At 69.7% G+C, this 114,271-nt stretch carries 110 protein-coding genes and 1 pseudogene (1 of these 111 cut by a window edge); 56 read left to right on the top strand and 55 right to left on the bottom strand.

Features of this window, described 5'->3' with window-relative positions; all coding sequences use genetic code 11:
• Positions 1-890, top strand: the 3' portion of a protein-coding gene (locus tag MMF94_RS19460) for an acyl--CoA ligase family protein (protein WP_241038446.1). 718 nt of this gene lie to the left of the window's left edge; 890 of the gene's 1,608 nt are visible here — the last part of the coding sequence; its start codon lies beyond the left edge, outside the window; its stop codon occupies positions 888-890.
• Positions 891-903: 13 nt separating this feature from the next.
• Here the strand turns inward: MMF94_RS19460 and MMF94_RS19455 are convergent, their stop codons facing one another.
• Positions 904-1,581, bottom strand: coding sequence for a VC0807 family protein (locus MMF94_RS19455; RefSeq protein WP_241038444.1), 678 nt, complete (start codon positions 1,579-1,581; stop codon positions 904-906).
• Positions 1,582-1,690: 109 nt separating this feature from the next.
• Between MMF94_RS19455 and MMF94_RS19450 the strand changes: the two genes are divergently transcribed.
• Positions 1,691-2,866: an MFS transporter gene (locus tag MMF94_RS19450; protein ID WP_241038442.1), complete on the top strand. Its 1,176-nt coding sequence runs from the start codon at positions 1,691-1,693 to the stop codon at positions 2,864-2,866.
• 23 nt (positions 2,867-2,889) lie between these two features.
• Here MMF94_RS19450 and MMF94_RS19445 read toward each other — a convergent pair whose 3' ends face one another.
• Entirely contained in the window at positions 2,890-3,762 is an 873-nt protein-coding gene (locus MMF94_RS19445; protein ID WP_241038440.1) for a DUF72 domain-containing protein, read from the bottom strand.
• Positions 3,763-3,800: 38 nt separating this feature from the next.
• Between MMF94_RS19445 and MMF94_RS19440 the strand changes: the two genes are divergently transcribed.
• The 6 genes from MMF94_RS19440 (at position 3,801) to MMF94_RS19415 (ending at position 12,817) form a co-directional block, all read left to right on the top strand.
• Positions 3,801-4,490, top strand: a complete 690-nt coding sequence (locus tag MMF94_RS19440) for an SDR family NAD(P)-dependent oxidoreductase (protein WP_241038439.1) — start codon at positions 3,801-3,803, stop codon at positions 4,488-4,490.
• On the top strand, positions 4,483-5,304 hold the full coding sequence (locus MMF94_RS19435; RefSeq protein WP_241038438.1) for a serine hydrolase domain-containing protein: 822 nt from the start codon (positions 4,483-4,485) through the stop codon (positions 5,302-5,304). The genes MMF94_RS19440 and MMF94_RS19435 overlap by 8 nt, the downstream gene beginning before the upstream one ends.
• A 736-nt stretch (positions 5,305-6,040) precedes the next feature.
• Entirely contained in the window at positions 6,041-6,301 is a 261-nt protein-coding gene (locus tag MMF94_RS19430) for a hypothetical protein (protein ID WP_241038437.1), read from the top strand.
• A gap of 29 nt (positions 6,302-6,330) precedes the next feature.
• Positions 6,331-10,608, top strand: coding sequence for an ATP-dependent RNA helicase HrpA (gene hrpA / locus MMF94_RS19425; protein ID WP_241038436.1), 4,278 nt, complete (start codon positions 6,331-6,333; stop codon positions 10,606-10,608).
• A 162-nt stretch (positions 10,609-10,770) separates the two neighbouring features.
• Complete coding sequence (locus MMF94_RS43400) at positions 10,771-11,361, top strand: L,D-transpeptidase (RefSeq protein WP_338104267.1); 591 nt, start codon at positions 10,771-10,773, stop codon at positions 11,359-11,361.
• A gap of 127 nt (positions 11,362-11,488) precedes the next feature.
• Positions 11,489-12,817, top strand: coding sequence for a M20 family metallopeptidase (locus MMF94_RS19415; protein ID WP_241038434.1), 1,329 nt, complete (start codon positions 11,489-11,491; stop codon positions 12,815-12,817).
• A gap of 16 nt (positions 12,818-12,833) precedes the next feature.
• Here MMF94_RS19415 and MMF94_RS19410 read toward each other — a convergent pair whose 3' ends face one another.
• From MMF94_RS19410 to MMF94_RS19375, 8 genes are all read right to left on the bottom strand, one after another.
• Positions 12,834-13,493: a response regulator gene (locus tag MMF94_RS19410; protein ID WP_241038433.1), complete on the bottom strand. Its 660-nt coding sequence runs from the start codon at positions 13,491-13,493 to the stop codon at positions 12,834-12,836.
• Positions 13,462-14,913 (bottom strand): sensor histidine kinase, encoded by a 1,452-nt coding sequence (locus MMF94_RS19405; RefSeq protein ID WP_241038431.1) that lies wholly within the window; start codon positions 14,911-14,913, stop codon positions 13,462-13,464. Before MMF94_RS19405 ends, MMF94_RS19410 begins: the two co-directional genes overlap by 32 nt.
• 687 nt (positions 14,914-15,600) lie before the next feature.
• Positions 15,601-16,299 (bottom strand): hypothetical protein, encoded by a 699-nt coding sequence (locus MMF94_RS19400; RefSeq protein ID WP_241038430.1) that lies wholly within the window; start codon positions 16,297-16,299, stop codon positions 15,601-15,603.
• Between the two features lie 115 nt (positions 16,300-16,414).
• Positions 16,415-17,056 carry an NIPSNAP family protein gene (locus tag MMF94_RS19395; protein WP_241038429.1) on the bottom strand — a complete coding sequence of 214 codons (642 nt, stop codon included), beginning with the start codon at positions 17,054-17,056 and terminating at the stop codon, positions 16,415-16,417.
• A 143-nt stretch (positions 17,057-17,199) separates the two neighbouring features.
• Positions 17,200-18,195 (bottom strand): zinc-dependent alcohol dehydrogenase family protein, encoded by a 996-nt coding sequence (locus tag MMF94_RS19390; protein WP_241038427.1) that lies wholly within the window; start codon positions 18,193-18,195, stop codon positions 17,200-17,202.
• Complete coding sequence (locus MMF94_RS19385) at positions 18,192-19,070, bottom strand: carbohydrate ABC transporter permease (RefSeq protein ID WP_241038425.1); 879 nt, start codon at positions 19,068-19,070, stop codon at positions 18,192-18,194. The genes MMF94_RS19390 and MMF94_RS19385 overlap by 4 nt, the downstream gene beginning before the upstream one ends.
• Positions 19,067-20,020 (bottom strand): carbohydrate ABC transporter permease, encoded by a 954-nt coding sequence (locus MMF94_RS19380; RefSeq protein WP_241038423.1) that lies wholly within the window; start codon positions 20,018-20,020, stop codon positions 19,067-19,069. The genes MMF94_RS19385 and MMF94_RS19380 overlap by 4 nt, the downstream gene beginning before the upstream one ends.
• Positions 20,017-21,384, bottom strand: coding sequence for an ABC transporter substrate-binding protein (locus MMF94_RS19375; protein WP_241038422.1), 1,368 nt, complete (start codon positions 21,382-21,384; stop codon positions 20,017-20,019). Before MMF94_RS19375 ends, MMF94_RS19380 begins: the two co-directional genes overlap by 4 nt.
• 146 nt (positions 21,385-21,530) lie before the next feature.
• Here MMF94_RS19375 and MMF94_RS19370 point away from each other — a divergent pair, with 146 nt between their 5' ends.
• The 5 genes from MMF94_RS19370 (at position 21,531) to MMF94_RS19350 (ending at position 26,442) form a co-directional block, all read left to right on the top strand.
• Positions 21,531-22,499: a sugar-binding transcriptional regulator gene (locus MMF94_RS19370; RefSeq protein ID WP_241038420.1), complete on the top strand. Its 969-nt coding sequence runs from the start codon at positions 21,531-21,533 to the stop codon at positions 22,497-22,499.
• Between the two features lie 72 nt (positions 22,500-22,571).
• On the top strand, positions 22,572-23,360 hold the full coding sequence (locus tag MMF94_RS19365) for a phosphotransferase enzyme family protein (protein WP_241038418.1): 789 nt from the start codon (positions 22,572-22,574) through the stop codon (positions 23,358-23,360).
• A gap of 239 nt (positions 23,361-23,599) precedes the next feature.
• Entirely contained in the window at positions 23,600-24,643 is a 1,044-nt protein-coding gene (locus tag MMF94_RS19360) for an SPFH domain-containing protein (RefSeq protein WP_241038417.1), read from the top strand.
• 120 nt (positions 24,644-24,763) lie between these two features.
• Positions 24,764-25,255 (top strand): DinB family protein, encoded by a 492-nt coding sequence (locus MMF94_RS19355; protein WP_241038416.1) that lies wholly within the window; start codon positions 24,764-24,766, stop codon positions 25,253-25,255.
• Complete coding sequence (locus MMF94_RS19350) at positions 25,252-26,442, top strand: MalY/PatB family protein (RefSeq protein WP_241038415.1); 1,191 nt, start codon at positions 25,252-25,254, stop codon at positions 26,440-26,442. The genes MMF94_RS19355 and MMF94_RS19350 overlap by 4 nt, the downstream gene beginning before the upstream one ends.
• On the opposite strand, the gene MMF94_RS19345 is transcribed toward MMF94_RS19350, so the two are convergent.
• Positions 26,425-26,979: a CGNR zinc finger domain-containing protein gene (locus MMF94_RS19345; protein WP_241038414.1), complete on the bottom strand. Its 555-nt coding sequence runs from the start codon at positions 26,977-26,979 to the stop codon at positions 26,425-26,427. The two genes, MMF94_RS19350 and MMF94_RS19345, sit on opposite strands and share 18 nt — an antisense overlap.
• A gap of 238 nt (positions 26,980-27,217) precedes the next feature.
• Between MMF94_RS19345 and MMF94_RS19340 the strand changes: the two genes are divergently transcribed.
• Positions 27,218-27,604 carry a hypothetical protein gene (locus tag MMF94_RS19340; RefSeq protein ID WP_241038413.1) on the top strand — a complete coding sequence of 129 codons (387 nt, stop codon included), beginning with the start codon at positions 27,218-27,220 and terminating at the stop codon, positions 27,602-27,604.
• Here the strand turns inward: MMF94_RS19340 and MMF94_RS19335 are convergent.
• Both MMF94_RS19335 and MMF94_RS19330 read right to left on the bottom strand, forming a co-directional pair.
• Positions 27,591-28,643 carry an SDR family oxidoreductase gene (locus MMF94_RS19335; protein WP_241038412.1) on the bottom strand — a complete coding sequence of 351 codons (1,053 nt, stop codon included), beginning with the start codon at positions 28,641-28,643 and terminating at the stop codon, positions 27,591-27,593. The two genes, MMF94_RS19340 and MMF94_RS19335, sit on opposite strands and share 14 nt — an antisense overlap.
• The gene (locus MMF94_RS19330; RefSeq protein ID WP_241038411.1) at positions 28,640-29,809 is read right to left on the bottom strand and encodes an MFS transporter; all 1,170 of its coding nucleotides are present in this window, start codon (positions 29,807-29,809) and stop codon (positions 28,640-28,642) included. The genes MMF94_RS19335 and MMF94_RS19330 overlap by 4 nt, the downstream gene beginning before the upstream one ends.
• Before the next feature lie 102 nt (positions 29,810-29,911).
• Here MMF94_RS19330 and MMF94_RS19325 point away from each other — a divergent pair, with 102 nt between their 5' ends.
• Positions 29,912-30,358 (top strand): MarR family transcriptional regulator, encoded by a 447-nt coding sequence (locus MMF94_RS19325; RefSeq protein ID WP_241038410.1) that lies wholly within the window; start codon positions 29,912-29,914, stop codon positions 30,356-30,358.
• A 64-nt stretch (positions 30,359-30,422) separates the two neighbouring features.
• Here MMF94_RS19325 and MMF94_RS19320 read toward each other — a convergent pair whose 3' ends face one another.
• From MMF94_RS19320 to MMF94_RS19310, 3 genes are all read right to left on the bottom strand, one after another.
• Positions 30,423-31,472: a hypothetical protein gene (locus MMF94_RS19320; RefSeq protein ID WP_241038408.1), complete on the bottom strand. Its 1,050-nt coding sequence runs from the start codon at positions 31,470-31,472 to the stop codon at positions 30,423-30,425.
• 393 nt (positions 31,473-31,865) lie between these two features.
• Complete coding sequence (locus MMF94_RS19315; RefSeq protein WP_241038406.1) at positions 31,866-32,276, bottom strand: rhodanese-like domain-containing protein; 411 nt, start codon at positions 32,274-32,276, stop codon at positions 31,866-31,868.
• Positions 32,273-32,761, bottom strand: a complete 489-nt coding sequence (locus MMF94_RS19310; RefSeq protein ID WP_241038404.1) for a cysteine dioxygenase — start codon at positions 32,759-32,761, stop codon at positions 32,273-32,275. The genes MMF94_RS19315 and MMF94_RS19310 overlap by 4 nt, the downstream gene beginning before the upstream one ends.
• Before the next feature lie 254 nt (positions 32,762-33,015).
• Between MMF94_RS19310 and MMF94_RS19305 the strand changes: the two genes are divergently transcribed.
• Positions 33,016-33,723: an acetoacetate decarboxylase family protein gene (locus MMF94_RS19305; protein ID WP_241038403.1), complete on the top strand. Its 708-nt coding sequence runs from the start codon at positions 33,016-33,018 to the stop codon at positions 33,721-33,723.
• 463 nt (positions 33,724-34,186) lie between these two features.
• Here the strand turns inward: MMF94_RS19305 and MMF94_RS19300 are convergent, their stop codons facing one another.
• The 3 genes from MMF94_RS19300 to MMF94_RS19290 all read right to left on the bottom strand — a co-directional run bounded on the left by MMF94_RS19300 (position 34,187) and on the right by MMF94_RS19290 (position 37,870).
• Positions 34,187-35,038, bottom strand: a complete 852-nt coding sequence (locus MMF94_RS19300) for a DUF559 domain-containing protein (RefSeq protein WP_241038402.1) — start codon at positions 35,036-35,038, stop codon at positions 34,187-34,189.
• Positions 35,039-35,144: 106 nt separating this feature from the next.
• A complete protein-coding gene (locus tag MMF94_RS19295; protein ID WP_241038401.1) occupies positions 35,145-36,005 on the bottom strand; it encodes an alpha/beta hydrolase in 861 nt (286 codons plus the stop codon).
• Positions 36,002-37,870, bottom strand: a complete 1,869-nt coding sequence (locus tag MMF94_RS19290; RefSeq protein WP_241038400.1) for a carboxypeptidase regulatory-like domain-containing protein — start codon at positions 37,868-37,870, stop codon at positions 36,002-36,004. The genes MMF94_RS19295 and MMF94_RS19290 overlap by 4 nt, the downstream gene beginning before the upstream one ends.
• A gap of 262 nt (positions 37,871-38,132) precedes the next feature.
• Here MMF94_RS19290 and malQ point away from each other — a divergent pair, with 262 nt between their 5' ends.
• The 3 genes from malQ (at position 38,133) to MMF94_RS19275 (ending at position 40,987) form a co-directional block, all read left to right on the top strand.
• The gene (malQ, locus tag MMF94_RS19285; protein WP_241038399.1) at positions 38,133-40,079 is read left to right on the top strand and encodes a 4-alpha-glucanotransferase; all 1,947 of its coding nucleotides are present in this window, start codon (positions 38,133-38,135) and stop codon (positions 40,077-40,079) included.
• 47 nt (positions 40,080-40,126) lie between these two features.
• Complete coding sequence (locus MMF94_RS19280; protein ID WP_241038398.1) at positions 40,127-40,573, top strand: SRPBCC domain-containing protein; 447 nt, start codon at positions 40,127-40,129, stop codon at positions 40,571-40,573.
• 63 nt (positions 40,574-40,636) lie between these two features.
• Positions 40,637-40,987 (top strand): RNA-binding S4 domain-containing protein, encoded by a 351-nt coding sequence (locus tag MMF94_RS19275; protein ID WP_425564001.1) that lies wholly within the window; start codon positions 40,637-40,639, stop codon positions 40,985-40,987.
• A 12-nt stretch (positions 40,988-40,999) separates the two neighbouring features.
• Here the strand turns inward: MMF94_RS19275 and MMF94_RS19270 are convergent, their stop codons facing one another.
• Together MMF94_RS19270 and MMF94_RS19265 are read right to left on the bottom strand one after the other, a co-directional pair.
• The gene (locus MMF94_RS19270; protein WP_241038396.1) at positions 41,000-41,899 is read right to left on the bottom strand and encodes a DMT family transporter; all 900 of its coding nucleotides are present in this window, start codon (positions 41,897-41,899) and stop codon (positions 41,000-41,002) included.
• A 103-nt stretch (positions 41,900-42,002) separates the two neighbouring features.
• Entirely contained in the window at positions 42,003-42,347 is a 345-nt protein-coding gene (locus MMF94_RS19265) for an STAS domain-containing protein (RefSeq protein WP_241038394.1), read from the bottom strand.
• 210 nt (positions 42,348-42,557) lie between these two features.
• Here MMF94_RS19265 and MMF94_RS19260 point away from each other — a divergent pair, with 210 nt between their 5' ends.
• Entirely contained in the window at positions 42,558-43,022 is a 465-nt protein-coding gene (locus MMF94_RS19260) for an ATP-binding protein (RefSeq protein WP_241038392.1), read from the top strand.
• 66 nt (positions 43,023-43,088) lie between these two features.
• Here the strand turns inward: MMF94_RS19260 and MMF94_RS19255 are convergent, their stop codons facing one another.
• From MMF94_RS19255 to MMF94_RS19245, 3 genes are all read right to left on the bottom strand, one after another.
• Positions 43,089-44,009 (bottom strand): choice-of-anchor P family protein, encoded by a 921-nt coding sequence (locus MMF94_RS19255; RefSeq protein WP_241038390.1) that lies wholly within the window; start codon positions 44,007-44,009, stop codon positions 43,089-43,091.
• A 15-nt stretch (positions 44,010-44,024) separates the two neighbouring features.
• Positions 44,025-44,786: a L,D-transpeptidase family protein gene (locus MMF94_RS19250; protein ID WP_241038389.1), complete on the bottom strand. Its 762-nt coding sequence runs from the start codon at positions 44,784-44,786 to the stop codon at positions 44,025-44,027.
• Positions 44,787-45,050: 264 nt separating this feature from the next.
• Positions 45,051-45,554 carry a beta-class carbonic anhydrase gene (locus MMF94_RS19245; RefSeq protein ID WP_241038387.1) on the bottom strand — a complete coding sequence of 168 codons (504 nt, stop codon included), beginning with the start codon at positions 45,552-45,554 and terminating at the stop codon, positions 45,051-45,053.
• Between the two features lie 179 nt (positions 45,555-45,733).
• Here MMF94_RS19245 and MMF94_RS19240 point away from each other — a divergent pair, with 179 nt between their 5' ends.
• Entirely contained in the window at positions 45,734-46,855 is a 1,122-nt protein-coding gene (locus MMF94_RS19240) for a zinc-binding dehydrogenase (protein ID WP_241038385.1), read from the top strand.
• 21 nt (positions 46,856-46,876) lie between these two features.
• Here the strand turns inward: MMF94_RS19240 and MMF94_RS19235 are convergent, their stop codons facing one another.
• From MMF94_RS19235 to MMF94_RS19220, 4 genes are all read right to left on the bottom strand, one after another.
• On the bottom strand, positions 46,877-47,317 hold the full coding sequence (locus tag MMF94_RS19235) for a hypothetical protein (protein WP_241038383.1): 441 nt from the start codon (positions 47,315-47,317) through the stop codon (positions 46,877-46,879).
• A gap of 35 nt (positions 47,318-47,352) precedes the next feature.
• Complete coding sequence (locus MMF94_RS19230; protein ID WP_241038381.1) at positions 47,353-48,681, bottom strand: RNA polymerase sigma factor; 1,329 nt, start codon at positions 48,679-48,681, stop codon at positions 47,353-47,355.
• 105 nt (positions 48,682-48,786) lie between these two features.
• The gene (locus MMF94_RS19225) at positions 48,787-49,197 is read right to left on the bottom strand and encodes a YciI family protein (RefSeq protein ID WP_241038379.1); all 411 of its coding nucleotides are present in this window, start codon (positions 49,195-49,197) and stop codon (positions 48,787-48,789) included.
• A gap of 113 nt (positions 49,198-49,310) precedes the next feature.
• Entirely contained in the window at positions 49,311-49,721 is a 411-nt protein-coding gene (locus tag MMF94_RS19220; protein ID WP_241038377.1) for an ATP-binding protein, read from the bottom strand.
• A gap of 200 nt (positions 49,722-49,921) precedes the next feature.
• Here MMF94_RS19220 and MMF94_RS19215 point away from each other — a divergent pair, with 200 nt between their 5' ends.
• Complete coding sequence (locus MMF94_RS19215) at positions 49,922-51,265, top strand: PP2C family protein-serine/threonine phosphatase (protein WP_241038375.1); 1,344 nt, start codon at positions 49,922-49,924, stop codon at positions 51,263-51,265.
• Between the two features lie 6 nt (positions 51,266-51,271).
• Here the strand turns inward: MMF94_RS19215 and MMF94_RS19210 are convergent, their stop codons facing one another.
• Positions 51,272-52,102 (bottom strand): ATP-binding protein, encoded by an 831-nt coding sequence (locus tag MMF94_RS19210; protein ID WP_241038373.1) that lies wholly within the window; start codon positions 52,100-52,102, stop codon positions 51,272-51,274.
• Positions 52,103-52,222: 120 nt separating this feature from the next.
• Between MMF94_RS19210 and MMF94_RS19205 the strand changes: the two genes are divergently transcribed.
• Positions 52,223-52,876: a class I SAM-dependent DNA methyltransferase gene (locus tag MMF94_RS19205; protein WP_241038372.1), complete on the top strand. Its 654-nt coding sequence runs from the start codon at positions 52,223-52,225 to the stop codon at positions 52,874-52,876.
• Between the two features lie 25 nt (positions 52,877-52,901).
• Here MMF94_RS19205 and MMF94_RS19200 read toward each other — a convergent pair whose 3' ends face one another.
• The 3 genes from MMF94_RS19200 to MMF94_RS19190 all read right to left on the bottom strand — a co-directional run bounded on the left by MMF94_RS19200 (position 52,902) and on the right by MMF94_RS19190 (position 54,941).
• Positions 52,902-53,222: a hypothetical protein gene (locus MMF94_RS19200; protein ID WP_241038371.1), complete on the bottom strand. Its 321-nt coding sequence runs from the start codon at positions 53,220-53,222 to the stop codon at positions 52,902-52,904.
• A gap of 88 nt (positions 53,223-53,310) precedes the next feature.
• Complete coding sequence (locus MMF94_RS19195; protein ID WP_241038370.1) at positions 53,311-54,210, bottom strand: TIGR03619 family F420-dependent LLM class oxidoreductase; 900 nt, start codon at positions 54,208-54,210, stop codon at positions 53,311-53,313.
• A 143-nt stretch (positions 54,211-54,353) separates the two neighbouring features.
• On the bottom strand, positions 54,354-54,941 hold the full coding sequence (locus tag MMF94_RS19190; RefSeq protein ID WP_241038369.1) for a GNAT family N-acetyltransferase: 588 nt from the start codon (positions 54,939-54,941) through the stop codon (positions 54,354-54,356).
• 271 nt (positions 54,942-55,212) lie between these two features.
• Between MMF94_RS19190 and MMF94_RS19185 the strand changes: the two genes are divergently transcribed.
• Positions 55,213-55,407, top strand: coding sequence for a hypothetical protein (locus MMF94_RS19185; RefSeq protein ID WP_241038368.1), 195 nt, complete (start codon positions 55,213-55,215; stop codon positions 55,405-55,407).
• 100 nt (positions 55,408-55,507) lie between these two features.
• On the opposite strand, the gene MMF94_RS19180 is transcribed toward MMF94_RS19185, so the two are convergent.
• A complete protein-coding gene (locus MMF94_RS19180; protein ID WP_241038367.1) occupies positions 55,508-55,780 on the bottom strand; it encodes a hypothetical protein in 273 nt (90 codons plus the stop codon).
• A gap of 473 nt (positions 55,781-56,253) precedes the next feature.
• Here MMF94_RS19180 and MMF94_RS19175 point away from each other — a divergent pair, with 473 nt between their 5' ends.
• Genes MMF94_RS19175 through MMF94_RS19165 form a run of 3 tightly spaced genes read left to right on the top strand, consistent with a single transcriptional unit; the run spans position 56,254 to position 59,809 of the window.
• A complete protein-coding gene (locus MMF94_RS19175) occupies positions 56,254-56,958 on the top strand; it encodes an ABC transporter ATP-binding protein (protein ID WP_241038366.1) in 705 nt (234 codons plus the stop codon).
• On the top strand, positions 56,955-58,175 hold the full coding sequence (locus tag MMF94_RS19170; protein ID WP_241038365.1) for an ABC transporter permease: 1,221 nt from the start codon (positions 56,955-56,957) through the stop codon (positions 58,173-58,175). The genes MMF94_RS19175 and MMF94_RS19170 overlap by 4 nt, the downstream gene beginning before the upstream one ends.
• A gap of 23 nt (positions 58,176-58,198) precedes the next feature.
• A complete protein-coding gene (locus tag MMF94_RS19165; protein WP_241038363.1) occupies positions 58,199-59,809 on the top strand; it encodes an efflux RND transporter periplasmic adaptor subunit in 1,611 nt (536 codons plus the stop codon).
• 36 nt (positions 59,810-59,845) lie between these two features.
• Here MMF94_RS19165 and MMF94_RS19160 read toward each other — a convergent pair whose 3' ends face one another.
• The 3 genes from MMF94_RS19160 to MMF94_RS19150 all read right to left on the bottom strand — a co-directional run bounded on the left by MMF94_RS19160 (position 59,846) and on the right by MMF94_RS19150 (position 61,582).
• Positions 59,846-60,436 carry an ATP-binding protein gene (locus MMF94_RS19160; RefSeq protein WP_241038362.1) on the bottom strand — a complete coding sequence of 197 codons (591 nt, stop codon included), beginning with the start codon at positions 60,434-60,436 and terminating at the stop codon, positions 59,846-59,848.
• 60 nt (positions 60,437-60,496) lie between these two features.
• On the bottom strand, positions 60,497-60,895 hold the full coding sequence (locus MMF94_RS19155) for an STAS domain-containing protein (RefSeq protein WP_241038361.1): 399 nt from the start codon (positions 60,893-60,895) through the stop codon (positions 60,497-60,499).
• A gap of 189 nt (positions 60,896-61,084) precedes the next feature.
• Positions 61,085-61,582: a CinA family protein gene (locus tag MMF94_RS19150; RefSeq protein ID WP_241038359.1), complete on the bottom strand. Its 498-nt coding sequence runs from the start codon at positions 61,580-61,582 to the stop codon at positions 61,085-61,087.
• Positions 61,583-61,988: 406 nt separating this feature from the next.
• Between MMF94_RS19150 and MMF94_RS19145 the strand changes: the two genes are divergently transcribed.
• Positions 61,989-62,414 carry a hypothetical protein gene (locus MMF94_RS19145; RefSeq protein ID WP_241038358.1) on the top strand — a complete coding sequence of 142 codons (426 nt, stop codon included), beginning with the start codon at positions 61,989-61,991 and terminating at the stop codon, positions 62,412-62,414.
• An 83-nt stretch (positions 62,415-62,497) separates the two neighbouring features.
• On the opposite strand, the gene MMF94_RS19140 is transcribed toward MMF94_RS19145, so the two are convergent.
• The 3 genes from MMF94_RS19140 to MMF94_RS19130 form a co-directional block, all read right to left on the bottom strand.
• On the bottom strand, positions 62,498-63,205 hold the full coding sequence (locus tag MMF94_RS19140) for a DUF1345 domain-containing protein (protein WP_241038357.1): 708 nt from the start codon (positions 63,203-63,205) through the stop codon (positions 62,498-62,500).
• 148 nt (positions 63,206-63,353) lie between these two features.
• Positions 63,354-64,397, bottom strand: coding sequence for an FAD-dependent oxidoreductase (locus MMF94_RS19135; RefSeq protein ID WP_241038356.1), 1,044 nt, complete (start codon positions 64,395-64,397; stop codon positions 63,354-63,356).
• 37 nt (positions 64,398-64,434) lie between these two features.
• Positions 64,435-65,028, bottom strand: coding sequence for a hypothetical protein (locus MMF94_RS19130; RefSeq protein WP_241038355.1), 594 nt, complete (start codon positions 65,026-65,028; stop codon positions 64,435-64,437).
• 166 nt (positions 65,029-65,194) lie between these two features.
• Here MMF94_RS19130 and MMF94_RS19125 point away from each other — a divergent pair, with 166 nt between their 5' ends.
• From MMF94_RS19125 to MMF94_RS19115, 3 genes are all read left to right on the top strand, one after another.
• Positions 65,195-65,419 (top strand): hypothetical protein, encoded by a 225-nt coding sequence (locus tag MMF94_RS19125; RefSeq protein WP_241038354.1) that lies wholly within the window; start codon positions 65,195-65,197, stop codon positions 65,417-65,419.
• Between the two features lie 95 nt (positions 65,420-65,514).
• Entirely contained in the window at positions 65,515-66,222 is a 708-nt protein-coding gene (locus MMF94_RS19120) for a helix-turn-helix domain-containing protein (RefSeq protein ID WP_241038353.1), read from the top strand.
• A gap of 61 nt (positions 66,223-66,283) precedes the next feature.
• Positions 66,284-66,820 carry a dihydrofolate reductase family protein gene (locus tag MMF94_RS19115; protein ID WP_241038352.1) on the top strand — a complete coding sequence of 179 codons (537 nt, stop codon included), beginning with the start codon at positions 66,284-66,286 and terminating at the stop codon, positions 66,818-66,820.
• Here the strand turns inward: MMF94_RS19115 and MMF94_RS19110 are convergent.
• Positions 66,817-67,317 (bottom strand): GNAT family N-acetyltransferase, encoded by a 501-nt coding sequence (locus MMF94_RS19110; RefSeq protein WP_241038350.1) that lies wholly within the window; start codon positions 67,315-67,317, stop codon positions 66,817-66,819. The genes MMF94_RS19115 and MMF94_RS19110 overlap by 4 nt on opposite strands.
• A gap of 82 nt (positions 67,318-67,399) precedes the next feature.
• Here MMF94_RS19110 and MMF94_RS19105 point away from each other — a divergent pair, with 82 nt between their 5' ends.
• The gene (locus MMF94_RS19105; protein WP_241038348.1) at positions 67,400-67,843 is read left to right on the top strand and encodes a hypothetical protein; all 444 of its coding nucleotides are present in this window, start codon (positions 67,400-67,402) and stop codon (positions 67,841-67,843) included.
• Positions 67,844-67,850: 7 nt separating this feature from the next.
• Here the strand turns inward: MMF94_RS19105 and MMF94_RS19100 are convergent, their stop codons facing one another.
• The 5 genes from MMF94_RS19100 to MMF94_RS19080 all read right to left on the bottom strand — a co-directional run bounded on the left by MMF94_RS19100 (position 67,851) and on the right by MMF94_RS19080 (position 73,579).
• Positions 67,851-68,573 carry an ABC transporter ATP-binding protein gene (locus MMF94_RS19100; protein ID WP_241038346.1) on the bottom strand — a complete coding sequence of 241 codons (723 nt, stop codon included), beginning with the start codon at positions 68,571-68,573 and terminating at the stop codon, positions 67,851-67,853.
• Complete coding sequence (locus MMF94_RS19095) at positions 68,570-69,418, bottom strand: ABC transporter ATP-binding protein (protein WP_241038344.1); 849 nt, start codon at positions 69,416-69,418, stop codon at positions 68,570-68,572. The genes MMF94_RS19100 and MMF94_RS19095 overlap by 4 nt, the downstream gene beginning before the upstream one ends.
• 108 nt (positions 69,419-69,526) lie before the next feature.
• Positions 69,527-71,362 carry a branched-chain amino acid ABC transporter permease gene (locus MMF94_RS19090; RefSeq protein WP_241038342.1) on the bottom strand — a complete coding sequence of 612 codons (1,836 nt, stop codon included), beginning with the start codon at positions 71,360-71,362 and terminating at the stop codon, positions 69,527-69,529.
• Positions 71,363-71,375: 13 nt separating this feature from the next.
• Positions 71,376-72,305 (bottom strand): branched-chain amino acid ABC transporter permease, encoded by a 930-nt coding sequence (locus MMF94_RS19085; protein ID WP_241038340.1) that lies wholly within the window; start codon positions 72,303-72,305, stop codon positions 71,376-71,378.
• Between the two features lie 86 nt (positions 72,306-72,391).
• Positions 72,392-73,579, bottom strand: a complete 1,188-nt coding sequence (locus tag MMF94_RS19080; protein ID WP_241038657.1) for a branched-chain amino acid ABC transporter substrate-binding protein — start codon at positions 73,577-73,579, stop codon at positions 72,392-72,394.
• Between the two features lie 845 nt (positions 73,580-74,424).
• Here MMF94_RS19080 and MMF94_RS19075 point away from each other — a divergent pair.
• The 7 genes from MMF94_RS19075 to MMF94_RS19045 all read left to right on the top strand — a co-directional run bounded on the left by MMF94_RS19075 (position 74,425) and on the right by MMF94_RS19045 (position 86,233).
• Positions 74,425-74,565 (top strand): hypothetical protein, encoded by a 141-nt coding sequence (locus MMF94_RS19075; protein ID WP_241038338.1) that lies wholly within the window; start codon positions 74,425-74,427, stop codon positions 74,563-74,565.
• Positions 74,566-74,673: 108 nt separating this feature from the next.
• On the top strand, positions 74,674-75,849 hold the full coding sequence (locus MMF94_RS19070) for a macrolide family glycosyltransferase (RefSeq protein ID WP_241038337.1): 1,176 nt from the start codon (positions 74,674-74,676) through the stop codon (positions 75,847-75,849).
• A gap of 149 nt (positions 75,850-75,998) precedes the next feature.
• The gene (locus tag MMF94_RS19065) at positions 75,999-80,978 is read left to right on the top strand and encodes an AAA family ATPase (RefSeq protein WP_241038336.1); all 4,980 of its coding nucleotides are present in this window, start codon (positions 75,999-76,001) and stop codon (positions 80,976-80,978) included.
• Between the two features lie 66 nt (positions 80,979-81,044).
• Complete coding sequence (locus MMF94_RS19060) at positions 81,045-81,635, top strand: DinB family protein (protein WP_241038335.1); 591 nt, start codon at positions 81,045-81,047, stop codon at positions 81,633-81,635.
• Between the two features lie 199 nt (positions 81,636-81,834).
• On the top strand, positions 81,835-82,719 hold the full coding sequence (locus MMF94_RS19055; protein WP_241038334.1) for a LysR family transcriptional regulator: 885 nt from the start codon (positions 81,835-81,837) through the stop codon (positions 82,717-82,719).
• A gap of 434 nt (positions 82,720-83,153) precedes the next feature.
• Positions 83,154-84,782, top strand: a complete 1,629-nt coding sequence (gene glsA / locus MMF94_RS19050; RefSeq protein WP_241038333.1) for a glutaminase A — start codon at positions 83,154-83,156, stop codon at positions 84,780-84,782.
• Positions 84,783-84,838: 56 nt separating this feature from the next.
• A complete protein-coding gene (locus tag MMF94_RS19045; protein WP_241038332.1) occupies positions 84,839-86,233 on the top strand; it encodes an ammonium transporter in 1,395 nt (464 codons plus the stop codon).
• Between the two features lie 332 nt (positions 86,234-86,565).
• Here the strand turns inward: MMF94_RS19045 and MMF94_RS19040 are convergent, their stop codons facing one another.
• Positions 86,566-87,006 (bottom strand): MerR family transcriptional regulator, encoded by a 441-nt coding sequence (locus MMF94_RS19040; protein WP_241038331.1) that lies wholly within the window; start codon positions 87,004-87,006, stop codon positions 86,566-86,568.
• A 309-nt stretch (positions 87,007-87,315) separates the two neighbouring features.
• Here MMF94_RS19040 and MMF94_RS19035 point away from each other — a divergent pair, with 309 nt between their 5' ends.
• Complete coding sequence (locus MMF94_RS19035) at positions 87,316-88,809, top strand: SulP family inorganic anion transporter (protein ID WP_241038330.1); 1,494 nt, start codon at positions 87,316-87,318, stop codon at positions 88,807-88,809.
• Between the two features lie 74 nt (positions 88,810-88,883).
• Here the strand turns inward: MMF94_RS19035 and MMF94_RS19030 are convergent, their stop codons facing one another.
• The 3 genes from MMF94_RS19030 to MMF94_RS19020 form a co-directional block, all read right to left on the bottom strand.
• Complete coding sequence (locus MMF94_RS19030) at positions 88,884-89,591, bottom strand: hypothetical protein (protein ID WP_241038328.1); 708 nt, start codon at positions 89,589-89,591, stop codon at positions 88,884-88,886.
• 183 nt (positions 89,592-89,774) lie between these two features.
• Entirely contained in the window at positions 89,775-90,131 is a 357-nt protein-coding gene (locus MMF94_RS19025) for a hypothetical protein (protein ID WP_241038327.1), read from the bottom strand.
• A 130-nt stretch (positions 90,132-90,261) separates the two neighbouring features.
• The gene (locus tag MMF94_RS19020; protein WP_241038326.1) at positions 90,262-91,236 is read right to left on the bottom strand and encodes a DMT family transporter; all 975 of its coding nucleotides are present in this window, start codon (positions 91,234-91,236) and stop codon (positions 90,262-90,264) included.
• 73 nt (positions 91,237-91,309) lie between these two features.
• On the opposite strand from MMF94_RS19020, the gene MMF94_RS19015 reads away from it, so the two are divergent.
• Positions 91,310-91,957 carry a TetR/AcrR family transcriptional regulator gene (locus MMF94_RS19015; RefSeq protein WP_241038325.1) on the top strand — a complete coding sequence of 216 codons (648 nt, stop codon included), beginning with the start codon at positions 91,310-91,312 and terminating at the stop codon, positions 91,955-91,957.
• Between the two features lie 29 nt (positions 91,958-91,986).
• On the opposite strand, the gene MMF94_RS19010 is transcribed toward MMF94_RS19015, so the two are convergent.
• Together MMF94_RS19010 and MMF94_RS19005 are read right to left on the bottom strand one after the other, a co-directional pair.
• Positions 91,987-92,313: a winged helix-turn-helix domain-containing protein gene (locus tag MMF94_RS19010; protein WP_241038324.1), complete on the bottom strand. Its 327-nt coding sequence runs from the start codon at positions 92,311-92,313 to the stop codon at positions 91,987-91,989.
• Positions 92,313-92,786 (bottom strand): hypothetical protein, encoded by a 474-nt coding sequence (locus MMF94_RS19005; RefSeq protein ID WP_241038323.1) that lies wholly within the window; start codon positions 92,784-92,786, stop codon positions 92,313-92,315. Before MMF94_RS19005 ends, MMF94_RS19010 begins: the two co-directional genes overlap by 1 nt.
• Positions 92,787-93,016: 230 nt before the next feature.
• Between MMF94_RS19005 and MMF94_RS19000 the strand changes: the two genes are divergently transcribed.
• From MMF94_RS19000 to MMF94_RS18990, 3 genes are read left to right on the top strand one after another with little or no spacing between them, the layout of a single operon-like run.
• Positions 93,017-94,003 (top strand): LysR family transcriptional regulator, encoded by a 987-nt coding sequence (locus MMF94_RS19000; protein WP_277398762.1) that lies wholly within the window; start codon positions 93,017-93,019, stop codon positions 94,001-94,003.
• A gap of 30 nt (positions 94,004-94,033) precedes the next feature.
• Positions 94,034-95,062: an aminotransferase class IV gene (locus tag MMF94_RS18995; protein ID WP_241038321.1), complete on the top strand. Its 1,029-nt coding sequence runs from the start codon at positions 94,034-94,036 to the stop codon at positions 95,060-95,062.
• Positions 95,059-95,433 (top strand): cupin domain-containing protein, encoded by a 375-nt coding sequence (locus MMF94_RS18990; protein ID WP_241038320.1) that lies wholly within the window; start codon positions 95,059-95,061, stop codon positions 95,431-95,433. The genes MMF94_RS18995 and MMF94_RS18990 overlap by 4 nt, the downstream gene beginning before the upstream one ends.
• Positions 95,434-95,704: 271 nt before the next feature.
• Here MMF94_RS18990 and MMF94_RS18985 read toward each other — a convergent pair whose 3' ends face one another.
• The gene (locus tag MMF94_RS18985) at positions 95,705-96,235 is read right to left on the bottom strand and encodes a pyridoxamine 5'-phosphate oxidase family protein (RefSeq protein ID WP_241038318.1); all 531 of its coding nucleotides are present in this window, start codon (positions 96,233-96,235) and stop codon (positions 95,705-95,707) included.
• Between the two features lie 637 nt (positions 96,236-96,872).
• Between MMF94_RS18985 and MMF94_RS18980 the strand changes: the two genes are divergently transcribed.
• Together MMF94_RS18980 and MMF94_RS18975 are read left to right on the top strand one after the other, a co-directional pair.
• Entirely contained in the window at positions 96,873-97,820 is a 948-nt protein-coding gene (locus MMF94_RS18980) for a helix-turn-helix domain-containing protein (protein ID WP_241038316.1), read from the top strand.
• 195 nt (positions 97,821-98,015) lie between these two features.
• Positions 98,016-99,614, top strand: coding sequence for an APC family permease (locus MMF94_RS18975; protein ID WP_241038314.1), 1,599 nt, complete (start codon positions 98,016-98,018; stop codon positions 99,612-99,614).
• A gap of 25 nt (positions 99,615-99,639) precedes the next feature.
• On the opposite strand, the gene MMF94_RS18970 is transcribed toward MMF94_RS18975, so the two are convergent.
• Together MMF94_RS18970 and MMF94_RS18965 are read right to left on the bottom strand one after the other, a co-directional pair.
• Complete coding sequence (locus MMF94_RS18970; RefSeq protein ID WP_241038312.1) at positions 99,640-100,758, bottom strand: class I SAM-dependent methyltransferase; 1,119 nt, start codon at positions 100,756-100,758, stop codon at positions 99,640-99,642.
• A gap of 74 nt (positions 100,759-100,832) precedes the next feature.
• Positions 100,833-102,017, bottom strand: coding sequence for a serine hydrolase domain-containing protein (locus tag MMF94_RS18965; RefSeq protein ID WP_241038310.1), 1,185 nt, complete (start codon positions 102,015-102,017; stop codon positions 100,833-100,835).
• Between the two features lie 292 nt (positions 102,018-102,309).
• Between MMF94_RS18965 and MMF94_RS44010 the strand changes: the two genes are divergently transcribed.
• Positions 102,310-102,819 carry a hypothetical protein gene (locus MMF94_RS44010; protein WP_425563995.1) on the top strand — a complete coding sequence of 170 codons (510 nt, stop codon included), beginning with the start codon at positions 102,310-102,312 and terminating at the stop codon, positions 102,817-102,819.
• A gap of 681 nt (positions 102,820-103,500) precedes the next feature.
• Positions 103,501-103,623, top strand: a pseudogene (locus MMF94_RS18955) (LysR family transcriptional regulator); the annotation flags it as partial.
• 161 nt (positions 103,624-103,784) lie between these two features.
• On the opposite strand, the gene MMF94_RS18950 reads toward MMF94_RS18955, so the two are convergent.
• Entirely contained in the window at positions 103,785-104,672 is an 888-nt protein-coding gene (locus tag MMF94_RS18950; RefSeq protein WP_241038308.1) for a LysR family transcriptional regulator, read from the bottom strand.
• Between the two features lie 79 nt (positions 104,673-104,751).
• On the opposite strand from MMF94_RS18950, the gene MMF94_RS18945 reads away from it, so the two are divergent.
• The 8 genes from MMF94_RS18945 to MMF94_RS18910 all read left to right on the top strand — a co-directional run bounded on the left by MMF94_RS18945 (position 104,752) and on the right by MMF94_RS18910 (position 114,064).
• On the top strand, positions 104,752-106,026 hold the full coding sequence (locus MMF94_RS18945; RefSeq protein WP_241038306.1) for an MFS transporter: 1,275 nt from the start codon (positions 104,752-104,754) through the stop codon (positions 106,024-106,026).
• A gap of 40 nt (positions 106,027-106,066) precedes the next feature.
• Positions 106,067-106,717 carry an NAD(P)H:quinone oxidoreductase gene (wrbA, locus tag MMF94_RS18940; protein ID WP_241038304.1) on the top strand — a complete coding sequence of 217 codons (651 nt, stop codon included), beginning with the start codon at positions 106,067-106,069 and terminating at the stop codon, positions 106,715-106,717.
• A 513-nt stretch (positions 106,718-107,230) separates the two neighbouring features.
• A complete protein-coding gene (locus MMF94_RS18935) occupies positions 107,231-108,133 on the top strand; it encodes an aldo/keto reductase (RefSeq protein ID WP_241038302.1) in 903 nt (300 codons plus the stop codon).
• Between the two features lie 271 nt (positions 108,134-108,404).
• A complete protein-coding gene (locus tag MMF94_RS18930) occupies positions 108,405-108,989 on the top strand; it encodes a TetR/AcrR family transcriptional regulator (RefSeq protein WP_241038300.1) in 585 nt (194 codons plus the stop codon).
• 77 nt (positions 108,990-109,066) lie between these two features.
• Complete coding sequence (locus tag MMF94_RS18925) at positions 109,067-110,473, top strand: amidase (RefSeq protein ID WP_241038299.1); 1,407 nt, start codon at positions 109,067-109,069, stop codon at positions 110,471-110,473.
• 135 nt (positions 110,474-110,608) lie between these two features.
• Positions 110,609-111,145 carry a winged helix-turn-helix transcriptional regulator gene (locus MMF94_RS18920; protein WP_241038297.1) on the top strand — a complete coding sequence of 179 codons (537 nt, stop codon included), beginning with the start codon at positions 110,609-110,611 and terminating at the stop codon, positions 111,143-111,145.
• Positions 111,146-111,261: 116 nt separating this feature from the next.
• Positions 111,262-112,029 carry a DUF899 family protein gene (locus tag MMF94_RS18915; protein ID WP_241038296.1) on the top strand — a complete coding sequence of 256 codons (768 nt, stop codon included), beginning with the start codon at positions 111,262-111,264 and terminating at the stop codon, positions 112,027-112,029.
• Between the two features lie 460 nt (positions 112,030-112,489).
• Entirely contained in the window at positions 112,490-114,064 is a 1,575-nt protein-coding gene (locus MMF94_RS18910) for a GMC family oxidoreductase (RefSeq protein WP_241038295.1), read from the top strand.
• Positions 114,065-114,271: the final 207 nt, after the last annotated feature.

Raw genomic sequence — 114,271 nt, 5'->3', positions numbered from 1 at the left:
CGCACGTATGCCTGCGTGAGGTGCGCGGCGACGTGATCTGGCGACTCATCGACGAGCACCGCGTCACGCACCTCAACGGGGCACCCACGGTGGTCACCATGATCATGCGGGCTCCCGAGGCCCGCCGGCTCGACTACGTCCTCACGGTCACCACGGCGGGCGCCCCGCCGAGCCCCACCACGATCATGCAGATGGAGAAGCTCGGCTTCCGGGTCGTGCACGTCTACGGGCTGACCGAGACCTACGGCCCGTACTCGGTGAACCAGTACCAGCGTGCCTGGGACGGCCTCGAACCCGCGGAAAGGGCCCGGCAGCAGGCCCGGCAGGGCGTCGGGATGGTCTGCGCCGATGCCCTGCGCGTGGTCGATCCCGAGATGAACGACGTCCCCGCCGACGGTGCGACGATGGGCGAGGTCATCATGCGCGGCAACAACGTGATGCTCGGGTACTTCGACGATCCGGCGGCCACCGACAAGGCGTTCGCCGGCGGATGGTTCCACTCGGGCGACCTCGGCGTGCTGCATCCCGACGGCTATGTGGAGCTGCGCGACCGCGCGAAGGACGTGGTGGTCTCCGGCGGGGAGAACATCTCGACGATCGAGGTGGAGCAGGCCATCGTCTCCCACCCGGCGGTGGTCGAGGCCGCGGTGATCGGGGTGCCCGACGAGGAGTGGGGCGAGCGGCCCAAGGCGTTCGTGGTGCTCGCCGAGGGGCAGGAGGCCACGGAGAGCGAGCTGATCGAGCACGTGAAGGGACTCATCGCCCGATACAAGGCACCCAAGGCCGTGGAGCTGGTGGGCGAGCTGCCCAAGACCTCCACGGGCAAGGTTCAGAAGTTCGAGCTGCGTGAGAAGGAGTGGGCGGCGGAGGCCGGCCGCATCCGCGGCTGACCTCCGCTCTGTCTCAGGCGCGGCCGGGAAGGACCCGGCCGGTGTACCAGCCGTTCCAGACCATCAGGCCGACGAAGGCGGCGACGAACAGCGCCTCGGATGCCCCGACGCCGATCTCGACCGGCAGCAGGAGCACGAGCGGTATCCGCAGCACCGCCTCGGCCACCAGACCGACGCCCCACACGGCCGACGTCAGGCGGAAGGCGCGGCGCACGTCCAGATCACCGTCGTACATCTCGGCCAGTGCCTCGGACCTGGCCGGCATGAAGCTCTGCGCCGCCGCGAGCGTCAGCGGCCGCCTGCCGCGAAGGGCGGTGACGAGGAAGACCGCGCCCACGGCCGCGGTGACCAGGGAGCTCTTGAGCAGCAGCATCCTGGGGTCCCCACTGACGAATGCCAGCAGCAGTCCGATGCCGTAGACCAGCAGCATCACCGTGGCGAACTGGTTGAGCGTTCTGTGCCGGACCACTCCCCAGAGCGTTCGCGCCGCCGCCACCGCGGTGGCCGCGAGCAGGGCGACCCAGTCGGTCGCGCCGGCGAGATGCAGCGCGTAGTAGGCGGCGACAGGCAGCCCGACGTCCCAGGCCAGACCGCGGGCCATCGAGAGGAAGGCGCCACGGCGGGAGTGGTCGGTGCGCTCGACGGCGGGCAGGGGCTCGGTCGGGGAGGTGTTCGACGCGATGTTCGGCACGGGAAGAAGAGTGCATCCGCCAGATCTGACATGTCAATACTGACATGTCAGATACGTCTGCAATGCGGATCACCCTGAACGGGGACATCTGACCGTTAGCATTGCTCAAGTGACGAAGGCGACGCGGGCTGCTGTCGGGGCCGTGACGACCACCACCGTCGCCGTGCTACCGGTGTTCCTCACCGGCGCACTGGCCGTCCAGATCTCCGCAGAGCTCGGGTTCGATCCCGCCGGCCTCGGGCTCGTCGTGGCGCTCTATTTCGGGATCAGCGCGCTGGCCTCGCTCCCCTGCGGCTGGCTCGTCGAGCGTTTCGGCTCCGGGCCGACGAGCCGGGCGGCAGTGATCGGCGTGGCCGTCACGATGACCGCGGTCGCCGCGTTCGCCTACTCCTACGCGAGCCTGATCGCCGTCCTGCTCTGCAGCGCGTGGTGCAACGTGCTCGGCCAGCTCTCGTCCAACCTGACACTCGCCCGGTACGTCCCCGCCACCCGCCTCGGCCTCTCCTTCGGGATCAAGCAGTCCGCGATCCCGCTGGCGACCCTCCTGTCCGGAATCGCGGTGCCGGCCGTGGCCCTGACGGTCGGCTGGCGGTGGGCATACGTGATCGGCGCCGCGCTCGCGCTGGCCGCGCTCCTGGTCGCGCCGCAGGACACGGCGGGACGGGAGCGCACGGTCCCCGCGCCCGGGGAGCGGGCCACGGCCGCGCTCAGCGTGATCGGGTTCGCCGGTGCGCTGGCCGCGGCCTCGGCCAACGCGCTCGGCATCTTCCTCGTGGCGTCGGCCGTGGAGCGGGGCATCAGCCCCGGCATCGCGGGCCTGACCCTGACGATGGGCAGCGTCGTCGGGCTCACGCTGCGGCTGACGCACGGCTGGCTCGCCGACCGGAGGTCCGGTGGCCACATCGCCGTGGTGGCCGGGAGCCTGCTGCTGGGCGCGGGCGGTCTCGCCCTGCTCGCGGTGCCCGGCACGCCTGCGCTGGTGATCGGCACCGTGCTGGGCTTCGGCCTCGGCTGGGCCTGGCCGGGTCTCCTACAGTTCGCGGTGGTGCGGCTCAACCCGTCTGCGCCGGCGGCGGCGACCTCCATCGTGCAGGCGGGGGTGTACGCAGGCGGGTTCATCGGACCGGTCGGGTTCGGGTTCATCGCCACCCACGCGTCGTTCCCCACGGCGTGGATCACCGGCGCCGTCACGATGGTGGTGGCCGCGGGGCTGATGGGGCTGGGCAGGCGGATGCTCGTGGCGCACCGGTCCGCCCGCGAGGCGGCCGCCGCACGAGCCGGGTAGAGCTGGTCAGCGCCGCGAACTGATCAATCGGACGACAGCCGCCCGGCGAGGGCGATCGCGTCATAGGGCGCGTGGACCTTGACGTCGTTGTCGAAGTAGACGAACACGTCCCGGCCTCCCGGACGCCTCGGAGCGGCCGGAGCCAGGGTGTGCTCGCCGGTCGGCGCCTCACCGGCCTGCCACGCCCGGACCTTCGCTGCCCACACATCGAGGGCGTCGGGCGTGTATCCGCTGGTGTAGAGCTCGGAGTCGCCGTGCAGCCGGACGTACACGAAGTCCGACGTCACGTCCTCGAGGAACGGCCACGTTCCCGCCGTGTCCGCCACCACGAGCGCGACGTCCTGCCCGCGGAGCAGGTCGACGAACGCCGGCGTGCAGAAGCTGGGATGGCGCACCTCGAGGGCGTGGCGCAGGGGACGGTCGGCGTCGATCTCCGTGTGCGCCCGCCCGTCGAGCCGCTCGTCGTGGTGTGCGGCCAGTTCCGCGGCGGCGCCGGTGGTGCGCGGCAGCAGCGTGAGGAACGCCTCGACCCTGCCCGGGTCGAAGCGCAGTCGCGGTGGGAGTTGCCACAGCAGCGGCCCGAGCTTCGGCCCGAGAGCGAGCACGCCCGACGCGAGGAAGTTCGCCAGCGGTGTCTCGACGTCCCGCAACTGCTTGAGGTGCGTGATGAAACGGCCGCCCTTGACGGCGAACAGGAAGTCCTCGGGGGTCTCGGCGGCCCAGGCGCGGTAGCTCTCCGGACGCTGCAACGAGTAGAAGGACCCGTTGATCTCGATGCTGTTCACCTGCCGCGACAGATGCTCCAGCTCCCGGCGCTGCGCGAGGCCACGCGGGTAGAACGTGCCGCGCCACGGCGGGTAGCGCCAGCCCGACGTCCCCACCCGGGTACCGGCCACGTGCGTGAGCCTCCCACCCGGAAGGCAGGATGGCCCGTGTGGACGACGAGGCAGCAGTGGTGGTGACCGGCGCGGCCGGAGCCCTCGGGCATGCGGTCGTGGCCGAGTTCCTGGCCGGCGGCAGACCGGTGATCGCCCTCGATCGCGCAGGGGCCCGCCTGGACGAGCTCGCCGAGCGAGACGGGGTGTACGCCGTGCCCGCGGACCTCGCGGGCCGCGACGCGGTGCACGCCGCCTTCGCCACGGCCGACGCGCTACCCGTGGTGGCGTCCGCGCTCGTCACGCTCGCCGGCGCGTTCGTCCCCGGCAAGCTGACCGACGTGGACGAGGAGGGGCTGGACGCGCTCTGGCGCTCCAACTTCGGCTCGGCGCTGTGGTCGGTGCAGGCGATCGCGCCGCGCCTGGCCGCGCGCGGTGGCGGCGCGATCGTGACCGTCGGCTCCAAGACCGCCGTGCACGGTCCCGCACCGGTGGCACACGCCACGAGCAAGGCCGCCGTCGTGCGGCTCACCCAGCTGCTTGCCGACGAGCTGCGCCACGACCGGATCCGCGTCAACACCGTGCTCCCGTCGGTGATCGACACACCCGCCAACCGCGCCTGGATGTCTGCCGAGCTGGCGGCGCGGGCGGTTGCGCCTGCTGCGATCGCGAAGATCATCGCTTTCCTGTGCGGACCTGACGCGTCCCCGATCAGCGGCGCGGCGATTCCGGTGTACGGCGATGCCTGATCTGCGTAGCGCGGTCGGGGACGTGCTCGACTGGCCGGTCGACCACGCCGCGGCCGCCGTCGTGGCGGCCGACGGCACGGTGCTCGCCACGGCCGGTGAGCAGGACCGGGAGTTCCGGCTCGCCTCGGTGACCAAACCACTCGCTGCCTACGCCGTGCTCATCGCGGTGGAGGAGGGCGCGGTCGAATGGGGCACGCCGGCGGGCCCCGACGGCTCCACTGTTCGCCATCTCGCCGCGCACGCCTCCGGCCTCGCGCCCGCCGAGCGCGTCGTGCAGGCGGCGCCGGGCACCCGGCGCATCTACTCCAACGCCGGGTTCGACGTGCTGGGCGAGACGATCGCCGCGGCGACGGGCATGCCGTTCGCCGAGTACCTGCACGAAGCAGTGTTCGAGCCGCTCGGAATGACCGCGAGCAGGCTCGACGGCTCCCCGGCAGCCGACGCCGTCAGCACCTGTGCCGACCTCACGCGATACGTCGCCGAGCTCCAGGATCCGACGCTCGTCCATCCCGACACGCTGGCCGAGGCCACCAGGGTCGCGTTCCCCGGCATCGACGGCATCCTGCCCGGTTTCGGCAGGCAGCGGCCCAATGACTGGGGTCTGGGGTGGGAGATCCGCGACGGGAAGTCGCCGCACTGGACCGGCGCCGGCAGCTCGCCGCGGACGTTCGGGCACTTCGGGGTCACCGGCACCTTCCTCTGGGTCGATCCGGACGCCGGCGCCGCCTGCGTGGCGCTCACCGATCGCGACTTCGGGCCATGGGCCATCGAGGCATGGCCGCCGTTCACCGAGAAGGTTCTGGCCGCGCTCTGACGTCCGAGATGTCGTTCACCGACATGCCCCCGCGCGCGGGAATGATCCGGAGGGGTGGCCCGTTGTACCGGCTGTCCGAACCGAGCGACCTGTGTCCCCGGGTCTCACCTGACAAGAGCCACCGCGGAATACCGTTCGGCAGGAGCTGCGGTGTGCCACTCGCCGCGAGGCGACCAGCGCTCGGTTCGGACACCCATTGACCTGCTGCGCCCGGCGATTCCCGCCGCCGGGCGCGGCTGCGCAGGCGGCGCCGGCCCTCGACGGCGCCGCCCCTGATACTGCCGACCGGGAACAAACGTCCGGTCGACGCCGTTGGTTCATTCGTCCGAGTCGAGCGACCTGTGTCCCCGGGTCTCACCTGACAAGAGCCGCCGCGGAATACCGTCCGGCAGGAACCGCGGCGTGCCACTCGCCGCGAGGCGACCAGCGCTCGGTTCGGACTCCCATCCCGTCCACCCCCCACTTGCTGCGCCCGGTGGTCCCCCCGCCGCCGGGTGCGGCTGCCCGGGGGGCGGCGCCGATCCCCCACGACGCCGCCCCCGCATCTCCTCGACCGGGAACAATCCGCAGGTCGAGGCGGTTAAGGTAATTGTCCGTGCCGGGCGATCCGTGTCCCCGGGTCTCACCTTCTGCCACCTACGGGTGCGCCACGCGCCGAGAGGCGACCGGCGCCCGGCCCGGACATCCCTGTCGCACTCCCAGCAGAGGACCGATCAACAGAGGGACGGCGAGAGCAATGAAGGGTGACCGGGTCGAGATCGTGATCGACGCAGGCAGCGGCACCACCCGCACGTACGAGGTCACGGCCACCCGCGCGGGGCGGCGCGTCAACGTCACGCACGGCCGCGGAGTCGTCGAGGTCAGCGAGACCACCCGCGGCGGCAGCACCGTGCGCACCGCGCGCTTCCTGGCCAGCCGCGTGCTCGCGCTCGTCGAGCATCCCGCCGCCGACCAACCGGTCGCCGACGAGATCAGCCCCACCCTGCGCTCGGTCTGAGCGCCGACGCCAGGCAGACTCCTTTCACGATGTCCTCTCCCGCGGCCCGAGCCACTGACTCGCGTCCCGAGCCGGTCGACCCGTCCGCCGGCGCCGTCACGTCCCGCGACGGTGCCGCCGATGCGCGGAACACCAGGCAGGGCGCCTCCGACCTCCCGTCCCGCGATTCCGTCGAGGCACGGGACGGGAACGCTCGCGCCGCCGACCGTCGAGCCCGGCGACCACGCCGGCGCCGGCCCCGGTCGCGCGAGGCCGACGTCCTCGACACCTCCGGCTCGCCGACGTCCGTTCCGGACGAGCCCTTCGTACCCGTCTCCGACGCCGAGATCGACGCGCTCGCCGAACGTCTCCCCGCACTCTCCCTCCTGGACGAGCACCGTCTCGGCCGCCGCATCGCCACTGCGCGACGCACCCGGGATGCGAGGGCACGCGCGAAGGCGGTGGCCGACATCACCTCCGCGGTCGACGCCGGTGAGCGGCGCACGGCCGCGCGCAGGGCCGCCGTGCCCACGATCCACTATCCCGAGGCACTGCCCGTCAGCGCGCGGCGCGACGAGATCGCCACCGCGATCCGGGACCACCAGGTCGTCATCGTCGCCGGCGAGACCGGCTCCGGGAAGACCACGCAGATCCCGAAGATCTGCCTCGAGCTGGGAAGAGGCATCCGGGGGCTGATCGGACACACCCAGCCCCGCAGACTCGCTGCCCGCACCGTCGGCGCACGCATCGCGGAGGAGCTCGGCAGCCGCCTGGGCGACCTCGTCGGATGGAAGGTTCGCTTCACCGACCACGTCGGGGAGAACACGCTCGTCAAGCTGATGACCGACGGCATCCTGCTCGCGGAGCTCACCGGCGACCGGATGCTGCGCCAGTACGACACGCTGATCATCGACGAGGCCCACGAGCGCAGCCTCAACATCGACTTCATCCTGGGCTACCTGACCCAGCTGCTGCCGCGCCGTCCCGACCTCAAGGTCGTCATCACCTCGGCGACGATCGACCCCGAACGGTTCGCCGAGCACTTCTCCCAGGCACTGGGCACCACGGTGCCGATCGTCGAGGTCTCCGGGCGCAGTTACCCGGTCGAGCTGCGGTATCGGCCGATCGTCGACCCCGACGATCCTGACGCCGATCCCGATCGCGACCAGCTCGACGCCATCGGTGACGCCGTGGCCGAGCTGCAGCGCGAGGGCGGTGCCGATGCTGGAGGCGACGTGCTCGTGTTCCTGCCCGGCGAGCGCGAGATCCGCGAGACGGCCGAGGCACTGGGCAAGCGCAACTTCCGCAACACCGAGATCCTCCCGCTCTACGCTCGGCTGTCGACAGCCGAGCAGCAGCGGGTGTTCGCCCCGCACCCCGGTCGCCGCGTCGTGCTCGCCACCAACGTCGCCGAGACCTCGCTGACGGTGCCGGGTATCCGCTACGTCGTCGACCCGGGCACCGCGCGCATCTCTCGGTACTCGCGGCGGCTGAAGGTGCAGCGGCTGCCGATCGAGAAGGTCTCGCAGGCGAGCGCCAACCAGCGCGCCGGTCGCTGCGGGCGCGTCGCCGACGGCATCTGCATCCGGCTCTACAGCGAGGACGACTTCGACGCGCGTCCCGAGTTCACCGACCCGGAGATCCTGCGCACCAACCTCGCCTCGGTCATCCTGCAGATGATCTCCCTGGAATTGGGCGAGCTCACCGAGTTCCCGTTCGTCGAGCGCCCGGACGCCCGGGCCGTCGGCGACGGCCTCGCCCTGCTGCAGGAGCTGGGCGCGCTCGAAGCCGACCGGCGGCTCACCCCCGTCGGCCGCGCGCTGGCGGCGTTGCCCGTCGACCCACGGCTGGGCCGCATGCTGGTGGAGGCCGACCGCACCGGCTGCCTGCGCGAGGTGCTCGTCATCGCCGCGGCGCTCTCCGTGCAGGACCCTCGCGAGCGCCCCACCGAGCAGCGCCAGGCCGCCGACCAGAAGCACGCGCGGTTCGCCGGCGAGTGGACCGCCGACGGCTCCACACTCGATGCCGGTGGTTCGGACTTCCTCGCCTTCGTCAACCTGTGGCGCTACGTCGCCGAGCAGCGCGAGGCCCTCTCCGGCAACCGCTTCCGGCGGCTGCTGCGCGAGGAGTTCCTGCATTACCTCCGCATCCGCGAGTGGCAGGACCTGCACTCGCAGCTCCGCTCGGCCGCGCGCAACGCCGGCATGACGCTGAACGACATCGAGCCCGACCAGGACCGCATCCACATCGCGGTGCTCTCCGGGCTGCTCTCCCAGATCGGACTGCGCGAGGAGCCCACCGGCAAGGAGCGCGGCGGTAAGGAGCGTGGCGGCCGGGAGTACCTGGGCGCCCGCGGCGCCAAGTTCATGATCTTCCCCGGATCGCCGCTGTCGAAAGCGCAGCCGCGCTGGGTGATGGCCGCCGAGCTGGTGGAGACCTCCCGCCTGTTCGCGCGCACGGTCGCCCGGATCAAGCCGGAGTGGATCGAACCGCTGGCCGGGCACGTGGTGAAGCGCTCGTACTCCGAGCCGCACTGGTCACGCAAGCGGGCGGCGGCCGTGGCCACCGAGCGGGTCACGCTCTACGGGGTCCCGATCGTCGTCGACCGCAGGGTCGACTTCGGACGCATCGATCCCGAGCTGTCGCGTGAGCTGTTCATCCGGCATGCGCTCGTCGAGGGCGACTGGGACACCCGCCACCGGTTCTTCCACGCCAACCGCGAGCTGCTCGAACACGCCGAGGAGCTGGAGCACCGGGCGAGGCGCCGCGACCTCGTCGTCGACGAGGAGACGCTGGTCGGCTTCTACACCGAGCGGATCCCGGCCGACGTGGTGTCCGGGCGGCACTTCGACTCCTGGTGGAAGAAGGAGTCGCGCCGGCAGCCGGAGCTGCTCGACTTCACCGAGGAGATGCTCCGCACGGCGCAGGCCGCCGACGTGGACCGCGCCGCGTACCCCGACCACCTGGAGGCGGGCGGGCTCACGCTCCCGCTGTCGTACGCCTTCGAGCCGGGGGCACACACCGACGGCGTCACCGTCGACGTGCCGGTGGCCGCACTGCACCAGGTCGACCCCACGCCGTTCACATGGCAGGTACCCGGCCTGCGCGAGGAGCTCGTCACGGCACTGATCCGCACCCTGCCCAAGCAGCTACGGCGGCTCTATTCACCCGCACCCGACCACGCGAAGGCCGTGCTGGCGCGCCTGCAGGCCGCGGCTCCCGGCAACGGAGGCGGCGAACCGCTGCTCGACGGCCTGGAGCGCGAGCTGGGCCGGATGCGCGGCGTGGACATTCCCCGCGACGCCTGGGAGCTGAACCGGCTGCCCGAGCACCTCACCGTCACCTTCCGGGTGGTGGACGAGGCCGGCCACGAGGTGGCCACCGGCACCGATCTCGACGCGCTGCGCCGCCGGCTCGCACCGAAGGTGCGCGAGGAACTGGCCGCAGCCGGCGCTGAACTGGAACGCACCGGGCTCACGACCTGGTCCATCGGCACACTCCCCCGTGAGCTCCCGGTGCGGCGCGGAAACCATGTCGTCACCGGCTACCCCGGCCTGGTCGACCGCGGGTCCACTGTGGACGTACGTGTCTTCCCGACGGCAGCCGAGCGCGACCCCCAGACGTGGCGCGGCGTGCGCCGGCTGCTCCTGCTCGACACGCCCTCGCCCGTGAAGCAGGTGCAACGCGGCCTGGACAACGCCGCCAAGCTGGCACTCTCCCGCAACCCGCACGGCTCCGTCGCGGCGATGCTCGACGACTGTGTCACCTCCGCGGCCGACGCGCTGATCACCGCGGCCGGCGGCCCCGCGTGGGACGAGCGCTCGTACGCGCGGCTGCGGAAGCTCTTCGCCGACCGGCTGGCCTCCACCACGCTGCAGGTGCTGCAGGCCATGCGAGGCGTGCTCACCGTCTGGCACCGGGTGCAGGCACAGCTCGCCGATCTGCGGGCGCCGGTGCTCGCCGCTGGCGTCGCCGACATCACAGCGCAGGTCAACGCCCTCGTGGGGCCGGGCTTCGCCACCGCGGCCGGTGCGTCCCGGCTCGCCGACGTCGCCCGTTACCTGGAAGCGGTGGAGCGGCGGATCGAGAAACTGCGCGCCGACCCCGCCCGCGATGCCGCGTGGACCGCGGAGGTGCGGGTGGTGGCCGACGAGTACGCGGCCGAGCTGGCGGCGCTCCCGCCGGGCGTGGAACCGCCGCCGCAGCTGCGGGAGATCCGCTGGCTGATCGAGGAGCTACGCGTGGGCCTCTATGCCCACCCGATGCGCACCCGCTACCCCGTGTCGATCAAGCGCATCCAGAAGGCGATCGACGACCTGCCCCGCTGACTCTCGGCCGGCGATTGCGCTTCGCCGGCTCAACGTAAATTTCACGATACGCCGATATCGCCGGATATCGGCACGGAAATATTTCCAGTGCGGCACTTTCATACGGCGAATTCCAGCCCCGGGGACGGGTCGCGTACGTTCGTTGTGGATAGCCGGAATCAAATGATCGTGCAGCACAGCAGAATGGGTGGTTCAGTGGGTCGACACAGCAAGATCAGAACGCGCCGATGGGTCGGTTCGGCACGGGCGGCGACGCTCGCGGGAGCACTCGGCGCCGGGATGCTGGGGACATTCCTCGGACCGCTGACCGGGCCGGTCGCTGCCAACGCGGCTACCCCGGCTCCCTCCCCGACAGCTCCCCGTGCGACGACTCCGTCCGGTGACACCTCACAGCAGGTGCCGGGAACCCCGTGCACCGCGACCGCGAAGGCGTGCATCGATCTCGCCCACAATGAGGCCTGGCTCGTGAAAGACGGACACGCCGTGCGCGGTCCGGTGCAGATCAACCAGGGCGCCCCGGGTGAGAACACCCCCACTGGCACCTTCGATGTGCAGTGGAAGGACCTGCACCACCGCAGCAAGGAGTTCAACAACGCGCCGATGAAGTACTCGGTCTTCTTCGCCCCCGGCGGGATCGCCGTACATCAGGGCAACGTGCACAAGAAGTCGGCTGGTTGCGTGCACATGTCGGCCGCCAATGCGGCGGCGTGGTACAGCTACCTGCACGTCGGCGACCAGGTCCAGGTCCGCTGACGGGATCAGCTCACCCGCATGAGGATCGTCGACTCGTCCGAGCCCGTCCATGCAGGGATGCAGGTCTACCCCGGAGATGCCAGGCGACCCGGTACGCAAGCGCTTCGTTTCGCCTAGGGTCGCGATCATGCGCGAGGACGACCGCACCAGGCCGCTGCCGCCCGACCTCAGCTACCTCCGTTCGCTCAACGCCGGCACGGAGCAGGCTGTGCGGGACGCCGAGCCCATCGGTTCCGCCCACAAGGGCGCGCCCGACGAGGTGCGGACCGCCGTCCAGAAGGCCGCCCGCCGCAACGACGACGAGCTCGTCGCGCTCAGCCGCGACCTGCACGCCCACCCGGAGGAGAGCTTCACCGAGCACCGCTCGGTGCGTGCGGTGGCACAGCTGCTGGAGCGGCACGGGCACGAGGCCCAGGTCGGCGCCGGCGGGCTGGAGACGTCGCTCGTCGCGAGCATCGGTACCGGCGGGCCGCACGTCGCGGTGCTCGCCGAGTACGACGCGCTGCCCGGCGTCGGCCATGCCTGCGGCCACAACATCATCTGTGCCACGGCCGTCGGTGCGTACCTCGCCGCCGCACAGGTGCACGACCGCGTGGGCGGACGCATCTCGCTGATCGGCACGCCCGCCGAGGAGGGCGGCGGCGGCAAGGAGACGATGGCGCGAGCCGGCGTCTTCGACGACGTCGACGCCGTGGTCATGCTCCACCCGTTCTCGCACGACATCGCCATGCACCCGTTCCTGGGTCGCCGGCAGGTCGAGATCGTGTTCCACGGCGTCGCCGCGCACGCATCGGCGCAGCCGTTCATGGGCCGCAACGCACTCGACGCGGCCGTCGCCGCGTACCAGGGCATCGCCGCACTGCGGCAGCACCTGCCCAGCACCGACCGGGTGCACGGCATCGTCACCGACGGCGGAGCCCGGCCCAACATCGTGCCGGAACGCGCCGCGCTGCTGTTCTACCTGCGCTCCGCGGCGCCCGAGACCCTTCGCGACCTCGCCGCGCGCGTCGTCGAGGTCGCCCACGGCGCGGCGGCGATGACCGGCTGCGGCGTCGAGCTGCACTGGGACCCGCTGCCCCCGTACCTGCCCATCCGCTTCAACCAGACGTTGAGCGCGCGCTGGGCCGTGAACCAGGAACCGGTGGGGCGCCGCGCGCTCCCCACCGGCGTGGTGCCCGAGTTCCTCACCGGCTCCACCGACCTGGGCAACCTCAGCTACCGCATGCCTGCCATCCACCCCATGATCGCGGTGTCGGAGCCGACCGTCGCGCTGCACACCTCCGAGTTCGAGACGGCGTCCGGCGGGCCCGCCGGCGACCGTGCCGTGCGCGACGGCGCGGTGGGGCTCGCCCTCACCGCGGTCGACTACCTGGCCGACGCCGAGCTGCGCGAGGCCGTGCACGCGGAGTTCGCGGCGGCAGGCGGCCCGCTCGACGTCCCCGCGTACTTCGACTGACCGAACCGACCGGCGGTCATGCCTCGGAGCGCGCCGCGCCACCCAGCCCGGCACGCCGGGCCAGCGCGCTCGCCTGGGCACGGTCGGCGACCTGCAGCTTCGCGAAGACGTTCGACACGTGGTTGCGCACGGTCTTGCCGCTGAGCCCTAGCCGCGCCGCGATCTGCGGGTTGGTGAGGTTGCGGGCCACGAGGTCGAGGACCTCCTGCTCGCGGACGGTGAGTTCGGGGAACGCCGGCGCCGCGTCCGTCGTGGTGGAGAGGAAGGCCGTGAGCCGCGCGGCGACGGACGGCCCGAGGATCGCCTCGCCCTCGGCCACGGCCCGGATCGAGCGCAGGATCTCGGAGCGGCCCGCCCCCTTGAGCAGGTAGCCCCGTGCTCCGGCCCGCAGCGCGGCGAGCACGGAGCTGTCGTCGTCGGACATGCTGAGGACGAGGATGCGTACGTGCGGGCTGGCACGGACGATGCACTCGGTGGCGGCCACCCCACCCATGCCCGGCATCGTCAGGTCGAGCAGGACGACATCGGGCTGCCGCGCCGCCACGGCTGCCACAGCTTCCTCGCCGCTCGCCGCCTCCCCACAGACCTCGACGTCGGGTGTGGACGTCAGCAGGGCGCGCAGACCGGAGCGGAAATGCGCGTGGTCATCGACCAGCAGGACGCGGATGCGTTCCACGCTCCCCCTCCGCTCCACGGTCCTGCGCCGGGAACACCGCGGGCAGCTCGGCGCGTACCGTGCTCCCGCCGACCTCCCCGGCGGTGACCGTACAGTCCCCGCCCAGCTCGGCAGCCCGTTCGCGCATGGACGCCAGGCCGACACCGTCACGGTCCGACGGCTGCCGCCCGCGTCCGTCGTCAGCCACCTCGATGACGAGCCGATCGCCGCGCCGCACCAGGCGCACCGTCGCGGTGCTCGCGCCCGCATGCCGGACCACGTTGTTCAGCGCTTCCACGACGATCCAGTAGGCAGCCACTTCGGTGGCCGCAGGCAACCCGGGGAGGTCATCGGGCACGTCCAGCGTCACTGCGGGGGAGCCAGACGGCAGGCCCGCGAGGTGGGCCTTGACCGCACCGACCAGGCCCATCGCATCGAGCGTCGGAGGGCGCAGGCCCTCCACCAGCCGCCGGACGTCGGCCACGGCCGTCTGCGCTCCCTCCATGATCTCCGCGAGCAGCGTGCGGGCGAGCGCGGCGTCGTCGACCGCGAGAGCGGTGTCGGCGCGCATCGTGAGCCCGGCGAGCGTGGGTCCGAGGCCATCGTGCAGGTCCCTGCGCAACCGCCTGCGCTCCTCCTCACGCGCCATCACGAGTCGCTCCCGCGATTGCTGGAGATCGGCCGCGAGCCCGGCGGCGCGATCGGCCGAACGCACCGCACGCACGGCGCCCGCGATCGGCCGGGCCAGGTCGTGCAGCAACCGCAGGTCGCGGCGGGCGAGTGCACTCTCGCCCGGCCGCGGGCCGAGTTCGAGCCGCCCCACCCGCTCCCCGCCTGCCACCAGGGGAATCTCGACGAGCACCGCGGGCTCCTCGCCGAGTGCGACCCGTCGGCCGCCCGCCACCTCGATGGCGACGTAGGACAGTTGCAGCGCCTCCCGCACGGTCTCCGCGCTCTGCCGAAGCAGCGTGCCGGCGTCCTGCACGAGCTCGAGCTGACGCCCGAGCCGGGCGAGCACCCCGTAGGGGTCTCCCCGGTCGCCGTAGAGCGCCCGATCCACCCGGCGCTGCAACCGTGTGCGCAGCGGGGCGAACAGGACCGCAGCCACCCCGACCCCGACCAGCGACGCCGGAATCTCGGTGGACGGGCCCAGCGCGGGCCACAGCACGGCGCCGACGACGGCGACCACCGCGAGGTAGATCCCCACCACGGCACCGGACAGCCCGACGAGCAGAAATGTGCGGCTGATCAACAGGTCGATGTCGAACAGGCGGTGGCGCACGATCGCGACGCCTACGGCGGGCGGCAGGAGGGCCGCCGTCCCGCCGCCCACCAGTTCCCAGAACACGCTGCCGGCCGGCCAGATCGCCGAGGCGTCGTCGTCGAGCAGCCCGGCGACGAACCCGGCCGAGCACGGCGAGCGCCGCCAGCCCGGCCGCATAGGCCACCCACTCGACCTGCTGGCGGCGCGGCGCCGGCAACCGCGGCAGGTTGCGGACCAGCGCGAACCCGGCGGCCACGAACACCACCCCGACCGTGCCGGTCAGCAGAACGGCGGCAGCGTCGGCGACGGGCCCGAGGCCGGGCACTCCGAGTGGGTTCGGCCGTCCCGGCACGCTGAGCTGCACGTCCGGACCGGGGCGGATCGCGTTCAGCACGGCCGTGACGACGGCGAGGACACCCAGGCCCCACACGATCGGGAGCCACCGGCGCGACGGCACCCGCCCGTCCGGGAAGAACACCGGCACCACGGCGAGCAACGCGTTGGCCGGCACCCACAACCAGGTCTGCGGCCAGCCCAGCGCGACCGCGACGAGCGAGGGCCGGTCGCCGTCATGCAGCGCCAGGCGCCCGCAGGCTTCCAGCAGGGCGAACGACGCTGAGCTGCCGAGCAGCAGCCAGCCGACCGGATTGCCCGGCTGGTGGCGCGCCACCAGACCACCGGTGAGCGCGCACGTCACGACGAACATCAGATGGCTCAGACCGGCGGGCGGGGTTCCCGCGGCCAGTGCGAGACCGGCCCCGATCCCGACGAGCACGAGGATGGCGAACGCCAGCGGCGCCGCCACCCTCCGCGCCCCCTGCGTCAGCATCCGGCGGACGATAATGCCCGGCACACCGGGAGTGGTCAGCCCGAGCGCCGGGCGGCGCGCGCGAGCACCAGGCCCGCGACCATCATCCACAGCCCGGCGGGCAGCACCGAGATGTACTGCACGGGCAGAAGCTGAGTGACCGCGACGACCAGCGCCATCAGCACGCTGAACACGGCGAGCCCGCGGCCCACCGAGCCGTGGCGCAACCCACCGAACGCCACCGCACCCGCGGTGAGCCCGACACCGCCCCACAGCCAGGCCGTGGTGTTGTAGATCGCGACGTGCGCGCCGATCGTGTCGGGGTCGAACGGCTGCGGGCCCGTCAGCGCCCAGAAGAGCTCCGTGCCGATACCGCCGCCGACCAGCAGAGCGACGGCGGTCAGCCCCAGCCCTGCGGCCGCCGCCCCGGGCACGAGGCTTCCGGCAGGCTCCTGCGCGACGAGATGACGGCGCAGCCCGGCGGCGAAGACCACGACACACACGGCCGTGATCACGGTGACGGCCTGGTTGACCCACACCAGTGCTGCCCGGCTTGCGACGGCCGCGGCGAGCACGGTGTTGTCGGCGACAGCGCCGGTCTCGGCGTCGTAGAGGTCGCCGGTGACCATCAGCCCGATCACGCCGATCAGTCCCCCCGCAGCGCCGGTCCAGGCCCACGCCTGGGGCGACTGGCCGATCCGGATCGCGGTCGTGGTGTCGGCGGCGGAGTACCCGGCGGGGTCCGAGGTGCGCACAGCTGCTCCTTGTGGTCGGACATCGGTGACGACCAACGGTGGCCGCGCACCCGTCCCGCACACATGGGTCAACGTGTCCCGACCGGCCGGGACATCGGGGCCCGGGCCGGGACGCTCAGCGCAGGGCCGAGCGCGCCGTGGGTTCGAGCTCCAGCACCTCCAGGCCCGGCTCCTGCCCGAGCGGATGGGCCGCCAGCCGCTCCTGGGCAGCGGCCGCCTCCCCCGCCCAGGTGTAGGAGGCGAACCACACCACAGCCTGCTCGTCGCGCACGGGAAGGGCCGGGTAGTCGTTGACGTACGGCGCGGTGCGGGCGAGCACCGGCGTGACCCCGAGCAGACGCTCCACAGTGGCCGTGTCGGGCTCGGCGCCGCCGCCCGTCCACACCACGGCGAGCACCCGCGACGGCCCTCGCCGCCCCTTGCCGATCGCCGCGCGCGACGTCGCGGAGAACCCGTCGCCGACCGCCTCCAGCAGCAGCACGTCGTCGAAATGGATCATCGTGGCGTTCGCCGCGTCGCGGTGGCGCATCCAGACCGGGCCACCGTAGAAACCGGTGAGCGCGGCGTGCCGGCTGGCCATGTCGTCGAACGCGCGGATCCACACGAACCGATCGGGATCGGTGACGTCGCGGAACGTGCCCACGACCCGCGCGCCCAGCTCCTCCTGGGCCTCTACGAACTCCCGCTCGAACAGCGTGATCAGCTCGTCGCGGCGTCCAGGGTGGAGGGTGTACTGACGCAGCTCGAGAACCGTCACCCGCCGCAATCTAGACACTCACCACGACAGTCCGCAGCCGCGGTCGGTTATGCGGCGCGCGACGCGGGAATCGGCGTCGTGCGGGCTGTGACCAGCGACGCCCGCCCCTCGCCGCGATCATGTGTGACGCCTGCGACTCCGGGTCAGTGTTTCCCCGGCTGCACCTGGATCTTGCGCCCCACGCCTGCCCGGAACTGCTCGAGCGCCTGCGGGTACTCGTCGAGGCTCATCCGGTGGCTGATCATCACCTCGGGGCGCAGCGCACCCTCGGCGAACAGCTCCGCGGCCCGCTCGAAGCTGTGCAGCACTGCCATCGAGCCGACGATGCGGATCTCCTCGTTGTAGATCCGGAACGGTGAGAAGCGCGCCATGGCGTCCTCATTGGCCACGCCGAACTGCTGGAACGTCCCGCCCCTGCCGACGCGGGTGAACCCGTCCTCGATGGCGGCGACGACCCCGGTGCAGTCGATCACCACGTCCCAGCCGCGCGGGCGGTCCAGCTCGTCGGCGCTGCCCACCGTGGCGGAGCAGCCGAGCTGCTCGGCCGTCTCCAGCCGGGCGGGGTTGAGGTCCACCATGCTGACGCTCGCCGCCCCGGCCCGCTTCGCGAGCTCCATCATCATCAGGCCCATCGTGCCGGCGCCGTAGATGAGGTAGTGGTCGCCGAGCTGCGGGTTCAGCACGTCGAAGCCGCGCACGGCGCACGAGAGCGGCTCGATCAGCGCGGCGTCCGCCGTGGTGACCCCCTCGGGGAGCCGCACGCAGTTGGCGACCGGAGCAACGGCGAACTCGGCCGCCCCGCCGGTGGTGGTGACGCCGATCGCGGCCCACCGCTCGCAGAGGTTGCCGCGGCCCCTGCGGCAGTAGTAGCACTCCCCGCAGTGCAGCGACGGATCGACGGCGACCTGGTCGCCGACCCGCAGCTCCGTGACGTCCTGGCCGATCGCGACGACCTCGCCTGCGAACTCGTGACCCGGCACCACCGGCAGCGTCGGAGCGAACTCCCCGTCGGCGATGTGCAGGTCCGTGCCGCAGATCCCGCAACCCGCGACGGCCACCACCACCTCGCGCCGCCCCGGTGTGGGGTCGGGCATCGACTCGACGGTGACGGCGTCGGTGCTGATGACGGCAGCCTTCACTTGATCGCTCCCAACGAGAGGCCCTGCACGAGCTTGTCCTGCGCCGCGAACCCGGCGATCAGCACCGGGAGCGACACGATCACGGAAGCCGCGCACACCGTGGCAAGGAACAGGCCTTGACTGGTGACGAAGCCGGTGAGGAACACGGGCGCCGTCTGCGCCACGGTGGCGGTGAGCACCCGGGCGAACAGCAGCTCGTTCCAGCTGAAGATGAAGCAGATCAGCGACGTGGCCGCGATGCCCGGCAGCACCATCGGCGTGACGACGGAGCGCAGCGTACGGGTGAGGTTGGCGCCGTCGATCGCCGCCGCCTCCAGTACCTCGACCGGAACCTCGGCGAGGAACGAACGCATCATCCACACCGCGATCGGCAGGTTCATCGAGGTGTACAGGATGATCAGCAGCCAGATGTTGTCGAGCATCCCGATGTTCTGCGCGATGAGGTAGATCGGCAACAGGCCCGCAACGACCGGCAGCATCTTCGTGGACAGGAAGAAGAACAGCACGTCCGTCCACTTGCGCACCGGCCGGATCGACAGCGCGTACGCCGCCGGGATGGCGAGCACCAGCACGAACGCGGTGGACAGGATGCTCGCCGTCAGCGAGTTGAGCAGCGACGGCCACGGGCTCGCGCCGGTCTGCGCGCCGAAGAAGTTCGCGTAACCCTCGAGCGTGAGCGGCGCGAAGATCGACGGCGGGTTCGTAGCGGCGTCGGTCTCGCTGTGGAACGAGGTGAGCACCATCCACAGCACCGGGACGATGAAGAGGACCCCGACGATCCATGCCACGACGGTGAGCAGGGTGCCGGTCGGGTTCCTGCGGTGCACGGGCGCCACCGGCGGTGCGGCGCGCGGCGCTTCCAGGGTCGTGGTCATCGGGCCCCCTCCTCACGGAACAGCGACGACACGGTGCGCAGCGCGAGGGTGGCGATGATGATCGTCCCGACCACCACGACCACGCCCGCGGCGGACGCCCGGCCGTAGTCCTGCGCGTTGTAGAAGGTCTGGTAGATCGTGTAGGGCAGGTTCGCCGTGCCGAGGCCGCCCGAGGTGATCGTGAAGACGGCGTCGAAGTTCTGCACGATGTAGATCGACCCGAGCAGTGCGCCCAGCTCCAGGTACTGGCGCAGGTGCGGCAGCGTCATGTACCGGAAGATCTGCCAGCTCGAACAGCCGTCGATCTTGGCGGCCTCGATCACGTCGAGCGGCTTGCTCTGCAGCCCGGCCAGGATGATCAACATCATGAACGGCGTCCACTGCCAGACCAGCGACACCACGATCGCCGTCAGCGGCATCGTGGATATCCAGTCGGGCTGAGGCGCGTTCTGGCCGAAGATCCACGTGAGCACGCCGTTGAACAGGCCGTACTCCGGGTTGTACAGCGCGTGCTTCCACACCAGCGCGGCCGCGACCGGCACGATGAGGAACGGCGTGATCATCATCGTGCGGACGAACCCGCGGCCGCGGAACGCACGGTCCAGCAGCAGCGCGATCAGCAGGCCCAGGATCAGGCTGACCACCACCACCCCGACGGTCAGCTTGATGGTGGTGATGATCGAGTCACGCGTGTTCACGTCGGTCAGCACGCGACGGTAGTTGTCGATCCCCGCGAACCCCCGCTCGTCGGGGTAGTACGCGTTCCAGTTCATGAACGAGATGATCAGAGTGACGACGAACGGCAGCTGCGTCACGATGATCAGGAAGATCAGCGCGGGCATGAGCGGGGCGCGCCGCGCCCAGTCCCCCGCACGCCGCAGCGTCTCCCTCTCCTCCGCCGACCGGCGCCACGCCGGACCCGTCCGAGGCGGTTCCACAGCCGTGCTCATGAATTCCCCTCCGCCCGCGACCGGTACCGCTCCGCCACGTCGTCCGCCAGTTGCTGACCGCGATCCAGCGCCTGGTCCACCGTCACCAGCCCGGCGATCGCCGAGCTCACGTCCTGCGAGACCTGCGTCCCGAGGTCGGGGAACTCGGGGATGTCGACGAACTGGATGCCGATCGCAGGACGCGGCTGCACGCCGGGGTTGCGCGGGTCGGCACTCTCGATCGCCGCCTTCGTCGGCCCGGCGAAGGCCGAGGCCTGAGCCAGGTAGTCCGGGTTCTCGTACGTCGACGCCCGCTTGCCGGCGGGCACGTTGGACCAGCCGATCTCCGTGCCGACGAGCTGCTCGTACTCCTTGCTCGACGCCCACGAGACGAACTTCCACGCGGCGTCCTTCTTCTCGCTCGCCGCCTGGATGGCCCACGCCCACGCGTACAGCCAGCCGGAGCTGGCGGTCTTGACGACGGGCGCGGGCGCGTAGCCGATCTTGCCGCGCACCGGGGAGTCGGCCGCCTCGAGCGAACCCGCCGCCGACGTGGCGTCGTACCACATCGCGGCGTTGCCCTGGATCAGGTTGTTGAGGCACTCGGTGAACCCGGCCTGCGGGGCACCCGCCTCGCCGTGCGCCCGCACGAGGTCGACGTAGAACTGGGTGGCCTGGCGGAACTCCGGTGCGTCCACCGCGGCCTGCCAGTCGGCGGTGAACCACGTGCCGCCGAAGGTGTTGACCACCGTGGTCAGCGGGGCGAAGACCTGCCCCCAGCCCGGCTGCCCGCGCAGGCAGATCCCGGCCATACCCGGCTGTGCACCGTCGACGCGGGCGGCGATGTCGGCGACCTGCTGCCAGGTGGGGTGCTCGGGCATCGTGATGCCGGCGGCCTGCAGCACGTCCTTGCGGTACATGAGGAACGAGGACTCGCCGTAGAAGGGCTCGCCGTAGATCTTCCCGTCGGCGCCGCTGAGTGAGGTGGTCATCGGCGCGAGGATGTCGTTCTGGTCGAACGCCGGGTCGGCGGCGATGTAGCCGTCCAGCGGGGCGATCCAGCCGCTGCGCGCGTAGATCGGGATCTCGAAGTTGGAGAGCGAGGCCACGTCGTACTGGCCCGCCTGGCTCGAGAACTCCTGGCTGATCTTGTCCCGCACGTCGTTCTCGGGCAACACCGTGAAGTTGACGGTGATCCCGGTGTCCTTCGTGAAGTGCTCAGCGGTGAGCCGCTGTAGATCGATCATCTGCGGGTTGTTGACCATCAGCACGTTGATGCTGTTCGCCCCGCCGCTGCCGACGCCACCGCCCCACCCCGCACAGGCCGTACTCGACAGCAGTACCACGAGCGCGAGCAGCGCAGCGCGCATGCCCGTTCGCTTCATCGCGCCCTCCCGGCACCCATGGGCATGCTCAGATGAGCGCAGCCCTGATCACACGATGAGCCTGTGGCACCCGTCACCTTGAGTCAATGGCTTGTGCCAGAATGGGCATTAGTCCGCTCAGATGAGCGGCCAAGGAGGGTGACACGGTGGTCGCGGCCAGAGGTAGCGGAACGCGCGGACCGGCCCAGCTCGTACTCACCGCGTCCGTCGCCCGCCGGTACTACCTCGACGGCCGTTCGAAGGTCGAGATCGCCGAAGAGTTCGCCCTAAGCCGTTTCAAGGTCGCCCGGCTCCTGGAGGACGCCCGCAGCACCGGACTCGTGCGCATCGAGATCGGCCACCCCGGCGTGATCGACGTCGAGCTCTCCGCCCGCCTGATGGAGACCCTCGGCCTGCAGCACTGCGTCGTCACCGACACCCCCGACGACCATCCCGCGTCGCTTCGCGAGCACCTGGGAGCCGCGGCCGCCGAGCTGTTGACGGAGGTCGTCACGCCCGACGACGTGCTCGGGCTCTCCTGGGCCCGGTCGGTGAGCGCGATGGCCACCGCACTACAGCGCCTGGCCAACGTGCCGGTCGTCCAGCTCACCGGCGCGCTCGCCCGCCCGGGTGTGGACGACAGCTCGATCGAGGTGGTCCGCGACGTCGCACGCGTCGCGGGCGGGCCCGCCTACTTCTTCTACGCGCCGATGGCCGTGCCGGACGCAGCCACCGCCCAGGTCCTGCGGCACCAGCCCGAGGTCGCCCGAGCGTTGCGCCGGATCGGATCCGTCACCCGCGCTGTCGCCGGCGTGGGCGCCTGGGCGCCTGAGCAGTCCACGCTCTACGACGCCACCGGCGATGCCGAGCGCCGCGAGCTCGGGCGCCGCGGGGTCGTGGCAGAGATCTCCGGCGTGCTCGTCGACGCCGCGGGCGCGCCCGTGACGTCCGACCTCACGGAGCGGATGATCGGCATCACGGCCGAGCAGATGCGTGCGGTGCCCGAGGTGATCGCGATCGTCTATGGCACCGCGAAGGTGCGGGCGGTGCTCGCCGCCGTCCGCGGTGGGATGGTGGACAGCCTGGTCACGCATTCGACGCTGGCGGAGGAACTGATCCGCGCGGCCGAGTCGTGATCGTCGGGGTGCCGCGGACGGGTCGAGCAGACACCGCAGGGAGCGGGTCCGGTCACAGGGCGGGAGTGTGACGTGGAGGTGCCATTGCTCGGCGGCACCGCCAACCGTGGACGCGTGCATCGCGTCGGAGACACCGTCCGCCGGCCGCTACGCACCACCAGCGCCGCCACGCACGCCCTGCTGCGCCATCTCGAGGAGGTCGGCTTCGACGGGGCGCCGCGCGTGCTCGGGGTCGATGACGCCGGCCGTGAGGTGCTCAGCTACGTGCCCGGGCAGGCCGTCACCGCGCCGGCGCCGGCCTGGGGGCTCACCGACGCGGCACTGTGGAGCGTGGGACGGTTGCTGCGGAGATTCCACGACGCGGCAGCCGGATTCGATCCCGAGCCGCACCTCTGGTCGCACCCGGCGCCCGCACCTTTCGACGGCGGGGGGATCACGCACAACGACCCCAACCTCGACAACGTGGTCTTCCGCGACGGCCAGGCCGTCGCACTGATCGACTTCGACCTCTCCGGCCCCGGCTGCGCCGTGTGGGACGTCGCGGCGGCCGCTCGCCTCTGGGCACCGCTGCGCGACCCCGTGGACACGACCGACATCCGGCGGGGACGGGAGCTGCAACGGCTGCGGATCTTCGTCGACGCCTACGGGCTGGACGACACCGGGCGGGTCGATTTCCTCCCCGCGCTGCGCGACAGCCACGACTGGATGTACGAGATCGTCCGGACCGGCGCGGAGGACGGCACGCCCGGATTCGCCGCGTACTGGACACCGGAAACCGCAGCCCGCGCCGACCGCGCACGTGCCTGGTTCACCCGCAACGCGGGCTCGATCGGGGAGGCGCTCCTCGCAGGCCGGGGATGATCCGCCGGACGCGCAGGTCGTCGAGCAGCCCCAGCAACACGTCCGGTGCGATCGTCCCCGGGTTCAGGTTTCCGCCCTCGCCAGGGCACGTATCCCCATCTCGCGGCGATCATGACCCGGTGATCGTTGCGAGATGAGGCCGCGCGGGGCGCGTTCCGGGGTGACGTGTTGATCAATCAAGTCGCTACCACCAGCATGACGCAAGCGTTCCCGAGCCGATCACCAGTCTGGAGAGCCGCATGCCCACCAAGGATCGCTCGCGGTCCAGTTCGCCTGCCCGGAAGCTCGTCGCCGGGCTGATCGGCATCGGTGTGGTCGTCGGCGCCATCGTCGGCGGCATCGCACTCACCTCGTTCTCCCGCACCGACGGTGGAACGACCATGGTGATTCGGAACGGCGGGCCGTTCGACTCCCAGGACGTCCGTCAGGTACTCCCGCCCGCGAGCCCCCGGACGTACTCGGGGATGTTCTCCGACGAGCACCCGTACCCCGCGCAGCAGCGGTTCTACGACATCGTCCCGGGCGGTGACGACACCCCGGGCGTCAACGCCTACCGCACGCCCACGAGCGACGGTGTGGACGTCGGGCTGACCGCCCGGCTGAACTTCCGCCTCAACACCACGGAGCCGGTACTGCGCGCGTTCGACGACGCCTACGGCACCCGGACGTTCCAGGTGCCCGGCACCGACGAGCGGCTGGCCGTATGGGACGGCGATGAGGGCTTCGGCGCATTCCTCGACGTGATCATCAAGCCCGTTCTGGAGGAGACACTGCGCCAGCAGATCGGCACAGTGGACTGTGCGGAGCTGCAGGCGTCCTGTGCGCTGGTGCAGAACTCCACGCCGGAGCAGCTGGCCACCGCGGTCGCCGCCGGGCAGGGCGCGAACAACGCCGAGGTGCTCCAGCGCATCCAGACCAACGTGCAGACCGCGCTCGCCACCAACATCAACCGTGCGCTGGGCGGCGACTTCCTGACCAACATCAGCTTCTCGCTCACCGGCGTGGACCTCCCGGCGCAGCTGCGAGAGCGCATCGAGGCCGCGCAGGCCGAGTTCGCCGGGGCGTCGGCCGCGCAGGCCCGACTCAACCAGGCCCGGCTCGACGCCGACGCGAACGCCGAGCGCCAGCGTGGCTACCTCGCGTGCAATGTCTGCGCGCAGATCGATCTCGTCCGCGAGCAAGGCGAGGCCCAGCGCAAGGCCAACGAGGCGCTGAGCGGCTCCGGCGTGACGGTGTACGCACCCGGCGGCGGCACCGGCATCAACGTCAACGCGCCGGGCTGAGCGGCGCCGCCGCTCCCGCTCTTCGCACGGCGTCACCGTCTTGACAGTGACAGATCGAGGCCGCACGATCGTCACCGGTCGAATGGTTACGGCGCTTCTGCAGTGCGAGGAGAGTCCTGCATGGAAACGGGATCGATCGCCGCCACGCTCACAACCGACGAGTACCTCTACTTCCTCGCCCGGGCCTTCGACGGGATGCTCGACGCGATGGGCGAGCTGGACGAGAGCGCGATCAACACGAGGCCGTCCCTGCCGGGAGCCAACAGCCCCTACGCGATCGTGCACCACTGCGTCGAGATGTCCGACTACTGGATCGGGCACGTGGTCGCCGGCCGCCCGGCGAATCGGGACCGCGCCGCCGAGTTCAGCGCCACGGGCAGCCTGGACGACCTCCGCCGCCGAGTCGCGGACGTCCAACGGCGGTTGCTCGACGACCTCGCGGGCGCCGACCTGCGGGGTGACCCGAAAAACCCTCCGGCCGCCGACTATCAGGGCCCGGAGCGGCCGTTGACCTGCGCCGGGGTGCTCCTGCACGTGCTCGAGGAGCTGGCCCAGCATCACGGCCACGTGCAGCTGAGCCGCGATCTGCTCCTGCACGGGGCAGCGCGATGAGCCGGCCCGCCGCATTCGGGCCCACCGATGCGCTGTTCGACGACCTGGACCTGGACGAGCTGCGCCGACGGCCCGGCGTGAAGTGGGAGCGGGTCGATCCGGACGTCCTTCCGGCGTGGGTCGCGGACATGGACTTCGCCGTGCCCCCGGTGGTGGCCGACGCGATCGAGCACACCGTCCGCCGCGGCGATCTCGGCTATCCGAGCTGGCAGGACGGCAGCCCGCTGCGGACGGCCTTCGCCGACCGGATGCACGAGCGGTACGGCTGGACGGTGTCGGCGGATGCCGTCCGTGAGCACACCGACCTCCTCCAAGCCCTGCAGTTCGTGCTCCATCTGGCGACGAATCCCGGCGACGCGGTGGCCGTGCAGACCCCCAACTACCCGCCCTTCCTCGCCACCCTCGAGACCATGGGACGTCGCGGCGTCAGCTCGCCGTGGACCAGGACGACCGGGGGCTGGACGCCCGACATCGCGGGCCTCGCCGACGCCGTGGTCGCGCACGACTGCCGGGTGCTCCTGCTGGTCAACCCGCACAACCCGACCGGGCGCGTCCTCACGCGTGACGAGCTCACCGAGATCGCGGCGATCGCGCGGCGCCACGACCTGCTCGTGTTCAGCGACGAGATCCACGCCGAGCTGACCTACGAACCGCACCGCCACATCCCGTTCGCCTCGCTCCACGAGGACGCCGCCGCCCGCACCGTCACGCTGACGTCGGCGACCAAGTCGTTCAACCTCGCCGGACTGCGCTGCGCGGTGGCGCACTACGGGTCCGAGCAGCTTCTGGCATTGCGCGACGCACAGCCGCCGGACCTCTACGGCACGGTGTCCACGCTCGGCGTGGCCGGCACACTCGCCGCCTGGCGGCACGGCGCCGAGTGGCAGGACCGGCTGCTGCGCGTGCTGGACCGCAACCGGCGTCGAGTCGCGGAGGCGCTCGCCTCCTTCACCGGCGACGACCGCTGCCCCATGCCGGAGGCGACCTACCTCTACTGGTTCGAGGCCGACGTCCTCGGGGTCGGCGACAAGCCGGTCGACGAGGTCCTCGCTCGCGCCCGGGTGCTGCTGGACGGCGGCGCGGGCTTCGGTCCCGACGGGCAGCGCTACCTGCGGCTGAACTTCGCGACGAGCGCCCCGCTGCTGGAGGAGATCCTCACCCGGCTGGCGTCACTCGCCCGCCGCTGAGCCCTCGGCTCGCCTCCCGCGCTGCCGGCGCCGGTACTCGGCGGCCTTCATCCGGTTGCCGCACTCGGTCATGCCACACCAGCGGCGGGGCTTGCCGCGAGAGTCGTCGACGAACAACCGCGTGCACTCCGGGCGACCGCATTCGCGCACCCTGTCGAGTTCCGGTGAGCCGATCAGCTCAACGGCGTCCCGCGCGACGGTCGAGAGCACGGCGGTCAGGTCGCCCTGGCGCTCGAGCACGCCCGTGGCAGCGAGAACCGACCGCACGGGCGGCGGGTCGGCGAGGGCCTGCAGTTCCGCGGCCTCCACGTGACGCTCCGGCTCGGTCCTCGTCGCCGCGTAGACGAGCTCCCGCAGCCGGCGGATCTCGCGGAGACCGGCCTCGTCCACCTCCGGCGGGTGGGTCAGGAGGCCCGCCTCCACCACCCACTCGGCGACGTCCCGACCGTGCGCCAGCAGCTCCTCCGGCTGGTGGCGACGCCACTTCAGGGTGCCGGCCAGGTCCAGCGACACCCGCCCGCTCACGAACACATGCACGTCACCATATTGACGGTGACGGAAGGGCTCCCACAAGAACACCGGCACCGGCGTGGGAGCCCGCCCGCATCCGGCCCGGCCTCGGGGTCAGGCTCCGACACCCACCTTGCCCACCGCGCCTCGCAGCCCCACACAGCCGATGCAGCCAACGCAGCCTTCGCAGTCGACACAGCCGATGCAGCCAACGCAGCGGCGGCAGCCGACACAGCCCAGGCACGCGATGCAGGAGAGCAGTCCGATGCTCAGGATCGTCAGCACGCTGCCGACGATCCCGGCGCTCCCGGCCGTCGCCACGCTGCCGGCCACACCTGCGCTACCCGATGTGGCGACGCTGCCGGCGACCGCCACGCTGCCCGCCGTCGCCACGCTCCCCGCCACCGCCACGCTGCCGCCCGTCGCGACGCTCCCGACCACCGCGCGGCTGCCGGATGTGGTGACGCTGCCGGCGACCGCCACGCTCCCGGCCGTTCCCACACTCCCGGCCACGGCCACGCTGCCGTCCGTTCCCACACTCCCCGCCACCGCGCGGCTGCTGCCGGATCGGACTTCCTCGACCTCGTCCACGTCGTTCCTCCCGTTCGCCGTCGGGCCACAGCATGTCGTACGGGCCTTCAGCCCGGGATGATCCGACGCCTGCGCAGATCGTCGAAGAGCCGCAGCAGCATCGCCTCCGTGTCCACATAGGAGTGGAAGCCGAACCGTCGCGACTTCGACGTGTCGGCGAACATGTCGTAATCCCAGGAGAGGACGAAGTCGCCGAACGCCCACGACGACACGTCGCTGTACGGGGTGGGCGCGAGTGCGTGCCGCGCCACCATCGCGTCCCACACCGGCTCCTTGTCGGCCATCACGTCCGCGAGCGACATCGGCAGCGGCGGCGCGACCTCCAGCCCGAACGCGTCGGCGATCACCGGCCACATCCGGTTCCAGCGGAACAGGTCGCCGTTGGCGATGTTGAACGCCTCGTTCGCGCACCGCGGGTCGGTGGCCGCCCACACCGTCGCCTCGGCGAGCAGCCCGGCGTCGGTGAGCTCCAGCAGCGCGTCGTACGCACCGGGACGGCCGGGGAACCGCAACGGGATGCCCAGCTCCTTGCTGATCGAGGCGTAGACGGCCAGCACGACCGCGAGGTTCATCGGGTTGCCGAGTCCGAACCCCGCGACGACCGACGGCCGGATCGCCGACCACGTCCAGCCCGCCTCCACCGCCCGCGCCTCGACGAGCTGCTGCTGGTCGACGTTGAACTCCGGCGGCATGTGCGGCGGGTCGTTCTCCCGTGCCGGGGTGGCGAACGGTCCGAGGTGGGCGCCATAGACCTTGTATCCCTGCATCAGGCTCACGTGCTGCAGGCCGGGAGCCGTCACGGCCACCGCGTCGAGCACGTTGCGCAGCATCGTGACGTTGGGCTCGACGAGCGCGGACCACGTCGGACGGTCCTGGTAGGCCGCATAGAAGAGGTGCGTCACCTCCGGGTGCGCGCGCAGCGCCTCCCGCAGGCCAGAGGGATCGAACAGGTCGGCGGCGACGTGCCGGACCCCGCCGTCCGGCGGGCCGCCGCGCCGCGAGAGCCCGACCACGTCCCAGTCGGGGAGGCCGGCGAGATGGTCGGCGAGAGTGCCACCGATGACGCCGCGGGCGCCGACGACCAGTGCGGTGTTGGTCATGCCGGCATCCCCGGGGCAGCGTTGTGGCGGCGGTCGAGCCCCACGGCGACCAGAGCGACAGCGAGCCCGGCGGCAGCCATGATCGCGCCGACTATGTCCGGCGAGGTGAGGCCGAAGCCTGCGGCGATGGCGACGCCACCGAGCCACGCACCAGCGGCGTTGCCGAGGTTGAACGCGGCGATGTTGGCGGCGGACGCGAGCGTGCCCGCGCTCCCCGCGGCCTCCATCACGCGTGTCTGCAGGCCGGGCACGGTGGCGAACCCGACGAAGCCCACCGCCGCGAGCGTCGCGACGGCCGGGATCGGCGATGCCGCAGTCACGGCGAAGATCGCGAGCACCGCCGCGAGCACGGCGAGGAGCACGACCAGCGTCGGCATGAGCGCACGGTCGGCCGCCCGCGCGCCTGCGAGGTTCCCGACCACGAGTCCCGCACCGAAGACGAGCAGGAGCCAGGTGAGTGCGCCGGCCGGGAATCCTGCGACCTCGGTCATGATCGGCGCGACATAGGTGAACGAGGCGAACACCCCGCCGAAACCGAGCGCGGTCATCCCCAGCGCCAACCACACCTGAGGACGGCGGAACGCGGCCAGTTCGACGCGCAGGTTGGACGCAGGGTCGGCGGGCTGATCGGGCACCAGGGCGAGGATGCCGAGGGCACCCACCACACCGAGGGCGGCGACCACCCAGAACGTGGCACGCCAGCCGAACGCCTGACCGACCACCGTCCCCAGCGGGACGCCGAGCACGTTGGCCACGGTGAGCCCGGTGAACATCATCGCGATCGCGGCGGCCCGGCGCTGCGGCGCCACGAGCCCCGCCGCCACCACCGAGCCCACCCCGAAGAACGCGCCGTGACACAGAGCCGCGACGACCCGTCCGGCCATCATCTCCGTGTAGCTACCGGCGAGCGCCGAACCGACGTTGCCCACGATGAACAGCCCCATCAACCCGAGCAGGACGGGTTTTCGGCGCAGCTTCGTCGCGGCCGCCGTGAGCAGCGGCGCGCCGACCACGACGCCGAGTGCGTAGCCCGAGACCAGCAGCCCCGCCGTGGGGATGTCGACCGCGAAGCCGGTGGCGATGTCCGGCAGCAGGCCGGTGATCACGAACTCGGTGGTACCGATGGCGAATGCGCTGATCGCCAGGGCCAGGAGGGCGAGTGGCATGACGCTCCTTATGCAGACGCGGGTTGCACGCGTTAGCAACAGTTGCACACGCCGCCTAAAAGCGCCAAGCACGTATGCTGTGGCCCACAGAGGAGGTGCCGGGTGGCCATCGCAGACGATGCGGTCGAGGTGCGGGCCCAGGGCTGGCGCACGCTGGCCGCGCTGCACGGACGGCTCGAAGAGGCGCTGGAGAAGGCGCTGCAAGCCGGGTTCGATCTGTCCGTCGTCGAGTACACGGTGCTCGACACGCTCGACCGCCAGGACGGCTGGCACATGCGCATGCAGCAACTCGCCCGCGCGGCCGCGCTCTCGCACAGCGCCACCACCCGGCTCGTCACCCGACTGGAGAACCGCCGGCTGCTCAGCCGCTTCCTCTGCGAGGACGACCGGCGCGGGATCTACAGCACGCTCACCGAAGAAGGCAAGAAGCTGCTGGAGCAGGCACGACCGGTACACGACAGGACGCTGAAGGAGAGCCTGGACGCCGCGCGCGCCGTCCCCGAGCTCGCGCCACTGGTCGACGCCCTGCACGGACTGCCGCGCCTCTGATCACCCGCCATACCAACGCCGACCGGCCGGCTGGCGCCCGTCGGCCCCCCGAAGGCGCCTTGCCCTAGGAACAGCCGGGCACCGTGCTGGTGGTGCCGCAGTTGTTCGGCTGGTTGCCGGCCACGGAGGTGGCGCTCAGCGCGACCGTGCCGTCGGCCCGGAAGATGCCGCCGCCGGTGGCGCCGCTTCCGACCGCTCGGTTGGTGACCACCGAGACACCTTGCAGAGTGGCGGTGCCGAACCCGTTGTAGATGCCGCCGCCGCGGGCATTCGTTCCGATCACAGCATTGCCGATGATCGGGCTGTTGGTGATGTTCAGCGTGTCGATATTCCACACGCCGCCGCCTTGCGCGTCCGGACCGTTGGCGATGTTGTTGATGATCGGGCTGCCGGTGAGTGTGAGGGTGCCACCATTCACCAGACCAGCACCGAGGCTTTGCTCGCCGGCCCCTCCCGAGAACGTCGCATCGTTGTCGGCAATGCGCGTGTTGTTCACGATGACCGACCCCACGGCGTTGTTGATGCCGCCGCCCACGGCCTCACCGATCACATGATTGTCGATCACGGCACTGCCGTTGAATGTGGCATCGGCCAAGATGTTGAAGAAGCCACCGCCTTGAGTGGCGGTGTTGTTGCTGAGGGTGCTGTTGTTGACCGCCACAGTGCCGTCGAAACTGTAGATCCCACCCCCGGCCCCGAGGGTGGCGGTGTTGCCGGTGACAGTGCTGGCGGAGAGGGTCAGCCTGCCGTCGACGCCGACGCGTATCCCGCCGCCGTTGTCGGCGCGACCGTTGGTCAGTGTCAGCGCGTCCAGGGTGAGGTTGCCCGGCCCGGTGACCTGAAAAAATCGGAAATCTGTAGCCGAGGAGCGGGTGATCGTCGCTCGGTTGCCGTTGATGCGAATCGGCGTGGTGATGACGGCCAGACCGTTGTCGGCGTTGTCGGGCGCGGTGAGCGTGTAGGTGCATGCGGGAGTGAGGTTCAGCGTGCCACCGCCGGCTGTATTGGTGGCCGCGACCGCACTTTGCAACGCGGGCCCGCTGCACGGCACAAGAGTCTGTGCGAATGCGGTCGCGGACAGGCTCACCAGTACGCCGCCCACCACCACTGCCACAGCCAGCAATCGACGAGCACGCATCGAGGACCGTCTTTCGTGGTTCAGGGGCGCGCAGACAGTGCACGCCCGACGATCGATCAGATCAGGACGATCAGGCCATAACGGACCTTACGCACTTGATCTTTCGCGCCCGGTGCAGTCATTCGATCGAAACCCCGGTTCAACCCCACCGGGGGACTACGGATCCCGGCCGCGCGCAGGACCGGACCGGCGCGTTCACGCTCGCCTCACGCCGGGACGGCGACCGCTGGGTGCTCGACGGCGCGCGGGATCGGCAACGGCACGATGCCGACCTCAGGGTCGTGCGGGGCAGTCACGGCGCGGGCCACGAGGCGGCGTGCGGTCAAGGCCTGGTTCGGGATGCCGCTGCCGACGTCGAGTCCATCCGCCTCACGTGACGGCGGTGCCGAACGCCTTCTTCCAAGCCTGGTAGCCACCATCGAGATCCGTCGCGTTGCGCAGCCCGATGTCCTGCAACGACGCCGCGGCAAGACTCGAGCTGTAGCCCTCCGAGCAGACGACTATCCAGGCCACGTCGTGGTCGGTGGCCTCCGGGATCCGCGCGTCCGAGGCCGGGTCGAGACGCCACTCGAGATGGTTGCGCTCGATCACCAGGGCTCCGGGCAGCTCGCCCTCCTGCTCGCGCTGCCAGCCCGGGCGGGTATCGACGAGAATCGCCCCCTGCCCCACCATCGCCGCCGCGCGATGCGGGTCGGGACGGTCCAGCCGCGCCCGTGCGTCGGCCAGCAGGTCGTGCACGGTGCGCTGCTGCCTCGACGTTCCGCTCGCAAGCTCGCTCATCCGACTCCCTCCGATGACCCCGACTCCACGAGGACGCTGCGGGTGCGCCGCAGCCGGTGGTCCGGCTCCACGGCGTAGTACGACATGGCGGTGAGCGGGGGCGAATAGGCATGCACGCTCACGGCGGGCTCCACTGCCGGGTTCCCCACGTCGTGCACGTGCCCGAGCGGGAAACCGACGCTGCGCCCGGCCCGCAACCGGCGGGGGCGCAGGCCGTCCCTCGCCCAGCGCTGTTCAACGAGACTGCCGGACACCACGGTGAGCGCACCGAGCGAGCCGGCATGGTCGTGCAGCTCGGCCGTCTGCTCCGTGGCCCAGCTGATCAGCCACACATCGACATAGCTGTCGCTGCGCAGGAGCCGGTACCAGCGGCGTTCGGGATCGATCGTGACGGGATGCAGGCCGGCATCCACCTCGGCGGCGACCTCACTGGTCAGCGCGGTGAGATCGGCAAGGACGAGCGGCGTGGGGGCGTGCAGCAGCACGGACGTACTCCAGTGGCGGAAGCGGACGAGCGGGGACGGACCTCAGCTCGGGCAACAGCACTGGTCGAAGCTGTCGGCGCGCCGAGTACCCCAGATCTCTCCGAGGACGGCAGCTGGCGACACAGCGACATCTGAGCACATCCGGCTCCCCGCATGCCACTTCGTCCCACGCCGCGAGAGCCGACGCGCTATGGCGATGAAATGTCCGACATCCACGTGCCCGCCGACCTTGCGCCGTGCGTCACACTGCGGTCGTGGCGACTCTCCTCGACGACGGCAGTTGGGAGGTCCAGGGCCGCAGGCTCACCCTCCCGGTACGGATCACCGACGCCTCCGCGGCGCTGGCGACCTACCTCGTCCGCACCTCCGCGGCCAGCAGGCTCGTCGAGGACACCGGGCTCTCTCTGGTGTCGATGGCCGGGCGCACGCCGCTGGTTCTGGGGTTCATCACCTACCGGGCCGGTGACCTCGACAGCTACCACGAGGTCGCCGTCGCCCTGCTGGCCCGCCACCGCCGCTGCGTCGGCCCCTACATCCGGCAGATGGCGGTCACCGAGTCGTTCACGCTGGAAGCGGGCCGGGCGCTGTGGGGATTGCCGAAATGGCTGGCCCGCGCGGAGCTGAACCTCACCGGCCGCACCGCCACCTGCCGCCTCACGGAGACCTCCGGGGCACTCGTGCTCACCGCCGCGCTCCGCACCCTCCCGTGGCGGGTCCCACTGACCCTGCCCGGCACGCTCACCGCACTCGCCCCGTGCGACGACACGGTGCTGGCCAGCAAGCTCCGCGGCCGGGTCAACGGAATCCGCCTCGGCCTCCGCGGCGCCGAGGTCACCCTGGGCACAGGCAACCCCATGGCCGACGAACTGCGAGCCATCGGCCTCCCCCGCCGCCCGATCACAACCTTGACCGCCGACCACCTCGAATTCGCCATGGCAGCAGCAACCCCCCTCCCCCGCTGACCCCGCCCGATCGCCCCGAGACAAGGGTTCCCGCCCCCGCAAGGCCGCTCACAGCGATCCAGGTTCCAGCCGGGGGAGCCGCCCGGCGGCACATGATCGTTCCCAGATCCGGGTTCCGCCCTCGCGGGGGCGCGTAGCCCGATCTCGCGGCGATCTTGGCCCGATGATCGTTCCGAGATCCGGGTTCCCGCCCCCGCAAGGGCGGATCGGCAGATCTCGCGGCGATCACCGCCACCGACCCCTCTCCCCCGCCAGCAGACCAGGCCGCACCAGATCCAAGTCCCCGCGGGCCCGCGCGGCGAGCACCGCCATCCACCCGGACCAGCCCCCCAGACCACCCCCGCGCATGATCGTTCCCAGATCGGGGTTTCCGCCCTCCCCAAGGCACGCAGCCCGATCTCGCGACGATCTTGGCCGGATGATCGTTGCGAGATCAGGGGTCTCGTCCGGTGTTGGTCCGGGATCAGCCCGCGAGGGCTCGGCGGACCGTGGCGGCGACCGACCAGGGCCGCAGCATCACCTCTACCGCGCGGAACCGGAGGACGTCCCAGCCGCAGCGGGTGAGATAGGCCTGCCGGTCGAGGTCGCGCAGGGCGCGTTCCGGGGTGAGGTGGTCGCGTCCGTCGTACTCGACGGCCAGGCGGATCGTCGGGTACGCCATGTCGAGGCGGTACGGGCCGACCGGATGCTGCAGCACCGGTGCCGGCAGGCCTGCGGCACGGATCGCGAAGCGGATGCGCGTCTCCATGGGCGACTCCGCGCGTGGGTCCGCCATCGCCACCACCGTGGGCAGTTGCGTGCTGCCGCGAGCCCCGAGGTGGCGGGATCCGAACGGCACCAGATCAGCAGGGGCGAAGCCGTGGACGTTGGCCAGCGCGTCGACCGCCACCACGGCGTCGACCAGGGGTGATCGTCGCGCCAGGTCGTACGCGGTGCGCAGCGGCGTGGTGACCACGATCCCGTCGGGTAGAACCGTGATCTCGTCGAATGCGAGCCGGTCGCGGCGGACCCTCAGGCCGGGTCGGCTGCCACAACCACAACCACCCCTCGCGACGACGATCTCGGCGGGTGCGTCCTCGGGACCGCACGATGCGGCCAGTAGCTCCGCGGCCGACCATCCCCCCAGCGCCCCGCGGCCGTCGGCCAGAAGGAGCGCGGCACGCGAACGGAGCGCGAGGTCCACCTCGACGTCGGCGGCGACGAAGATCCCGGTGAACAAGCGACGGAAACGGGGCCCGCGCAGCGCCTTGGCCGTGACGAGCCCGGTGGCGACAGCGTCGGAACCCCGGAACGGCGAGCGCAGGTCAATCGGCACGACCACACCGACGGCGGCGAGATCACGCCGGTTCCCCTGACCTCAAGATCGCCGCGAGATCCGCGTTTCGGCCCTCAGGAGGGCGAACACCCGGATCTCGTGACGATCAACGGTGGGCGTCCAGCCACCCCCGCAGGTCCGACAGCGGACGCTCACGCTCAGGCTCGTTGTAGATCTCGTGCCAGAGACCCTCGTACCAGCAGACCGTCCGGTCAGGGGAGCCGACGTTCCCCTCCAGCAGCCGGGAGCCGGACGGATCCACGAGCCCGTCCAGAGTGCCGTGCTGGATCAGGACGGGGAGCCGCAACTCGCGGGCGCGCTCCGGCAGCACGGCGAACTGGCCGTACAGCGCCGAGGACAAGCCGAGGGTCGGGCGGCCGTGGTGCACCAGCGGATCGGCCAGATAGGCCTCGACGACGGCGGGGTCCTTGCTGATCTTGGTGAAGTCGATCCCGGCCGGGCGCAGGGTGGGGGCCACCTTCGCGAATGCCATCAGGACGGGCACGGCGGCTCGGGGCAGCGCGTTGGAGGCCAGCGCGGGGGCCGAGAGCACCAGACCCCTCAGCGCCTGCTGGTGCTCCAGCGCATACGCCAGCGCGATCTGCCCGCCCATGCTGTGGCCGAGCAGGAACATCGGCAGCCCCGGGTGGCGGGTGACCACCAGGCGGCGGAAGGTGTCCAGGTCGGCGAGCCAGTCGTCGTAGCGGACGAGGTGGGCACGGCGGCCACCGGAGCGCCCGTGGCCGCGGTGGTCGATGCCGTAGACCGCCCACCCGTGAGGGACGAGCGCATCCTCGACATAGCCGTAACGGCCCGAGTGCTCGCCGAGACCGTGGCACACCAACAGCACGCCCGTGGGGGCTCCCGCAGGCAGGCGGCCTTGCCAATAGAGCTCGACATCGCGCAGCCCGCCCAGCCGTCCCTCGACCCGCCCCGTCCGTTCCGGGGCGTCGAGCCCCTCGCTCACAGCTGCCCGATCGGGAACTCGTCGTCGTCCGGGCTGTACGCGGCCTGCACGCCGGCCGGCTCCATCTCGACGTCGTGGCGTAGGTCGGCCTCGTCGGGCACCTCGAGCAGGACGGCGATCGGCTCGCATCCGGCGGCCACGACGGACAGGCCGTACTCACCCGCGGCGATGTCGCCGATCCGGTACGAGCCGTCCTCGTCGGTGTCGGCCGAGTCGACGATCTCGCCGTCCTGCACCAGAGTGACGCGCGCACCCGCGATCGGGCCGTCCTCGCCGTGCACCGACCCGTACAGCGACGCCGACCGCACCAGCAGCACGTCGGCCTCGATGGGCGCGTCGGCCACGGTGATCGCCGCAGCGCCGGGCTGGTGGCCGCGGGCGGTGCAGACGAGGACGTAGCCGCCGGGTGCGGGTGCCCGCACCTCGCCGCGTCCGTCGGGCCCGGCCTTGTCCTCCGCGACGGTGCGCCCCTTGTCGTCGAGCAGCATCACGGCGACCCCCTCGGCGGGGACGCCTCCGCGGCGCATGGCACGGAACCGGACGGGCTGCTCGGCTCCGGGAACGGGTTCGGGAGAGGGGTCCTGCTGGCTCATCAGCGACACCACCGGGGCGCTGTCCGGCCGCAGGCTCGGGTCGGCGTAGCCGAACGTCCGTAACAGAGCGAGGTCGGCGGCGGCCTGCTCGGCCGCCCGCTCGTCGGCCGACTGACGGCTGCGCGAGGTCACGGTGCGGTCCACGCCCGGGGAAGCGGACTCGCCTGCCGGTCGTTCGGCAGGGTTCACCGAGGTGGGCGGCACGGGACTGCGCGGGGGCTCCGCAGTGGACCGATCGGCCGGGTCGGCCGTGGTGAGCCCCGCCACAACGGAGCCAGCAGTGGACGGGGAGGACTCGGCAATCGAATCGGGCCGAGAAGACCGAGCCGTGCCGGGAACAGCGGCAGAAGGGCCGGCGGCCCCGCCGACAGAAGGCTCCGCCGCAGCGGAGCCGGCGGCAGACGATTCGGCATCAGCAGATCCGGCGCCGAAGGACTCAGCAGAACGCTCGCTGACGGAGGACTCGGAAGACTCCGCCGGAGCGGGGCCGGCGGCAGAAGACTCGGCAGCGGGAGACCCGGCGGCCTCGACAGCGGGAGACCCGGCGGCCTCGGCTGCGCTGTCGGCACCGTTGGCGCGGCCGGACGGCTCCCGACGGCTGTCGGTTCCGGCTGCCGCCGCGCCGAACCGCGGGTCGGGCATCGGCTGTGCCGGCTCGGCCCGGGCGTCCTCCTCCGCGTCGACGTCGGCCCAGTCGGCCCACCCGGCCCAGTCCTGCGAGCGCGGGCCCGAGGAGCGGTCGGTCGGCGTCTGAGGCGACAGCAGGCGCAACGGGACGATCTCCACCGACTCAGGCGCCCGCCACGCCCCGGGCTCGCCGCCGCCGGAGACCATCCGGGCCGCACGGCCCCACGGCGTGTCGTCGACGGTCGGGACGAGTCCGGTGGAAGGCTCCGCCGTGGACCGAGCTTGGTGCGGAACATCGACCGCGGGCGCCGGGGGTTCGGGCGGCGCCACCGCTCCGGGTGCCGCAGCGCTCCCGGTGTCGCCCGTCGGCGGAGCGACGGGCGGGGGCACGTTCGGTGCCGCGATCGGCGGAATCATGTTCATGACGGGGAGAACCGTGGCCGACCCGGCAACTGGGGCATCCCGGCCAGTGGTTCCTGCCCCGACAGCGGCGGGAACCGCAGCCTCGGTGCTCTCGGCACGTAGCTTGACGAGGTCGGCCACAGTCTTCGGGCGATCCTTGGCGGCGGGTCGGCCGCGGCGGAGCAGGACGAGACCGACGATCACGGCGGCGATGGCCACTGCGATCAGACCCAGCGTGCTCATTCGGCAGTCTCCGCTCCGTCACCACCCGCCCCCCGCGACGGGCCGATCATGCGGCCCGGGACCACTGTGGACGTACGTGCGGTGCGGAACCGGGCGAACAGCTCGCAGCTCAGGAACCTAGCACCCCCGGGAAGCCCTGATCGGGTAACGGTGGTGGGTTCGTTACCACCCGTAATCCCATCGCGATGTGTTCAGCACGGACGTGCATGCTGGATCTCCCCCGTATCGGGGTAGATCCAGAGCGCTGGGGGAACGGAGCGGTGTGGACACTGAGCTGAGGGAGTTGGCCGCCGCACACGGTGTGGCTACGGAGTATCGGGACGGTGAAAGGCGGCCGGTGCAGGTCGATCCGGAGGTCGTCGTCCGGGTGCTCGGTCTGCTCGATGTGGATGCCGTCACTCCCGAGGCACGGGAGGCCTCGCTGGCGGCGGCGCGGACGGCCGCAGCAGCCGGGAGGCTCCCCGACACGATCGCCGCACGCACCGACGGCCCGCGCGCCCTGCCCGGCCCCGGCGTGCTGGTCGACGAGTTCGGCGCGCGGCGGGAGGTCACCGAGATCCCCGCCGGTTTGGAGCCGGGCTGGTACCGGCTCGAGACGGACGACCGGGAGGTGACCGTGGTCGTCGCCCCGCCCGCGCTCGAACCCGCCCCACGGGCCTGGGGCTGGATGCTGCAGCTGTACGCGCTGCACTCGGCGGGCTCATGGGGCATCGGGGACCTCGGCGACCTGCGCGAGTTCACGGCCTGGACGGGAAGCGAGCACGGCGCGGGGGCGGTGCTGCTCAACCCGCTGCACGCGATCACCCCCGTGCCACCGATTCAGCCGTCGCCGTACACGCCGTCCAGCAGGCGCTTCGGCACACCGCTCGCGCTGCGGATCACCGACCTGGAGGCCTACCGACGCGCCGACGGGCCCACCCGCGCGGAGGTCGACGCGCTGCGCCCCGAGACGGCGGGCGGGCGGATCGAGCACGACCGGGTCTGGGCGGCCAAGCGCGCCGCGCTCGAGCTGCTCTGGCGTTGCGAAGGCCGTCCCGAACCACATGACGCGGGCGCGGACCTGTGGGAGTTCGCCACGTTCTGTGCGCTCGCGGAACGGTTCGGCGGCCGGTGGAGCCGGTGGCCGGAGGAGCTGCGGCACCCGGACGCGCCCGGCGTCGCCGCCATGCGCAAGGAGCTCGCGCCACGGGTGGCGTTCCATGCCTGGGTGCAACAGCAGGTGCAGGCCCAGCTCAGCGGGGTTCGGGAAGCCGCACGGGCCGAGGGGGTGCGGGTGGTGCACGACCTGGCCGTCGGATGCGATCCGGAAGGTGCCGACGGGTGGGCGCTGCAGGACGTGCTCGCGCTCGGTGTGCGGGTCGGCGCTCCACCGGACGCGTTCAGCCAGCAAGGGCAGGACTGGGGGCTGCCGCCGTGGCGGCCGGACCGGCTCGCCGCCACCGGTTACGCCGCCTACCGCGACCTGCTGCGCGCGCTGCTCCGCCAGGCCGACGGGCTGCGGATCGACCACGTGGCCGGGCTGTGGCGGCTGTGGTGGGTGCCGCCCGGCGAGTCCCCGGACCGCGGCACCTACGTGCACTACGACGCCGAGGTGATGCTCGCCGTGCTCACCCTCGAGGCTTACCGTGCGGGCGCCCTGGTGATCGGTGAGGATCTCGGCACCGTGGAGCCCGAGGTCACGCAGGGGTTGGCGGAGCGCGGGATGCTGGGCTCCTCGGTCCTGTGGTTCACCCGCGATCTCGACGCGCCCGGCGAGCCGCTCCTGCCGCCGGACCGGTGGCCCGAGGAGTCGGTGGCCACGGTGTCCACGCACGATCTGCCGACCGCTGTGGGCTTCCTGCGTGGCGAGCACGTGCGGGCGCGCGCCGAGCTGGGCCTGCTCGACGACGTGGCGGCGGAGGAGGCCAAGGCGAAGGTCGACCGGCTGGAGCTGGTGGAGCTGCTGCGCGCGGAGGGGCTCGTCACCGGTGAGGACCCCGGCGAGGACCAGCTGGTGGTCGCGATCCACGCGCTGCTCGCCCGGAGCCGGTCGCGGCTCGTGCTCGTCTCGCCCTACGACGTCATCGGAGAAGTGCGCCAGCCCAACCTGCCGGGCACGGTCGACCAGTACCCGAACTGGCGGCTGCCGCTGCCGGTCTCCCTCGAGGAGCTCCGCGAGGACCCCCGTGTGCGGGTGGTGGTCGATCAGCTGCGGCTGCGCCGTCCGTGAGTGAATACGGGCTTCCGGAACATTTCGTACGACCCCACGGAGGACGGATGCCGGCAGACGAGATCAGCCGGGAGACGCGCATCGCGGCACCCCCGCAACGGGTCTGGGACGTCGTCACGCGGGCCGAGCACGTCTCGCGCTGGTTCGGTGACGCCGGGGCCGAGATCGACCTCCGTCCCAGCGGGCTGATGCGGGTGCGCTGGGCCGAGCACGGCACGGCCGTCTGCCGGATCGAGAAGGTCTCCCCGATCGATCTGTTCAGCTTCCGCTGGGGCCGCGAGGTCGACGCCGAACCCGAGCCCGGCAACTCGACGCTGGTGGAGTTCCGGCTCTTCCCCGACGGGGACGGCACGCGTCTGGTCGTCACCGAGAGCGGCTTCTCCACGCTCGACGACACGCCGGAGGGGCGGGCCCGCTACCGCGACGGGAACGTGGAGGGCTGGGCCCACGAGGTCGGCAAGCTCGTCGCGTACATCGCCACGGTCGACGCCTGAGCCGCGAACGCGCTCGCAGAAAGCGCCACGGCAGGCCATCATCGGGGCGTGGAGTCGACCCGAATGGACCGCTGGCTGTGGGCGGTGCGGCTGACCAAGACCCGCCCGGACGCCGCCGCGGCCTGCCGTGGCGGGCATGTGCGGGTGAACGACAAGCCGGCCAAGCCGGCCACGCCTGTGCAGGCCGGCGACGAGGTACGCGCTCGGGTGCACGACACGACGCGGATCGTGGAGGTCGTGCGCGTGATCCAGAAGCGGGTGGGAGCCGCCGACGCCGCCACCTGTTTCATCGACCGCACCCCGGCTCCCCCGCCGGAGGCGGCGATCCCGGTGGCCAGGCGCGAGCGCGGGGCCGGGCGCCCCACGAAGCGCGAACGACGTGTCCTCGACCAGTTCCGCTCAGGGGCACTGTAGCGGCACGAGCGGTCAGGACACCGGCTCGACCTGCACCACCGGCTTCGGCGCCCGTTCGCGCAGCCCGAGCGCGGTGACCGACACGACCACGACGGCCAGTCCGAGCCACTGCGTCGGGCTCAGCTCGGTGCCGAGCAGACCGACCCCCAGCAGCGCCGCGGTGACGGGGAACGCGAGCTCGGCCAGCGTCGCGCGGGCGGCGGCCGTGGAGCGCAGCCCGATGTAGTACAGCGTCAGCCCGAGCAGGCCGGGGATGAGGGCCAGGAGCACCAACGGGCCGAGCTGCGCCGGCGTCACGACGACCGGCGCGCCCTGGGCCGCGAGCACGACCGCGCTGGCGGGCAGCCCGATCGCGAACCGGAGCACGGTGACGTCTCGGCTGGCGATGCGCACGCTGACCATCCGGCCGAGGACCGTGCCGACGGCCCACAGCGCTGCCGCGGCCACCGACAACAGCGCGGCTGCGGCCGCCCGAGGTGCTGCCGAGAGCGGATCCGCGAACGCCATCAACCATGCCCCGGCGAGCGCGGGCACGGCGAACAACCAGTACCGGCGGCGCATGCGTTCCCCGAGCAGCAGTGCTGCCGCCACGACGGCGATCACCGGCTGCAGCTTCTGCAGCACGAGCGGCGTGACGGGATCGCCGAGCTGGAAGGCCTGCGTGAACAGCGCCGTCGCGAGCGCGGAGGCGCCGGCTCCGATCAGGACCAGAGCGGTGCGCTCCTTCGGCGTGGCAGCCCGGAAGGCCCGCGCCGCGGAAGGCAGGAACGGCACCAGCACCACGACGATCAGCAGGTGTTCCCAGAACACGATCGTCGCTGCCGGGAGCTGCCCGGCGAGCGGCTGACGGAGGAGTCCGTCGGTACCCCACAGCGCCGCCGCGACGGCGATCAGCCAGGTCCGGTCGGGCACGGCTGCACGTTGATCCACGTCCGCCCCAACGCATGCGGGACGCGATCCATACCGACGGACCGGTCATCCGTCACCGGAGGGGCCCGGCAACCTCGCTGTGGGGTCAGACGATCGTCAGATCGTCGTCGAGGCCGGTGATCGCCAGCAACTGCCGGCAGCGAGGCGTGGGCCCGACGAGGCGGAATCGCCCCGCTTCCGCGCGCAGGCGATGATCGCAGCGGACGAAGGCGCTCAAGCCCGCGGCGGCGACGAACGTCAAGCCGGAGATGTCGAGGGCGATGTCGCAGTACCCGTGGCCGCGCAGCCGTTCCAGCTCGCGCTCGAGGTGAGGCGCCGTGAGCATGTCCAGCTCACCGACGGCGCGCACGCTCGCCCGTGGAGGTGCGCCGGTGATCTCGAGCGCGAACCACGAGTGGTCGACGGCCGGTGGCCGTGACGAGACCTGCACGGGCGCGACCCCCTTCCCCGACAGCGCCCGGCCGCGGTGCGGTCCGGCGACTGTTGAAGGGTCCGACAGGTTTCGAACCGTACCGCAGCGCGTGTGGGAGACGCGGCGTCCGATTGGGCGCTCCCGGCACCGGGTAAGCCAGGGCTGTTTACCGGAGATCCTGCCCCGGATCTTCGCACCGTGGCACGGATGCCGACCCGGGAGTGATCGATGTCTGCGGCCGCACGACCGGAACCGCTGAGGTTGCGCCTCACCGGATCGGCGCTGCCGTTTCAGCTGTCATCGGTGCGCAGCCGCGTAGCCGCGTGGGCGGAGAGCCTCGGCGCACCACCCGAAATGGTGGACGACCTGGTGCTGGCCACGCACGAGGCGCTGGCCAACATCGCCGACCACGCTTACGCCGACAGAGCCGACCTCGACGGCCGGACCGAGTCGGCCTTGCTGGACGCGGAGCTGACGACGGGCGGGGAGATCGTGGTGATGGTGCGCGACGAGGGGCGGTGGAGGCCGCCGCCGGCCGATCCGGGATGGCGTGGCCGTGGCCTGCTCATCATTCGCGGGCTCAGCGATGACGTCGAGATCGTTCACGACGCGTCGGGCACCAGGGTGCAGATGCGCTGGCGGCTGCACAAAGCCGCTGATTTCCTGAAGCAGCAGGAGCACGGCCCCGGGTGAACGGGCCGCGGCAAAACGAACGGGCGGGGGCCGATCGGCCCCCGCCCGTCATTGGTTTCCCGTAGGTCAGCCGGTGACCGGGAGGGAGGCGTCCATGACCTGCGGCGCGGGGGCAACGCCCACCGCCGCGACCTCGGTGGCCGCATCGGCGTCGCCGTTGTCGTCGCCGTTGTCGTCGCCGTTGTTGCCGTCGCCGTCACCGTTGCCGTCGCCGTCACCACTGCCGTCGCCGTCACCGTCGCCGGCGCTGCAGGTGGCCGAGCCGACAGTGATCGTCTGCACCGGGCGGGACGGGTCGACCTGAACGCCGAGGCCCTCGGTCACGCCGTTGACGAGGTCACCCACGGTGTTGACGGTGGGCAGCTCGGTGCCGAGCAGGCCGGTCAGCTCCGGGAGTGCCGCGCGCTCGTCGTCGGTGAGCACCCGGTCCAGGTTCTCGCCGGCGCCCGGCAGAACCGTGAGCTCGATGCCCGTGACGGTGAGGGAGCCGTCCTCGTGACGAACCTGGTCGTTGAGGGTCAGCTTCACCAGCGGCGAGACGTCCAGGACCTGGCTGGGAACGGGCGTCTCGGGCAGGTCGCGGCCGAGGAGCGTGCCGCGCACGATCTCCATGCCGCCGTCGCCGTCCTCGCAGTAGGTACGCACCAGGTCGGCGCGCAGCAGCTGCAGGAGGTTGAGCTTCGTGACCGAGGTCTCCGAAGCACCACCCCGGGCCTCGGCGGTCAGCACGCCGACGCCGATGGCGCTCTGGTTCTCACCCAGCACGTCCCCGATGCCCGCGAGCTGGTTCTCGGCCGCGTTGCCGTCGGGCGACTCCACGTAGGAGATCGGGTCGATGTTCAGAAGACCGGAGGCCGACAGCGCGTAGGCGGAGTCAGATGCAGCCTCCTGCGCAACCGCAGCGGTCGAGCCGAGGAGCAGAGCCGTCACCGCGGTGGCGGCGGTGAACGCCGCCGCACCCGCGCCGGCGAGCTTCTTCGTGTTCACAGTGGTGCAAACCCCTCAATCTTCGTTGATCATCACGAGGGTGCCGAGCGGCACCCTGGTCAGTTGGTCCAGAGCGTCCGGTGGCACCCGGATACAGCCATCGCTGGTCTCGGTGCCGTAGACGTCGTCGGTAGGCCAGGTGTGGATGGCGACGGTTCCGGGACCGCCACCGAAGGTGTCGTGCGTCGGGCTGTGCGTCCCGAGCGGGAGGATCACCGGTGAGTAGCTCTGCTTGGCGTCCTTGAACGCGCCGAGCAGGAAGGTGCGGCCAGCCGGCGTAGGAGCGGACTCCTTGCCGATGCCGACCGTCCACTCGCCGACGACCTTGTCGTCGCGCAGCAGTTCGAGCTTCTTGGACTCGAGGTGCACATTGATGAGGTAGGGCGTGTTTGCACGCTCCACGTCCTGCGAGCGCAGCCAGCCCGTGGAACCGTTGGGCTTCGACGGCAGCAGGACCTGCACCCAGCCCTGGTCCTCACCGATCACGGGGAGCCAGGTGTCGCCGATCTGCGTCGTCTCCATCCGGGCGACGGCGCGCCCGTTCGGGGCATCGTGCACGGGCGTCTCCCGGATGGGGTGCACGACGATCCCGCTGGTCTTGGCGTCGACCGCGTTGTCCTGAGGAGCACCGTCCACTGTGGTGTAGGTGCTGCTCAGAGGGAGCTCGCCGGCGGCGGGTGCGACTTCGCCCGCCGCGATGCCGGACGGTGATCCGTCAGGCGGGCCGCTCAACGCGGCGAAGCCGATTACCGCAGCCAGGATCACGACAACGCCCACGATCGCCCCGATCAGGAGCGGCTTGCGGGACGTGCGTGGTCGATCTTCGGGTGGCGCCACCTGATGTGGCGAGGTGTGCTGTGGCATAGGACCCAAACCGTGCGAATCAGACATGGATGGCCGCGTCCGGGTGACACTCGATCGAGGGACCCCCGGCTACAGCGCGCGCAACGTACAAACGAGACAGACGCCAACCGGGTTACGACCAAGATTTTTTTTCACGTTCCGTCTAACAGACGGCTACATAAAGTGAGCAGACGTTGCTCAGTCCGGGTGGATCTCGCGGAGCGAGAAATCCTCGATGTCGAGCACGAATCCGCGGATGACGGTGTCGGGGAGCACGAAGGGATCGCGCCGCAGCCGAGCCATTCCGCGCCCGACGTCGACGGCGGGGTCGGCGAAGGTGCCGATGCGCCACGGCGGGAGCATTCCCGCGTCCTGCGCGAGCTCTTCGGAGAACTCGGCGTCGGTGAACGAGGCGAGCCCGCACCGGGTGTGCTGGACCACCAGCACCTCACGGGTGCCGAGCTTGCGCTGGCTGATCGTCACCGAGCGCACGACGTCGTCGGTGACGACTCCGCCCGCGTTCCGCAGGGTGTGCACCTCGCCGACGGCCAGCCCGAAGAGCCCGAGCACGTCGATGCGGGTGTCCATGCACGTCACGACGACTGTGTGGAGAGCAGGAACGGAGCCCAATCCCTGCGCCGCCGACGCGGCGAGCCGGCCGCCGTCTGCCGCGTGCCGCCTCAGCAACTCCTCACCACTCACGGGCAGGAGACTAGGGGCCGGACCGTCGCCGCGCATGATCAACGTCCCCACCCGGGCACACGAGTCGCCCGATCCACACGCGATCTCCGGTGCACCCCGCAAGATGGGCCCGTGACGAGAAGCATCCATCCGATGACGCTGGTGAAGTTCCGTCCGGCCGCGCTGCCCGGGACGGGCGCATGAGGGCCGCCGTACTGCGGGAGCCCGGCAGCCCGCTTCAGGTCGAGAACGTGGAGCTGGACGACCCGCACGCCGGCGAGGTCCGGGTACGGGTGGAGGCGGCCGGGGTCTGCCACACCGAGCTGCACTACATGTCGGGGGACATCCCCTGCCCGCTCCCGATCGTGCTCGGTCATGAGGGCTGCGGGATCGTGGAGGAGATCGGAGCAGGCGTCGACGCCGTTGCCGTGGGCGATCGGGTGGCCTTCACCTGGCGCCCGCGCTGCGGCTTCTGCGAGTTCTGCATCACCGGCCGTCCTGTGATGTGCATCTACGGCCGGGTGCAGGCTCGCAGCGGAGGCCTGATGGACGGCACCTCCCGCCTGCGCCGCGGTACCGAGCAGCTGCATCACTTCCTCGGCGTCTCCTGCTTCGCCGAGCAGGCGGTGGTCTCCCAGCGCGCCGTGGTGCGTGTGCCCGACGACGTGCCGCCCGCCGTGGCCGCCGTCGCGGGCTGCGCGGTGATCACCGGTCTCGGTGCGGTGGTGAACGTGGCAGGCCAGGTGGCGGGAAGTCCGTTGCTTGTCATCGGCGCGGGCGGCGTCGGGCTCTCGGCCGTGATGGGCGCGACGCTCGTGGGAGCCGATCCCGTGGTGGTGGTCGACGTGGCCGCCGACAAGCTGGCGCTTGCACGGCAGCTCGGCGCCACCCACACCGTCGACGCGTCGGCGCTCGATGCGGCCGGGGTGGTGGCCGCCGTCCAGGATCTGACGGGTGGGGGCGCCGAGGTTGCCGTCGATGCGGTCGGCGCGCCGCAGACGCTGCGCCAGGCCTTCTCCGCGCTGCGACCCGGCGGCACCGCGATCGCCGTCGGCCTCGCGTCGGTGGACGCCACCGCTGCCGTGCCGATCAACGAGCTGGTTCAACAGCAGAAGCGCCTGGTGGGAAGCCTGTACGGCTCGGCCAACCCACCCGTCGACCTGCCCCGGATCCTCTCCCTCTACAGCTCCGGACGTCTCCCGCTGGACGCGCTGCTCGGCGGGCGGCACTCCCTCGACGAGGTTGGCGAGGCCTACCGCGCGCTGGGCTCGGGCGCCACGGGTCGGGCCGTCGTGATCCCCACGGAAGTCACGGCCGGGTAGGTCACGAACAGAGCGCCGATCTCAGGGGCCCTCCAGCCGGCAGTCGTACCGTGCGTCTGCCTGCGAGCGGCACCCGGCGGCCGTGACCTTCCACCCGTCACTCGTCAGGGTCAGGAACACGGTGTCGCCGACGAGCTGTACCTGGGCCTGGTCTCCCGACACCGTCGACGAGACCACCGCGCCCCTGGGCAGCGAGAGCTGCGACATCGCCTGCACGCACGACTCGGCCTGCCGGCCCTCCAGCGCCGAGGCCGTGGCGGGCGCGAGCATCTGGCACCGGGCGGACGGGTCGGCCCCCGCGAACGCCGACGCCACCTGCTCGACCTCCGGTGGCTCGAGGCCTGCGCATGCGGACAGGAGCAGTGCGGCGGCCGCCGTCGCCGCGGCACGCATGAATCCTGGTGCCCGGCCGCTGGGCCTGGCAGCGCCGTGCCCCGGCCCGTCCGCCGGCAGAACCTTCACTCCCGCCAGGGTGCCGCGTGATGTCGTACTCGTGCTCAGACCGGACCCGGCGACTGGTCCCTCCGGTCCGGGCCCTCTCCGTCGGTACGCGCCAGCGCCGTGGCCGCCCGGTCGAGGAGCAGCGTTCGCTCGCGCCCGTTCGCGGTGAGCGCTGCCGCGCGCGCGAACTCCACATGGGCCTCGCCGTGGCGGCCCAGCTTCACCAGCAGGTCACCGCGGACGCTGGGCAGGAGGTGATAGCGCGCGAGGGCAGGATCGCCGCCCACCAGATCGAGCAGTTCGAGCCCCGCGGTGGGGCCGTAGGCCATCCCGACGGCGACGGCCCGGTTCAGCTCCACTACTGCCGACCGCATGATCTTCGCGAGGATGTCGTAGAGCGCAGCGATGCGGACCCAGTCCGTGTCGGCAGCGGTGAGCGCCCGGGCGTGGCAGGCGGCGATCGCGGCCTGCACCGCGTACGCCCCGTGCTCCCCGCGCCGGTCGCCCAGCTCGTCCGCACGCGACAGCGCCGCCAGGCCGCGGCCGATGAGAACGTGGTCCCACCGGGAGCGGTCCTGGTCGAGCAGCAGGATCGGCTCCCCCGTCGGCCCCACTCGCGCCCTGATCCGCGACGCCTGGATCTCCATCAGCGCGACGAGCCCGTGCACCTCGGGTTCGTCCGGCGCCAGCCCCGCCAGCACCCGGCCGAGCCGCATCGCCTCCTCGCACAGGGAGGGACGGATCCAGTCCTCCCCAGCGGTAGCCGAGTACCCCTCGTTGAACACCAGGTAGACGACCTCGAGCACGGACGGCAGCCGCTCCGCGAGCTCGTCGCGCGCGGGCACCTCGAACGGGACGGCAGCCTCCGCCAACGTCCGCTTGGCCCGGGAGATCCGCTGCGCCACGGTCGGCTCCGGCACCAGGAACGCCCGCGCGATCTCCTTGGTCGTCAGACCGGCGAGCACCCGGAGGGTCAGCGCGACCCGTGCGTCGGTGGAGAGCACGGGGTGGCAGGCGACGAACACGAGGCGCAGAAGGTCGTCGTCGATGTCGCTGTCGGCGGCGGTCTCGGCCCCGAGATTCCGCACGTCCATCGCCTGCCGCACCTCCAGATCGCGGCCCAGCTCGACGATCTTCTGCCCGAGTCGCACGTCCCGGCGGACCAGGTCCACCGCCCGGTGCTTGGCGGTGGCCGTCAGCCACGCGCCGGGATTGCGCGGTACTCCGTCCCGCGGCCACTGCTCGAGCGCGGCGACGAGTGCGTCCTGTGCGATCTCCTCGGCGAGCCCGACATCACGCACGATCCGGGTCAGGCGGGCGATGAGCTTCGGCGACTCGATACGCCAGATCGCCTCGATCGCACGGTTCGCCGGGGTTCCCGTCACGGTGCCCGATCAGAGCATCGTGACGGGACGCCCGGCAAGGAGCCCGTCAACCGACCTGTTCGCCGTGGAGGCGCTTCGCCCGGTCCAGCGCCCATTTCCGAGAGCTCATCGGGCTTCCTCCGGCACGGCACGGCGCGCCTCGCCGATCGCGTCCTGGTCGTCGAACTCGGCGATGCGCCGGACCTCGACCACGGCCTCCTCGTCACCCTGCACGGCGAACTCGACCGGGCACCGGGACGCCCACTCGATCGCCTCTTCCCGCGACGAGACCTGCAGCAGGTAGTAGCCCGCCACCAGCTCCTTGGACTCGGCGAACGGCCCGTCCACCACCTTCCGGCTCCCGCCGGAGTAGATGACCCGTGCCCCCGACGCCCCGCTCGGCTCCAGCCCCTCGCCCGCGAGCAGCACCCCGGCCTTGTGGAGCTCCTCCCCGTACTTCTGCATCGCGCCGATGAGCTCGTCGCTCGGGCGTGCGTCGGCGCCCGGGTCACCCTTCAACAGGAGCATGAACCGCATCTTGTGCCTCCTCGATGTCCGCTCGTGCGGAGCCGGGATTCCGGCTCCACCCCTGCGTCGAACGAGGTGGCTCGACTTCGACAGACCTCCGGAGATTCTTTTGCAGGGCGCCCCTACGCCTCGGTCTCCTCCGCCAGGACCGCCCAGACCGACTTCTCTCCGTCGACCGTGGTCACGCCCCATTCGCTGGACACCGCCGCGACCACCTGCAGCCCCCGCCCCCGCGCCGCCGTCACGTCCACGGGCTGCAGCTCCGGCAGCTGCCGCGGCGCGAAGTCCCGCACGGTGATGCGCAGCCCGTCATGATCACGGCTGAGGATGAGGACGCACGGCGTCTGCGCGTGGTCCACCGCGTTCGCGACGAGCTCCGTGGCGACGAGGAGGGCGTCGTCGCACGTGTCGTCGTCCACCCGCCAGTCGCGGCAGGCCACCCGGACCGTCTCCCGTGCGGCTCTGGTCGAGCCGAGCTCCGCGGGCAGCGTCCGATGCCGAACCCGCCCGTCCAGCCCGCCGTTCGCCACCACGAAGTCGGCTTACCCAGCCGCCGGTCGGCACAACCGATTCTCCCACTCGTGGGATCTGTCGGCCGAATGCCGGAAAGGTGCGGGCAACGGGCGGACACGGATGTCCCCACCAGTAAGCATCTACTTATCGGGCTTCCGATGCTGTCGTACGCTCAACGGACAGGACGCCCCTGACGTGCGGATACGAGAACGAGGCTGCGGTGGGCGCTGATGACGAGCAGGCACGGATCGCGCCGGTCCAGGACGCCGGAGACCTGGACCGGCTGGCCGCCGTGGCGCGCTACGAGATCCTCGACGCGCCACCCGATGGCGCCTTCGACCGCATAGCGGCGCTGGCCGCGCGCTGGTTCCACGCACCCATCGCGACGGTCACGATCGTCGACAAGGACCGCGTCTGGTTGACGGCGGCGCACGGGCTCGAGGGAGTCCGCCAGCTCGGCCCGGAGCCGGCGCTCTGTGCGTCCGCGGTGCTGCCGAAGGCGCCCTACGTCGTGAGCGACGTGCTGCTCGACCCACGGGCCTCCGACAACCCTCTGGTGCGTGCGGCGATGGGGGTGCGCTTCTACGCCGCGGCCCCGATCGTGACCCGCGACGGGCACCGGCTCGGCACGATCAACGTGCTCGACGTCGAACCGCGTGAGGTCACGGCTGCAGGCCTGGCGGCGCTGCAGGACCTCGCCGAGATCGTCATGGACCAGCTCGAGCAGCGCCTGTCCGCGCTGCGCACGGTACGGGCGGAGCGACAGCTGCGCAGGCAGGCCGACGAGCATCGGGCTGAGATCGAGCAGTTCGCGGGCACGCTCCAGCGCACTCTGCTGCCGCCGGCGCTGCCCGAGGTGCCGGGCCTGGAGCTGGCCTGCCACTACCACACCGCCTCGGCCCGGGACGTCGGCGGCGACTTCTACGACGTGTTCGCGCTGCCCGACGGACGGTGGGCGTTCTTCCTCGGCGACGTCTGCGGGCACGGGGCACCGGCCGCGGCGCTGACCTCGATGACGCGCTACAGCCTGCGTGCGGCCGCCCTCCACGATCCGGACCCGATCCGGGTGCTGTCGGAGGTGAACGGCGTACTGCTCCAGGACCCCGCCACCGAGAACCGGTTCGCCACGGTGATCTACGGAATCGTGGAGGAGGACGCCGGAGTGCCGGACGGCGTCCTCGTCACCCTCGGCACCGGCGGTCACGAACCGCCGCTCCGGCTCCGTGCCGGGAAGCAGGGGCTCGACGTCGGCTGCACCTCTGCCGTCGAGGCCGGGCCCCGGCGCGTGGGGATGCTCGTCGGCGCCGTGCCCGATGCGTACTTCATGACGTGGCGGCTGACGCTGCGGCCGGGCGAGACGCTCCTGCTCTACACGGACGGGCTCACCGACACCGCGGTCGGGGGCGAACAGCTCGGCCAGGACGGCGTGGCCAGGCTGCTCAGCAAGGGGCGTGGTTGCGCAGCCGCCGATGTCGTCAGGGACCTCGTGGCGAACATCGCCGGGTTCGATCCGCCACCCCGCGACGACATCGCGCTGCTGGCGCTCGGCGTTCCAGGCGGTTGATCGCAGTCACCCGGAACGCACGCGGAGCAGCGCCCAGACCGTCTTCCCGTCGGGATGGTCGGTGACCCCCCATTGCTGGGCCACAGCGTCGACGACGTGCAGGCCACGGCCACCGTTTCCGCCGATGACGCGGGGACGCGGCCGGGGAGCGTCTCCGGGACGGTAGTCGCGGACCTCGAGCCACAACCCCCGATGATCCAGGCCGATGCGCAGCCGGCTCGTGCTTTCAGCGTGCACGACCGCGTTGGTCACGAGCTCGCTGGCGACGAGTGCGGCATCCTCGTACAGGTCCACCGCGCCCCAGTCCAGGCACACGTCGGACAGGAACATCCGCGCCGCACGAGGTGCTCCTGAATGCGCCGGCAGCTCCCGGGCGCGTGTGACGCGGTCGGGCCTCTCGAGCACGCGACGTTCAGCGTCGGCGCGGGTGCGCACGACCGGGACCGTCCGCTGAACGTGCAGAGCCCGCAGGTTCGAGCTCATCCAGTCATCCGCCCCGAAGAGCACCAGCCGGGCGGCGGGCCAGCCGCCTGCGTCGGTCAGCACTGACGGGAAGACCTGCACGGCAGGCTCCCATTCGAGCCGGATCCGGGACAGGTCGATGAGGAGACGCTCGTGGTCGGCGAGCAGCTTGATCAACAGCCGCCGCACGTCCGCCATCGTGCCGAGGCGCAGGACGCCCGTCAGCTCGACGAGTGCGTGGTCGTCGCGCACCTCGAGGCGGTTGAGGATTCCGCTCACCACCACGCCACCGACCTCCTCCCGCGGAGGATAGGCGAAACCGGTGCATTCCGGGCAGGTCGACTCCAGCCGGTCTTCGACTGCCTGCGCGATCACCGCGCCCGTCCTCGCCGCCCGCGTCGCGAGCGTCCGCGCCGAGGTCATTCCCCGTCCGGCCGCGACGCACCCCTCCGCCGTGTGCCGATCGCCGCCGATCTCGGGCTACGGTGCCCGACCGTGATCGGACCGGACTTCCTCCAGGCAACCCGGGCGTCCTACGACGCCGTGGCCGACGGCTACGCCGAACAGTTCCGCGAGGAGTTGGCGAGCAAGCCGCTCGACCGCGCGCTCCTCGGCTGGTTCGCCGAGCTCACGCAGGCCGCAGGGCCGGTCGCCGACCTCGGATGCGGACCAGGCAGCGTCACGGCGCACCTGAACGCCCTGGGGCTACCGGCGTTCGGGATCGACCTGTCACCGGAGATGGTGGCGGTCGCCCGGCGGCTGCATCCGGGTCTGCGGTTCGAGGTGGGCTCGATGCTCACCCTGGACCTGCCCGACGGCGGCCTCGCCGGCATCACGGCCTGGTACTCGACCATCCATGTGCCGGACGAGCGGCTGCCGGAGGCGTTCGCCGAGTTCCACCGCGTGCTGGCCCCGGGTGGGCACGTGCTGCTCGCCTTCCAGGTGGGCGACGAGCCGGTACACCGGACGGAAGGACTGGGTCACGCGCTGTCGCTCGTCTTCCACCGACGCCGCCCGGATCACGTCGCCGAACTGCTGACCCTGGCCGGGCTGTCGATGCGGGCCACCATCCTGCGCGAACCGGAGGACTACCGGGGAGGCGTGGAGAACACGCAGCAGGCCTACCTGCTCGCCCGCAAGCCCGCGTGACCTGGTGCCTGTGATCACGGCACCGTCACCGGTGCTGGTCGGCCTCGCGCGGCGTCAGCGCGGAGGCCGGGACGAGTGCGGCCAGATGCTCCGCGACGACGGCGCCGTACGAATCGCAGACCGCGAAGTTGACCTTGCCGAACCACCGGCCGTCGACGGCACGGGCCCACCACTTCAACAGTCCGGGCACGCGGCCGGTGGCGACGAGCCATCCGCCGGGTGGCGGATCCTCGGCACCGGCGACCGAGTCGTCCGCCGGGCCGTAGAACGCCGACAGATCCACCCAGACCGGCCGGTCCAACGGCTGCGGCGGCCTGCCCGTGGTCGACGCCCACGACTCGTACACGGCTTCCCTCCACCGACGATGATCGACGGCCGGGGGAAGCGGCCAGCTGATGCGTGCCAGGATCGCACGCCGGCCGGGACGTACCGCGTCAGCGTGGCCGCAGCGCCTGCATGATTTCCGCGGCGCGGTCGGTGGCCGCCGCGACCGGGGCGTCGGGGTTGCCGATCGCCGGATCCCAGTTGAGGTCGTAGAAGACGTCGGTGAGGCCCTGCTCGCCCAGCCAGGCGGCGTCCTCACGGATCTTGTCGGCCGGGCCGGACAACCGTTTGTCCGGCGGGCCGTCCAGACGCACGACTCCGCGGCACACGAACCGGAGGGCCGATGGGTCCCTACCGGCCTTCTCCGCGGACTCGCGGATGGTGGCGATGTCCTTGCTGATGAGGTTCAGGTCGGTGGCGCTGGCGCTGACCCACCCGTCGGCGATGCGGCCGACGCGGGCGAGGGCAGCGGGCGCCTTGCCGCCGAGCAGGACCGGCGGACCGGGGCGCTGAACCGGCTTGGGCTCCATCCGGCTCGGCGACACCGTGTAGAACTCGCCGTCGAACCGGCTCACCTCGTCGTCCCACAGGGTGCGGAGAACCTCCAGGTACTCGACGGTCCGGGGCCCCCGCCGCTCCATGGACGCACCGGCGGCCGCGAACTCCTCGGCCGACCACCCCAGCCCGAGACCGAGGTCGAGCCGTCCCCCGGACAGCAGGTCGAGCGTCGCCGCCTGCTTCGCCATGTAGGCCGGGGAGAGGAACGGCAGGTTGATCACCGCCACTCCGAGACGCACCCGCGACGTGCGTGCCGCGAGGAACGCCAGCGCCACCGTGGGGTCCAGCACGCTCTGGTACACCGGCGCCAACTGCTGGTTCTCGCCGACGAGGAGACGCTGGAACGTCCACAGCGACTCGTAGCCGAGCTCCTCCGCCTCGGCTCCGAACCGAGCAAGGTTCTCCGGGGTGGCCCACGCGCCGGAGATGGGCGCTCCAATACCGATCTGCACGTGCCGAACCTAACGCGCGTCGCTCGACAAGGCAGGAGATCGGCGTCACCTCCATCTCCCAGGCGGGCGGCACGGACGCATGACGCGGAATCGGCTTGCGGCCGAACCGCGAGACGTGCCCATGCCGCCGCGGGAGTGCGCGGTTACCGCGCGAGCCGTGCCACCAGCCTCTCGGACACCTCCGGCCACTCCTCGGCGATCACCGAGTAGACGACGGTGTCGCGCACCGTGCCGTCGGGGCGGATGCGGTGGCCCCGCAGCACGCCCTCCTTCTGCGCGCCGAGACGCTCGTTGGAGCGCTGGGACGCCTCGTTGCGGATGTCGGTCTCCAGCGACACCCTGTTGGCGCCGAGCTCCTCGAAGGCATGGCGCAGCATCAACAGCTTCGACTCGCTGTTGAGCGGGGTGCGCTGCCACTGCTTGCCGATCCAGGTGTGGCCGATCGAGAGCACCCGGTGGTTCGCGTCGATCTGGTAGAAGGACGTCGTACCGGCCACCTCCCCGGTCTTCGCGTCGACCTGTGCCCAGGCCAGGCGACTGCCGTCGGTGAGGATGCTGTCCACGAGCTTGCGCATCCCCCCGACGTCCTCGGGTTGGCGGGCGGCGAGCCAGGTCCAGATGGCGGGGTCCGAGCCCGCCTCATGGAGACCTTCAGCATGTTCGGGGGCGAGGGGCTCGAGCACGACGTGCTCACCGGACAACGTCGGGCGGTGCTTCCAGGCGTCGGTCACGGCCGCGACGCTACCGCATACTGTATGCGGTATGGTAGCGATCAGCGCAAACTCGGCGCGCCCGGCCCCGAACTGCGAAGTCCATCGCCGCCGACTCGTCTTCCAGATGGGCGCAATCACGTACCGCAATGTGGGCGTTTCGGAAGGATCCGTACGCACCGACTTGCACTACTCAATTCGGCGGCGTGCACTGGATGTACGAGCTTCACCGGGCCGCAGGCCCAGCCCCGTCGGGAACAGCGTGGCTCCGAGAACCAGCAGGAAGGCCACGATGCCCGTTCGAGTCGTCGCACACTGGTACTGCGCGTCCTGTGACGTGGAAGGCCGGGACGCAGCCGTCGAGCCGAGGTGCTGGAACTGCGACAGCACCGTCACCGTCACGGCTCAGCCGTCGGTGGAATGGGCCGGTGATTCACACCTGGCCGGTCGGACACCGATCGACGGCGGCGGGGCCACCGCGGCCTGAGCCGTTACGGCCCGGCCTCCGCCGTGGGCCACGACCTCGGTGAGGCTGCCTCCGGCAACGTGCCGCTACGCCGGTTGCCCGGCAGTCCCGCGGAGCGCGCTCACTCGTCGGCCATCCGGCCCGGGAAACGGCGGGTCGGCGCCTCCCCGGCCGCGGTGCACGCGAGCCTCGGGCACCATCCACCCGACGTGGTGCTGTACCGGCGCCGACCGGCCGGCGGGATCCGATCACCATGGAGGGTCCCGTCCGCGGCCCAGTGGAGGAAGTCCTCCTCCCAGGGCCGGTCGAGCAGCTCCCGCCGCTGCTCCAGCTCGTTCAAGTTGCAGAACGCAGTGCGGACCCTGTCGATCAGGTCACGAACCCGCCCGGCCATCGTCGTCATCCCTTCCAGAGCGTCGAATCGCTACGTCAAGGCTGCCGCGACGCGACTCCCCAGGGAACTGGCAGGACTGACTATCGGCGTAAGAATTCTGCCAAGATCCCGGACTGCTCTATCACGGCCACGTCAGCACTCACCCATTCGCCCGCCCGGCCTAAGGCCGCTCACCGGAATGCGAACGAGGAAGCCCCTCCTCCTTCAGCCGCGCACCGGCGATCAACGTGTTGTGCGTCACACTTCGTGATGAGTGCGGCCGGTGGCCGAACCCCGGGCCTTCCGCACTGCGGCGACGGGTTCGACCTGGTACGGGGCAGCGACGGGCGCCGACGGACCTACTGAGCGTGACGATGCACGTCGTTCCGCCCCTCGGTCGAGTGGACTTCGGGGATGTAACTCCGACGGCTTTGCGCCGTTTGAGTAACGGGGACGTCTTTCCTGGTTTCGGTCGTTCCCACGATGGGGGGAAAGTGATCGAGCTCGAGGCCGTCTCCAAGCTCTACCGCACAGGACCGATCAAGGTTCATGCGCTGAGCGCGGTCGACCTGAAGATCGACGAAGGCGACCTCGTCGCGATCATGGGCCCGTCCGGATCGGGCAAGAGCACGATGATGAACATCCTCGGCTGCCTGGACGTGCCGACGTCCGGCAAGTACATGCTGAACGGGATCGACGTCAGCAGGCTCAAGGAGAACCGGCTCGCCGAGATCCGCAACCAGCAGATCGGGTTCGTCTTCCAGTCCTTCAACCTCATCGCTCGGACCTCGGCGGTGCGCAACGTCGAACTGCCGCTCGTCTACGCGGGGGTCGGCCACCGGAAACGCCGGGCGCGGGCTCGTACGGCGCTGGAGCGGGTGGGGCTCGGTGAGCGCCAGGGCCACATGCCCAACGAGCTGTCCGGCGGCCAGCAGCAGCGCGTCGCGATCGCCAGGGCTCTGGTCACCGATCCGGCGATGATCCTGGCCGACGAGCCGACCGGCAACCTGGACTCGGCGTCCACCGTCGAGATCATGAAACTGCTCGTGGAGCTGAACGACACGGGACGCACGGTCGTGCTGATCACCCACGAGGACGAGGTCGCCGAGTTCGCCAAGCGGGTGATCGAACTGCGCGACGGCAAGATCGTTCGCGACGTTCGCAACGGCGTGCGCAACGGAGTCGGGGCCGATCGATGAACCTGCTCGAGACGGCCCGGATCGCGATGCGCGGTCTCCGGGCCAACCGGCTCCGCTCGGCGCTCACCACGCTCGGCATCGTCATCGGCGTGGCGGCGGTGATCATCCTCGTCGCCCTGGGCAACGGCATCCAGTCCGGCTTCAACGACATCTTCGGATCGCTGGCCACCCAGATCACCGTGAACCCGACCCAGGGCAGCGCGCCGAGCGGCGGACGCGCCCGGGATCTCACCGACGCCGACCTCGAGGCGCTTCAGGACTCCGCGAAGGCGCCCAACGTCGAGTCCGTCACGCCGGTCGTCGGCGGCACCGGGCTGCTCCAGCTCGTCGGCGGTGGCCAGTACCGGACGTCGATCGTCGGCACCACCGCCGACTATCTCGAGGTCAACGACCGCGACCTGCAGGTGGGCCGGAACTTCAACGAGTCGGAGGTCCGGACGAAGGCCAAGGTCGTGATCCTCGGCCCGAACCCGGTCAACGAGCTCTTCGGCGGCGCCCCGGCCACCGCGCTGGGCAAGGAGATCCGGATCGGCCGCACGATCTTCCGGGTCATCGGGGTCGCGGAAGTCAGCGGCCAGCAGGACGACGTGGCGATCATGCCGCTGGGGGCGGCGCGCAGCTATCTCCTCGGCGGCGGCGACAGCCTGAGCAGCATGATCGCCAGGGCCGACTCCGTGGCAACGGTGCCGGCGGCCACCGAGCAGATCACGAACATCCTCTCCGCCCGGCACGGCATCCGGGAGCCGGCCGAACGTGACTTCAACGTCCAGGCACTGCAGAGCCTGCTCGACCAGTCCTCGCAGTTCCTGACGTTCCTGACGCTGTTCACCGGTGCCGTCGCGGGCATCTCGCTCGTCGTCGGCAGCATCGGCGTCGCGAACATCATGCTGGTCACCGTCACCGAGCGGACCCGGGAGATCGGCATCCGCAAGGCGATCGGCGCCCGCCGCGGGGTGATCCTCCAGCAGTTCCTTCTCGAGTCGATGTTCCTGAGCGGGCTGGGCGGCCTGGTCGGGATCCTGATCGGCGTCGGCGCATCGCTCGCGGGTGCCGCGGTGCTGCCCCAGCTCGTCCCGGACTTCCCACCACCCGTCGTGTCCGTCGGCTCGGTGGTCCTCTCCTTCTCGATCAGCTTGCTGATCGGCCTCGTCGCCGGCGGCTATCCGGCGAACCGCGCGGCACGGCTGCGCCCCATCGAGGCCCTCCGCTACCAGTGAACGTGACCATGGCAGGAGCTCTCATGTCCCGATCGACCCGGCGGCGTGCCCGGGTGACGCTCTCGATCGCCGTTATGGCGGTAGTCGGCGCAACCGCGTGCACGGCAGAGCAGCCGCCTCCGCCCACCCTGCGGGTGGATCGGGGCACCGTTGCGACCACGGTGTCGGCGTCGGGAACGCTCGTGGCGATCACGCAGCAGAACCTCGGCTTCCCCCAGGGGGGCAAGCTCAAGGACGTGCTCGTCGGCGTCGGCACCAAGGTGGAGGCCGGCCAGGAGCTGGCCCGGCTCGACGACTTCGCCCTCCGGCAGACACTCGAGCAGCGCAAGGCCGGGCTCGCCCAGCAGCAGGCGCAGCTGGACAAGATCCGCAACGGCAACTCCATCGGCGCGGCCCAGGCGACGCTGGACCAGTACAAGAACATCCTCGACGCCACCGAGGACTCGGTGGAGGCCACGAACAACGCGAACTACTCCGCCACGGACCGGGCCCAGAAGCAGCTCGACTTCGACCGCAGGTCGCTCGACCTGGCCGAGGACCGGCTGGAGGACGACAAGAAGGCCTGCGGATCCAGATCCTCGAAGCCCAGCGACAACGGGCACGAGGACAAAGCGACGACCAAGAATGAGGGGCAGTCCACGTCGTCCGGGCTTCTCGGTACGGCCCCGGCGGCGCAGCCGCCCCCGACCACACCACCTCCCAACCCGGCGTGCGAACGCATCACCGCCGACAAGCAGGCGGTCGAGGACGCCAAGCGCGTGGTCCTCTCCTCGCAGACGGCGCTCGACGCAGCCAAGGAGCGCGAGAACGTCGACGAGGCGTCGGGGCGGCTCTCGATCGAGAACGCCAAGCAGAGCATCGTCTCTGCTCAGAACGAGCTCGACGGCGCCGGCAGCGACAAGCCCGCCGACACCTCCGCCCAGGAGGCCGCCGTCCGTGACGCCGAGGCGCAGGTGGCGCTGGCCCAGCGCGACGTCGACAACACCGTGCTGCGGGCTCCCATCGCCGGTGTCGTCTCCGTGATCAACGGGGCGACGGGCGAGTTCGTCGCCGCGGCATCCGGAACCACGGCCATGGCGCCCGGGAGCAGCGCGGCGCTGCCGGAGGTCGCGCCGTCGGGTGGCTCCGGGGGCGGCGGGCCGAGCGCCGCGCCCGGCGCGGGGACGTTCATGGTGCTGAACAACATCGACTCGTTCCAGCTCGTCGTGCCGTTCGAGGAGTCCGACGCGTCGCGCGTCGCGCCCAACCAGCGGGTCGAGGTCACCGTCGACGCCGTGCCGGACCTGCGGGCGGACGCCACCGTGCTCGCGATCGCGCCGTCGGGCAACTCCGCCACCGGGGTCGTCCGGTACTACGCGACGATCGTTCTCACCGAGCACGACGACCGCTTGCACGACGGGCAGACCGCGCTCGCCAACGTCATGGTGCAGGCCGTGGACAACGTGCTGCGGGTGCCGTCCGCCGCCACTCGCACCGACGCCGGCCGTCTGGTCGTCGACGTGCGGGGACCGGACGGCGCGCCGATCCCGACCCCGTTCCAGGCCGGGCTCGCCGGCGACGAGTTCACCGAGGTGGTCTCCGGGCTCACCGAGGGTCAGGAGCTCCTGCTGCCGCAGGGGCCGTCCACCAGCTGATTCCGGAAGTGCTCGCCGACGGGGCCCGTTCGCTGCTCAGGGAGCCGACGGGCCCCGTCTGAGGCGCTCCACTCGGGCACGCCGAGGTGCAGGTGGGCTGACCACGATCACCTCCGTGCCCGGCGAGTCCCCCTCCTCGCCACGGCGGATCGTGACCTCGGCGGCGAGCGCAGCGATCGCGGCCAGCCCGTGGCCGCGGTGCTGCTGCTCGGGGTTCAGCGGCTTCCACCGCCCGTCGTCGGCCACTCGCACCCGCACCCGCCACAGTTCCTCGTGGTCGCCTTCGGCAGCGCGCACGGGGAAGGCCTCCGCCTCGATCGTGATCAGCCCGTCGGAGTTCTCCGGGAGGTAGGCGTGCTCGGCGGAGTTGCTGACGGCCTCGCTCACGACGTACTCGACGTCATCGACCCATTCGGCCGGGAACTGCAACGCCTCCAGCCAGCCCCGGATCCGGGCCCGCGTCTGCCAGGCGGCGGTGACGTGCGCGGCGACCCGGAAGGTGAACGTGGTCTCCGTGATGGGCGCAGCCGCAGCCGCCGAGCTCGCCCGGTGTGCTGGGCTCGGCGACGGGTCCGGACCGGCTAGCGGCCCCCATCCCTCTGGGTCGACGTCGCAGGGGGGCGGCATAGCGGCCAGTGTGCCGCCTGGGTGTGGCCTGCGCCGACCGGGGCTTTCACGTGCTGCCCGTCACTCGGAGACGTCGACCTCCGGCCGGCCACTCAACGCATCCTCGACGTCGTGGAACAACGTGAGGATCCGGTCGAGACCGGACAGCTGGAGGGGCCGGATGACGGGGCGGGTGTGGTCGACGACCACCCGCAGCGGACTCGACGCACTCGCTTCCCGGTGCGCCTCCACCAGGGTGCGGAGCCCTCGGGAGGCCAGGAACGTCACTCCGGTCAGGTCGATCACGAGCGGATGCGGCCCGGCCTCGGACAGCGCCTCGTCCACCGCTCTGCGGAGCACCGATGCTGTGGCGACGTCCACGTCGCCCTCGACCGTGAGGATCACGGCCCGCCCGCGAGTGGCTCGGCGGACCGAAATCAACTCCTCGGGCGGTGGCATTCCGTCCTGTCCGCTGTTCACCAGTCCAGACCGTACCGGGGACGGGTGGCGCGGTTCACCGCGGCGCGGACGACCCGTGGCCGTCAGGTGGCCGCGGCACCGTCCGGTGGAATGTTGTGGTCGAACCGTCCCGCCGGCCACGGGGCCAACCGATCCATCGGCCCAGAAACTCTACCGGTGACCATGGCCGACAGTTCGTGATACGGCTGATCAGGCGGCCGTCAGCGAGGTGAGAAGCGCGCTCAGCGCGGCGGCCGCGAAGGACTCCATGTTCGCCTCACGGTCGTCGCTTCCGGTCAGGAGGTGCTCGGCGCGCAGGTATCCGTCGGGCCCCGCGACCGCCACCCATGTGTGCCCCGCCGGATCCCCGTACCGATTGCCCGACGGTCCCGCCGCGCCTGCCTCACTCACGGACCAGTCCGTACCGAGCTTCGCGGCCACCGACGCCGCGAGGTAACGCGCGTACGGCTCGCACGCGCCTCGATCGCCCGGCTCCATGTCGGTTGCGCCCGAGAACAGCGCCGCGACGCCGTCCCTGGTGTAGGTCACCGTGCCGCCGCGGTAGTAGGCCGAGGCGCCGGGCACGGAGAGCAGCGCGGCCGAGATCAGCCCCCCGCTGGAGGTCTCGGCGACCGCGACGGTCTGTCGGCGCGACGTGAGCTGCTCCGCGATCTGACCGGCGAGCGTGGTGAGCGATGTGGACGGCATTCGGCCAACCTACGACGGTCGCAAATGTGGCGACGCCCCCGCAGTGGTGCACGACACGGGACGTCCGGCAGAATCCGCAGGTAAGAATGTAGTGCAGGGTGGGTGAGATCCGAACTTACGGGACGAACGCCTCACTGCCTTGTAAAACCCAATCGGACAATAGAACCCATGGTCCATGTCCATAATGCCGTTGTCGCCCGTCTTTTCTGACAGACCGTCCCTTTCGACCCCCGAACAGGACTCGATGCGCGCGTCCCCCCAGCACGGCTTAGGCCGGGTCGTCACCTCGATCGTCCTCACCGTCCTGGCAACGTGCCTAGCGGGCTGCGCGACGCCGGACGCCGGGGTACAGGAGGAGTGGAGGGCAAGGCAGTGGAGGGTCACCTCGTGGACACCGGTTCACGACGTGGAGAGCGGCGTCACGGCGTCACTGCTCGGCCCGGTGCCGTCCGACGCCGGCCTCCCGATGTTCGCCTACCGCTCGACGGAGGGTCCGGTCGAGGTCGAGACCCGCATCACCATCGTCCGCAGGCCCGACGACATGCTGGGGAAGCCGGTCACGCACGCAGACCTGCAGCGCTCCGCGGAGCTCTCCGCCGAGATCTACGACGGCCTCCTCATCAGCTCCCAAGAGCTCACCATGAACGACTACCCGGCCACCGACGTGCGTATCCGGTACACCGACAACAGCCTCAAGCGGAAGCTGGCGCTGCAGCGCCAGGTGTTCCTGCCCGAGCACCTGGTGATCCTCGAGAGCACCGGGGCCGCCGACGAAGAACGGGTCGTGGGACAGGTGCAGCAGCTGGCCGTCGAGAAGCTGTTGCTCCCGTAACCCGCCGCGCCGCCGGAACGCTCCCCGAGCTCGTCAGCACGGGGAGCGTTCTGCATTCACGACCGACCCGGACCTCGGAGCGATCAGTTCCCGGTGAGCAGGCCGACCACCATGCTGATGATCGCGGTGTTGTAGACGAACGCGAGCAGTCCGTGGCAGAGCACGATTCCGCGCGTGCGGGTGGAGCGAACCTCGACGTCGGACGTGGCGAACGTCGTTCCGACCGCGAATGAGAAGTAGACGAACTCGAGGAGCGTCGGGGCCGGCGTCTCGGGGAATGAGAACGGAGGCTCGCCGGCATTCAGGTAGAGCCGGGCGTAACGCTCCGCATAGCCCAGGTGCAGGATCGCCCAGGCGAGCAGCACCATGACCACCCCGAAGAACTGGACGACGGTCTGGACGTCATCGCTGCCTTCGACCGTCGCGATATCCAGGCCGGCGCTGAACAGGGTGACTGCCGTGGCCAGTGTGATCAGATAGCTCGTCCGGCGGCCCGCCAGCCGCTGCGGCCAGCGCTGGTCTCCACGTCGCGCTCGACGCACCCGCGACACCCGGATCCCGATGTAGCACAGGGCGAAGAGAGTCCACACCATGCTCGTGAGCACGTAGGCGGAGTAGTCCACCGCGGGGTCCTCGGGGTTGAGGATGGTCCCCAGGCTGGCCAGGAGCAGCAGGACGTCGACCGCACGCGTCACCCATCGGCCCGGTGAGACCTGTTGGGAGCGGGAGTCCGACGGATGTTCGGCAGCGTCCGGTTCGGCGGTGGCCACAGGCGTGATCTGCTCGTTCACTTATTGTTTCCTTGTTCATCGCGGATCGAATGGACGACGAGGTGCTGCAGTCTGCCCGCCGTCGTCAGCCGCGCTGATCTTGGCCCCGCTTTCGACGAGACACCTGCCGAATTGTTGCCGGCCGGTTACGTTCGGTCGTTTCCGCGAGCTAGTAGTTCAGTGCGACATCGGGCACCGCGGGGGTCGACCCGTCGACGCATGCAGCGGCGAGTACGTCTCCCAACAGGGGTGCGAACTTGAACAGGTTCTCGCCGTACACCGCCAGGATCGGCCCGTTCCGGCGGAACTCGAATCCGTCGCCCAGATCGGGAGTGGTCACGCAGTACAGGCTGTCGACGATGCGCGGCTCGACGGCGAGGTGCCGGCGCGCGTACGCGAGCACGGCGTCACGCGAGGCGGTGGTGGCCGCCTCGCGACCTACCTCCCACGCCGTCAGTGCGGGATCGAGGTGCCCTCCCACAGCCCAGCTTCCGGGTCCGGTCTGATGTTGGTAGGTGCCCAGGTCGGTGGAGGGAGTGTCGATCCAGCACTGCCACGCCACCGGTGAGTCGAACGGGAACGTGAATCGCACGTGGTGCGCCAGCGCGGGCGGGGTGTAGATGCCGACCTGCGCGGCGAGCGGCGACGTGCCGGCTCCCGCCGCCAGCAGGACCGCGTCGAATCGGGCCTCCCCGGCCGAACTCCACACGGTGGCGCCGCCACGGGAGTCCTCGAGCGCGTACGCCTGCGCCCGGAGGACGGCTCCCCTGGTCAGCTCCGTCAGATGGGCCCGCACCGCGTCGACGTCGATCACGCCGCCGACAGGGTCGAGCAACGCCTCGGACGGCGGTGTGCGCGCAGGGAGCCGTAGTCCGTCCGACGCTCCGTCGACCACCTCGTGCGCCGCACCGGCGGCAGCCATCGCCGCCGCCCACACCGGCATCTGCTCACCGCTGATCACACAGCCGCTCCGGCCGATCAACGAGGTGCGGCTCGCGCTCTCCCACCGGCCGAATCCGGCCCGGGCGACCGCGGCGAGCCGCACCAGATCCGGCAGGGCATGAGCCAGCCGGAAGATGCGCGACGACCCGGCGGACCGCTGCGCCATCGGCTCGCCCGCCTGCTCGTAACACACCACGTCCACACCGCGCTGCAGCAACGCGGCCGTGGTGGACAGCCCGACCACTCCGCCGCCGACGACCGCGACCCTCACCGAACTCAGCGTACGGCGCGCATCTCCCGTGATCGAGTCACGACGCCACCGTGGCGTCCCCTGGCGCCGGCGCGCCCTGGGACTGCACCACCACAGGCAGTTTGAGGACCTCGGTCAGCACGCGTATTTCCCGCTTCACCGGTTGCCGGGCGATGAACAGCAGGTCGAGCGGATACCAGAGGCCGACCCATGCCACCACCAGGAAGACACCGTTTCCGAGCAGTTCCGCCCAGAACTCGTCCTCCCCGGGACGGGTGAAGCCGAAGGAAAGCACCACGCCCACGAAGAACAACAGCGAGCCGCTGACGAGCGCCCGCATTCCGCTTCGCCAGATCACCGCGCCCTGCCGTTTCGCCCGCTCGATCCGCAGCCGGCAGTAGCGGCGCAGAGATCCTTCGAGGCACGCGGCCAGCTCGGGGGAGCATTCGCCCGCCATCTCGAGCACGATGCGGCGAGTGCGGACCTTCTTCTTCATGGCCAGGAACAGGTCCACCAGCTCCTCCACCCCGCTCTCCAGCCGGCGCGAACCGACGAGCAGCGAGCGGGGGTCGGCCGCGAAAAGCTCCTCGGGAGTGTCCAATCGGATCACCACGTCGCCGCGGGGCTCGCGTTCGTCAGGCCGCTTGGGCACGGGGTTCACCTTCCTCATGCAGAAGAACGAATTCGACGGTGCAGCCGACCCTGCCACACGACGATTCCTGCGGCTTGTAGCCCAATGGGCGACAAGCACGGACCGGCGGACGCGAGAAGCGCGCAGAGCCCGATGCACGCGCGCTCGCAGAGGTAGCGTCCGGCAAGTGGATGGCCTGGTAGCGCCCCTCATGACCCTGGGCATCTTCGGCGTCGTCCTGGCCGGCCTGGCGTGGATCGCATCTCGTGTTCGCCGCCGCGGCGGTGGCGGGTCGCTCATGGGTCCGTTCGACGAGATCTGGCATCCCGCCGCCCACCGGGCTCGAATCGAGACCGAGGTACAAGAGGAGCGCCCGGCGCCGATCCCATTGCCCGGCGACCGGCTGATATGAATCGCGGCAGGCCCGCGGGTCCATCGCAGTGGGCGCGCTGCTCGACCTCACGGGTGGGTCGTTCGTGGCCCCGCTACATGTGACGAGGAGGCGGGATGGCACTGGAGAGCGATGACCGACCGTCGGACTCGCTCTACATCGCGCGGGTGTGGCGCGGCCGCAGCTCCGGCGTCGAGCGGATGACATCGGTGGCGACGTCGAACTGGGAGCTCGTCGTCTGGCAGCAGCACGGCCGCGTCCACGTCGGTGTCCGTGGCCCGGAGACCGCGGCGAGCGTGGCCGACGTGCCCGACGAGTCCGAGTCGTTCGGGATCACCTTCTCGCACGGGACGTCGATGCCGCACCTACCGGCGGCACGACTCGTCGACGCGCACCTGGACAGCCCGCACGTCACCGCAACGGCCTTCGTGTGCCGGGGCGAGGAATGGACACTCCCCGACTTCGAGAACGCGGAACAGTTCGTCACCCGGCTCGTGCGGGAGGGCGTGCTCGTGCGCGATCCGCTCGTCGATGACGTGGTCGCGGGCGAGCAACCGAGGATCGGCGCACGCACGGTGCAGCGGCGCGTCGCTGCGGCGACCGGCCTCACGCAGGGTGCGATCCGCCAGATCGAGCGCGCCCGGCAGGCGGCGATCCTCCTCGCCGAAGGTGCCGCACCTCTCGACGTCGTGCACCGGCTCGGCTATTACGACCAGCCGCACCTGTCCAGGTCGCTCACGCGTTTCATCGGCCGCACCGCCACGCAGCTCCAGCGGCGCGACGCCGCGGAGCCCCTGTCGCTCCTGTACAAGACCGAGGGCTGATCCCGCTCATACCGTGTGCGCCAACGCACTCGGTCACACGGACAAGGGAATCGCCACCACCATGGGCAAGATCGTTTCGAACTTCTTCATCGCTCTCGACGGGGTCGTCGAGGCTCCCGACCAGTGGCACTCCCCGTACTTCAACGACGAGATGGGTGCCGTCGTCGGCGCCGGGATGGAAACGAACAAGGCGTTCCTCATGGGACGCAAGCTCTACGACGAGTGGGCGGCGTACTGGCCGGAGAGCACCGACGAGCCGTTCGCCACCTACTTCAACACGATGCCGAAGTACGTGATCTCGAGCTCGCTCGAGAAGCCGACCTGGAACAACACCACGGCACTCCCCGGCGACGTCGACGAGGTCCGTCGGCTCAAGGAGACCATCGACGGCGACATCTGCATCACGGGCAGCGCCACCACGGTTCGGTGGCTACTCGCGAACGAGCTGCTCGACGAGCTCCGCCTCCTCGTGCACCCGATCGCGGTCGGTCGCGGTCAGCGGCTGTTCGACGACACGACCACGCACAAGCTCCAGCTCGTCGACAGTGCTGTGCTGTCGACCGGCGTGCTCAACCTGGCGTACGCGCCCGCCGACTAGGTCGAGAGCCGGAGCTTCATTCCCTCGTGCGAGGCCACGAACCCCAGACGCTCGTAGAAACGGTGGGCATCGGTGCGGCGCTTGTCGGTGGTGAGCTGGACGAGCGCACAGCCCCGGCGCTTCGCCTCGTCGATCGCCCACTCCATCATCTTCGTTCCGATGTTCCTGCCGCGGGCCTCCTCGTGCACCCTGACGGCCTCGATCTGGGCCCGCCACGCACCGCGGCGGGCCAGTCCCGGGATGAAGCTGAGCTGCATCGTGCCGATCAGGCGCAGATCGTCGACGGCCACGACGAGCAGGTGGGCCGGGTCGGCGGAGATGGCGTCGAAGGCGGCTCGGTACGGCTGAAGCGCCGCGGGCGAGCGCTCGGCAGTCTCGCGGTGGACGCCGAGCTGGTCGGCGGCGAGCAGCGCCACCAGGTCCGGTAGGTCGTCGGCGGCCGCGAGCCTGAGCGTGACGGCCCCGCCGGGAACGTCGAGCAGTGCGAGTCCTTGCATGCTGACGACTCTGCCCGGAGATCGGCGCCAACGGTGCTCGCGACAAGGATCGCGGTGGCGATCCGTCTGGGACGATCGCCTCATGGAGCACCTTCCGTACATCGACGAGCACGCCGTCCCCACCGGCGCGTCCCGCGACGCGGTGTGGTCGGCGCTGGTGCACGTGCTTCACCACAAGATGACCGGCGCCACCCACTTCGCGCGCCTGCTCGGCGCCGACCCGGCACGCGGCACGCCGACGTTCGAGGGCCGGCCCGGCGAGACGGTTCCGGGCTTCCGCGTCATCGACGCCGAGCCGGGCCGTCGCCTCACACTGCAGGGACGCCACCACTTCTCGCGCTACCGGCTGACGTTTCTCCTCGACGACGACCGCCTGCGTGCCCAGAGCCACGGGGCCTTCCCCGGCCCGCACGGCGCGCTCTACCGCGCCGCCGTGATCTCCTCGGGCGGCCACCGGATCATCACGCGCGGCATGCTGCAACAGATCGGCAAGCGCGCCCGGCACGCGCAACGCGAGAAGCCGTGAGGCGCGATCAGGAGGGGACCCCTTCGCCCAGGTAGGCCGCCTGCACCCGGGGGTCGGCGAGGAGTTCGGCGCCGGTGCCCGACAGCGTGGTGCGGCCGAGGTCGATCACGTAGGCGTGCTCTGCCAAGGCCAACGCCGCCAGGGCGTTCTGCTCGACCAGCAACACCGTGGTGCCCTCGGCCTGCAGCTCCTGCACCGTCTCGAAGATCCTCTCCGTCATGATCGGTGAGAGGCCCATCGAGGGCTCGTCGAGCATCAACAGCTTCGGGCGCGACATCAACGCCCGCCCGATCGCCAGCATCTGCTGCTCCCCACCGGAGAACAAACCCGCCTTGTACGCCCGCCGCTCGCCCAGCACCGGGAACAGGGAGTACACCCACGCCAGATCGTGCTGCGTCCCGGCCTCATCGTGGCGGGTGTAGGCCCCGAGCAGCAGGTTCTCCTCCACGGTCATCCGCGCGAACACCCGCCGGCCCTCAGGGCTGTGCGCCACCCCGCGTGCCAGGATCTCGTGCGCCGGCAAGCCATGGATCGGCTCCCCGTTCAGGAGGATCTCCCCCCACCGCGGGCGCAGCAGCCCGGAGATCGTCCGCAGGATGGTGGTCTTGCCTGCTCCGTTGCTGCCGATCAGCGACACGATCTGGCCGCGCTCCAGGGAGAAGGACACCCCCCGCACCGCCTGGATCGCCCCGTAGGCCACGGTGAGGTCGCGGAACCCGAGAAATCTCATTGGTGTTCCCCGCGGTGAAGCTGGGCCTCGACCTCTTCCGGTGGCGCCCCCAGATACGCCTCCACCACCCGCGGATCCCCTCGCACCTCATCCGGGGAGCCCTCCACCAACACCTCGCCCTGGACGAGCACCAGCACCCGGTCGCACAGGGTGAAGATGAACTTGGTGTCGTGCTCGATCACCACCACCGAGATTCCCAGCTGCCGGATCGCGAAGATCAACTGCCGGGTCGCCTCGGTCTCCTGCGCGTTCATCCCCGCCGTCGGTTCGTCCAGCAACAACACGGACGGATCGGTGGCCAGCGCCCGGGCGATCTCCAGCCGACGCTGATCGCCGTACGGGAGGTTGCGGGCGAGCTCGTCGGCGAACCGCGTGAGCCCGACGAACGAGAGCAACGCCTCCGTGCGCTCTGCCGCCTCGGCCTCGCTCCGGCGGAACCCCGGACCGTGCAGCAGCGACGACAACGGACTCTGCCGCATCCGCACGTGCCGCCCCACCAGCACGTTCTCCTGTGCGGTCATGCTCGGGAACAGCCGGATGTTCTGAAACGTCCGCGCCACACCGTGCTCGGTGACCCGCGCCGGGTCCTGAGGCAATGCCTTCCCGCGCAACGACACCGCGCCCGACGTCGGCGCGTACAAGCCGGTCAAACAGTTGAACAGGGTGGTCTTGCCGGCGCCGTTGGGCCCGATCAGGCCGATGATCTCACCTTCGGCCAGCCCGAACGACACATCGTTGAGTGCTCGCAACCCGCCGAACTGCATCGTCACCCCGGCCGCACGCAGCATCGTCTGCTCGGCGCCCGTCTGCTGCGGACGCGTCCACTCCGGCGTCGACCTGGTCATGCCGTTCTCGCCTTCACAATTTCCGCGCTACCCGATTATCGCTCGCAGTCAGGTCGATGGACATTCGTTCATGACACGCCGCCCGCAGCCTTCTCACACATCACCGGCTCACCGACGTTCCACCGTCCGGATCATGTGACGGTCGCTGGGCCCGGTAGCGCTCTGCCGCCGAGTCGCCCCGGAGCTGTCGGAGGTGGGCACCGGCATCGTCGCGGGTTCGCTCACGGGTGCGAGCTCCGCGCGGCGGTGGCGGTCCGGCACCAGACCCTGAGGCCGGAACCGCATGATCAGGATGAGGGCGATGCCGAACAGCAGCAGCCGGTAGTCGGAGAACTCTCGTAGCTTCTCCGGCAACACGAAAAGGATCGACGCCCCGAGTACCGCACCCGGGATCGTGCCCATCCCGCCCAGGATCACCGCAGCCAGCAACGTCACCGACTCCAGGAACTGAAAGCTGTCGTAGGAGACGTTGGCGGTCTTGTGCGCGAAGAACGCACCCGCGAACCCGGCCAGTGTCGCTCCGATCATGAAAGCCAAGATCTTGATCGGCCCCGTCCGGATGCCCATCGCCCGGGCAGCGTCCTCGTCCTCCCGGATCGCGATCCAGGCCCGGCCCAGCCGCGAGTTCTTCAGGTTCGCGAACACCAGCATGACCGCGGCCACGATGAACACGATCAGCACGTAGTACAGAACGCCGGGCGGCAGCTGCAACCCACCGACGTGCACCGAGTCGTTGAAGTTGGTGCCGAGAAACGACACCGGTGGGATCCCCGGGATCGCGTTCGCGCCACCGGTCAAGCCACCGATGTTGTTCTGCGCGCTGCGTACGAAGATCTCGCCGAACGCCAGCGTCACGATCGCCAGGTAGTCCCCGCGCACGCGCAGGGTGGGCGAGCCGACGATCGCCCCGAAGATGCCGGCGACCACGCCCGCGATCACCATCACCAGCGGGAACGGCAACTGGATCCCGATCCGGGACGCCTCGGCCCCTGAGAAGTTCGCGGCCACGAACGCGCCGATCCCCAAGAACGCCACGTAGCCCATGTCCAGCAGCCCGGCCAGCCCGACGACGATGTTCAGCCCGATCGCCGTGGCCGCATACACCCCGATGTTGGCAGCCACCGTCATCCAGTACTCGGTGCCCGCACCGGTCAACGGCAGCAGCAACGCGGCGACCAGCAGCACGATCACGCTGAACACCCGGCGCCGCTCGGACACCGCGCCGATCCACGTGACCACGCCCGAGGAGTGCAACGCCCCCAGCAGTCCACCGACCGCACCCAGGAACGACAGGAACACCGCCCCGGCGTAGACGTTGGCGGCTCCGCCCTGCCCGCCACTGGTCAACACCGCCGACACGAGCAACAGCAGAAGTCCGAAGGTGACCAGCAGGATCAGCCATTCCACATACCGGTTGAACCGCCATCTCCAGACGGGTACGGGTGAGAGCCCACCTGCAGTGGCGCCCAGGATGAGCACCACCCCGCCGATCAGCGCCACGACCGTGCCGAACGCGACCCCGCTTCCGGCGGTGATCGCGCCGAGGCCACCACCGTCCACAGTGATATAGAGGCCGTTCACTACGGCGACCGCGACCACACCCCACCCGATCGCCCGCAGAATCCGCTCCCGACCAGGCACCCCGACCAGTGCGATCACGATCGCGGCCAGCCCGAACACGGCCAGATGCAGCCGGAACCCGGTGACCGTGAACGGGGCGGAGAACAACGCCAACGTCGACTTCTCCGGATACGGCCCCTCGTTCAGCACGAACGTGGCCCACGGCAGCAGTGCACCCACCAGCGTGAACACGCCACCGGCGATCCGCAACACGGTCACGAACCGAGCCAGCTGCGCCAGCCGGGATCTCAGCACCGCCCGGACGACCGCAGAGTTCGAAGGCTTGTCGAGCGTGCTCACCCGCGGGGCCGCCCAGCCGTACATTTCTCCAGAGTGGTCATGCCCGTACGCGCTCCGTCTCGCCGAAGAAGCCCTGTGGCCGGAACACCAGGACCGCGATCAGCACAACGAAGATCCACACGTAGTCGTATGCCGACCCGCCGGGCAGGTACTGCCCTGCCAAGGCCCTGATCAGCCCGATCGACAGACCTCCGACCACCGCACCGCGAACACTCCCGATCCCTCCCAGCACCGCCGCCGTGAACGCGAAGATCCCGTTCTGGAAGCCCATGTCGATGTTGACGGTGTTCAGGTAGACGCCGTAGAGCACGCCGCCGATCCCGGCCAGCGCCGCGCCGAGCACGAACGTCAGCACGATGATGCGGTCCGGGTCGATGCCCATCAACCGGGCCACGTCACGGTCCTGGGCCGTCGCCCGCATCGCGCGCCCCATCCGCGACCGGTCGATGAACAGCTGCAACGCCACCGCCAAGGCCAACGACACGACGACCAGCAGCACTCCCGAGTACTTGATCGGCACCCCGTCGCCGAGGGGGATGATCCACGTCCCCTCCACGAAGGCGCCGGGAAACGGGAGCGCCGCAGTGGCGCCCGGATAGAACACCCGCACCGCCTCCTGCAGGGCCACCGACACTCCCAAGGCGGTGATCAACGGCGCCAACCGCTGGGCGTTCCGCAACGGCCGGTACGCCAGGCGCTCCATCGCCACCCCGACCACTACGGATACCGCGGCCCCCGCGATCATCAACAACGGCAATGTCAGATACCAGCGCTGCTGTATGAACGTCGGCAACAGATATGTGAACGTGGCCAACCCGCCGTACGCGCCGACCATGAAGATCTCACCGTGGGCGAAGTTGATCAACTGGATGATCCCGTAGACCATCGTGTAACCCAGCGCGATCAGCCCGATCAACGAACCGATCATCAGCCCGTTGATGATCTGGGACAACAACGTGGACAGCAAGCGGGCGGTCCCTCCACATACGCCGGGGGCGGAGGTCCCGCCCCCGGCATGTCGTCATCGCATGTGCCGACCCGAACCCTCAGGGGTCAGTGCGAAGCCTGCGGATCGAAGGTGCCGGTCTCGACAGGCACGAAGGCATCGCCCTTGACGGTGTACACCGTGAGAATCTTGTTGGTGGTATCGCCGAACTGGTCGAACGACACATGGCCACTGACGCCGTCGACGTTCGTCTGCTGGACAGCATTGATCATGTCCTGGCGGCGGGAACTGCTGAAGTCCCCAGTGCTGACCACCTTCTTCAGCGCATCGATGATCACGTTCGCGCTGTCGAAGGACAGAGCCCCGTAGGGGCTGTACGGCTCGCTGTAGCCGGCGGCCGTGTAGTCGTCGATGAACTTCTTGGAATCGGGCAGCGACTCCACGGGAGCTCCGATGCCGGTGGCCAGGTCGCCTTGCCTGCCGCCGAGTGCGACGTACTGCTTGTCGGCAATGCCGTCGCCGCCCATCACCGTAACGGGCATACCGGCGTCGGCAAGCTGCTTCGACAGCGGTCCGGCCACGGGATACTCGCCCCCGTAGTACACCGCGTCCGGGTTCATGGGACGAATCTTGGCAATGACACTGGAGAAGTCGGTGTCGTGCTCCCCCACCCGCTCCCGAGTCACGATGTCAGCGCCGAGCTGCTGCGCCTCCTGCGCAAAGGAGTTCGCAATACCGACACCGTAGGTCTTACCGTCATCGATGACCGCGATCCGCTTCTTACCGGCCTTCTGGATCAGATACTGGGCACCGTACGGTCCCTGCAGCAGGTCGGTGGTCGCCACCCGGAAGTACATCGGGAACTGACGCTTGGGCGCAGTGGTGGCGTCCGGCCCCATCGAAAGAACCGGGTCGGTGTTTCCGGGCGACACCTCGACGATGTTCTGCTGCGCGAGAATCGGAGCGACCGACTGTGCCGTCGAAGAGTTGTAGGTGCCGATCACGCCCGCAATGTTCGGATCGGACGCCAGTCCGGTGGCCGCCTGCGCAGCGATCTGCGGAGTCGCCTGGTCATCCTCTGGCTGCAGTACCAGCCGATACCCCGGCACCGCACACGTCTGGTTCGCCTGCCGTACCGCTAGGTCGGCCGAGTTCCTGATGCCCAACCCGTAGGCTGACAGGCCGCCCGACAAGGGCGCGATCACGCCGATGACCAGCGACCCCTTACTGGTGTCGCACGATGACCCAGTGGCGCTCTCACTCGATTGGTTGGTGCTACAAGCCGGAAGCAGCATCACTCCGGCCACGGCGAGGCCTGCCCAAGCGACTGCACGATTTCGACTCACTCCCACTCCCTCTCCTGTCGACGCATTACGTGTCACGCATCCGGTCATGGTCCATCCGCGCACACATTGCACCCGAACCAACCGTGCTATTGATAGACCCTGTTTCAAGAACGACCGGCTCCGTCGCCTCTGAGGAGCGTTCGCGCAATCGCGCACTCTGGCCCGTTGCACTGGAGAGCGACACAACCCGCGCTCGCCGCGCGAGCCGGACAGGGCAACCCAAGACCTGCAAATCCCCACCAATGCCGCAACGGGGGAGCCTGCGGCACGACAATATTGCAACGACCGACCCTCCGGCCGATTGACCGGACACGACCACGCCCACGCCGACAGCTGGGGGCCGCAGTCGTCAGCATATGAACATTATACTTTTCGAAACTCCTAATGGACATGTCTTCATCGATGATATTACTGGCACTAAGCGAAACGCTTAGAAAATGTGGCGATCGAGCGTGTCGTCGGAAATGTTCGGGCGCGATAGGCCGCGGCTATCGGATATGTACCACTCGGGGTGCGAGCGCCCGTTGGCCGGATCGCATGGATCGACCGCGATCTCGACGCGCCCACCCGCTTGGAGACGCTTGCACGGTCGCACACTCTTGCACGGAGATCAGCGTCCAAGAGACTGATCTGAGCAGACTTGCGGTCTTCATGGCGACCGATCCCGTCGTGACGAGGTGAACCTCGCGTGTTTACACGTCACGGGTCGATGTTCGCGGCGCCGAGTACGCGCTTGATCGTCGTCATGGGATCACCGAGGTCGGCACGCAGGCGACCGATCAAAGGAGGTGAGAGTGAACCGCAATGCCGATCTCGCGACATTCCTGCGGAGCAGCCGCGCCCGACTCGACCCCACCGATGCTCGGGCTGCGAGCGACCGCGCCGGCCTGCGCCGGGCGGAACTCGCCACACCGGCTCGTGAAGATCGAAATTGAATGCATGCCGATCGCTGTAGCGCACCGACGAGCAAATCCATGACCTCGGCAACGCAGAGATCTCGCGATGAACGGCCTGACAGGACGATCACCCCCTAGGCTGCGCCCGTGGCGTCGATCTCCGCATACGGGCCGATGGGAGCGGGGCACGTCAACCCGACGCTGGGGATCGTCGCCGAACTCGTCCGCCGCGGCCATGAGGTCACGTACTGGGCGCCGGCGCAGTTCGCCGACCGGATCGCCGAGACGGGCGCCCGTTTCGTGCCGATCACCTCCACCTGGGAAGCCATGGGCCGTGACGCGCTCCCGCAGATGCACGGCAAGGAGTTGATTCGCGCGATCGACCTGCTCCTCGGCGAGACCAAGGCGCTCGTACCGATACTCGCCGAGGCCGAGCCGCCCGATCTGGTCCTCCACGACGGCACCCTCGCCTGGTGGGGACGCATCCTCGCGCGCAGGTGGGGAGTGCCGTCCGTCGAGACGTGGCCAAACCTGGTGAGCAACGGGCACTGGTCGATGAACACCTACGCCCGGATCAACCCGCTGAGCCCGCGGTTCCTGCGGACGCTGCTGCGCACCGGCCGTTACCTGCGACAGCAGGGCATCACCGATATCGAGGGCTTCATGCAGGGAAACACCGCCGCCATGCGGATCGTCACCCTCCCCCGGGCCTTCCAGTACGCAGGCGACACCTTCACCGACGGCTACACGTTCGTCGGTCCGTGTCTCACCGAGCGCGCCTTCCAATCCGATTGGACGCCACAGCGCGCGGACGAACCCGTCCTGCTCGTCTCACTCGGCACCGCTTACAACGATCGCCCCGACTTCTACCGCATGGTGGCCGCTTCGGCGGCCGGCCGCCGCTGGCACGTGGTGATGGCAGTCGGTGATCTGCTCGACTCCGCTTCGCTCGGCCCACTCCCCCCGAACGTCGAGGTGCACGCCCAAGTCCCGCAGCTGGCCGTGCTCCGGCACGCCCGCGTGTTCGCCACCCACGCCGGGATGGGCAGCACCATGGAGGGCCTCTACTTCCGCGTCCCCCTCGTGGCCCTGCCCCAGATGGCCGAGCAGCGGGCCAACAGCGACCGGATCGCCGAGCTCGGCCTCGGCCGGGCTCTGGATCCCGACAGCCTCACCGCCGAAACCTTCTGGAACGCGGTGGACGCCGTCGCCGACGACACCGCCATCCGCGAGCGGCTCGCCTGGATGCGGGGAGAGATCGACACCGCAGGCGGAGCCACCGCCGCCGCTGATGCCATCGCACAACTGCTCTCCCGTCCGTGAAGGCCGATCGTCGTGCGAGGTCGACGCGTTGGTCATCCGTAGTGACTGACCAATGGCTGACTGTAGCCACCGAGGTCCCCGCACTTGCGCGAGCAGTTGGGCCGGCGTAGGCATCGCGGGAGGTGCATCCGACCAGGTGGAGGTGTCGGATGGGGGCAGGCGGGGTGCAGCCGGGCCGGGATCCGCCCGCTCCGGCCGAGGTGTTGCTGCACGAATGCGCGCGCACGCGGGTGACGCGGTTGTTCCTGCCCGGGCGCACGGTGGTCCGTAAGGAGCCGTTGGGGGCGGATGCGGAGCGTCGGCTGCGGCATGAGGTGGCGATGCTGCAGCGGTTGCGTGGTGTCGCAGGAGTCGCGCAGCTGGTGGAAAACCCGCGGGTCCCGGGGTCGGTTCTGTTGACCGATGTGGGTGGCACGAGCCTGGCCGGTCGGGCGATGCCCCTGGAGGTGGACGACCTTCTCGGGCTGGGGGTCGGGCTGGCTCGGGCGGTGGCGGGGATGCACGGCCGTGGGGTGCTGCACCGGGATATCACCCCGGCCAACATCGTGATCTGCGACGACGGCAGCGCGTTGCTGGTGGACTTCGCGTTGGCGACCTCGTTGGCCGAGATCCGCCCCGAGTTCACCCACCACACCGAGATCGTCGGGACGCTGGCCTATCTCGCCCCGGAGCAGACCGGACGGACCGGCCGGTCGGTGGATCAGCGGGCGGATCTGTATGCGTTGGGTGCAACGTTGTATGAGGCAGCGACGGGTGATCCGCCGTTCGGTTCGGGTGATCCGTTGCGCCTGACGCACGATCATCTGGCTCGGGTGCCGGTGGCGCCGGTCGAGGTCAACCCGGCCGTGCCCGCCGCGCTGTCCGAGATCGTCATGCGTCTTCTGGAGAAGGAGCCCGACCACCGGTACCAGACCGCGGAGGGCGTGGTCTACGACCTGAAGCGGGTGTGGGACGCCCAGGTACGTCCGGCGGCGACTCGCATGCGCATCGGCGAGCACGATGCTCCGCTGCGGTTGCTTCCGCCGTCGCGGCTGGTGGCTCGTGATGCCGATGTGGCGGTGTTGCAGGCGGCGTTCGAGGACGCGCTGGCGGGGCGGTGTCGGGGGGTGCTGGTCGGTGGGGCGCCGGGGGTGGGCAAGACGGCGTTGGTCGATCAGCTGCGGCCGGTCGTCACAGGTCGGGATGGCTGGTTCGTGGCCGGCAAGTTCGATCAGTATCGGCGGGATCTGGAGTTCAACGCGGTTTACCAGGCGTTCCGGGCGTTGGGCCGGATGCTGTTGGCCGAGCCGGAGGACGAGCTGGCCGAGGTCCGCGAACGCGCCCTCACAGCCCTGGGCGCGAACGCGGGCCTGCTGAGCGCGACGATTCCGGAGTTCGCGACGCTGCTGGGAGTGCCGCCCGATCCTGGGAATCCGCTGACCGCGCAGGTGCGGGCCCAGCGGGTAGGCATGCAGGGGCTACGGGCCGTTGCGTCACGGAAACGGCCTGTCGTGATGTTCCTCGACGACCTGCAGTGGGGCGGGCGCACCCCGCTCGGCTTCATCGATCTCGTACTGACCGAGGAACCGGTAGAGGGCCTGTTGCTGGTAGGGGCCTACCGGGAAGCCGACATGGACGCGGCCCATCCGCTCGCCGCGCTGCTGTCCCGGTGGCGCGACCAGACCGGCGTTCGACAGATCCGGTTGGACAACCTGCCGGTCCCGAGCCTCGCCACCATGGTCGCGGAGATGCTGCACTCGAACCAGGACGCCTCGGCAGGCCTCGTCGAGGTGATCAACGGGCACACCTTCGGCAACCCGCACGAGACCGTGGAGTTGCTCAACGCGCTGCGCCGCGAGGGCGTGCTGATCCCGACGACCGCCGGGTGGCGGTGGGACGACGCGGCCGCGCGTGCTCGTCTGGGCGAGTCGGAGGTGGCCGGGCTGCTGGCGGCGCGGGTCAGAGCCATGCCGCCGACGTCGCGCGAAGTGGTGGAGGCGATGGCGTGTCTGGGTGGGCGGGCGGAGGTGAGCTTGCTGCAGACCGTCAGCGATGTGGCGGCGGGTGTGGTGGAGCAGCGGTTGGCGCCGGCCCTCGACGACGGGGTCCTGGTGGTGGAGCCGGGGCTGCGTGAGGCGGTGCGGTTTCGCCACGACCGGACCCGTGAGGTCATCCTGCGCGGGCTGGATCCGCAGCGGCGACGCGCGCTGCAGCTGGACATGGCGCGGCGGTTGTCCGCGGTGGCGGAGTTGTACGCGGTCGCGGCCGAGCAGTACCTGCCGGTGATCGACGCGGTCACCGACGCCGCGGAGAGGCAGCAGGTGGTGCGGTTGCTGCGGCGCGCTGCCGAGCAGGCGTCGTTGATCGGTGAATACGGCCTCGTCAACGCGCTTCTGGCCGGCGCGCTACAGCTCATCGGGCCGAACGAGACCGCCACGCTCATCGAGGTGCACACCGGCCGCCACGCCACCCTCTACAGCCTGGGACGACTCGACGAGGCCGACGAGGAGTACCGCACGATCGAGCGGCTGGCGCCCACCCGGCTCCAGGGCGCCGACGCGACGGTGGTGCAGGTGCGCAGCCTGACCCACCGGAACCGCTTCGCCGAGGCGATCGGTCTCGGCCTGGAGTCGCTGCGTGCTTTCGGCATCACCGTCCCGGCCGCCGACCGGCGGGGCGCCGAGCTCGACAACCAGTTCGAGTATCTGTACCGATGGCTCGACCACACCGCAGCCGCCGATGACCTCGCACGACCGGAGATCACCGACCCCGCGCTGCTCGCCGCCACCCGCCTGATCGACGCGGTCCTGCCGGCCGCCTACTTCGCCGCCGACCACGCGATACAGGCGTGGATGAGCCTGGAAGCGCTGCGCATCTGGCTCGAGCAGGGCCCAGGGCCCACCCTGGTCAGCCCCGCCTGTGTCGCCTCCTTCCACGCTGTGGCGCAGCGCGGCGACAGCGTCGCCGGATACAAGGCGTTGCGGCGGATCCTGGCAGTAGGTGAAGCCCGCGGCTACGAGCCCGAGACCTCGCACGCGCGCCGGGTGTTCGGCATCCTCAGCTGCTGGTTCGAGCCCATCGAGAACGGTGTCCACGCCACTCAGCGCGCCCGCGAAGGGCTGATCGCCGGCGGCGACCTGGCGTACGCCGGCTACACCCACCACCCGACCGTCTACTACCTGCTGGACTGCGCGCCGACGCTCGACAGCTTCACCGCGGCGGTGGAGGCGGGGTTGGCCTTCGTCCGCCGTACCGGCAGCGAGCAGGGCGGACAGTGGCTCGACAGTCATCTGTGGCTGGCCGATGTGCTGCGCGGCGGAAGCACGGCCGCGAGCGCTACGGCAGTTCCCACCGACAGGTACGCGGACAACCCGCTCGCGCTCTTCCATGCCCATCTCAATCGGGCGATCGCCGCGGCCGTCTTCGGCAATGCTGTCGACCTGGCACGGCACACCGAAGCGGCGATGCCGCTGCTACCGGCTGTCCTGGGCAACTACCCGACCGCCGTGGCCCACGTGCTGCGCGGGTTGGCCGTCGCGGACCAGGCCCGCGCCTGCCAGGGTGACGAGCGAACCGCCTTGCTGTCCGAACTGGACGACATGTCGCGATGGCTGGCCGCCCGCGCCGCGGACGCGCCCGACAACTTTCTGCACCTGCTGCGGCTGATCGAAGCCGAGCGGGCCTGGGCGATCGGCGACTTCCGCGCCGCCGTGCTGGCCTTCGACGCCGCGCGGCACGAGGTCGCCCGGCGGCGGCGCCCGTGGCATCGCGCCGTGATCGCCGAACACGCCGCCCGCTTCTACCTGGCCCACGGCGTCGAACAGACCGGCTACGACCTGCTCGCCCAGGCCCGCGACGAGTACCTCGCCTGGGGGGCGACGGCGAAGGTCAGCCAGCTGGACTGGGCGTACCCGATCCTGCGACGACACCCCGACGCGACCGCCGAGGAGCGCAGCGACCGACCCGGCGACGTTCTTCATGAACGGGCCACCGTCACGACCGGGACGCTCGACCTGCTCGGCATCCTGTCCACGTCGCAGGCGCTGAGCTCCGAGACCAGCATCGAACGGCTGCATGCCCGCGTGGTCGACGTGCTCGGGGCGATGACCGGCGCAACCGGCGTGCACCTGCTGCTGTGGAGCGACGACCACCACGACTGGCTGCTGCCCACATCCGGCGGCGGCACCGCGCCCGTCAGCGGTGGCGACCGCGAAGACGCGGTGCCGCTGTCCGTGCTGCGCTACGTCCAGCGCATCGGTGAACCGCTGGTCGTGGCCGACGCAACCCACGACGACCGGTTCGCCCGCGACCCGTACCTCACCGACCTCGAGTGCTGCGCCCTGCTGGCCGTCCCCATCCTCAGTCGCGGCACCCTCCGGGCGCAGTTGATATTGGAGAACCGCCTCATCCGCGGCGCATTCACCGCCGAGCGGCTCGACGCCGTCACGCTCATCGCGGGCCAGCTCGCCGTCTCCCTCGACAACGCCCAGCTCTACGCCGAGCTCACCACGTCCCGCGCGCGGATCGTCGCCACCGCCGACCAGATCCGCCGACGCATCGAACGGGACATGCACGACGGCGCCCAGCAACAGCTGGTCTCCCTGGTCCTGCAGGCACGCGCGATACACGCGATGGTGCCCCCCGAGGACGTCACGCTGGCCGCGCAGCTCGACGATCTGGCCACCCAGGCAACCATCGCACTCGACGAAATGCGCGAGCTCGCCCGTGGGGTCCATCCGGCGGCCCTCGCCGAAGGCGGCCTGCGCCCCGCCCTCAAGGCTCTCGCCGGGCGCTCCCGCGTCCCTGTCGAGCTGGACGTGCAGGCAGATGGCCGCCTACCCGAACAGATCGAAATCGCTGCCTACTACCTCGTCGCCGAAGCACTCACCAACACCGCCAAACACGCCGATGCCTCGGCCGCCCACGTCACCATCGGCACCACCCGCACCGCTACCGGCAACGCACTGCGGATCTGCGTACGCGACGACGGCCGAGGCGGTGCCAACCCCGCCGGCGGAACCGGCCTCGTCGGAATCAGGGACCGGGTCGAGGCACTCGGTGGTCACCTCTCGATACAGAGCACCCCCGGCGCAGGCACGACCCTGCAGGCCGATCTCCCGCTGTCCTCCAGCCACACGGGTTCCGGCTGAGCGAGCCGTAGCCCGGATGTCGACCTTCGCGCAGGGTCGCGGGTGCCCGGTGCAAGGCTGCTCGCCATGACCGGCTCGGATCCGAAAGAACACCTCCGCCGCTACCTGCAGGTCGCTCGCGAAACACTCCTGTGGAAACTCGACGGCCTCTCGGAGTACGACATCCGGCGGCCCATGACACCGACGGGCACCAACCTGCTGGGCCTGGTCAAACACGTCGCAAGCGTCGAGATCGGATACTTCGGCATCACGTTCGAACGCCCTTCCGACGAACCACTGCCGTGGTATGCCGACGATGCCGAACCCAACGCGGACATGTGGGCGACCGCCGACGAGACGCGCGAGCAGATCGTCGGCCTCTACCACCGAGCATGGGCGCACTCGGACGCCACCATCGAGATGCTGGCGCTGGACGCCGTCGGCCATGTCCCGCACTGGCCGGACGACCGCAGCGAGGTGACGCTGCACCAGATCCTCGTGCACGTGATCTCCGAGACCCACCGGCACGTCGGGCATGCAGACATCATCCGAGAGCTCATCGACCGAGCCGTCGGATTGCGGAAGGACAACGACAACATGGGAGCGGGCGACCAGGAGTGGTGGGAGAACTATCGCGGCCGGCTGGAGCACGTCGCGCAGGGATTCGGCCGGGAGTGAGCAGTCACGGGTAGCGCCGGCACCCCACGGGCGGCTGCGGACCTCCGAGCAACGGTCCGGTATGCGCTGGAAACGCCACGCGCACCGATCGAACGCTGCGACCACGCCGACAGGAGTAGGAAGGGTGCCATGGGCTCACCCTGCGGCAGCCGATCGTCGAGCTGAGGTGCCGAATCCCCATGGAACGTCAGAGACGCTGATGCTTCTGGACGCCTCTCGGCTGCACGTACTGGTCGAGGTCGCACACGCCGGCTCGATCGCCGCCGCTGCCACCCGCATGGGTTTCACCCCGTCCGCCCTGTCCCAGCAACTGACGAAGCTGGAGCGTGAGGTCGGTGCGCCGCTGGTCGACCGGGGGCGCGCCGGCACGACACTCACCGGGTTGGGCCGGGTGCTGCTGGAGCACGGTGAGCGGGTCGTCGGCGAGCTTCGCGATGCGGAGCGGGCCATCCAGTCGGCGATCATCGATCAGCCGCAGCAGATCGCGGTCGGCGCCTTCTCATCGGCGGCCCGCACGGTGCTTCCGCAGGCACTCGCGGTGCTCCGGAAGCGGCGGCCGGGGGTCAAGTTCTCCCTCGTCGACGTCGAGCCACCGGACGGGTACGGCCTGGTCGTGGCCCGGGAGCTCGATCTGTTGATCACCCACCATTACCCCGGTGCTGTGCTGCCCGCGGCAACGGGCCTGCGCCGGCAGCTCTTGTTTCGAGACGCCCTGCGTCTGGTGCTCCCGCGAGGCCATCGGTTCGCGGGATCGGCGGAGGTTGCGATCGCCGAGCTCCAGGACGAGGACTGGATCTCGGGCGCGCCAGGCGTGCCGCATCGGACGTTCCTCGAGTCCCTGGGCTCGGTGCACGTCGCATACGAGACGGTGGACTACGAGGTCACGCTCGCGCTCATCGCAGCGGGCCTCGGGATCTCCCTCGTGCCGGCCAGCATGTTGGGCCGGCACGACGCGGTCATCGTGCGGGACCTGAGCGAGTCCGCACCCACGCGCGAGATCTACATCGTGCATGGGTGCCGTCCGTCGCCCCTGGTCGCCGAGCTGATCGCCCAACTCCGCGCTACCCGGACCCAGCCCGCGTGAACGCCCGCGCGACCGTACGGAGTCGGAATCATTAGCGTTTCTGATATGCCATGAGAGTTCCGTGCTTCAGCCTGACGACCGGTCAGCGCATGCTGAGCGCATGGCACGCCGCCTGACCTCTGCCGATCTCACCGCAACCGCCGATCGGCTCGCGTCCCACAAGGTGCGTTCCGGTCCTTGGCCGGGCTCGTTGTCGTCCTCACCGTCGGACAAAACGCCGCCCTGACCATCAACTGCCGGATCCTCACCGATCCGGGGCATTCAGCACGCCGGACACCGCCCTCATCTAGGGCGAACTCGAACCTAATTCGGCTCGGCCTGCACAAAATGCTTTCTGTATGATTCAGAGCGAAGCCGACCCGGAGGCGTGCCGACCTCACCGCGCGGCGCTCGCGTAATCACCACGTCATCCCGTGATCCGAAGGGGAACGGAAATGGGCAAGACGCAGCTCACTACCGCTCGAGTGGGAACCGTTGGCGGTCGCGGTTCACACGTGCCTTTACCCGGCGACAAGAGAAGAACCTACAAGGCGCTCTTCGACTCGTTCACGCAGGATGCACAAGGGAGAATCTCGCCGTTCGAAGTGCTCAACCGGCTGAAGAGCGCGGGAATTCGCCCGGACGACCGGCGGATACAGGAGGCGTGGAGCGCGCTCGACAATCCGGGCCAAGAGAGCGGCCGGCTCGACCTCGACAGGTTCATCGCCATCTGCCAGCGCAACAGCGGCATCATCTCCCGGGCCATCAGAGGCGAGCTGGTGATACCCGACTTCCCACGTCTCGCACAGGACATCGAGTCGATGTATCAGGAACTGCTGGAGGAACGGGGCGGCTCGGTAGCGGACTACATACCGCAGTTGGGCAGGGTCGACCCGGAGCGGCTCGCCATCGCGATCTGCACCACGGACGGTCAGCGCCATTCGATAGGCGACCACAGTGTGAACTTCTGCCTGCAGTCGGTGTGCAAGCCCATCAACTACCTGCTGGCCCTCGAGGAGCACGGCGCGGATACCGTTCACCGGCACGTCGGCTGCGAGCCGAGCGGCGTCCGATTCAACGAGTTGTCACTCAGCGAGAAGGGCATTCCGCACAACCCGATGATCAACTCGGGGGCGATCATGTGCAGCTCGCTTATCCGCCCATCGGAAATGATGGCAGACCGGTTCGACTACGTTGCCGACATGTGGCGGCAGCTCGCGAGCGGCGGGCGCGTCGGGTTCAACAACCCGGTGTATCTTTCCGAGCGCGACAGCGCCGACCGGAACTTCGCACTGGGCTACTTCATGCGAGAGAAGAACGCTTTTCCGAAGGGCACCGAGCTCGTCAACACGCTGGAGTTCTACTTCCAGTGCTGCTCCATCGAGATCGATACGGAATCGCTGGCGGCTGCCGCCGCCACGTTGGCCGCGGGCGGAGTCTCACCCCTGACCGACAACCGGCTCTTCCACACGGAGAACGTGCAGAAATGCCTCTCCCTCATGTCCTCGTGCGGCATGTACGACTACTCGGGAGAGTTCGCCTTCCGCATCGGCCTGCCCGCCAAGAGCGGCGTCTCCGGCGCCCTGATGATCGTCGTCCCACAGGTCATGGGAATCGCGGTGTGGTCGCCCCGGCTCGATGCACTCGGAAATTCGGTGCGCGGGATCAAGTTCTCGCGGATCCTCACCGAGAAGTACAACTTCCACGCCTACGACGGGCTCGTCGGCAACGACGAGACAGGTAAGCGCGATCCCCGGCGCCGCAAAAACCAGACGACAGCCGATGCTGTGGTGCGCCTGTGCTGGGCAGCCAGCCAAGGCGACCTGGACGACGTCCGCGCCGCGATGGCATCGGGCATCGACCCCAGCGCCTCCGACTACGACGGCCGCACCGCCCTGCACCTCGCGGCATCGGAAGGGCAACTCGAGGTCGTGCGCTACCTGCTCCAACAGGGGGCCAACCCCGACGCCCGTGACCGCTGGGGCGGAACCCCGGCAACTGACGCCGAACGCGAAGGCCACCCCGCCGTCGCGCAGTTGCTCACCCAGCACTTCCCGGACGAGAAACCGGCCGCCGTTTCCTGATCCCCCCACCCCGACATCTCTCCGCACACGACATCCGTCGACAGGAGGACTGAGAAATGCTCAATGCGGGCGATACCGCCTGGGTGCTCGTCGGCGCGGCGTTGGTGATGCTGATGACGCCAGGACTGGCCTTCTTCTACGGCGGCATGGTCAGGAGCAACAGCGTCCTGAACATGTTGATGATGAACGTCATCTGCCTGGCAGTGGTCGGCGTGATCTGGACGATCTTCGGATACAGCTGGTCGTTCGGCAACGACGCGTTCGCCGGCCTGTTCGGCGGCAACCAGTTCGTCGGTCTGGGCTCCACGATCGGTCACTTCGTCGGCGTCGCCGGGCCGCCCGGTGTGCCGTGGCCGGGGCCGGATGCGCTGCCGGCGACGGCGTTCGTGATGTTCCAGCTGATGTTCGCCGTCCTCACCCCGGCGCTGATCTCGGGTGCCGTCGCAGACCGGGTGAAATTCTGGTCCTGGACGCTGTTCGTGATCGTGTGGGCGGCCGTCGTCTACTTCCCGGTGGCGCACTGGGTGTTCTCCTTCGACGGCTTCACCGGCCCGGCATCGCACGGCGGTTGGATCGCGAACGTGCTCAAGGCCGAGGACTTCGCCGGCGGCACCGCGGTACACATCAACGCCGGCGCCGCCGCGCTCGCACTGGCCATCGTGCTGGGCCGCCGTACCGGCTGGCCGCGGGAATCGATGCGCCCGCACAACCTGCCCTTCGTGTTGCTGGGCGCCAGCCTGCTGTGGTTCGGCTGGTACGGCTTCAACGCCGGCTCGGCGCTCAGCGCGAACGACCTGGCCGGGGTCGCGTTCACCAACACCACCGTCGCGGCCTGTACGGCGGTGCTCGGGTGGCTGCTCGTCGAGCAGATCCGTGACGGCAAACCGACCGCCATGGGCGCGGCCTCGGGCGCCGTTTCCGGGCTGGTGGCAATCACACCGGCCTGTGCCTTCGTGACCCCGGTGGGCGGGCTCGTGATCGGCGTGGTCGCCGGTGTGTTATGTGCGCTGGCGGTGGGCTTGAAGTACAGGTTCGGGTTCGACGACTCCCTCGACGTGGTCGGTGTGCACCTGGTCGGCGGAATAGTCGGCACCCTGTTGATCGGCTTCCTCGGCACCAAGAGCGTCAATCCCGCGGCCCTGGGCGAGAACGGCCTGTTCTACGGAGGCGGCTTCACCCAACTCGCCCGCCAGGCCGCCGCTGCCGGCGCGGTGATGGTCTACTCGTTCGCCATGGCCTTCGCCATCGGCATGCTCATCAAGAAGACGATCGGCTTCCGGATCGACGAGCACGCCGAGATCGCCGGCATCGACGAACAAGAACACGCACAACGCGGCTACGACTACTCCAGCCTGACTTCCCTGCTCACCCGCGGTCCCGACGACCAGGAGGCCGTTCCCTGCGCCGGCACCGGCTCGTCGCGAAGGCCCGTCGCCAGCCACGAGGGCTGAACCGAAGCGGTTGCCGGTTCGCCGGCACACCAATCGCAGACGCCCGAGCAGCCCGTCTCGATGACGAAAGCCGGGACGGCCTGTGCGGGTGGGGCCCCACGTCGAGTCGGCATGCCCGTGAGACGGGCTTTCTCCCCGTCGGCCGACGTGGGGCGTTGGCGGCCGTCCGGTCGCGGCCGGGTGATCATCGGGAATTCTCTGTGCGCGGAATGCCCGGCCGATCGGTGTGGTCGGGGCACCGATGCCCGTCGAACATGATCACGCCGACCGGGTGGTGGATCCGGTTCTGACCTTCCAAGCGCTGGGCTTGCTGTCGCCCGAGCGCGGGGCGATCAATCGTCCACGCCGCTGCGTGCGCTGTGCGCGATTCGGAGGGATTCCCGGCGCCGCGCACACTCGACGGCCTGTCGACGGAGCTCACCCGAGAGCGTCTCCAGACCGTGGATCTGGGCCCTCAGAGCTTCGATTCGGCTGGACGCGGCGGCCTGATACATCGCCACGCGTCCCAGCAGGTCCTCGGTGGCCGCGTCGTCGGTGCCGCTGTCCGCGGCAAGAGCGTCGGTGGTGGCGAGCAGTTCCCGCATCTGTTCGAGAGAGAAGTCGAGCGGCTTCAACGTCTTGACCAACGCAAGGCGCTCGATATCGGCCTCGGTATAGAGCCGGAATCCACCAGCGGATCGCGCGGAAGGCACGACGAGACCGACCTCGTCCCAATGCCGGATCGTGCGCAGCGACAGGCCGACCCGTTCCGCCGCCTCACCGATCTGCATCATCGCCTCTACCTCGCATGCTCAACGCCAGTGCTCCCGACCTCGCTCCGGTCGATTCTCCAGGCGATTTCAGGGAATGCGACACGCTAGGACAGAGCAGGGTGCAACTGTCGTCGTGCCGCTGCCGCCGTTGTCAACCTCGGACCCATGCTACGCAGGCACCTGATCCGCCAACCTCAGGTGCCACGTCGCTCGCGGTGATCGACGTTGCCGCGATCACAGAGGCCGCATACCTCCTCTCTCGTGAGAGTAAGGTTCGCAACTCGGGCCCCAGTGCGTGGGGCTCCTCCCCGTTCTCTGCGGAAAGAAGCGATGACCCGTCCTGCCGGCTTCACCTTGCGCCTTGCTCGCCCCAGCTGGTTCTCCCCCCGGGTGCTACGGACCGAGGTCCTCGCCGGCCTCGTCGTCGCGCTCGCCCTGATACCGGAGGCGATCGCGTTCTCACTGGTCGCCGGCGTCGACCCACGGGTCGGCCTCTTCGCCGCGTTCACGATGGCAGTGACCATTGCCTTCGTCGGCGGGCGGCCGGCGATGATCTCGGCGGCGACCGGTGCGGTCGCACTCGTCGTCGCACCGGTGGCCCGCGAGTACGGCGTCGAATACCTGTTCGCCACGGTCGTGCTCGGCGGCCTGCTGCAGATCGTGCTCGCCGTGGCGGGCATCGCCCGGCTGATGCGGTTCCTGCCGCGCAGCGTCATGGTCGGATTCGTCAACGCACTGGCAATCCTGATCTTCATCTCGCAGCTGCCCTACCTGATCGGCGTGCCCTGGCCGGTGTATGCCCTGCTGGCGGCCGCGCTCGTCATCATGGTCGGCCTTCCGCGGCTCACCAGGGCCGTGCCCGCGCCGCTGGTGTCCATCGTCGTGCTGACCTTGTTCACCGTCGCCGTCGGGATAGCGGTGCCGACCGTGGGCGATCAAGGTGCGCTGCCCGACAACCTTCCGATACCCGGGTTGCCCGCGGTGCCGTTCACGTGGGAGACGCTGCGCACCATCGCGCCCTACGCTCTCGCGCTGGCGGTGGTGGGACTCATCGAGTCGCTCATGACCGCCAAGCTCGTCGACGACATCACCGACACGCACTCCGACAAGACCCGCGAATCCTGGGGCCAAGGAGTCGCCAACATCGTCACGGGCTTCTTCGGCGGCATGGGCGGGTGCGCGATGATCGGCCAGACGATGATCAACGTCAAGGTCTCCGGCGGCCGGACGCGGTTGTCCACGTTCCTCGCCGGAGCCTTCCTTCTCATCCTCGTCATCCCGCTCGACGGCGTCGTCGCAAAGATTCCGATGGCCGTGCTCGTCGCCGTGATGGTCATGGTGTCGGTCGGGACCTTCGACTGGCACAGCATCCACCCGCGAACCCTTCGCCGGATGCCCAAGAGCGAGACCGCCGTCATGCTCTCGGCCGTCGCCGTCACCGTGGCCACCAGCAACCTCGCCTACGGCGTGGGCGTCGGCGTGATAGTCGCGGTGATCCTCTTCGCACGGCAGGTGGCACGGGTCGTCCAGGTCACCAGCGTGCTCGACCCCGAGGGCACGACCAAGATCTACAGAGTCGACGGCCAGCTCTTCTTCGCCTCCAGCAACGACCTCGTCTTCCAGTTCGACTACGCCAACGACCCCGACAACATCGTGATCGACCTGTCCGCGGCCACCATCTGGGACGCATCCACCGTCGCCGCGCTCGAGGCCATCACCACCAAGTACTCGTCCCGAGGCAAAACGGCGACGATCACCGGCATGAACGAGCCGAGCAGGCTCCGGCACGCGGCCCTTGCCGGCAACCTCACGCCTGCTCACTGACTCCCGAACCTCCCCTCACGTGAGGGAAGGATTCCAGCGTCCGGGACGACGTAGTCGCCCGTGGACACCTGGGCTCAGCGCTGCCGCAGTGTTCGGTGGATGACCCGGCCGACCACCAGGTAGACGATCGCCGCCAGTCCGTAGTTGACGATGAGGCCTATCGTGGCATCGCCCGGAGTGAAGACATCCCCGAAGCCGAACACGAATACCCTTGCCGTACCGTAGACGAAAGCAACGACGCCGCTGTTCGGATTGGCACCGAACAACGTGAACACGATGTGCAGCACGAAAACGAGCGCGATGAGAGCCGTGGCCACCCGAATGGTGTTGGCGATGAGAGTGGTTCGGTCGGAACGGCGATCGCGCTCACGCTGGTACTCCAGCGGCGATTCCTCGGGCTGCCGTAACGCGTGGCCGGGGTAGTCACGCGGCTCCGGTTCGTACGGCTCCGCCGGAACCTGATACCGCGCCGGCGGCCGCTCGCGCTGGTACGGCTCGGGCTCCTGCTCATACGGAATGGGAGCGGGCTGCTCGTAGTACCTGGTGGGCGGGCTCGCCTGACGAACCGGAGCCGTCGGTGGTTCGGCGAGCCCGGGCGGTTGAGGCCGTGGTGGATACCCACCGGGCCCCTGCGGGGGCTGTTGATAGGCGCTGGGGTCGGGCGGTGGTTGCGGGTGACGCCCACGAGCCTCGCCGGGATGCGGTTGATCCGGTCGGCGAACTGCCGCGGGACCACGGCGAGGCGGCGGCCCCGGCGGACCTTGATACCGGTCGTAACTCATGCCTCGGCATTCTGACGACACGGTCGGGTGTACGTATACCCCCCGAGGGCACCACCGCGCTGCGGGTTGTGTAGGGAGTCCGGGAGGGCCGGCGCCTGACGCCCTCTGCACCCGCACAGGGGCGCACGCTGCCGGCCCGCTGGGCGGCCTTCCATCCAGCGAGCCGATCAGCCTCGGTCAGGGCTATTTCAACTTGCCGGCATGAAACCGGAGACCCGGCATCAGCCCGATGAGAATCCCGGCGATAACGCCGGTCAGGACCACCAACATCTCGATCCACGGGCGTCCCATCCCCTCCGGGACGGTTATCGCCAGGACAGTGGCCGCGAGCGCTCCGAGCCCCATGCCACCCAGAGCCCCGACAGCCACGAAACGGGCGTCTCGCCGTGCACGCTCGCTGTCGTCTTCCTTGATCGTGGACCGATACCACGGCAGCGCGGGACCGCCCTGAGGGGATGGGATCTCCGACAAGGACGAGGGCAAGGCGGGCCCTCTGTCGGTGCGCCCCCCGTCAGGCTTGGACCAGAGATCATCTGTCATGGACGCAGAACCTCCAGGAGGACAACAGCCGATCATGGCCCGCCGCTACGTGTGGGCCGGGCCACACGGAGGTTGCCGACGAGCGTCACCGCGATCTCCTCGTTTCGTCCTCCCGAGAAATATCGCCTGGTCAGAACAGCTGGATGAGCACGGACCCGGCCACGAGCAGGAGCAATCCGACCCCGCGGGCCGCGGTGAAGGGCCGCTGCGGCATTCGAAACAGCCCGCGCGTATCGATGAGGGCGGACGCGAGTTGCTGGCCCGTCACAGTGAGAGCCACCGTGACAGCTGCGCCGATCTGGGGCAGCAGCATGAAGGTGCCGGTCACGTACCCCACGGCGCAGAGGCCGCCCAGCCATCCCCACCAGGGCATCCCGCCGAGCCGGTCGAGCTGTGGCGTGGGCGTGCGGTCGGTCGTCCGAAGCACCGCGAACACGATCGTGATCGCCAGCGCGGCGACGAGGAAGCTGACCAGGGCCACGACGACCGGCTCGACGACGACGGTCCGCAGGCGTGCGTTGATCGCACCTTGGATCGGCAGCACAGCCCCGGCGAGCAGCCCGAGCAGAAGCCGGCCCGGAGTGACGCCCGCAGGTGAGAGCGGTGGTGACGCGGACGCGTCGGCAGGACGTCCGAGGCCGACGGCAGCCGGGACCTTCACGCGCTGGCCACGGACGATCGCGGTGATACCGGCCAGCACGGCGACGGATCCCACCAGGGTCCCGGCGCCGAACGTCTGCCGTGCGATCCCGAAGAGGCCGAAGCCGTCCAGCGCGATCGAGGCGAGCATCTGACCGGTGACGAAGAGCCCGCCGGCGGCCAGGGCTCCGATCCGGGGGAACAGCAGGATGCCGCTGGTGATGTACAGCGGCGAAGCGAGGCCGCCGAGCAGGTACCACGGGGGCACGTCGCCGAGGCGCGTCAGGGCGACGAACGTCCCGGTCGCGACGGCCAGAATCCCGAGCAGCCCGGCAGCCACCCACAGCTGGAGCGTGGCGGCGCCGTAAGGCGTGCCGACCGCCTTCGTGAGCTGGAGGTTCGCCGAGGCCTGGACCGCGAGCAGACCCCCGATCACGAGGGCGCCGGTCAGGAGAACCGCGATCATCACCCCTCCACCCATTCCATTAAGTGGACGATGTGTCCGGTTCGCGGTAAACGTAACCGGACATCGTGTCCAGATGGAGGGAGCGGTGGGGTACGGTTCGGCGGTGCGGGATACGGGTGTCGACCGATCCGAGGAGACGTCGGGAGCGTCACCTCCCCCACCGCAACGCCGGGAACGAGCGGACGCCGCGCGCAACCGGGCGCTGGTACTGGCCGCGGCCGCCGATCTCTTCCGAACCCGGGAACCGCGCGCCGTGACGATGGAGGACGTGGCGCGCGCGGCCGGCGTCGGCCGGGCAACCCTGTACCGCCGCTTCCCCGATGTGCAGTCCATCGCGATCGCCCTACTGGACGACCACGAGCGCGACCTCCAGGGCCGCCTCCTGGCCGGACCTCCGCCGCTCGGCCCGGGCGCACCACCCGCCGATCGACTGGAGGCGTTCTACCGGTCGATGGTCGACCTGCTCGAACAGTTCCTTCCGCTCGCGCTGGGCGCCGAGACGGGGAGCGCCCGGTTCGAGACCGGCGCCTACGGCTTTTGGCACGCCCACGTCCGGGCCCTACTCGCCCAGGGTGGCGTCCCCGACCCGGCCCGGCTCGCCGACGTGGCCCTCGCCCCCCTCAGCGCGGAGCTGTACCAGCGGCAACGCGAGATTCTCGGGCTGACCCCGGAGAAGATCGGCGATCAGCTGGCCTGGCTGGCCCACCGCATCCTCACCTGAGACCGTCAGCCACAGGTGTGCGCCGCTCGCTAGCTCGGACGTCCGGCCTCGGCGGCTCCGTGAGCGGCGCGGGCGGCCGCGACGATGTGCTCCAGCGCAGCGGCGTGCTGCTGAAACGCGTGCCGTCCTTGCGGCGTGAGCTGCACCGAGGTGCGCCGTGCGCGGCTCTGCTGGTCTTTGCGAACCGTGACATATCCGGCCTCGACCAATGCCGAGACATGCTTCGACAGTGCTGAATCACTGGTCCCGATCGTGTCCCTCAGGAAACTGAAGTCCACCCAGGCGGCCGGTGCCAGCAGGGCGACGATCGACAGCCGTGCCGGGACGTGCAGGAACTCGTCGAAGCGGGGGTCCATCAGGCGCGTCCGGCGTCGCGCAACACGACCGCCACGAAGGCCCGGCGGATCAAGGGCGTTACGGCGACATAAGCGACGGCCGTGGCAGCAGCGGCGACAGCGGCCTGCGACAGCAGCGCCTGCGGCTGAAGACCGAACAACACCCAGCCTGCGATCCGAAAGATGCCGAACAGCAGCATGAGCCCGGCCGACAAGCCCACCCAGAACAGCCACTCCACGCCGGCGGGCTCGCGCTTCACGAGGGCCCGGCGTTCGTGCACGATCCCGACTCCGACGAAGAGCCCGAACCCGAGCAGGAACGCGACCGTGCGCCACGGGTTCTCGAGATCGATGGACGCCAACCCGACCAGCAGTCCCAAGGCGGCGAGCAGGACGTTGGGACGGGCGAAGCTCTGGCGGACGACCTGCTCCCGAGTCCTGCCCTGGAGGCGCCGGATGTCATCGAGCGAAGACTGGGCATCGTGAGGGTGCATCGGCCCCATCCTTGACCGTCGGACTGTTTTCCTCTGAGGAAAGTAGCACACCGCTTTCCTCGGAGGAAAGTAGTCGTGCGAGCCGTAGGGGCAAGGGGGCTCAGAGACGCCCGCCGAACCGAGACCCGCTTCCACGCCGCCGCGACCACGAGCCGGCGAGCCCTCGGCGGCGGCACGGCAAGATGGTGGAACTACTGAACTCATACTGCCGTGCTCGTTAGCATCTCTTCATGCTGAACGTGCCGCGATTGCGAGTCCTGTGCGAGGTCGCAAAGGCCGGCTCGCTCACGGCTGCAGCGAAGGAGCTGAACTACACGCCGTCAGCGGTGTCACAACAGATCGCGCTGCTGCAACGCGAGACCAACTCGCGGTTGATCGAACGGCATAGGCGTGGGGTGCGGTTGACCGAGGCCGGACGTCAACTTCTGCGGCACGCCACGATCGTGCTCGCTGAGCTCCGTTCTGCCGAGGCGGCGCTCGCCGCGGTAGCTCGCGGGGAGGGCGGCCGGATGCGACTGGGCTCGTTTCCAACCGCCAACGCAACCTTGATGCCCCGAGCAGTTGCCGCATTTCGCGGGGACCACCCTGCGGTCGAACTCGAGCTCGTCGAGCTCGACCGTGACGAAGGCCTGGCGCAGGTCGCCGACCACCACCTCGACATCGCACTGGTCTACGAGTTCCCGATGATCCCCATGGGGGACACGCCGGAGGTGGTGGCCATTCCGCTGGTGGTCGACCCGCTGCACATCATGCTGCCCAGTGATCACCCCATGGCGAGCCGGAGCAGCATCAGGCTTGCGGAGCTGAGCACGCAGCACTGGATCCAGGGCGTGCGGCACGGTTCGACGATCGAGGTGCTGCCTCAGGCATGCCATGCAGCGGGCTTCGAGCCCGACATCGTCTTTCGAACCGATGATCAGATGGCGGTGCGCGGGCTGGTCGCCGCAGGCATAGGGATTGCACTTGTGCCGTGGCTGGCGCTCGCGACCGTGCCGCCCGGCGTCATCGTCCGGCGCCTCGACGAGCCGAGTCTGACCAGGACGGTCATGGCCGCGGTGCCGCCTGAGTCCCGGCGCCTGCCCGCGGCGTCCGCGATGGTCCGGTCTCTCCGCGAGATCTGTGTTGAGTTGGGCACGCCTCCGACCCGCGCCGGACGCCCGGCAAGGGGCTGGACCTCGACGGCGAACTCACTTAAGCGTTCCTTAACGATTCCATAATAAGACTTCAATTGCACTTACTGAGGCCGAGTGAAAAGCTCGGTCCAGTCGATCGTGGCCGCGATGTGGAGGCAACCGTTGAAGCAAGATCTGTCCACCACAACCAGCCCCAGCAGCTTTGGCCAACCCTACGAATTGGTGCTCGTCGAGAACCAGATCGTCCCGGCCGACAAGGCTCGAGTCGGCGTACATGCGAACGCGCTGGCGTACGGCACCGGTACGTTCGAGGGTATCCGGGCATGGTGGAACGCCGAGCACCAGCAGCTGTACATGTTCGAAGCGATGGCGCATTACGCCCGCCTGGAACGATCCGCGCGGATTCTCGGCTTGCGGCTGCCGACTCCGCCGGCGACCCTCGTGGAAATGACAGCGGAGTTGCTGCGTCGCAACGACGTTCGGTGCGACGCGTACATCCGTCCACTGCTGATCCAGTACGGCGACGTATTGCCGGTTCGAATGCACGACGTGCAGACCAGGCTGTCGATCGCGGTCACGCCCGTACCGGGCGACTACATCAGCCCTGACGGCGTACGTTGCATGATCAGCACATGGCGTCGGGCGCCGGATTCTTGCACACCCAACCGGGCGAAGGTCACCGGAACGTACACCGGTCCGTCGCTGGCCAAGACGGAGGCGGTGAGCCGAGGTTTCGACGAGGCGATCATGCTGACCATGGACGGGTACGTCGCGGAGGCGACGACCTCGAACATCGCGATGCGCATCGGCTCCGAATGGGTGACACCCGCGGGCACCGAAGACATTCTCGAAGGGATCACCCGAGCGCAGGTGATGGTACTTCTGCGGGAGGCCACGGGATCACCCGTGGTCGAGCGTCGTATACATCGATCCGAGCTCTACTGCTGCGACGAGATCCTGCTTTGCGGAACCGCCGCGGTGGTCGTCCCGGTGGTCGAGGTCGACGGCCGGAAGGTCGGGGACGGGAAACCGGGCGAAGCCACTCTCGCGCTGAACTCGAGCCTCCGGGCGATTGCGCGCCGGCACGACAACCGCCATCCCGAGTGGACAACACCAGTGTATGGAGAGGAATTGAGGGCATGAGCACTTTTGGTGAGCTCGAGAACCTGCCGACCAGAGAGATCTGGAAGGGCGTGACCGCACGGGTGGTGCAGAGCGAGCTGGTCACGATGGCAATCGTCGAACTCGAGCCCAACAGTGTCGTTCCGCAACATCACCACGTCAACGAACAGCTCGGATTCGTCATCGAAGGGTCGGTGGTGTTCACGGTCGGTGGAGAGCGCCGGGAATGCGCTCCGGGCTCGACGTGGCGAATCCTCGCCGATGTTCCGCACGATGTGCAGGTCGGTCCGGAGGGAGCGGTCGTCGCCGAGGTGTACTCACCGGTCCGCGCAGACTGGGCCGCACTTCCGGAGAGCGCCCCGCAACCACCCCGGTGGCCCGACCTGCAGTGATGGCTCTGGCGGCGACAGTGAACGCTGGCTCCAACGCCACCACCTTCGCGCTGCCCGCCGAAGTTTTCCCTTCCGAGATTCGCACCGCGGGCCACGGGTTCGCCGCCGCAGCAGGCAAGTTGGGCGCGGCCATCGGCGGCCTCCTCTTCCCCGTTGTCCGCCATCGGGCAGCTCGCGCTGCTGCACGCCATGTGCATCCGGGCTCTGCGCACGACGAGCAGGCGGTAGTCCTGTGACTTATCCCCGGGTGCGCCCCGCCTGGCCGCGGGCGCTACGAGGCCTGCGCGAGCAGCCGGTCCGGCTCGGTCGCGTAGACCGTCATCCAGATCGGCCGCAGCCTGTAGTAGACGACATCGTTCCAGTCGGTGTCGCCGTAGAAGTCGCCGTAGAAGCCGCGCAGGTACTCGTGGATCGGCGGCCAGTCGGGGTGGGTGGACCCGTCCGCCGAGACGAGTTCCTCGACCGTGCCGTGGACGAACACCCCCAGCTCTTCGCCGCGCACGTGCGCGACGCTCGCCGCGGGCCGCGCGCTCAGGTGTCGCGCCTTCGCAGCGCCGCGTGCCGTTCCGAACACCCAACGACCGTGCAGGAAGTGCCCGTCGACGGCGCTGACGCGCGGCTCGCCCTTCGCAGTGACCGTGGACACCACGAGGACACACATCCCGGTGAGCACCCGCGTCAGCTGCTCGGCGGTCAGGCTGCGCTCACCGGTGATGATCGACTGCAGGTGCGCGGTCGACCGGCCGAGCGAGGCGTCGATGAGGGTCTGCAGCTCCCGGGTCTCCGGTTCGGTTTCGTGCACGCCACTACGATGACACCGAACCCTGACACCTCCTGTACACATATCGCTGGCGTTTGTACGTCCGTCGTAGGCGATCAAGGATTAGGTGCCGGGCCCTTCCCTCAAACGTGAGGCTGGCGGCTGACCGGCGGCGCCACCGTTGTGCTCGTTCACGATTGCCTCACGTCACGCAGGTTGAGCCCCATCGGGAGTCGAGGGGGATGTCGCCGGCACGGATGATCGCGTGGGTCATCGGGTACAGCAGAGCGATCAACTCGTCGATCTCGCTGCTGGTGATCAGATGAGATGGCGGCAGTCTGATCGTGCTGCACCGGCTGTCACCGCGTGTCGAGCGAGGCCGGACCGCGCTCGCGGCCCGGCCCCACCCCCCTCAGGCCGGGGATCAAGCGGCGACACGCCCTCGGTGATCGGCCCCCTACCGGGTCCGCGTCGGCCTGAACCCTCGTCGGCTGCGCAGACAGTCGACCAGTCCGGGGCCCTCAACGTGTGTAGCGATTCCTGCTCGCCATCACGCATTTCCTGCAGCACGGTCAAGGGAGTGGTCCATAGCGGTTGGAGTCTCCTCCGTGTCACCCAGCAAGTACCCAGAGCAACCAGCGAGTGCCCCTACTTGGATGGCCGGAGCTAGCCTCGGGCCGTGCAGATTTTCGAATACTCCGGTGAGGAGTTGGAGCACCTCGCCCGTGAGTTCTTCCTTCCGGTGATCGTCAAGGCGGGTTCCGACTTCCGCGGGCAGGTGGCGATTCAGGGGCTGGGCAAGACCCTGACACTCTCTCGGTCGCATTCGGGTCATATGTCCACGATCCGAACCAACCGGATGGCAGCGGAAGCGTCGGCCGACGACCTGATGGTCTTCTGCATATACATGGACGGCCGGGGCGGCGTCCGCCAGCACGACCGATTCGTCGAACTGGCGGCCGGTGCCGGAGTGCTCACCGAGGCGCGTAGCGGCTACGAGCGGACCTCGTCGACCGAGATTCAGCGCATGAGCCTGTGTTTCTCCCGCGAGTTGCTCCCCCTCCGAGCCACCGAGATCACCGACGCATGTGCGCGCAGCATGGATCCCGCGGCGCCGGCCATGCAGGTGCTGTCCGGCTACCTCGGCCGGCTGTTCGAAGTGGCCGACGAACTCACCGCGGGGCAGCGGCAGCACGCCGGGCGAGCCGCGATCGAGCTGCTGGCGATGGTGCTACGAGACGTCACACCCGCCGTGCCCGACGGGGACGGTCCTACGGAGGTCTTGCTCGAGATGATGCGGACCCACGTCCGCGAACACCTGGCCGATCCATACCTGCGGGTCGAGGAACTGGCGCGGCGCCACCACGTGTCAGTTCGCCGGATGTACAGCCTGTTCGAACGGATCGGGACCACGCCCGGCGCGTACCTTCGCGAGCAGCGGCTGCTCGCGGCACAGGCCATGCTGTCCGACCCGAGATACGCCCGGCTCGGGACGTCGAGCATCGCGGCTGCGGTCGGGATCCACGACCGCAGTACGTTCGAACGCGCGTTCCGGCGGCAGTACGGGACGACGCCGGCCGGCTGGCGGCGAGAGCACCTCCACTCCGATCCGCTCCCGCAAACCTGACACACGAAACGCCTCCACGTTGGGCAGTCCTCCGGGCTACCTGTTCATGATCACGGATGTTGTGTGCTCAGCCGGACTTGATGGAGCATATGAACAGCACTGGACCAACTGCTCTTAGCGGTCATTTGTCGGACCAACATGTGATTCGCGGCGGTCCCATCTGCACGATCGGTCCGCTGCACCCAAGCTGAGACCATGACGCTGGCCTTGGAACCCACGCTGAACGAGGACGCCAAGTTCCGTAGAACGCTCGGCTTCTGGTCGTTGGTGGCCACCGGGCTAGGCAGTGTGATCGGTTCCGGGTGGTTGTTCTCGGCGATGTACGCAGCACAGTCCGCCGGGCCGGCCTCGTTGATCGCATGGGTGATCGGCGGGGTGTTGATGTTGACAGTGGCGTTGGTGTTCGCCGAGCTGGCCATCTCCCACCCGGAGTCCGGTGGGCTGGTTCGCTACCCGTTGTACTCCAATGGCCGGTTCGCCGCCGGCATCGTCGGCTGGAGCATGTGGGTGTGCTATCTGGGCAACCCGCCCACCGAGGCGGCCGGAGCGCTGCAATACGCCAGTTCCTATCTGCCCGGCATCTACCAGGGCGAACAGCTCACCGGTCTGGGAATTCTGCTGGCCATCGTGCTGATGGCCGTCTTCGTCGGCATCAACTACTTCGGCGTGCAGCTTTTCGCAAAAACCAACAACGTGGTCACCGCGATCAAGGTGCTGATCCCCACGGCGACCGTGGTGCTGTTGATCGTCTCCGGATTCGACGGCAGCAACATCAGCCAGCACGGTGGGTTCGCCCCCTACGGCTACGGGGCGGCGCTGGGCACCATCGCCTCCGCCGGCATGCTGTTCGCCTACACCGGGTTCCGCAACATCGTCGAGCTCTCCGGCGAGGTTCGCCATCCACGCAAGCACATTCCAAAAGCGCTGGTCACGACGCTTCTGGTCACCATCGTGCTCTACCTCGGACTCCAGGTGGCGTTTCTCGGCGCGGTGCCCAGCGGCATGCTCGCCGGCGGGTGGCACGGGGTGAACTTCGACTCGCCGTTCGCGCAGCTGGCGATGCTGCTCGGGCTGAGCTGGCTGTACTGGACCCTCATCGCCGACTCGATGATCTCGCCGTCCGGAGCGGCCATCGCCTGGACCGCGTCGAACGCAAGAAACGCCTACGGGCTGGCCAAGAACCGGTTCTTCCCCGGGTGGCTGCGCAGCGTGAACGATCGATGGGGCGTGCCGACCCGAGGACTGATCACGAACTTCGTGGTCGGCATCCTGTTCCTGTTGCCGCTGCCGAGCTGGCACCAGATCGTGTCGGTGACCAGCACGCTCGTGGCCTTCACCTTCTCCGTCGGCTCGATCAGCCTGCTCGCATTCCGGAGGACCGGTGTGACCGGGCCGGCGAACCAGCTTCCCGGCATGGCGGTGATCGCGCCGTTGGCCTTCGTCATCAGTGCGCTGGTGATCTACTGGGTCGGCTGGCCGGACCTGACCAAGACCATCCCGATCGTCGCGGTCGGGCTGGTGTGGTTCGCGGTGACCTGGGTGCGGCAGAACCAGGGTGTCGGCGAGCTGTCCGGCGGCGTGTGGTTGATCGCTCACCTGGCCTTCCTGTACCTGATGTCCGCGCTGGGCAGCTTTGATGGGTCAGGCCTGATCCCGGCGCCGTGGGACTCGGTGATCGTCGCGGTGGTGTCACTGGGCATCTACTTCTGGGGTGTCGCAAGCGGAACGGCCTACCTGCGGGCCCACCCCAGGGTCCTGCACCGCCCCGACCAGCCGGCCGAGGCGGCGGGCTGAACCTGGTGCGGCGGTGGCCGGTGGGTCAGGGCCGCAGTTCGTAGACGAGATTGAACGGCGTCGAGAGGGCGATCTGCGCGGTGCCGAATCCGGCTTCGTGCGCGAGCAGCAGAGTTCGGGTCGGGCCGGCCTGGTTGCCCAGGCCGGTGGCCGGCGCGGCGGACAGGCCGCTGGGCAGGCAGACGAACACCGATGCGGCGACCATCATCCGCCCGAGCGGATGGAACCCGTCGGTGATGACATCCGAACTCTTGGGCTCGACCAGCATCACGTGGCCGTCTCGGGTCAGAGCGGCTCGGGCGGCACGCAGCGCACCGAGTGGATCCGGCATGTCGTGGAGGCAGTCCAAGAAGGTGACGAAGTCGTAGGGCCCGCTCAGCTCGGTGGCGCCGGCCTCCTGGAAGTCGATGAGGTCCGAGACTCCCGCGTCGGCCGCGCGTGAGCGGGCCAGTTCGATCGAGCGGGGGTGGGAGTCGATTCCGATCCACTCGGTGGCGGGATAGGTCTGCGCCATGATGATCGTGGAGGCTCCGAGGCCGCACCCGACGTCCGCGGCGCGCACCCCGGCGACCAGCCGCTCCTGCAGGCCGTTCAACGCCGGGATCCACGAGCTGACCAGGTGGGCCTTGTACGCCGGCCGGAAGAACCGCTCATTGCCGATGTAGGTGTCGTCGTCGTGCTCGTGCCAGCCGATCCCCTCGCCCGTGCGGAACGCTTCGACGAGGCGGTCGAACGTCCGCGGCGCGGACGAGAAGGTCTGGAAAGCACCGATCATGTAATAGGCGCTATCGGTGTCGGTGAAGAAGGCCGCCTGCTCGGGCGTCAGGTAGTACCTCGCGGTGGTCGCGGACGTCCGTTCCGCATCGTCCTGGTAGGTGATGTACTCGGACGCGGCCATGACCAGGAGCCACTCCCGCACGTAGCGCTCGGCCAGGCCGGTGCGCTCGGCGAGTTCCGAGGCTGTGGCCGGCTCGCTGCCGGCGAGCGCGTCGAACAGACCGAGCCGGTCGCCCAGCAGTACCAGGGGAATGGCCATCGCCCCGCCCGCATCGGCGATGATGCGCTCCTGCAGCAGCTGTGCAGCGATTTCGTCGATCTGCGTCCTTTCAGTGTTGCTGTGCGTCGTGCGTTCAGTGCTGGACATTCCATCTCCTGGTGAACAAGCCAATGCCTGAGACCTCATGAGCGGCGGCCGCATGCGTCGTTGCGTCCGACGGATCAGAGGCCGGCGTAGAGCGCCTTCTCGAACTCGACGTTGATCGCCAGCATCTCCGGGTCGGCGAACGGCAGGAACTGGCTGTAGATCGCGGCGGTGATGCCGGCGGTTCGGTCGATCCAGTAGTAGGTGTTCATCAGCCCGGCCCACGCGCCGCTGCCGGCCCGGCGCATCCCGGGAAAGTCGGTGGTGTTCAGCATCAGCCCGTAGCCCCACTTGAAGCCGGGGCCGAGGATGAAGTCGAGGCTCAACCGGGGATCCGCGGTGAGGATCGACGGCGGGATCTCGAGATCACCGATCTGGTTGGAGAACGCTGCCTCCACAGTGGCGGGCTTCAGGACCGGGGTGCCCTCGAACGTGCCGTCGTCCAGCAACATCCGCTGGAACCTCAGGAAGTCACGTGGTGTCGAGTACAGCCCGTGCCCCCCACCCCAGAACTCCGGGGACGTGGAGAACGGGTCGTCGACCTCCACCCACTCGCCGCTGTCCGCCTTGGCATGGAGCGCCGAGAGGCCCAATCGCTGCTCATCCGTCGGGGCGAACCTGGTGTCGTGCATCCCGAGAGGGCCGGTAAGACCCCGCTCGAACGCCACGTCGAGCGTCACCCCGGACACCGCCTCGATGACCCGCCCGAGCCAGTCGGTACTGATCCCGTACTCGAACCTCGTGCCGGGGTCGGTCGCCAACGGCGCGGTGAAGATGATCTCCTTGCCGGAGACGACGCTCGGAGTGCCGGTCGCCTTCTCCCAGCGATCGATGTCGGCGTTGAAGAAGGAGTAGACCAACCCGCTCGTGTGCGTGACCAGGTGCCGCACCGTGACCCGGCTCGCCGGCGGGCGCAGCCGAGGGGTGTCGCCGTCGAAGCCGTCCAATACCTGGACCTCGGCGAACTCGGGCCGATAGGTCTCGACGGGTGCGTCCAGATCGAGCGCTCCCTGCTCCACCAGCTGCAACGCGGCGACCGTCGTCACGATCTTCGTCATCGACTGCATCCGGTAGACGGTGTCGGCCGACACCGGCTCTCGAGCACCTGGAACCCGGGAGCCGGCCGCCCCCTCGTAGATCACGCCACGCCGGTCGGCCGCGATCGCGACCAGACTGGGCACCGTCCCGGCGTCGACCGCCTTGCGGAGAAGGGCGTCGATGGCCTCGATGTCGATGTTCGAGGCGTCAGAAGTGGGGCTCACCCGGAGATCCTTCCCGTGCAGATATGGTTCTTCCCACTCTCATTCTGTTGCAGCTCGACGCAACGGTCACGTGTCCCTCGAGAATTCGCCATTCAGACGGGCAGGAACAGCGCCAAGGTGAGATCCGCCTGCTCTCCACCACCATTCACGTCGCCGCTCATCCCCCCGTTTCCCGGCATCCCTCATCTTCACGACCCGGATGCAAGCCGTACGCGGATCGGACATTTCCGGTGGAGCACGCCCGCCTCCCGATCGCCCGACCATGAAACCGCCACGGCGGCTTGCAGCCGGAATGAGCGCCTTCGGCGATCCCGACCGGGTCACCCAGTCGACCGCACCAAACCTTTTCGGGACGGGCGTTTTCTCGTCCGCGGAGGGGACGTTTCTTCCCGGAAAGGAGCAGACCGAGGGCAGCAACGCGCGCGTGATCCTTACGCCATCCGGTGACAAGGAGCGCGACAGCGAGCGCAAGCGGCGTTCGAGCACATCATCGACGCCGCGCTCGCGCTCGGTGGCACCACAACCGGTGAACACGGCGTGGGGCTGTCAAAGCTGCCCGGAATGCGCCGGGAGCTCGGACCACAGGTCGCCGCAATGCAGCGAGCCGCCACGGCAGCCCTGGATCCGCAGGGAATCCTCAATCCAGGCGAGCTGGTCGGGTGAAACGCCCGCTTCCGCCAACTCAACGCCCCCAGGGAAGGGCCGCAACCACGACCAAGAGAAATGGTGGAAAAACCAAGAGAACCACAACTCCGCCCGCGAGAAACTTGGCGTCGTCGAGCACGAAGCCGGCGAGAAGTAGCGCGATCGACACCGCCGCGTACGACCAGGTGATCCGGGCGAGAACCGCGAGTCCCGCTGACCGCGCAGGTGGACCGTCCAGCCGCTCTCTCGGCATCGAGGGGAGATTGACGTGCGTATTCTCCATGTATGCACGATTCACCCGATGCGGAGAGACGGCTACGGGCCGGCGCCTCACTTTTCGTCGGGATCGGCTCACGGACGGCGTGAGCCGCACCGTCCGGCCGGCGCGCAGGGCGAGAGCCGACCTGGTGCGCGCCACCGACGCCCACCTTGCGTCCGACAGCTTGCCCCGCGGCCGAGCGCAGGCCGGGCCGGTCGCCGAGTGCCGTGTAGAGCCCTGCGACGGCAGCGGCGCCGTCGGCGATCACACGTTCCACGAACTCCGCTACCAGGTCATTCTTTGATGATTCTGTTGAATCAAGCAGAGGCCTCGGATCGCGCTGCCGATTCGGCGCACAGGTGGCCTAGCGTCAGTAGCCGCGGACGATTTTCAGGAGGCCGTAGTGCTGCCCTGTCCGTCCCCCACTGACAGCACTACGGCTCCTGTGTCCGGGCGGCGCGGCACCCGCCCCTCGGTCGAGTGCCGATCTCCGGACCTGTTCAACGCTGCTGCCTGCGGTGAACGCTGTCCAATAGACGTTCGGTAATCAGCGATAGGACTCGGCGATCAGTCGCGGACGTGGAGTTCCGATATTTCCGGCATTTCGTCGCCGTGGCGAAGGAGCTGCACTTCCGCCGCGCCGCCGCGCGCCTGCACGTGGTGCAGCCCGCACCGAGCCGGCAGATCGCGCGCCTGGCGCGGGAGCTGGGTGTATCGCTGCTCACGCACAGCAGGCGCCGGATCACCGTCACCGACGCCGGACTCGCGTTCCTCGCTCCGAGCGTCGCGATTGACGCCATCGCGACGGTGGCGACCGTCCCGGCCCGGCAGCGACATCCGCTTACCGTGATCGTGCGGCTCCGTCACTCGGATGTCTGGTCTTCCGGGATGTCCAGGGCATGCAGGAATGCAGCGGCGGCTGGTGATGGGCGCAGGCGACTCCAGATCACGTGCTCCACTCGGGTCGGTGGATCACGGAGCTCGACGACGTGCACGTTGGGGAGTTCGGTGACGAAGGCGGCGGGCATCATGCCGATACCCAGGCCAAGCCGGACCAGCCGCGCCACGAGATCCGCGTTCGTCACCTCGAAGGCGACCTCTCGCGTGACGCCGGCGGCGGCGAACGCCTCGTCCGACTGGGCACGCGCCGCCGTGCCGGCGGGATAGTCGACGAACACCTCCTTCGACAGCCGGTGCAGGTCCACGTCGGCCATGTCGGCCAGCGGGTGGCCGGGAGCGACGATCGCGACCAGCTCACCGCGTGCCAGAGCGCGGCCACGGACGCCTCTCGGTTCGACGCTCGGCGGCAGCCCGAGGAACGCGATGTCCAGGTCGCCCTGCCGTACCCGTTCGGCCAGCTCGTCGCTCGAGCCCGCGCGCAGCGTGATCCGTACGTGCGGATGGCGGACCTGAAAGCTCTTCAGCGCACTCGCCAGGTCGACCGCAGTAACGGTGGGGATGGTGCCGATGGCAAGCCGGCCGCGAAGCTCACCGGAGACCGCCGCGACCTCGGCGCTCGCCCGTTCGGCGGCGTCGAGTGCCTGCCGGGCGGCAGGCAGGAACGCCTCGCCGGCCGGTGTCAGCCGGACCCTGCGGCTCGTGCGATCGAAGAGCCGGGCACCCAGCTCTCGTTCCAGCCGGGCGATCTGGTGGCTGAGCGCGGACTGGACGACCCGGCAGCGCTCGGCGGCACGGGTGAAGTTCGCCGTCTCGGCCACCGCGACCACGTAGCGCATTTGCTGCAGCTCCACCCATCCATCGTGAATCACGATCGCTGACATGACAACGATGTGTTGGACTCATTGATCGTCAACGCCCGAGGCTAGGGGCATGACGAACGCAGCCGGGTGCGGTACGCCGCGCCGCACGACACACCGCGAGGCCACCGAGGCGCCGGACGGCGGCGCGTCGCTGAGCCGCGGGCTGCTGCTGCTCATGGCCGCGGCGACCGGGCTCTCGGTCGCCAACAATTACTTCGCCCAGCCACTGCTGGACCTGCTCGGCCGGGAGCTCCAGCTCAGCGCCACTGCTGCCGGAATGATCATCACAGCTGCGCAGGTCGGTTACGGGTTGGGGCTGCTGCTGCTCGTCCCGCTCGGTGACCTGGTCGAACGCCGGCGGCTCGCGGTATTGCTGTACGCGGCGACAGCGGTGTTCCTGCTGGTCTCGGCGACCGCGCCGAACGGGACGCTGCTGCTCGCCGGGACCGCGCTCACAGCGTTCACCTCGGTGGCGGCTCAGGTCGTGGTGCCCTACGCCGCCACGCTCGCGCCTCCGGGCCGGCGCGGCCGGGTGATCGGCACGGTGATGAGCGGACTGCTGCTGGGTGCGTTGCTGTCCCGTGCGGTGTCGGGCGCGCTCGCCGAACTCGGCGGCTGGCGGACGGTCTACTGGGTGAGCGCGATCCTCGTCGCCGGGATGACGGTGCTGTTGTGGCGATTCCTTCCGCGCCTGCACACCCCGAGCGGGCTGTCGTATCCGGCGCTGCTGCGCTCAACGATTGCTCTGTTCCGCCATGAGCCGGCGTTGCGGTGGCGGGCCGGTATCGCCGCCCTCTCGCTCGCATCGTTCAACGTGTTGTGGACGGCGGCGACCTTCCTGCTCGCCGGCCCACATTACGGCTGGTCAGAGGCGGTCATCGGGCTGTTCGGGTTGGTGGGCGCGGTGGGCACGGTGACCACGACGGTGGCCGGCCGGCTGGCCGACAGCGGCTACGTGCAGTGGGTCACCGGGATCGGCACCGCCGCGCTGGCGGCGTCCTGGTTGTTGATCGGCGCGGCCGAGAGTTCGCTGGCGTGGCTCGTCGGCGGGGTGATCGTCCTCAACGTGGCGCACCAGGCAGTGCTCAACAGCAACCAGAACGTCATTTATGCGCTGCGCCCGGAGATCCGCAACCGGCTCAACGCCGCGTTGCTGACGGCCTTCTTCGCCGGCGGCGCCGCCGGATCGGCGCTGGCCGGAATGGTGTGGGTGTGTGGCGGCTGGACGGCAGTGAGCGTCCTGGGCGGCTCGCTCGCCTCCGGAACTCTCGTCCTATGGGTACTGGAACGGACCATGACTTCCCGATCACTCGGCTCCCCGGCATCGGCCGGCTCGCCCAACTGACCCCCGAAGTCCGCGCACACAGTAGAAGGAAGAACCCGGGATGAGCGTCAACATCACCGTCGTCTATTACTCGGCTACAGGAAACGTACACGCGCTCGCCGAGGCACTGGCCGACGGCGCGCAATCCGAAGGCGCACAGGTCAGGCTGCGGCGAGTCGCCGAATCGGCCCCGGCGTCCACGATCGCCGCCAACCCCGCCTGGACCACCCACCGTCAGAAGGTTTCGGCCTACGTCCCCGAGGTCAGCCACGACGACCTGCTCTGGGCGCACGGCTTGGCCTTCGGCACCCCGGTCCGGTTCGGCAACATCGCCTCTCAGCTCAAGCAGTTTCTCGACACCTGCGGCAGCCTGTGGGCGGCGGGCCAACTAGCCGACAAGACCTTCACCGGCTTCGTCAGCGGCCAATCTCGACACGGCGGCCAGGAGTCCACCCTGCTGGCCCTCTACAACTCCGCCTACCACATGGGCGCGATCCTCGTGCCGCCCGGATACACCGACGACGCCGTGCACGGCGCGGGCGGCAACCCCTACGGAACAAGCCACCCGAGCGGACCCGACGGCCTCCTACCCCCGCCGGCAACCCTGCACGCGGCCCGCTACCAAGGCAGACGTCTGGCCCAGCTCACCGCCCGCCTGCAGTCGTTCACAACACCAGCCACGACAGCGTGGGCGAGCGCTTCATCTTCCTGATCGGGCACCGCGACCCGGGACCGGAGTTGACGAGGCACGTCTGGCCGTCTGATTGGTCCTAGGCGGTCCAATCCCAGAGCGAACCCGGCGCGGACGGCGAGCGGGGCGGGCGATCGATCGGGGCACGGCCAGCCCTTCGGAGGGCATGTCCGGTTGCTCGCCGCTACCGGGAGGCCCGGGCGCCGCTTTCCTGGTTTGCGCAGGTGAGCTTGGCGACAGCGCGGCCATCGGGATGCATCGCACGTCACGTGGAGGACGAATGGGCGATGTGGCGCGCGCCACTTGCCGCCCCTCCTGCGGGCCGCCCGCCGGATGCCATAACCTGGAACGGGTAGTCCGGTTTTGGTACCGACTGTTCTACGAGGGCCTCATCTCGCCCGGGTAGGTCGACGGAGCGCTGAGTCGTCATCGCCGCATCGCAGTTCAACCCACACGAACAGGAGACCACGATGTCCGAGTCCTATTCACTCGCCACTGAACCCGAATGCGTCGAGATCGCGCCTAGGTGACGCCATGACATCGAATCTGACCCTGAACAACGGCGTCGAGATGCCCGCTATCGGCTTCGGCGTCTTCCAGACACCTCCTCAGGAGACCATCGACGCCGTCGAGGTCGCTCTCGGCACGGGCTACCGACACATCGACACGGCAGCCGCGTACGGCAACGAGCATGAGGTCGGCGAGGCCATCCGCCGCTCCGGTCTCGCCCGGTCGGACGTCTTCGTCGAGACGAAGATCTGGATCAGCGACTACGGCTACGACGCCACCCTGAAGGCCTTCGACACGAGCGCCGGCAAGCTCGGGGTCGACCAGATCGATCTGCTCATCCTCCACCAGCCCCTGCCCAGCCGTTTCGATCTGACCATCGACGCCTACCGCGCCCTGGAGAAGCTGCTCGATGACGGCCGCGTGCGGGCCATCGGCGTCTCCAACTTCATGCCCGGCCACCTCGACGCGCTGCTGAAGAACACCGGCGTCGTCCCCGCGGTCAACCAGATCGAGGTCCACCCGTACTTCTCAGAACCCGACGTCCGGGCCGCCGACGCCGAGCACGGCATCCTGACGCAGGCCTGGTCGCCGATCGGCGGCATCACGTTCTACCGCGACGGCCAGCACGGCGGCACGCTCGACGACCCGACCATCGGCGAGATCGCGAAGGCGCACGGCAAGACGCCCGCCCAAGTGATGCTGCGCTGGCACCTGCAGGAGGGGCGTTCCGCGATCCCCAAGTCGACGAAGCCCCACCGCATCGCCGAGAACTTCGACGTCTTCGACTTCGCCCTCACCGACGACGAGCTTGCCGCCATCGACGCCCTCGACACGGGCGTGCGCGGAGGCCCCGATCCGGACGCGATCACCCTGGAGGGCTGGCGGAGCGTTGCTGCGACCTTCGGGTCGACGATCGAGGCACCGTAGCGGTCGTACTCGTGGTGGTACTCGGCGTCGATCCCGCACACCCGGGTTGCCAGGTGAAGAACGGGTTGAGATTTCCCAGTCCGACCCGACGATCGTCGTCGTCGGGCAGCCGCGCCCGGCTCGGGATCGATGCCGTCGACCGTGGGTGGTCGCTGAGCCACGCACGATGCGAGACCCGAGACGACTTGACACAGCCCGACCAGGTCCTAGGCGTGATGGCGCTCGTCACATCTTCTAGACGACCGGTCTAATCCGGAGTCACTGTGACGCCATGCCAGCCAAGAGGGAAACCCGTCAGAGCCTTCTGGACACCGCGCGGCGGATCGTCCTTGCCAAGGGCTACGCCGCGGTCGGCATCAACGAGGTGCTCGCCGAGGCCGGCGTGCCGAAGGGGTCGTTCTACCACTACTTCGATTCCAAGGACGCCTTCGGTGAGGCGCTGATGAAGAGCTACTTCGACGACTACTTCGCGGCCATGGACGGCATCGTCGCCCACACGGAGAAGAGCTCGGCGGAGCACCTGATGCGGTACTGGCAGTACTTCTACGACACGCAGGTCAAGGACGACTGCCAGGGCGGGTGCCTGGTCGTCAAGCTGGGTGCGGAGATCGCCGACCTGTCGGAGGCGATGCGCGTCACGACGAAGGCCGGCACCGCGGCGATCGTCGACCGGCTGGAGCGGATGATCGTCGACGGCATCGCGGATGGGTCCGTGTCCGTCGACGACAGCCCCCGCGCGACGGCCGAGGCCCTCTACGACCTGTGGCTCGGGGCGAGCATGATCGCGAAGATCCATTCCAGCCCCGGCCAGCTCGACCGCGCCATGGCGGTCACGCGCCGGGTTCTCCACGTCTGACGAGCCACCGCCGCCTGCGGCACACCGGGCCCAGGCTGTGCCTTCTTCTAGTAGACCGGTCTAAGAAGGGAATCATCATGACCACCGACCTCATCCACTCCGACGCGACCGAACTCGCCGAGCTGATCCGCACCAGGAGGGTTTCCTCTGTCGAGGTGGTGCAGGCACACCTCGACCGCATCGAGGCCACCGATCCGGAGCTCAACGCCATCGTCACGCTCGCCGACGGCGCGCTGGACGCCGCGCGGGCGGCGGACGAGAAGCTCGCCGCGGGTGCGGAGGTAGGGCCGCTCCACGGCGTGCCCTTCACGGCCAAGGACTCGTTCGACACCGCTGGGGTGCTCACCCAGCGCGGCTCGCCCATGTTCGCGGGGCGAGTCCCGGACACGGACGCCACCAGCGTGGCGCGTATGAAGCACGCCGGTGGGATCCTCCTGGCAAAGACCAATCTCCCGGAGTTCTCGTACTGGATCGAGTCCGACAACCTCCTGACGGGCAGGACGAACAACCCCTGGGACCTCAACCGCTCGGCCGGCGGGTCGAGCGGTGGCGAGTCCGCCGCGATCGCGGCCGGGATGTCGCCGCTCGGACTCGCAAGCGACCTGTCCATCTCCGTGCGCGGTCCGGCGGCCGACACCGGTGTGGCGGCCTTCAAGGCGACGCACGGGCGCGTCCCGATGACGGGACTCTGGCCGCGGGAACCTCGTCGTAACTGGCACGTCGGTCCGATGGCCCGCAGCATCCGCGACCTCGCACTCGCGTACTCACTGCTGTCCGGCCCCGACGGCGCCGACGGCTTCGCCGTCGTCCCGCCCGAGTTCGACGCCGGCCTGGGCACCTCGCCGGACCGGCCGGTCCGTGTGGGTTGGCTGGTCGACTCGGGACTCGGTCCGACCGACCCCGAGGTCGCGGCAACTGTGCAGGCGGCAGCCGACGCCCTGGAGGGAGCAGGGGCCCGGGTCGACGCCGTCAACATTCCGGCCCTCGAGCGGGACAACCCGCTCGAACTCTGGACCAAGCTGAACGTCATGGAGGTGAAGCCGGCCTTCCGCAAGGTCACCGAGGGCCATGAGGACCAGATGTTCAGCTACTCCAAGTTCTTGGCCGGCACGCCCGACACGTCGGTGGAGGACTTCGTCCTGGCCGAGCAGGCCGTCGAGCGGCTCCGGGACGCTTTCGCGGAGTACTTCCAGCGGTACGACCTGCTGCTGCTCCCGGTGACGACGATCCCCGCGCACGAGCACCAGCTCGGGGACTTCACCGTCGACGGCCGGACGGTTAGTCCTTTCCACGTGAGCTCGACGACCGTCCCGTTCAACCTGACAGGCCTCCCGGCCCTGTCCATGCGGTTCGGCACGAGCAGCGACGGCATGCCGATCGGTGTGCAGCTGGCGGCCACCTGGCACGCGGAGTCGACGATCCTGCACATCGCCTCGCTGCTGGAGTCGTTGAGCCCGGTCCGCGACCAGCACCCCGCCCTCTGACGGCCGGGAGCGAACGGTGGTGGAGGACCGGACGATCCGGTCAGTCCGCCCGACGTAGCGGTCGTTGCTGGGACCGGTGTGTGACGCCGGGCATAACACTTTGGTTTTCAAAGCGTCCGGCCGTACGTTCGTGGTGTGAGTACGACTCGGATCGATCCCGCGTCGCTGCCTGGTCGGCCGTGTGCGATGGCGGCGGCGTTGCAGCTCGTGGGTGAGCGCTGGGCGATGTTGGCCGTGCGAGAAGTCGTTCTCGGCAACCATCGATTCACCGAGATCGCTCGCAACACTGGCGCTCCGACCGATCGGCTCGCCACCCGGCTGCGCGAGCTGGTGGCCGCCGGGATCTTGGAGCGACACCCGTTGGAGGAGGGAGGTGGCCGTGATGGCTACTTCCTCACCGCAGCGGGGCGGGATCTGATGCCCGTCATCCAGGGCTTGATTTCGTGGGGCAACCAGTGGGCGGTTTCGTCGCCGACTCGGCAGCTGCGTCACCGCGACCACGACTTCGTGCCGGTGGTGATATGCACCGGCTGCGGCGAGGTGGTGGAGGACGCCGAGGTCGTGCTCCGCGACGATGCGGCGACTTCCCCGGAAGGTTCCGGCTCTCCCATCGAAGATGGTTCAGGTTCGCCGTCGAGGAGAGACGACGACGGCCGTCGGTCATTCGGTTAGCTCGGCAAATCACACTCTGCGCCGGCTCGCCGTTCCGCTCGGGAGTCGGAGCACTTTGTTCGACGGTCTCGATGATGACAACAGGGAGAAACTGAGCACGAGGAAAGGATGAGCCGATGGCCCTCAAGGGCGGTCCACGCGATATGAGCAAATGGTCGGCAGTGTTGCGCGATCCGAACATTCAGTTCCCTGGCGAGTCGACCGAATACCGGCAATCACGCAAGCAACTGCTGGAAGCGGAGGAAAAGCTCCGGCAGATCAACGAGCAGGTAGCGGCTCAGCGGCGGGCTCTTCCGTCGGGCGGCCTCCTCGCTCAGGACTACGTCTTCGAGTCTGCCGCCGACGGAAGCGAGGTGCGGTTCTCCGAACTGTTCGCGCCGAGCAAGGACACGCTTGTCATCTACAACATGATGTTCCCGCGTTGGTCGGAGGACCCACGAGCGGGTGCTCTGGAGGGGCAGACGGCTCTGCTGCCGCTCGTCGAGCAGCCGTGTCCGTCGTGCACCTCGGTCGTCGACGGGCTCGAAGGCGCCGCCTTCCACCTCGCCGAGCGAATCAACCTCGTCGTGATCGCGAAGACGGACGCCGCTCGGCTCGGCGCCTACGCGCGGGAGCGCCAGTGGCGGGACCTGCGGCTCCTGTCGTCGAAGAACAACACCTTCAACCGCGACTACCACGCCGAAACAGCGGACGGTGTTCAACTGCCGATCCTCAATGTGTTCTCCCGCGACGAGGACGGAATCCACCATCGGTGGGCGAGCGAGCAGGTCTTCGCGCGCGGGGACTCCACGGCCATGGACCCGATCTGGCCGATCTGGGGCGCTCTCGACCTGACACCGGAGGGACGCGGAGAGGCCGCCGCCTACCCCTCTCTGCAGTACTGAGCGGAGCCCAGAATTCCCGCCCGGCTCGGGCGGGCCACGACGGCGCCGCCCGAGCGCAGCCGACCCGAGTCACCGGGGACTTCCGGTGTCACGGGGCTGGGGAGGGATGTACGACACCCGGCCGGGACCGCTCCACGACATGGTCGTCAAGGCCTTCGCGGTCTGCCGGCGTCTGCTGTCCGAAGACGTGAGCCAGGCGGTGGTTGCGGTGAGCTGCCCGCCACCACCATCCAGAGCGGGTCGTCGTCGAGTCGATCGGCATCGTCATGAGTCTCAACCAGGTCGTGCAGCTCTTCGGGTCACGACCGCCACGGTGCTGGGCGGACAGGCCGGGGCTCGATTACGAGGGTCGGCCGAACGTTTTCGTTCGCGGGCCGGATGACGATGCGTTTCGTGGCGTGCACGCCCAGGGTCTGGCGTGGTTTTCTCGATCCATTCTTCTTCTATTCCTCGAGGAGCCTTGTCCTATATGGACGTGTTCGACTATGTGATCGTGGGCGCCGGCAGCGCTGGTTGCGTGCTGGCGGGGCGGTTGAGTGAGGACCCGGGCCGGCGGGTGCTGCTTCTCGAGGCCGGGGGCGAGGACACCGCACCGGCGGTGCGGATCCCCGCGGCCTTCGCGACGCTGCTGGGCACCGAGTGTGACTGGGGCTACAGCACCGTCAGGCAGACCCACACCGGCACCTCGATCCACATGCCGCGCGGCCGGATGCTCGGCGGGTCCTCCTCGCTCAACGCCATGGCCTACATCCGAGGCAACCACGCCGACTACGACGGCTGGCGTGACCATCACGGCGCGGCCGGTTGGGGTTTCGACGATGTGCTGCCCTACTTCGTCCGCGCGGAGGGCAACAACCGCCTGGCCGGGCCGCTGCACGGCACCGACGGGCCGTTGCGGGTCGAGGACAAGGTGTTCGATCACGAGGTCTGCCTGGCCTGGGTGGAATCCGCGGCCGAGTGGGGGCTGCGCCGCACTGACGACTTCAACGGCGAATCCCAGATGGGGACCGGCCCGTTCCAACTGACCTGCCACGACGGGCAACGCTGGTCCGCGGCGGATGCCTACCTGCGGCCGGCCTTGGAAAGGCCCAACCTCGAGGTCCGCACCGGCGCGCAGGTGACCAGGGTGGTCGTCGAGAACGGCCGGGCCGTCGGTGTCGTGCATCGCGATGGTGACCGCGAGGTCGCCGTCCGTGCCGAAGCGGAGGTCCTGCTGTGCGGCGGCAGCATCAACTCCCCGCAGCTGCTGTTGCTCTCGGGTATCGGTCCCGCCGACCACCTCCGCGATTTCGGCATCGACGTCGTTGTGGACCTGCCCGGGGTCGGGTCCAACCTGCACGACCACCCCACCGTGCCGTTGATCCAGGTGATCACCGGACCTGACCTCGCCGATCTCGCCGCCACCCCGGCAGCACAGACACTCTGGGCCCAGTGCGGGCGCGGCCCCCTGGGCACCAGCCCCGCCGAGATGTGCGCCTTTTTCTCCACCCGCGGCAACCTGACCGTGCCCGACATGCAGGTGCACGCCGGGGCCATGCCGTTCGCGGACACCCTCGCTCCGCCCGGTCGGCCCTGCATGACGACCACCGTCTCGCTGCTCGCGCCCCGCAGCCGCGGCACCCTGAAACTGCGATCGGCCGACCCTCTGAGCCATCCGGAGATCGACCTCGCCTTGTACGACGACCGGCGCGACCTCGACGATCTCGTCCACGGACTGCAGAACACGATCGCCATGACGGAGACCGACCCCGTGGCGCAGTACCTGGTCGAACCGCTGCTTCCGATCCCGACCGACCTCGACGGGGGCGCCATGGCCGCCTACGCCCGCCGCTGGACGCAGACCATGTACCACCCGGTCGGCACCTGCGCGATGGGCACAGGCGACGACGCCGTCGTGGACCCCCACCTGCGGGTGCGCGGGATGGGCGGACTACGCGTCGTGGATGCCTCCGTGATGCCACAAATCGTCCGGGGAAACACCAACGCGGGCACGATCATGATCGCCGAAAAGGCCGCCGATCTCATCCGCAGCTGATGGGGTCCAGGAGCGACGCCCACTGTTCTGCCTTCGACAGCAACTGGTAGCCCGACGAAAGGTATTCAGATGACTGACGATGACGAGCTGTTCCTGGTCACCGGCGCCACCGGCAAGACCGGAGGCGGCGCGATCAAACTGCTGCTCCAGCACGGTCACCGCGCCCGGGCGATGGTGCACCGGGAGGACGAACGCTCCCGCGCACTG

The organism is Pseudonocardia alaniniphila, from assembly GCF_022524485.1.
Classification (GTDB): Bacteria; Actinomycetota; Actinomycetes; order Mycobacteriales; family Pseudonocardiaceae; genus Pseudonocardia; species Pseudonocardia alaniniphila.
The sequence above is the reverse complement of the archived record's forward strand: the minus strand, read 5'-3'. Positions and strand labels throughout refer to the sequence as shown.

Bases quoted from the DNA above. Each gene is read 5' to 3' on its own strand.
- MMF94_RS19435 (WP_241038438.1), top strand. From the start codon at position 4,483: ATGCCTGATCTGCGTAGCGCGGTCGGGGACGTGCTCGACTGGCCGGTC.
- MMF94_RS19430 (WP_241038437.1), top strand. From the start codon at position 6,041: ATGAAGGGTGACCGGGTCGAGATCGTGATCGACGCAGGCAGCGGCACC.
- hrpA (WP_241038436.1), top strand. From the start codon at position 6,331: ATGTCCTCTCCCGCGGCCCGAGCCACTGACTCGCGTCCCGAGCCGGTC.
- MMF94_RS43400 (WP_338104267.1), top strand. From the start codon at position 10,771: ATGATCGTGCAGCACAGCAGAATGGGTGGTTCAGTGGGTCGACACAGC.
- MMF94_RS19415 (WP_241038434.1), top strand. From the start codon at position 11,489: ATGCGCGAGGACGACCGCACCAGGCCGCTGCCGCCCGACCTCAGCTAC.
- MMF94_RS19405 (WP_241038431.1), bottom strand. From the start codon at position 14,913: ATGCGGCCGGGCTGGCGGCGCTCGCCGTGCTCGGCCGGGTTCGTCGCC.
- MMF94_RS19385 (WP_241038425.1), bottom strand. From the start codon at position 19,070: ATGACCACGACCCTGGAAGCGCCGCGCGCCGCACCGCCGGTGGCGCCC.
- MMF94_RS19380 (WP_241038423.1), bottom strand. From the start codon at position 20,020: ATGAGCACGGCTGTGGAACCGCCTCGGACGGGTCCGGCGTGGCGCCGG.
- MMF94_RS19375 (WP_241038422.1), bottom strand. From the start codon at position 21,384: ATGAAGCGAACGGGCATGCGCGCTGCGCTGCTCGCGCTCGTGGTACTG.
- MMF94_RS19360 (WP_241038417.1), top strand. From the start codon at position 23,600: ATGCCCACCAAGGATCGCTCGCGGTCCAGTTCGCCTGCCCGGAAGCTC.
- MMF94_RS19355 (WP_241038416.1), top strand. From the start codon at position 24,764: ATGGAAACGGGATCGATCGCCGCCACGCTCACAACCGACGAGTACCTC.
- MMF94_RS19350 (WP_241038415.1), top strand. From the start codon at position 25,252: ATGAGCCGGCCCGCCGCATTCGGGCCCACCGATGCGCTGTTCGACGAC.
- MMF94_RS19340 (WP_241038413.1), top strand. From the start codon at position 27,218: ATGCTCAGGATCGTCAGCACGCTGCCGACGATCCCGGCGCTCCCGGCC.
- MMF94_RS19335 (WP_241038412.1), bottom strand. From the start codon at position 28,643: ATGACCAACACCGCACTGGTCGTCGGCGCCCGCGGCGTCATCGGTGGC.
- MMF94_RS19330 (WP_241038411.1), bottom strand. From the start codon at position 29,809: ATGCCACTCGCCCTCCTGGCCCTGGCGATCAGCGCATTCGCCATCGGT.
- MMF94_RS19315 (WP_241038406.1), bottom strand. From the start codon at position 32,276: ATGAGCGAGCTTGCGAGCGGAACGTCGAGGCAGCAGCGCACCGTGCAC.
- MMF94_RS19290 (WP_241038400.1), bottom strand. From the start codon at position 37,870: ATGAGCACGCTGGGTCTGATCGCAGTGGCCATCGCCGCCGTGATCGTC.
- MMF94_RS19280 (WP_241038398.1), top strand. From the start codon at position 40,127: ATGCCGGCAGACGAGATCAGCCGGGAGACGCGCATCGCGGCACCCCCG.
- MMF94_RS19275 (WP_425564001.1), top strand. From the start codon at position 40,637: ATGGACCGCTGGCTGTGGGCGGTGCGGCTGACCAAGACCCGCCCGGAC.
- MMF94_RS19260 (WP_241038392.1), top strand. From the start codon at position 42,558: ATGTCTGCGGCCGCACGACCGGAACCGCTGAGGTTGCGCCTCACCGGA.
- MMF94_RS19240 (WP_241038385.1), top strand. From the start codon at position 45,734: ATGAGGGCCGCCGTACTGCGGGAGCCCGGCAGCCCGCTTCAGGTCGAG.
- MMF94_RS19225 (WP_241038379.1), bottom strand. From the start codon at position 49,197: ATGCGGTTCATGCTCCTGTTGAAGGGTGACCCGGGCGCCGACGCACGC.
- MMF94_RS19185 (WP_241038368.1), top strand. From the start codon at position 55,213: ATGCCCGTTCGAGTCGTCGCACACTGGTACTGCGCGTCCTGTGACGTG.
- MMF94_RS19180 (WP_241038367.1), bottom strand. From the start codon at position 55,780: ATGGCCGGGCGGGTTCGTGACCTGATCGACAGGGTCCGCACTGCGTTC.
- MMF94_RS19170 (WP_241038365.1), top strand. From the start codon at position 56,955: ATGAACCTGCTCGAGACGGCCCGGATCGCGATGCGCGGTCTCCGGGCC.
- MMF94_RS19165 (WP_241038363.1), top strand. From the start codon at position 58,199: ATGTCCCGATCGACCCGGCGGCGTGCCCGGGTGACGCTCTCGATCGCC.
- MMF94_RS19160 (WP_241038362.1), bottom strand. From the start codon at position 60,436: ATGCCGCCCCCCTGCGACGTCGACCCAGAGGGATGGGGGCCGCTAGCC.
- MMF94_RS19150 (WP_241038359.1), bottom strand. From the start codon at position 61,582: ATGCCGTCCACATCGCTCACCACGCTCGCCGGTCAGATCGCGGAGCAG.
- MMF94_RS19120 (WP_241038353.1), top strand. From the start codon at position 65,515: ATGGCACTGGAGAGCGATGACCGACCGTCGGACTCGCTCTACATCGCG.
- MMF94_RS19115 (WP_241038352.1), top strand. From the start codon at position 66,284: ATGGGCAAGATCGTTTCGAACTTCTTCATCGCTCTCGACGGGGTCGTC.
- MMF94_RS19110 (WP_241038350.1), bottom strand. From the start codon at position 67,317: ATGCAAGGACTCGCACTGCTCGACGTTCCCGGCGGGGCCGTCACGCTC.
- MMF94_RS19105 (WP_241038348.1), top strand. From the start codon at position 67,400: ATGGAGCACCTTCCGTACATCGACGAGCACGCCGTCCCCACCGGCGCG.
- MMF94_RS19100 (WP_241038346.1), bottom strand. From the start codon at position 68,573: ATGAGATTTCTCGGGTTCCGCGACCTCACCGTGGCCTACGGGGCGATC.
- MMF94_RS19095 (WP_241038344.1), bottom strand. From the start codon at position 69,418: ATGACCAGGTCGACGCCGGAGTGGACGCGTCCGCAGCAGACGGGCGCC.
- MMF94_RS19090 (WP_241038342.1), bottom strand. From the start codon at position 71,362: ATGTACGGCTGGGCGGCCCCGCGGGTGAGCACGCTCGACAAGCCTTCG.
- MMF94_RS19080 (WP_241038657.1), bottom strand. From the start codon at position 73,579: ATGCTGCTTCCGGCTTGTAGCACCAACCAATCGAGTGAGAGCGCCACT.
- MMF94_RS19065 (WP_241038336.1), top strand. From the start codon at position 75,999: ATGGGGGCAGGCGGGGTGCAGCCGGGCCGGGATCCGCCCGCTCCGGCC.
- MMF94_RS19060 (WP_241038335.1), top strand. From the start codon at position 81,045: ATGACCGGCTCGGATCCGAAAGAACACCTCCGCCGCTACCTGCAGGTC.
- MMF94_RS19055 (WP_241038334.1), top strand. From the start codon at position 81,835: ATGCTTCTGGACGCCTCTCGGCTGCACGTACTGGTCGAGGTCGCACAC.
- glsA (WP_241038333.1), top strand. From the start codon at position 83,154: ATGGGCAAGACGCAGCTCACTACCGCTCGAGTGGGAACCGTTGGCGGT.
- MMF94_RS19045 (WP_241038332.1), top strand. From the start codon at position 84,839: ATGCTCAATGCGGGCGATACCGCCTGGGTGCTCGTCGGCGCGGCGTTG.
- MMF94_RS19040 (WP_241038331.1), bottom strand. From the start codon at position 87,006: ATGATGCAGATCGGTGAGGCGGCGGAACGGGTCGGCCTGTCGCTGCGC.
- MMF94_RS19035 (WP_241038330.1), top strand. From the start codon at position 87,316: ATGACCCGTCCTGCCGGCTTCACCTTGCGCCTTGCTCGCCCCAGCTGG.
- MMF94_RS19030 (WP_241038328.1), bottom strand. From the start codon at position 89,591: ATGAGTTACGACCGGTATCAAGGTCCGCCGGGGCCGCCGCCTCGCCGT.
- MMF94_RS19025 (WP_241038327.1), bottom strand. From the start codon at position 90,131: ATGACAGATGATCTCTGGTCCAAGCCTGACGGGGGGCGCACCGACAGA.
- MMF94_RS19020 (WP_241038326.1), bottom strand. From the start codon at position 91,236: ATGATCGCGGTTCTCCTGACCGGCGCCCTCGTGATCGGGGGTCTGCTC.
- MMF94_RS19015 (WP_241038325.1), top strand. From the start codon at position 91,310: ATGGAGGGAGCGGTGGGGTACGGTTCGGCGGTGCGGGATACGGGTGTC.
- MMF94_RS19010 (WP_241038324.1), bottom strand. From the start codon at position 92,313: ATGGACCCCCGCTTCGACGAGTTCCTGCACGTCCCGGCACGGCTGTCG.
- MMF94_RS19005 (WP_241038323.1), bottom strand. From the start codon at position 92,786: ATGCACCCTCACGATGCCCAGTCTTCGCTCGATGACATCCGGCGCCTC.
- MMF94_RS19000 (WP_277398762.1), top strand. From the start codon at position 93,017: ATGCTGAACGTGCCGCGATTGCGAGTCCTGTGCGAGGTCGCAAAGGCC.
- MMF94_RS18990 (WP_241038320.1), top strand. From the start codon at position 95,059: ATGAGCACTTTTGGTGAGCTCGAGAACCTGCCGACCAGAGAGATCTGG.
- MMF94_RS18975 (WP_241038314.1), top strand. From the start codon at position 98,016: ATGACGCTGGCCTTGGAACCCACGCTGAACGAGGACGCCAAGTTCCGT.
- MMF94_RS18970 (WP_241038312.1), bottom strand. From the start codon at position 100,758: ATGTCCAGCACTGAACGCACGACGCACAGCAACACTGAAAGGACGCAG.
- MMF94_RS44010 (WP_425563995.1), top strand. From the start codon at position 102,310: ATGAGCGCCTTCGGCGATCCCGACCGGGTCACCCAGTCGACCGCACCA.
- MMF94_RS18945 (WP_241038306.1), top strand. From the start codon at position 104,752: ATGACGAACGCAGCCGGGTGCGGTACGCCGCGCCGCACGACACACCGC.
- wrbA (WP_241038304.1), top strand. From the start codon at position 106,067: ATGAGCGTCAACATCACCGTCGTCTATTACTCGGCTACAGGAAACGTA.
- MMF94_RS18935 (WP_241038302.1), top strand. From the start codon at position 107,231: ATGACATCGAATCTGACCCTGAACAACGGCGTCGAGATGCCCGCTATC.
- MMF94_RS18930 (WP_241038300.1), top strand. From the start codon at position 108,405: ATGCCAGCCAAGAGGGAAACCCGTCAGAGCCTTCTGGACACCGCGCGG.
- MMF94_RS18925 (WP_241038299.1), top strand. From the start codon at position 109,067: ATGACCACCGACCTCATCCACTCCGACGCGACCGAACTCGCCGAGCTG.
- MMF94_RS18915 (WP_241038296.1), top strand. From the start codon at position 111,262: ATGGCCCTCAAGGGCGGTCCACGCGATATGAGCAAATGGTCGGCAGTG.